Annotated in this window: 105 protein-coding genes and 1 tRNA gene (1 of these 106 running past the window's edge); 44 read left to right on the top strand and 62 right to left on the bottom strand. The window is 36.0% G+C overall.

The annotated features are described in order from the left end of the window. The coding region annotated (gene porV, locus ACEYOS_RS01355) for a type IX secretion system outer membrane channel protein PorV (RefSeq protein ID WP_373797477.1) crosses the window boundary (this coding region is incomplete at its 5' end): on the top strand, positions 1-590 show 590 of its 1,078 nt. 488 nt of the annotated region lie to the left of the window's left edge. 77 nt (positions 591-667) lie between these two features. After that, positions 668-2,929 (top strand): FUSC family membrane protein, encoded by a 2,262-nt coding sequence (locus tag ACEYOS_RS01350; protein ID WP_373707489.1) that lies wholly within the window; start codon positions 668-670, stop codon positions 2,927-2,929. On the opposite strand, the gene ACEYOS_RS01345 is transcribed toward ACEYOS_RS01350, so the two are convergent. After that, the gene (locus ACEYOS_RS01345) at positions 2,905-3,516 is read right to left on the bottom strand and encodes a 4'-phosphopantetheinyl transferase superfamily protein (protein WP_373707488.1); all 612 of its coding nucleotides are present in this window, start codon (positions 3,514-3,516) and stop codon (positions 2,905-2,907) included. The two genes, ACEYOS_RS01350 and ACEYOS_RS01345, sit on opposite strands and share 25 nt — an antisense overlap. A 179-nt stretch (positions 3,517-3,695) precedes the next feature. Here ACEYOS_RS01345 and ahcY point away from each other — a divergent pair, with 179 nt between their 5' ends. Then, positions 3,696-5,009: an adenosylhomocysteinase gene (gene ahcY / locus ACEYOS_RS01340; RefSeq protein WP_373707487.1), complete on the top strand. Its 1,314-nt coding sequence runs from the start codon at positions 3,696-3,698 to the stop codon at positions 5,007-5,009. Between the two features lie 56 nt (positions 5,010-5,065). On the opposite strand, the gene ACEYOS_RS01335 is transcribed toward ahcY, so the two are convergent. Next, the gene (locus ACEYOS_RS01335; protein WP_373739221.1) at positions 5,066-6,796 is read right to left on the bottom strand and encodes a tetratricopeptide repeat protein; all 1,731 of its coding nucleotides are present in this window, start codon (positions 6,794-6,796) and stop codon (positions 5,066-5,068) included. 927 nt (positions 6,797-7,723) lie between these two features. Between ACEYOS_RS01335 and ACEYOS_RS01330 the strand changes: the two genes are divergently transcribed. Both ACEYOS_RS01330 and ACEYOS_RS01325 read left to right on the top strand, forming a co-directional pair. Then, on the top strand, positions 7,724-8,380 hold the full coding sequence (locus ACEYOS_RS01330; protein ID WP_373707485.1) for a GDSL-type esterase/lipase family protein: 657 nt from the start codon (positions 7,724-7,726) through the stop codon (positions 8,378-8,380). A 48-nt stretch (positions 8,381-8,428) separates the two neighbouring features. Further along, positions 8,429-8,884 (top strand): hemerythrin domain-containing protein, encoded by a 456-nt coding sequence (locus tag ACEYOS_RS01325; protein WP_373707484.1) that lies wholly within the window; start codon positions 8,429-8,431, stop codon positions 8,882-8,884. A 169-nt stretch (positions 8,885-9,053) separates the two neighbouring features. Here the strand turns inward: ACEYOS_RS01325 and murA are convergent, their stop codons facing one another. The 4 genes from murA to ACEYOS_RS01305 all read right to left on the bottom strand — a co-directional run bounded on the left by murA (position 9,054) and on the right by ACEYOS_RS01305 (position 12,414). Then, positions 9,054-10,361 carry a UDP-N-acetylglucosamine 1-carboxyvinyltransferase gene (gene murA / locus ACEYOS_RS01320; RefSeq protein WP_373707483.1) on the bottom strand — a complete coding sequence of 436 codons (1,308 nt, stop codon included), beginning with the start codon at positions 10,359-10,361 and terminating at the stop codon, positions 9,054-9,056. 2 nt (positions 10,362-10,363) lie between these two features. Further along, positions 10,364-11,005 carry a DUF4290 domain-containing protein gene (locus ACEYOS_RS01315; RefSeq protein WP_373707482.1) on the bottom strand — a complete coding sequence of 214 codons (642 nt, stop codon included), beginning with the start codon at positions 11,003-11,005 and terminating at the stop codon, positions 10,364-10,366. A 501-nt stretch (positions 11,006-11,506) separates the two neighbouring features. Beyond that, entirely contained in the window at positions 11,507-11,917 is a 411-nt protein-coding gene (locus ACEYOS_RS01310; protein WP_373739220.1) for a thiol-disulfide oxidoreductase DCC family protein, read from the bottom strand. Continuing rightward, positions 11,917-12,414: a heme-binding domain-containing protein gene (locus ACEYOS_RS01305; protein WP_373710273.1), complete on the bottom strand. Its 498-nt coding sequence runs from the start codon at positions 12,412-12,414 to the stop codon at positions 11,917-11,919. Before ACEYOS_RS01305 ends, ACEYOS_RS01310 begins: the two co-directional genes overlap by 1 nt. Before the next feature lie 145 nt (positions 12,415-12,559). Between ACEYOS_RS01305 and ACEYOS_RS01300 the strand changes: the two genes are divergently transcribed. Genes ACEYOS_RS01300 through ACEYOS_RS01290 form a run of 3 tightly spaced genes read left to right on the top strand, consistent with a single transcriptional unit; the run spans position 12,560 to position 13,767 of the window. Then, complete coding sequence (locus tag ACEYOS_RS01300) at positions 12,560-13,198, top strand: peroxiredoxin (protein WP_373710274.1); 639 nt, start codon at positions 12,560-12,562, stop codon at positions 13,196-13,198. 12 nt (positions 13,199-13,210) lie between these two features. After that, positions 13,211-13,519: a thioredoxin family protein gene (locus tag ACEYOS_RS01295; RefSeq protein WP_373710275.1), complete on the top strand. Its 309-nt coding sequence runs from the start codon at positions 13,211-13,213 to the stop codon at positions 13,517-13,519. Next, complete coding sequence (locus ACEYOS_RS01290) at positions 13,519-13,767, top strand: hypothetical protein (protein ID WP_373710276.1); 249 nt, start codon at positions 13,519-13,521, stop codon at positions 13,765-13,767. Before ACEYOS_RS01295 ends, ACEYOS_RS01290 begins: the two co-directional genes overlap by 1 nt. Before the next feature lie 55 nt (positions 13,768-13,822). Here ACEYOS_RS01290 and ACEYOS_RS01285 read toward each other — a convergent pair whose 3' ends face one another. From ACEYOS_RS01285 to uvrA, 5 genes are all read right to left on the bottom strand, one after another. Further along, positions 13,823-14,341: a hypothetical protein gene (locus ACEYOS_RS01285; protein WP_373710277.1), complete on the bottom strand. Its 519-nt coding sequence runs from the start codon at positions 14,339-14,341 to the stop codon at positions 13,823-13,825. 73 nt (positions 14,342-14,414) lie between these two features. Then, positions 14,415-15,989 carry an FAD-dependent protein gene (locus ACEYOS_RS01280; protein WP_373710278.1) on the bottom strand — a complete coding sequence of 525 codons (1,575 nt, stop codon included), beginning with the start codon at positions 15,987-15,989 and terminating at the stop codon, positions 14,415-14,417. A gap of 102 nt (positions 15,990-16,091) precedes the next feature. Continuing rightward, positions 16,092-16,589 (bottom strand): N-acetyltransferase family protein, encoded by a 498-nt coding sequence (locus tag ACEYOS_RS01275; protein ID WP_373710279.1) that lies wholly within the window; start codon positions 16,587-16,589, stop codon positions 16,092-16,094. Positions 16,590-16,819: 230 nt separating this feature from the next. Then, on the bottom strand, positions 16,820-17,338 hold the full coding sequence (locus tag ACEYOS_RS01270; protein ID WP_373710280.1) for a DUF421 domain-containing protein: 519 nt from the start codon (positions 17,336-17,338) through the stop codon (positions 16,820-16,822). Between the two features lie 83 nt (positions 17,339-17,421). Further along, the gene (gene uvrA / locus ACEYOS_RS01265) at positions 17,422-20,253 is read right to left on the bottom strand and encodes an excinuclease ABC subunit UvrA (protein ID WP_373710281.1); all 2,832 of its coding nucleotides are present in this window, start codon (positions 20,251-20,253) and stop codon (positions 17,422-17,424) included. A 526-nt stretch (positions 20,254-20,779) separates the two neighbouring features. On the opposite strand from uvrA, the gene ACEYOS_RS01260 reads away from it, so the two are divergent. From ACEYOS_RS01260 to ACEYOS_RS01235, 6 genes are all read left to right on the top strand, one after another. Beyond that, entirely contained in the window at positions 20,780-21,526 is a 747-nt protein-coding gene (locus ACEYOS_RS01260) for an SDR family NAD(P)-dependent oxidoreductase (RefSeq protein ID WP_373710282.1), read from the top strand. Between the two features lie 76 nt (positions 21,527-21,602). Further along, positions 21,603-22,907, top strand: a complete 1,305-nt coding sequence (locus ACEYOS_RS01255) for an NAD(P)/FAD-dependent oxidoreductase (protein ID WP_373710283.1) — start codon at positions 21,603-21,605, stop codon at positions 22,905-22,907. A 155-nt stretch (positions 22,908-23,062) separates the two neighbouring features. Further along, positions 23,063-24,739 carry a formate--tetrahydrofolate ligase gene (locus ACEYOS_RS01250; RefSeq protein WP_373710284.1) on the top strand — a complete coding sequence of 559 codons (1,677 nt, stop codon included), beginning with the start codon at positions 23,063-23,065 and terminating at the stop codon, positions 24,737-24,739. Between the two features lie 267 nt (positions 24,740-25,006). Then, on the top strand, positions 25,007-26,395 hold the full coding sequence (locus tag ACEYOS_RS01245; protein ID WP_373710285.1) for a Gfo/Idh/MocA family protein: 1,389 nt from the start codon (positions 25,007-25,009) through the stop codon (positions 26,393-26,395). Further along, the gene (locus ACEYOS_RS01240; RefSeq protein WP_373710286.1) at positions 26,382-27,302 is read left to right on the top strand and encodes an NDP-sugar synthase; all 921 of its coding nucleotides are present in this window, start codon (positions 26,382-26,384) and stop codon (positions 27,300-27,302) included. Before ACEYOS_RS01245 ends, ACEYOS_RS01240 begins: the two co-directional genes overlap by 14 nt. After that, positions 27,287-28,303, top strand: a complete 1,017-nt coding sequence (locus ACEYOS_RS01235; protein ID WP_373710287.1) for a phosphotransferase enzyme family protein — start codon at positions 27,287-27,289, stop codon at positions 28,301-28,303. The genes ACEYOS_RS01240 and ACEYOS_RS01235 overlap by 16 nt, the downstream gene beginning before the upstream one ends. A 204-nt stretch (positions 28,304-28,507) precedes the next feature. On the opposite strand, the gene ACEYOS_RS01230 is transcribed toward ACEYOS_RS01235, so the two are convergent. From ACEYOS_RS01230 to ACEYOS_RS01190, 9 genes are all read right to left on the bottom strand, one after another. Continuing rightward, positions 28,508-30,097, bottom strand: coding sequence for a T9SS type A sorting domain-containing protein (locus tag ACEYOS_RS01230; RefSeq protein WP_373710288.1), 1,590 nt, complete (start codon positions 30,095-30,097; stop codon positions 28,508-28,510). 355 nt (positions 30,098-30,452) lie between these two features. Then, entirely contained in the window at positions 30,453-31,277 is an 825-nt protein-coding gene (locus ACEYOS_RS01225) for a helix-turn-helix domain-containing protein (protein ID WP_373710289.1), read from the bottom strand. A 451-nt stretch (positions 31,278-31,728) separates the two neighbouring features. Next, a tRNA-Ala gene (locus tag ACEYOS_RS01220) sits at positions 31,729-31,802 on the bottom strand. Between the two features lie 82 nt (positions 31,803-31,884). Further along, on the bottom strand, positions 31,885-32,676 hold the full coding sequence (locus ACEYOS_RS01215; protein ID WP_373710290.1) for a class I SAM-dependent methyltransferase: 792 nt from the start codon (positions 32,674-32,676) through the stop codon (positions 31,885-31,887). Beyond that, complete coding sequence (locus tag ACEYOS_RS01210; protein WP_373710291.1) at positions 32,676-33,092, bottom strand: EamA family transporter; 417 nt, start codon at positions 33,090-33,092, stop codon at positions 32,676-32,678. Before ACEYOS_RS01210 ends, ACEYOS_RS01215 begins: the two co-directional genes overlap by 1 nt. Positions 33,093-33,164: 72 nt before the next feature. Next, positions 33,165-34,514, bottom strand: a complete 1,350-nt coding sequence (hisS, locus tag ACEYOS_RS01205; protein WP_373710315.1) for a histidine--tRNA ligase — start codon at positions 34,512-34,514, stop codon at positions 33,165-33,167. A gap of 190 nt (positions 34,515-34,704) precedes the next feature. Beyond that, positions 34,705-35,187, bottom strand: a complete 483-nt coding sequence (locus ACEYOS_RS01200) for a GNAT family N-acetyltransferase (protein ID WP_373710292.1) — start codon at positions 35,185-35,187, stop codon at positions 34,705-34,707. Between the two features lie 124 nt (positions 35,188-35,311). Then, complete coding sequence (locus tag ACEYOS_RS01195) at positions 35,312-35,758, bottom strand: HRDC domain-containing protein (RefSeq protein ID WP_373710293.1); 447 nt, start codon at positions 35,756-35,758, stop codon at positions 35,312-35,314. Positions 35,759-35,841: 83 nt separating this feature from the next. Next, complete coding sequence (locus tag ACEYOS_RS01190; protein WP_373710294.1) at positions 35,842-36,171, bottom strand: single-stranded DNA-binding protein; 330 nt, start codon at positions 36,169-36,171, stop codon at positions 35,842-35,844. 391 nt (positions 36,172-36,562) lie between these two features. Here ACEYOS_RS01190 and ACEYOS_RS01185 point away from each other — a divergent pair, with 391 nt between their 5' ends. The 9 genes from ACEYOS_RS01185 (at position 36,563) to ACEYOS_RS01145 (ending at position 42,656) form a co-directional block, all read left to right on the top strand. Further along, positions 36,563-37,021 carry a hypothetical protein gene (locus ACEYOS_RS01185; RefSeq protein ID WP_373710295.1) on the top strand — a complete coding sequence of 153 codons (459 nt, stop codon included), beginning with the start codon at positions 36,563-36,565 and terminating at the stop codon, positions 37,019-37,021. Between the two features lie 95 nt (positions 37,022-37,116). Beyond that, complete coding sequence (locus ACEYOS_RS01180; RefSeq protein WP_373710296.1) at positions 37,117-37,725, top strand: hypothetical protein; 609 nt, start codon at positions 37,117-37,119, stop codon at positions 37,723-37,725. Positions 37,726-37,812: 87 nt separating this feature from the next. Beyond that, positions 37,813-38,136 (top strand): hypothetical protein, encoded by a 324-nt coding sequence (locus tag ACEYOS_RS01175; RefSeq protein ID WP_373710297.1) that lies wholly within the window; start codon positions 37,813-37,815, stop codon positions 38,134-38,136. Beyond that, complete coding sequence (locus tag ACEYOS_RS01170) at positions 38,133-38,786, top strand: hypothetical protein (protein ID WP_373710298.1); 654 nt, start codon at positions 38,133-38,135, stop codon at positions 38,784-38,786. Before ACEYOS_RS01175 ends, ACEYOS_RS01170 begins: the two co-directional genes overlap by 4 nt. 9 nt (positions 38,787-38,795) lie before the next feature. Then, positions 38,796-39,491 (top strand): hypothetical protein, encoded by a 696-nt coding sequence (locus ACEYOS_RS01165; RefSeq protein WP_373710299.1) that lies wholly within the window; start codon positions 38,796-38,798, stop codon positions 39,489-39,491. 170 nt (positions 39,492-39,661) lie between these two features. Beyond that, entirely contained in the window at positions 39,662-40,255 is a 594-nt protein-coding gene (locus ACEYOS_RS01160) for a hypothetical protein (RefSeq protein WP_373710300.1), read from the top strand. Between the two features lie 275 nt (positions 40,256-40,530). Further along, positions 40,531-40,800, top strand: coding sequence for a hypothetical protein (locus tag ACEYOS_RS01155; RefSeq protein WP_373710301.1), 270 nt, complete (start codon positions 40,531-40,533; stop codon positions 40,798-40,800). An 85-nt stretch (positions 40,801-40,885) separates the two neighbouring features. After that, positions 40,886-41,845, top strand: coding sequence for an ADP-ribosylglycohydrolase family protein (locus tag ACEYOS_RS01150; protein ID WP_373710302.1), 960 nt, complete (start codon positions 40,886-40,888; stop codon positions 41,843-41,845). Between the two features lie 187 nt (positions 41,846-42,032). Then, positions 42,033-42,656 (top strand): hypothetical protein, encoded by a 624-nt coding sequence (locus ACEYOS_RS01145; RefSeq protein ID WP_373710303.1) that lies wholly within the window; start codon positions 42,033-42,035, stop codon positions 42,654-42,656. A 31-nt stretch (positions 42,657-42,687) separates the two neighbouring features. Here ACEYOS_RS01145 and ACEYOS_RS01140 read toward each other — a convergent pair whose 3' ends face one another. Further along, entirely contained in the window at positions 42,688-43,299 is a 612-nt protein-coding gene (locus ACEYOS_RS01140; RefSeq protein WP_373710304.1) for a pyruvate decarboxylase, read from the bottom strand. Positions 43,300-43,473: 174 nt separating this feature from the next. Between ACEYOS_RS01140 and rpsO the strand changes: the two genes are divergently transcribed. Then, positions 43,474-43,743, top strand: a complete 270-nt coding sequence (gene rpsO, locus ACEYOS_RS01135; RefSeq protein ID WP_373710305.1) for a 30S ribosomal protein S15 — start codon at positions 43,474-43,476, stop codon at positions 43,741-43,743. Positions 43,744-43,867: 124 nt separating this feature from the next. Here the strand turns inward: rpsO and ACEYOS_RS01130 are convergent, their stop codons facing one another. Then, positions 43,868-45,220 carry a DEAD/DEAH box helicase gene (locus ACEYOS_RS01130; RefSeq protein ID WP_373710306.1) on the bottom strand — a complete coding sequence of 451 codons (1,353 nt, stop codon included), beginning with the start codon at positions 45,218-45,220 and terminating at the stop codon, positions 43,868-43,870. Positions 45,221-45,272: 52 nt separating this feature from the next. Between ACEYOS_RS01130 and ACEYOS_RS01125 the strand changes: the two genes are divergently transcribed. Beyond that, positions 45,273-45,914: a hypothetical protein gene (locus ACEYOS_RS01125; RefSeq protein ID WP_373710307.1), complete on the top strand. Its 642-nt coding sequence runs from the start codon at positions 45,273-45,275 to the stop codon at positions 45,912-45,914. 41 nt (positions 45,915-45,955) lie between these two features. On the opposite strand, the gene ACEYOS_RS01120 is transcribed toward ACEYOS_RS01125, so the two are convergent. From ACEYOS_RS01120 to purM, 6 genes are all read right to left on the bottom strand, one after another. Beyond that, positions 45,956-47,602, bottom strand: coding sequence for an ABC1 kinase family protein (locus tag ACEYOS_RS01120; RefSeq protein WP_373710308.1), 1,647 nt, complete (start codon positions 47,600-47,602; stop codon positions 45,956-45,958). Positions 47,603-47,694: 92 nt separating this feature from the next. Then, positions 47,695-49,224 (bottom strand): glutamine-hydrolyzing GMP synthase, encoded by a 1,530-nt coding sequence (gene guaA / locus ACEYOS_RS01115; RefSeq protein ID WP_373710309.1) that lies wholly within the window; start codon positions 49,222-49,224, stop codon positions 47,695-47,697. A 307-nt stretch (positions 49,225-49,531) separates the two neighbouring features. Continuing rightward, positions 49,532-50,767 carry a phosphoribosylamine--glycine ligase gene (gene purD / locus ACEYOS_RS01110; RefSeq protein WP_373710310.1) on the bottom strand — a complete coding sequence of 412 codons (1,236 nt, stop codon included), beginning with the start codon at positions 50,765-50,767 and terminating at the stop codon, positions 49,532-49,534. 184 nt (positions 50,768-50,951) lie between these two features. Beyond that, entirely contained in the window at positions 50,952-52,469 is a 1,518-nt protein-coding gene (gene purH / locus ACEYOS_RS01105; RefSeq protein WP_373710311.1) for a bifunctional phosphoribosylaminoimidazolecarboxamide formyltransferase/IMP cyclohydrolase, read from the bottom strand. An 80-nt stretch (positions 52,470-52,549) separates the two neighbouring features. Continuing rightward, positions 52,550-53,110 carry a phosphoribosylglycinamide formyltransferase gene (gene purN, locus ACEYOS_RS01100; protein WP_373710312.1) on the bottom strand — a complete coding sequence of 187 codons (561 nt, stop codon included), beginning with the start codon at positions 53,108-53,110 and terminating at the stop codon, positions 52,550-52,552. Positions 53,111-53,192: 82 nt separating this feature from the next. Next, positions 53,193-54,182 (bottom strand): phosphoribosylformylglycinamidine cyclo-ligase, encoded by a 990-nt coding sequence (gene purM, locus ACEYOS_RS01095; RefSeq protein ID WP_373710313.1) that lies wholly within the window; start codon positions 54,180-54,182, stop codon positions 53,193-53,195. Between the two features lie 324 nt (positions 54,183-54,506). Here purM and ACEYOS_RS01090 point away from each other — a divergent pair, with 324 nt between their 5' ends. Beyond that, complete coding sequence (locus tag ACEYOS_RS01090; RefSeq protein WP_373710316.1) at positions 54,507-55,370, top strand: DUF808 domain-containing protein; 864 nt, start codon at positions 54,507-54,509, stop codon at positions 55,368-55,370. 225 nt (positions 55,371-55,595) lie between these two features. On the opposite strand, the gene ACEYOS_RS01085 is transcribed toward ACEYOS_RS01090, so the two are convergent. The 6 genes from ACEYOS_RS01085 to ACEYOS_RS01060 form a co-directional block, all read right to left on the bottom strand. Continuing rightward, a complete protein-coding gene (locus ACEYOS_RS01085; protein WP_373710314.1) occupies positions 55,596-58,526 on the bottom strand; it encodes a M16 family metallopeptidase in 2,931 nt (976 codons plus the stop codon). A gap of 288 nt (positions 58,527-58,814) precedes the next feature. Continuing rightward, positions 58,815-60,803, bottom strand: coding sequence for a protein-disulfide reductase DsbD family protein (locus ACEYOS_RS01080; protein ID WP_373707586.1), 1,989 nt, complete (start codon positions 60,801-60,803; stop codon positions 58,815-58,817). Between the two features lie 114 nt (positions 60,804-60,917). Then, positions 60,918-62,072 (bottom strand): redoxin domain-containing protein, encoded by a 1,155-nt coding sequence (locus tag ACEYOS_RS01075; protein WP_373707585.1) that lies wholly within the window; start codon positions 62,070-62,072, stop codon positions 60,918-60,920. A gap of 25 nt (positions 62,073-62,097) precedes the next feature. Next, a complete protein-coding gene (locus tag ACEYOS_RS01070) occupies positions 62,098-63,492 on the bottom strand; it encodes a RagB/SusD family nutrient uptake outer membrane protein (protein ID WP_373707584.1) in 1,395 nt (464 codons plus the stop codon). 17 nt (positions 63,493-63,509) lie between these two features. Then, the gene (locus ACEYOS_RS01065) at positions 63,510-67,064 is read right to left on the bottom strand and encodes a SusC/RagA family TonB-linked outer membrane protein (protein ID WP_373707583.1); all 3,555 of its coding nucleotides are present in this window, start codon (positions 67,062-67,064) and stop codon (positions 63,510-63,512) included. Positions 67,065-67,088: 24 nt separating this feature from the next. Continuing rightward, positions 67,089-68,183: a FecR family protein gene (locus ACEYOS_RS01060; protein ID WP_373707582.1), complete on the bottom strand. Its 1,095-nt coding sequence runs from the start codon at positions 68,181-68,183 to the stop codon at positions 67,089-67,091. 96 nt (positions 68,184-68,279) lie between these two features. On the opposite strand from ACEYOS_RS01060, the gene ACEYOS_RS01055 reads away from it, so the two are divergent. Continuing rightward, positions 68,280-68,696, top strand: a complete 417-nt coding sequence (locus ACEYOS_RS01055) for an RNA polymerase sigma factor (protein ID WP_373707581.1) — start codon at positions 68,280-68,282, stop codon at positions 68,694-68,696. Continuing rightward, positions 68,593-68,814, top strand: a complete 222-nt coding sequence (locus tag ACEYOS_RS01050) for a sigma-70 family RNA polymerase sigma factor (protein ID WP_373707580.1) — start codon at positions 68,593-68,595, stop codon at positions 68,812-68,814. The genes ACEYOS_RS01055 and ACEYOS_RS01050 overlap by 104 nt, the downstream gene beginning before the upstream one ends. Before the next feature lie 52 nt (positions 68,815-68,866). Here the strand turns inward: ACEYOS_RS01050 and ACEYOS_RS01045 are convergent, their stop codons facing one another. From ACEYOS_RS01045 to ACEYOS_RS01010, 8 genes are all read right to left on the bottom strand, one after another. Further along, the gene (locus ACEYOS_RS01045; RefSeq protein ID WP_373707579.1) at positions 68,867-70,279 is read right to left on the bottom strand and encodes an MFS transporter; all 1,413 of its coding nucleotides are present in this window, start codon (positions 70,277-70,279) and stop codon (positions 68,867-68,869) included. A 5-nt stretch (positions 70,280-70,284) separates the two neighbouring features. Further along, on the bottom strand, positions 70,285-70,803 hold the full coding sequence (locus ACEYOS_RS01040) for a nuclear transport factor 2 family protein (protein ID WP_373707578.1): 519 nt from the start codon (positions 70,801-70,803) through the stop codon (positions 70,285-70,287). Positions 70,804-70,872: 69 nt separating this feature from the next. After that, positions 70,873-72,783 carry a glycoside hydrolase family 13 protein gene (locus tag ACEYOS_RS01035; RefSeq protein WP_373707577.1) on the bottom strand — a complete coding sequence of 637 codons (1,911 nt, stop codon included), beginning with the start codon at positions 72,781-72,783 and terminating at the stop codon, positions 70,873-70,875. Positions 72,784-73,079: 296 nt separating this feature from the next. Continuing rightward, positions 73,080-75,236 (bottom strand): glycoside hydrolase family 97 protein, encoded by a 2,157-nt coding sequence (locus ACEYOS_RS01030; protein ID WP_373707576.1) that lies wholly within the window; start codon positions 75,234-75,236, stop codon positions 73,080-73,082. Positions 75,237-75,457: 221 nt separating this feature from the next. Then, the gene (locus ACEYOS_RS01025; protein ID WP_373707575.1) at positions 75,458-76,891 is read right to left on the bottom strand and encodes a SusE domain-containing protein; all 1,434 of its coding nucleotides are present in this window, start codon (positions 76,889-76,891) and stop codon (positions 75,458-75,460) included. A 23-nt stretch (positions 76,892-76,914) separates the two neighbouring features. Next, a complete protein-coding gene (locus ACEYOS_RS01020; protein ID WP_373707574.1) occupies positions 76,915-78,015 on the bottom strand; it encodes a SusE domain-containing protein in 1,101 nt (366 codons plus the stop codon). Positions 78,016-78,033: 18 nt separating this feature from the next. Beyond that, entirely contained in the window at positions 78,034-79,596 is a 1,563-nt protein-coding gene (locus tag ACEYOS_RS01015) for a RagB/SusD family nutrient uptake outer membrane protein (RefSeq protein ID WP_373707573.1), read from the bottom strand. A 12-nt stretch (positions 79,597-79,608) separates the two neighbouring features. Beyond that, positions 79,609-82,350, bottom strand: coding sequence for a SusC/RagA family TonB-linked outer membrane protein (locus ACEYOS_RS01010; RefSeq protein ID WP_373707572.1), 2,742 nt, complete (start codon positions 82,348-82,350; stop codon positions 79,609-79,611). A gap of 602 nt (positions 82,351-82,952) precedes the next feature. Here ACEYOS_RS01010 and metG point away from each other — a divergent pair. Together metG and ACEYOS_RS01000 are read left to right on the top strand one after the other, a co-directional pair. Beyond that, the gene (gene metG, locus ACEYOS_RS01005; RefSeq protein WP_373739241.1) at positions 82,953-84,986 is read left to right on the top strand and encodes a methionine--tRNA ligase; all 2,034 of its coding nucleotides are present in this window, start codon (positions 82,953-82,955) and stop codon (positions 84,984-84,986) included. 22 nt (positions 84,987-85,008) lie between these two features. Further along, positions 85,009-85,701 (top strand): hypothetical protein, encoded by a 693-nt coding sequence (locus ACEYOS_RS01000; RefSeq protein WP_373707397.1) that lies wholly within the window; start codon positions 85,009-85,011, stop codon positions 85,699-85,701. A 15-nt stretch (positions 85,702-85,716) separates the two neighbouring features. Here ACEYOS_RS01000 and ACEYOS_RS00995 read toward each other — a convergent pair whose 3' ends face one another. Continuing rightward, on the bottom strand, positions 85,717-86,421 hold the full coding sequence (locus tag ACEYOS_RS00995; protein ID WP_373707398.1) for a class I SAM-dependent methyltransferase: 705 nt from the start codon (positions 86,419-86,421) through the stop codon (positions 85,717-85,719). Between the two features lie 126 nt (positions 86,422-86,547). Between ACEYOS_RS00995 and ACEYOS_RS00990 the strand changes: the two genes are divergently transcribed. Both ACEYOS_RS00990 and ACEYOS_RS00985 read left to right on the top strand, forming a co-directional pair. Next, positions 86,548-87,021 carry a DUF962 domain-containing protein gene (locus ACEYOS_RS00990; RefSeq protein WP_373707399.1) on the top strand — a complete coding sequence of 158 codons (474 nt, stop codon included), beginning with the start codon at positions 86,548-86,550 and terminating at the stop codon, positions 87,019-87,021. A gap of 99 nt (positions 87,022-87,120) precedes the next feature. Further along, the gene (locus ACEYOS_RS00985) at positions 87,121-87,519 is read left to right on the top strand and encodes a hypothetical protein (RefSeq protein ID WP_373707400.1); all 399 of its coding nucleotides are present in this window, start codon (positions 87,121-87,123) and stop codon (positions 87,517-87,519) included. 72 nt (positions 87,520-87,591) lie between these two features. On the opposite strand, the gene ACEYOS_RS00980 is transcribed toward ACEYOS_RS00985, so the two are convergent. Continuing rightward, positions 87,592-87,969 (bottom strand): hypothetical protein, encoded by a 378-nt coding sequence (locus tag ACEYOS_RS00980; protein WP_373707401.1) that lies wholly within the window; start codon positions 87,967-87,969, stop codon positions 87,592-87,594. Between the two features lie 100 nt (positions 87,970-88,069). Between ACEYOS_RS00980 and ACEYOS_RS00975 the strand changes: the two genes are divergently transcribed. Continuing rightward, the gene (locus tag ACEYOS_RS00975; RefSeq protein ID WP_373707402.1) at positions 88,070-88,447 is read left to right on the top strand and encodes a GxxExxY protein; all 378 of its coding nucleotides are present in this window, start codon (positions 88,070-88,072) and stop codon (positions 88,445-88,447) included. Positions 88,448-88,583: 136 nt separating this feature from the next. Here ACEYOS_RS00975 and ACEYOS_RS00970 read toward each other — a convergent pair whose 3' ends face one another. From ACEYOS_RS00970 to dnaA, 3 genes are all read right to left on the bottom strand, one after another. After that, positions 88,584-89,282: an SAM-dependent methyltransferase gene (locus ACEYOS_RS00970; protein WP_373707403.1), complete on the bottom strand. Its 699-nt coding sequence runs from the start codon at positions 89,280-89,282 to the stop codon at positions 88,584-88,586. Between the two features lie 64 nt (positions 89,283-89,346). Next, the gene (locus ACEYOS_RS00965) at positions 89,347-89,808 is read right to left on the bottom strand and encodes a low molecular weight protein-tyrosine-phosphatase (protein WP_373707404.1); all 462 of its coding nucleotides are present in this window, start codon (positions 89,806-89,808) and stop codon (positions 89,347-89,349) included. A 90-nt stretch (positions 89,809-89,898) separates the two neighbouring features. After that, positions 89,899-91,353, bottom strand: a complete 1,455-nt coding sequence (gene dnaA, locus ACEYOS_RS00960) for a chromosomal replication initiator protein DnaA (protein ID WP_373707405.1) — start codon at positions 91,351-91,353, stop codon at positions 89,899-89,901. A gap of 134 nt (positions 91,354-91,487) precedes the next feature. Here dnaA and ACEYOS_RS00955 point away from each other — a divergent pair, with 134 nt between their 5' ends. Continuing rightward, the gene (locus ACEYOS_RS00955; RefSeq protein WP_373707406.1) at positions 91,488-91,898 is read left to right on the top strand and encodes an acyl-CoA thioesterase; all 411 of its coding nucleotides are present in this window, start codon (positions 91,488-91,490) and stop codon (positions 91,896-91,898) included. 1 nt (position 91,899) lies between these two features. Here the strand turns inward: ACEYOS_RS00955 and pepE are convergent, their stop codons facing one another. Beyond that, positions 91,900-92,592, bottom strand: a complete 693-nt coding sequence (pepE, locus tag ACEYOS_RS00950) for a dipeptidase PepE (RefSeq protein ID WP_373707407.1) — start codon at positions 92,590-92,592, stop codon at positions 91,900-91,902. Positions 92,593-92,789: 197 nt separating this feature from the next. Between pepE and ACEYOS_RS00945 the strand changes: the two genes are divergently transcribed. The 3 genes from ACEYOS_RS00945 to pheA all read left to right on the top strand — a co-directional run bounded on the left by ACEYOS_RS00945 (position 92,790) and on the right by pheA (position 96,000). After that, complete coding sequence (locus ACEYOS_RS00945; protein WP_373707408.1) at positions 92,790-93,212, top strand: hypothetical protein; 423 nt, start codon at positions 92,790-92,792, stop codon at positions 93,210-93,212. A gap of 129 nt (positions 93,213-93,341) precedes the next feature. Then, entirely contained in the window at positions 93,342-95,102 is a 1,761-nt protein-coding gene (locus tag ACEYOS_RS00940) for a discoidin domain-containing protein (RefSeq protein ID WP_373707409.1), read from the top strand. Positions 95,103-95,160: 58 nt separating this feature from the next. Next, a complete protein-coding gene (gene pheA / locus ACEYOS_RS00935; RefSeq protein ID WP_373739255.1) occupies positions 95,161-96,000 on the top strand; it encodes a prephenate dehydratase in 840 nt (279 codons plus the stop codon). On the opposite strand, the gene ACEYOS_RS00930 is transcribed toward pheA, so the two are convergent. Both ACEYOS_RS00930 and ACEYOS_RS00925 read right to left on the bottom strand, forming a co-directional pair. Next, entirely contained in the window at positions 95,997-97,928 is a 1,932-nt protein-coding gene (locus ACEYOS_RS00930; protein ID WP_373707411.1) for a M1 family aminopeptidase, read from the bottom strand. The two genes, pheA and ACEYOS_RS00930, sit on opposite strands and share 4 nt — an antisense overlap. 80 nt (positions 97,929-98,008) lie before the next feature. After that, the gene (locus tag ACEYOS_RS00925) at positions 98,009-99,286 is read right to left on the bottom strand and encodes a replication-associated recombination protein A (RefSeq protein WP_373707412.1); all 1,278 of its coding nucleotides are present in this window, start codon (positions 99,284-99,286) and stop codon (positions 98,009-98,011) included. Between the two features lie 136 nt (positions 99,287-99,422). Between ACEYOS_RS00925 and yidD the strand changes: the two genes are divergently transcribed. Together yidD and lgt are read left to right on the top strand one after the other, a co-directional pair. Further along, positions 99,423-99,662, top strand: a complete 240-nt coding sequence (gene yidD, locus ACEYOS_RS00920) for a membrane protein insertion efficiency factor YidD (RefSeq protein ID WP_373707413.1) — start codon at positions 99,423-99,425, stop codon at positions 99,660-99,662. 29 nt (positions 99,663-99,691) lie between these two features. Further along, a complete protein-coding gene (gene lgt, locus ACEYOS_RS00915) occupies positions 99,692-100,561 on the top strand; it encodes a prolipoprotein diacylglyceryl transferase (RefSeq protein ID WP_373707414.1) in 870 nt (289 codons plus the stop codon). Positions 100,562-100,585: 24 nt separating this feature from the next. Here the strand turns inward: lgt and ACEYOS_RS00910 are convergent, their stop codons facing one another. Then, a complete protein-coding gene (locus ACEYOS_RS00910) occupies positions 100,586-102,109 on the bottom strand; it encodes an NAD(P)H-hydrate dehydratase (protein ID WP_373707415.1) in 1,524 nt (507 codons plus the stop codon). A gap of 156 nt (positions 102,110-102,265) precedes the next feature. On the opposite strand from ACEYOS_RS00910, the gene mscL reads away from it, so the two are divergent. Further along, the gene (gene mscL, locus ACEYOS_RS00905) at positions 102,266-102,637 is read left to right on the top strand and encodes a large conductance mechanosensitive channel protein MscL (RefSeq protein WP_373707416.1); all 372 of its coding nucleotides are present in this window, start codon (positions 102,266-102,268) and stop codon (positions 102,635-102,637) included. A gap of 71 nt (positions 102,638-102,708) precedes the next feature. On the opposite strand, the gene ACEYOS_RS00900 is transcribed toward mscL, so the two are convergent. After that, positions 102,709-103,668, bottom strand: a complete 960-nt coding sequence (locus ACEYOS_RS00900; protein ID WP_373707417.1) for a D-2-hydroxyacid dehydrogenase — start codon at positions 103,666-103,668, stop codon at positions 102,709-102,711. An 8-nt stretch (positions 103,669-103,676) separates the two neighbouring features. Beyond that, entirely contained in the window at positions 103,677-104,078 is a 402-nt protein-coding gene (locus ACEYOS_RS00895; protein WP_373707418.1) for a phosphoheptose isomerase, read from the bottom strand. 246 nt (positions 104,079-104,324) lie between these two features. On the opposite strand from ACEYOS_RS00895, the gene idi reads away from it, so the two are divergent. The 3 genes from idi (at position 104,325) to ACEYOS_RS00880 (ending at position 106,726) form a co-directional block, all read left to right on the top strand. Further along, positions 104,325-104,837: an isopentenyl-diphosphate Delta-isomerase gene (idi, locus tag ACEYOS_RS00890; protein WP_373707419.1), complete on the top strand. Its 513-nt coding sequence runs from the start codon at positions 104,325-104,327 to the stop codon at positions 104,835-104,837. 256 nt (positions 104,838-105,093) lie between these two features. Further along, positions 105,094-106,173 (top strand): glycine cleavage system aminomethyltransferase GcvT, encoded by a 1,080-nt coding sequence (gene gcvT / locus ACEYOS_RS00885; protein WP_373707420.1) that lies wholly within the window; start codon positions 105,094-105,096, stop codon positions 106,171-106,173. A gap of 103 nt (positions 106,174-106,276) precedes the next feature. Then, positions 106,277-106,726 (top strand): hypothetical protein, encoded by a 450-nt coding sequence (locus ACEYOS_RS00880; RefSeq protein ID WP_373739098.1) that lies wholly within the window; start codon positions 106,277-106,279, stop codon positions 106,724-106,726. A 36-nt stretch (positions 106,727-106,762) separates the two neighbouring features. Here the strand turns inward: ACEYOS_RS00880 and ACEYOS_RS00875 are convergent, their stop codons facing one another. The 3 genes from ACEYOS_RS00875 to lysM all read right to left on the bottom strand — a co-directional run bounded on the left by ACEYOS_RS00875 (position 106,763) and on the right by lysM (position 107,983). Further along, positions 106,763-107,101, bottom strand: a complete 339-nt coding sequence (locus ACEYOS_RS00875) for a hypothetical protein (protein ID WP_373707422.1) — start codon at positions 107,099-107,101, stop codon at positions 106,763-106,765. Further along, positions 107,098-107,451 (bottom strand): arsenate reductase family protein, encoded by a 354-nt coding sequence (locus tag ACEYOS_RS00870; RefSeq protein ID WP_373707423.1) that lies wholly within the window; start codon positions 107,449-107,451, stop codon positions 107,098-107,100. Before ACEYOS_RS00870 ends, ACEYOS_RS00875 begins: the two co-directional genes overlap by 4 nt. Before the next feature lie 67 nt (positions 107,452-107,518). Further along, on the bottom strand, positions 107,519-107,983 hold the full coding sequence (lysM, locus tag ACEYOS_RS00865; protein ID WP_373707424.1) for a peptidoglycan-binding protein LysM: 465 nt from the start codon (positions 107,981-107,983) through the stop codon (positions 107,519-107,521). Between the two features lie 245 nt (positions 107,984-108,228). On the opposite strand from lysM, the gene ACEYOS_RS00860 reads away from it, so the two are divergent. After that, positions 108,229-108,693, top strand: coding sequence for an acyl-CoA thioesterase (locus ACEYOS_RS00860; protein WP_373707425.1), 465 nt, complete (start codon positions 108,229-108,231; stop codon positions 108,691-108,693). Positions 108,694-108,781: 88 nt separating this feature from the next. On the opposite strand, the gene ACEYOS_RS00855 is transcribed toward ACEYOS_RS00860, so the two are convergent. The 6 genes from ACEYOS_RS00855 to rny form a co-directional block, all read right to left on the bottom strand. Further along, positions 108,782-110,593 (bottom strand): OmpA family protein, encoded by a 1,812-nt coding sequence (locus ACEYOS_RS00855; protein WP_373707426.1) that lies wholly within the window; start codon positions 110,591-110,593, stop codon positions 108,782-108,784. Between the two features lie 191 nt (positions 110,594-110,784). Continuing rightward, positions 110,785-111,429 (bottom strand): response regulator, encoded by a 645-nt coding sequence (locus tag ACEYOS_RS00850; protein ID WP_373739099.1) that lies wholly within the window; start codon positions 111,427-111,429, stop codon positions 110,785-110,787. 11 nt (positions 111,430-111,440) lie between these two features. Continuing rightward, complete coding sequence (locus ACEYOS_RS00845) at positions 111,441-112,217, bottom strand: sensor histidine kinase (RefSeq protein ID WP_373707517.1); 777 nt, start codon at positions 112,215-112,217, stop codon at positions 111,441-111,443. After that, complete coding sequence (locus ACEYOS_RS00840; RefSeq protein WP_373707518.1) at positions 112,214-112,765, bottom strand: hypothetical protein; 552 nt, start codon at positions 112,763-112,765, stop codon at positions 112,214-112,216. Before ACEYOS_RS00840 ends, ACEYOS_RS00845 begins: the two co-directional genes overlap by 4 nt. A gap of 115 nt (positions 112,766-112,880) precedes the next feature. Beyond that, positions 112,881-113,426, bottom strand: a complete 546-nt coding sequence (locus ACEYOS_RS00835; protein ID WP_373707519.1) for a hypothetical protein — start codon at positions 113,424-113,426, stop codon at positions 112,881-112,883. A gap of 124 nt (positions 113,427-113,550) precedes the next feature. Beyond that, positions 113,551-115,125, bottom strand: a complete 1,575-nt coding sequence (rny, locus tag ACEYOS_RS00830; RefSeq protein WP_373707520.1) for a ribonuclease Y — start codon at positions 115,123-115,125, stop codon at positions 113,551-113,553. Between the last annotated feature and the right edge of the window lie 218 nt (positions 115,126-115,343).

Raw genomic sequence — 115,343 nt, 5'->3', positions numbered from 1 at the left:
AGCCAGCAAACTCTTTTGCTGTTGATGTTTCAGGTTATTTTCAGTCAGAAAAGCATACCAGTATTAATGATTTTGAAGGTCGTGTAAAAGGTGGTTTCGCCATCCAAAACTTAGGTCCTAGATTGGATTACACCGGCGATGAGGAATCCAGATCTTATCTTCCTACAATGGCGAGAGTTGGTGCAGGATATGACTTATTTTTAGATGATTTAAATAGAGTCGGTTTGAACTTTGAAGCTTCAAAACTTTTGGTTCCTGGTCCGGATGAAACTGGAAATGTTCCTAATGTTGGAGTTATTGACGGAATCGGAAAATCATTTAGCAATACCAAAAGCACGATGTTTAGTGGTGCGGTTGAATACGAATATGACAATGCATTCGCCGTAAGAGGTGGTTATTTCCACGAAAGTGTTGAACAGGGAGGAAGACAATATGCAACGGTTGGTGTTGGTTTAAAATACCAGTCTTTCGGTTTGGATATGTCTTATTTAATTAATACTTCTAAAATTAATTCAGCCTTAGATAACACGCTCCGTTTCGGATTAACCTGGAATATTGGTGAAGAATCTTCGAACGCGCAGGATTATTAATAAAACTTAATCAAGCATAATAAAGTCTCAAATTTTTTTGAGGCTTTTTTTTGACCTTAAATGTTTAAATTTGCAGTATGAACTACGCCACGGAACTAAAAAAATTTGCCAGCAGCCAAGCCATTTATTCGGCGGTTCGTATTTCGCTGGCAATTGTTTTACCCAGTGTTATTCTTGCCCATTTTGGACTGCTCAAAGAATTCTTCCTCTTTCCGCTAGCAACCAGTTTTATTGGTTTAACCGATCAGGCTGGCCCGTTCATCCGCCGTAGAAATGCCTTAATTTTTGCGATTGCTTCGTTTTTCTTTGTAGCCGTGGTCGCAAGTTTTTTAAAGGATTTTCCATTTCTGATCTATCCGGAGATTATTATTTTCTCCATTTTCTTCACCATGATTGGTGTTTACGGACAAAGATTGGCTGCAGTTGGAGCATTGTCTTTAGTCGTGCTGGCGATTTTTATTGATGGTCATTTAACCGGCGATGATATTGTTAAAAGTTCACTTATCTTTTTGGCAGGTTCCATTTTTTACCTTCTCATATTCTTAATCGTTTCCAAAATTCAGCCGTATAAATTAGCGGGCCAAATGATTGGTGAAAATTATTTGGAACTGGGGAATTATCTTTCCTTAAAATCGAAATTCTATTTTAAAAACCCTGATTTCGATGTCTTATACTCTCAGATCATATCACAGCAAATTTCCATTAAAAATCTACAGGAAGAAACTCGGGAAACCGTTTTTAAAACCAGAAAAATAGTTAATGAATCTACGACGACAAGTCGTTTATTAATGTTAATGTTTCTGAATTCTATCGATCTTCATGAGAAATTAATGACCTCTGAAAGTGATTATAGAAAAGTTCAGGAAAATTTTGGAAGCACTGCTTTTTTACATTCAATAGGTGAATATTTACAGCGATTGTCCGAGGAAATGAGCAATATCGGTATCGCTTTACAAAGCAATTCTAAAGCAAAACCGCTCCGAAACATCGATGAAATGCTAGAAAAAATATTCAATGAATATTTCGAGTTGCGTAACAGAAAAATGACGCCAGAAAACCTGGAAGATTTTATGACGCTTCGGTTTATATTAAACAGGATCACTTCTATTTCTGACGAGATCATCACAATTTATAAAGTTTTCAGTCAGGACGAAAAGCTGGCAAAAAGCCTGTCAACAGGTTTAGACTTTCAAAAATTTGTTACCGCAGAAGAAAAACTGAACAGCAAAGTTTTCCTGAGCAACTTCTCTTTAAAATCGGGCTTGTTCCGACATTCCATAAGAATTACGCTTGCGTTGGTTATTGGTTATTGGATTTCCAGTTTTGAGTTCCTGGGAATTGGCCATGCCTACTGGATTTTAATAACCATTGTTGCCATTTTGAAACCTGCGTATGCAACTACCAAACACCGAAATCTTCTGCGTTTATACGGAACGATTTCCGGAGCGATTGTCGCTTATGGAATTCTTCATTTCATTTCCAATACGACCGCCTTATTCGTTTTGTTTTTAAGTGCGATGATTTTATGTTTCAGTTTTTTAAAAACCAAATATTCCTGGGCAGTATTTTTCATGACCATTTACGTATTCCTGGCCTTTAATATTTTAAAACCCGGAAATGTAAACATGATCTTCAAAGACCGTGTTCTCGATACGGTGATCGCCGGAATTGTGGCTTTCGTGGTTTCTTATTTTGTACTGCCAGTTTGGGAACACACCAAAAATTTAGATTTCATGAAGAAGTCTGCAGATAGCAATTTCAAATATTTTTCTGCGGCAATGGCTTACTTTAAAGATGATAACATCGGCATTGAGAACTACAAACTCACCAGAAAAGCTGCTATTATCGACTTAGCGAATCTATCTGACAATTTTCAGAAAATGATCTCGGATCCTAAAAATCAGCAGAAGAAGCTGGAACATCTGCATCAGTTCGTCATTACTTCACATTTAATTACCGCATATATCGCCTCATTTTCGCAATATTCTGAGACCTCAAAACATTATCCTGAAATTGATTTTAATGGCTGGGATTTAAAAATTTCTGCAGAATTAGTACGAACGAAATTACTTCTGAATCAAAAAAATCCAGACGAAAACATCGTACAGGAAAGTAAAATTGAACCTTTGGATACGGTCGAGAATCTGCTTGAGAACCGTAAAAAAGAGCTGGCTGAAAATGAATTTTTTGACCGTCGCGATACCAACAGAATCAGTCATCTAACAGAATTGAAAAACTTAAAGGAAATTCTGGAATTAATTTATGACGTTTCTAAAGAACAAAGAAAAGTCGCTGAGAAATTAGGACCGGAAATTCAGTCAACAATGGTGAAACAATAGTTTTCGAAAAATTCGACGCGGGCTTTGTACAAATCAGAAACATTGTCATCGTGAACTCTGCATTGAATATTAAAAGGAAAATCTAAACTGAACGGTTTTACCTCGTAATGCTTTTTTAAAGACCAATAGTTGGAATGATGGATCTTGTACAAACTTTCTTTCAACGACCAGATCACGGTGAGATAAGCCACTTCTTTATCTTTTTCAATAAAGCCACTCTCCTCTTCCTGTAAAAATTTGTGTCGAATTCTTTCTATCTTTTTATTAAAAGGTTCGATATCAATTCCAACTTTATTTTTTGAAATGGCCAAAGCTGCGAAAGGGAAAGAATGCGTTACCGAAATTTCATAATCTTTCGGCGATAAATAAGGTTGTCTTCCATCGTAAAGAATTTTGTGATCCGGCAAAATCGATTTTAAAATTTTTCTGACCAAAAGAGTTTCTTTCAATTTTGTCGGATGATAATCTTTAACCTTTTCTAAATTCTCTTTCTCGATTAAAAGTTCTGGGTTCAAATCTTCGGCTTCATCATATTTCCAAAGGAGAATGGTTGCTTGATCATCGGAAAAATCTCGGTACAATGGCATTGAAAATTATTAGATGATAAAATTACACAATTCTTTAAATAAACAAATAATCAGCTTTACTTTAAATAAATAATGGAACTGTTGAAGAGGTAATAGATTAAAGAGATAACTCCTATTTCATAAATATTTTAAATTTAAAAAAGACATTTCGTATCTTCGCGTCAAATTTATTTAAATAGATGGAAACTACAACACAATACGTTCCTTATAAAGTTAAGGATATCTCATTAGCTGAATATGGGAGAAAAGAAATTAATTTAGCTGAAGCGGAAATGCCAGGATTAATGGCGATCCGTGAAGAGTACGGGCCTTCTCAACCTTTAAAAGGAGCAAGAATCGCTGGTTGTCTTCACATGACGATTCAAACTGCAGTTTTAATTGAAACTTTGGTTGCATTAGGTGCAGACGTTACTTGGTCCTCTTGTAATATCTTCTCTACTCAGGATCATGCTGCGGCTGCAATTGCTGCTGCTGGAATCCCCGTTTACGCCTGGAAAGGAATGAACGAAGAGGAATTCGAATGGTGTATTGAGCAAACCGTATTTTTTGGTGAAGACAGAAAACCATTAAACCTGATCTTAGATGATGGTGGAGATTTAACCAACCTTGTTTTTGATAAATATCCAGAATTAACGGCGGGAATTAAAGGTCTATCTGAAGAAACTACAACAGGAGTTCACAGATTATACGAAAGAATGCAGAACGGAACTTTGGTGATGCCTGCAATCAACGTAAATGATTCTGTTACCAAATCAAAATTCGATAACAAATATGGTTGTAGAGAATCTGCAGTTGATGCGGTGAGAAGAGCAACAGACTTAATGTTGGCTGGTAAAAGAGTCGTAGTTTGTGGTTACGGTGACGTTGGTAAAGGAACTGCAGCTTCTTTCAAAGGTGCTGGTTCTATTGTTACCGTTACAGAAATTGACCCGATCTGTGCCTTGCAAGCAGCAATGGATGGTTTCGAAGTTAAAAAATTAGATACGGTTGTTGCTAATGCAGATATCGTTATTACAACTACAGGAAACTTTAACATCGTTAAAGGAGAGCATTTCAAACAAATGAAAGATAAAACAGTAGTTTGTAATATCGGTCACTTCGATAATGAATTGGATATGGCTTGGTTGAACGAAAACTATGGTGACACTAAATATGAAGTTAAACCACAAGTTGACGTTTATACGATTGATGGAAAGGAAATCATCATTCTTGCAGAAGGTCGTTTGGTCAACCTTGGTTGCGCCACAGGTCACCCAAGTTTTGTAATGAGTAATTCATTCGCCAATCAGACTTTAGCACAAATCGAATTATGGACTAATTCTGAAGCGTACGGAAATGAGGTTTACATGTTACCAAAACATTTAGATGAAAAAGTTGCTTTCTTACACCTTAAAAAATTAGGCGTAGAATTAGAAACTTTAACAGACGAACAGGCTAAATATATTGGTGTGGAAGTGAAAGGACCTTTCAAACCAGAATATTACAGATATTAATTGAATTTATTTTCAATGATCATACAAAGAACGCTCTGAGATTTCAGAGCGTTCTTTTATTTATCGGAAACAATCATTTGAAACAGGAGATCATACTTTTCGCCTAATTTTCTCTTGAGTCTTTGTTTTGACTTTTTAACGGCATCGATTGTTATTCCCAAAAGGCCAGAAATTTCTGAGTTGGTGAAACCTAATTTCTGCAGTAAAATAATTCGCAGATTAGAGTCGGTAATTTCAGGGAAATTTTCGATCAAACTATCGTAAAATTCCAAATGCTCGCGCTGAAATTCATTCTTAAAATTTCGCCAGTTCTCTTCAGTCATTAAATGCGATTGAAGCAGATCATCTAATTTCACACGATCATTATCCTTGAAAGAAGATTTTGATTCTTTAATATTTTCGATTTCTCCGTACAGTTTTTGAATCTGAATATTTTTCTCCTTCAAAAAGTCGATTTGGGAATCAAGCGTTCTATTCGCATCTAAGAGTTTACGTTCAATATTTAATCTGGAGTTTTCATAGTCTACAATTTTCTCTTCCATCAACACTCGTTTCTTCTTTTCCTGATTTTTAGCTTTAAAAAAAACAAAAAGTATCCCTAATAATACCAAACTTGCAGTAGCGAAAATCACATTTTTCCAGAAAGACTCTGTTGCAAATTTTTGATTGGTGCTTGCAATATTCTGTTGATACTTTCTCTTTTGCATCAACCAGTTCGCTTGATTCAATGGAAGAACGCCATCGGTTTTATTTAGAGAATCTTCCAGTATTTCTATTCTTCGTCTGATGCCCAACTCTTCGTGCTCTCTGCTCTCATTTTGCAAAATGGTCAACCTCAATTTTAAAATATCGAGTTCATTAATTTTAAAATAGGATTTAGAGGTGGCAATTTCGCACGCTTTTTTTACCGTTACTTTCGCTTCATCAATTTGATTATTAGCAATATACAATCTTGTTAACAGCGTGTAGGCATACATCAGATTTTTTTCACTTTTGGTTTCTTTAGAGATCCGAACATCTTCCAAAACCAATTGTATAGCAGTTTTATGATCTTTATTTCGCTCATAGATTTGCGCTAAATTTCCCAGTGTTTTTGCATATCGAAGCTGATCACCAATTGACTTTGATAAAGTTGAAGATTGCCTAATATTTTTTTCAGCATTTTTTAATTCACCTTTTCTAAAATAACTCATTCCTAAGTTATCTAAAATAGCTGCGTATTCAGAGGTATTAGGTTTCGTGTATTCTTTGGCTTTTTTTAAATAGGCAATGGCTTCTGAGTCATCTCCTATCGTATCCATATAAAAACCAATTTTTGTAAAAGATTCCGCCGGTAATATTAATTGATTGATGTCTGTTTTTTCAATTTTATCAATGGCAGCTAAAAAGATAGGCAAAGCTTTGGTCATTTGCCGATAATTATAAAGATAACCGGCGTAACTTAATGTTGCCCAGATTTCCAAAGGTTTCAACTTAGCTTCAGCTGCGTGACGAATTGCTTTGGTGTAATAATAGCCACTTTTATCGTTGACTCTATCAACATTTTCCGCATATGCATTTGCTAGCAAAACATCATATAATATTTGGTCGCTTTCAGAATTGCGGTCGATCAATGGTTGTAGAAAATTTTTTACGGAGGCGATATCACTCTTTGAATCTTTTTTTTGATTGATGATCTGCTCCCAATCTGAAACTTTATCATCTGATGAACTCAAACGGATTTTTTGCGCTTGCAATAAAATGGCAGACAGTAGTAATAATAAACTGGTAAAATATTTTATTGCCATTTTTTTCGTGATCACTTTGTGAATGGAAATATACTATTTTTATAAGAAAAGAAAAAATTTCTATCTATTTAACAAATAAAATCTTTCTAATAAATGATATCTACATTCTACTACCCCGAAAAGCCTGAATAAGTAAAAATATATTTAAAAAATAAAGTCGTCTTAAACACACTTAATTAACTAAAAATCAACCTGTTAATAGTAATAATATTGAAACATATTTGTAAATTTCTCCTGTTTGAAAAATTGTCCCTCTTTTGTCCACCCTGATATTTGGCTTTATTTCCATCGAGATGATATATTTGTCCTAACACATAACCATGAAACTCAACTTATTTTAATGATTTGCAGTTTTCGAATTCTAAAAACACAGATGATGATGAAACTTTTTACTTTTTGTTTTAACAAAGCCGATTTTTAAAGAAGCCTTTTTAATCGGTAAAAGTTTCAGAAAATTAATGAAATTTAGTTATGGTAACCATTACTAAATTTCATTTTTTTTTTGCATTCTGTTTTAATCAGCTCACTGCAATGATTTCTATGTTTTTCTTATCATAAAAAATACAACTTTTCTATTTGTCCACTCTTTGTCCACCTCTATAATTCCTTATTTTTATTGTTATTCTATACATTTGTAGTAGAAAAAAAAGAAATAAGTATTCAACTTGAAAACTTAAAGACTTAAAAACACAAATGATTTTTTTTCCTCCTTTAACAATTAGTTAAAGGAGTTTTTTATTTAATAGCTAGCAGTTTTTTAAACAGGAATCCGCTTTCGATTGTATTAAAACAAATTTTTTAAAAAAGTCAGAAATTTCAGTTTTAAAATGGAATATGTTATTTGATTTTCCTATCTAAGTTACATTTCTAAGTTGGTCTCACGAGAATTACATTTTTTTTAATTAAATTGAGAACAAATTGTATCCAATGAAAAAAACCTTTGCATTGCTGTTTACCTTTTTAATGTTATTTATTTTTAAAGCTCAGGACAAACCCGCTTTTTGGAACGACATTGAACATTTTAAACAGATCAATAAAGAAAACCCTCCACCGAAAGATGCAATTCTTCTCCTCGGAAGTTCTTCCTTTACCATGTGGAAGGACGTTAGTGACTATTTCCCTGCAAAACAGATCGTCAATCGTGGATTTGGAGGCTCGAGTTTAAATGATCTTAATTTTTATTCTGATGAACTCTTAAAACCGTATTCTCCGAAGCAGATCATTATTTACTGTGGTGAAAATGATTTTGCCGGCAACGAAAAACTGACTGCGAGACAGGTATTCAATCGATACAAAAATTTCTACGCGGAAATTAGAAAGTATTATCCAACTATTCAGGTTGATTATATTTCAATCAAATTATCTCCAAGTCGTGAAAACCTTTGGCCAAAATTTATCGCTACGAATTCCTTGATTAAAAGATTTATGAATAAAAAGAAAACTGCCGACTATATCAATATTACAAAAGCAATGAATGATGAAAACGGAAGGATTAGAAAAGATTTATTTTTAGAAGATATGCTTCACATGAAACCAAACGGTTATGAAATCTGGGCTAAAGAAATGAAACCTTTCTTGAAATAAACGTATTCGAAATCACTAAAAAACAATTATAAAAAATCTACTTAAAATATGAAAAGACATGAAGCCTTAGTACAGTTGAGCCGCGACCACCATTTTGGTCTTTTGCTTTGTTGGAAATTAAAAGAAGGGTTGAAGAAAGAAGTTTCAGTGGAAAGAATGTCTAAATACATCGGGCTATTTTACCTGCAGAATTTAAAACCTCATTTCGCAGAAGAAGAGGAAACTATTTTTAAAGTTTTAGGAGAGGATCATCCATTAATTAAGGAAGCAATTTCACAACACCGAACGTTTGAAAAAATGATAGAAGACGGTTTTAAAACACCAGCACAAATTGAAGAGTTCCGCGCTTTACTCGAGCTTCATATCCGAACTGAAGAAAGACAAATTTTCCCGGAAATTGAAAAACAAGCAACTGAAGAGCAATTAGAAGATCTCTTAAAACTGGATCATCCTGAATTAAAAGAACCGGAATACGACGATATTTTTTGGAAGAAAGATTCGTAAAATCAAAGAATTTAAATCTAGCTGTTTAGTTAAAGATAAATGCAGCCATTTCAAGTTGAAATGGCTGCTTTTGTTTATTAAAGTGAGTTTAAAGCTCTCAATACAAGCAAGTAACTATCGTAAAATCGTGGCAATCATAATCATCGCCCAATTCAGAACTTTACTAGAATTAAATCCTTTCGATATCAGCACCAATTGCTTTCAATCGTCCATCGATGTTTTCATATCCACGGTCAATCTGTTCGATGTTATGAATAGTTGATGTTCCTTCCGCGGAAAGCGCTGCGATCAACAACGCATTTCCTGCTCTAATGTCTGGCGAAATCATTGTAGTCCCGCGTAGTGGATATTCATGATTCAAGCCAACAACAGTCGCTCTGTGCGGATCACACAAGATGATCTGCGCGCCCATATCAATTAATTTATCAACAAAGAACAAACGGGATTCAAACATTTTTTGATGAACCAACACCGTTCCTTTCGCTTGGGTTGCAACAACCAAAATGATCGAAAGTAGATCGGGTGTAAATCCTGGCCAGGGAGCGTCGGAAACCGTCAGAATCGATCCATCAATAAACTTCTGAATCGTATAATTTTCCTGAGCCGGAATAAAGATATCATCGCCTCTTTTCTCTAATTGAATTCCTAATTTTTTAAAGGTATTTGGAATCACTCCCAATTCATTCCAGTTGACATTTTTAATGGTAATTTCAGATTTCGTCATCGCTGCAAGACCAATCCAGGAACCGATTTCCACCATATCAGGAAGCATCGTATGTTCTGTTCCGCGCAAATGGGTAACACCTTCAATAGTCAATAAATTAGAACCAATACCTGAAATATTCGCTCCCATTCTATTGAGCATCTTACATAATTGCTGCAAATAAGGTTCGCAAGCCGCATTGTAAATTTTGGTTTTGCCTTTCGCCAACGCGGCAGCCATTACGATATTGGCCGTTCCAGTGACGGAAGCTTCCTCCAACAAAATAAACTTACCGTGAAGTTCTTTTGCTTTTAATGTATAAAAATATTCTTTTTCATCATAATGAAACTCTGCACCCAATTCTACCAATCCCTGGAAATGGGTATCCAATCGCCGTCTCCCGATTTTATCACCACCCGGAGTTGGCATGTAAGCTTCTCCAAATCTGGCAAGCATTGGACCTAATAACATTACTGAACCTCGAAGTTTCGCACCATCTTGTTTAAAATCGTCGGATTTTATATAATCAAAGTTGACTGCATCTGCCTGAAACGTATAATCACCATGTCCATTTTTGGTCACTTTTACACCGAAATCACCCAGAATTTCTATCAACCGATTAACGTCATGAATATCCGGAATGTTCTTTACGCGAACTTCTTCATCCGTCAACAAGACTGCACACAAAATTTGAAGCGCCTCGTTTTTAGCCCCTTGCGGTGTAATTTCACCATGCAGTTTTTTTCCTCCTCTAATTTGAAAACTTCCGCTCATTCTTATTTCCGGTTTTTATTGTTTTGAAAATTCTTTCTGTTATTTTGAGTTTTAGGTTGATGTCTTGGGTTTGATTTATTGCTTCGGTTGGTCGCATAATAAATTTTACTTTTCTCCAAAGAATCTAAAACAGTTAAATCCAGACGGTTTTCCGAAAGGTCTTTTAAATGACGGAAAATAACCTCATCCTGTACATGTTCTTTATTGTAAACATTATAAGATTTCTTCATATTGTTCGCGATCACCTGGATCAACGCGTCTTTTTCGTCACCAGCTTCCAGTTCAATCGCTTTATCGATCAACTGTAAAATGCTTTTTCCGTAAAATTTAAAATCACCCTGTAATTTCGGATATTCCATTCGTTTAGGTTTCACCTGCATTTCTTCAGGCGTCGGAATATGATAAGGCGAATCAACGTCTAAATCATACTTCGCCAAAATAAAAAGATGATCCCAAAGTTTATGTTTATAGTTCGATTCGTCTCGAAGCTGTGGATTTCTTTGTCCCATGAAATCTACAATCGCCACGGCCATTTCGTTACGCTCGTCTCTATTTTCGAGTTCCTGACAACGCTCAACAAGCTGCTGTATAATTCGGCCGTATTCCGGCATTTGGAGTTGCGTTTTGCTAGTATTATATTCCATAAGTGCAAATATAAGAATTTGTTAAGGTTAATAGTTTTAGTTGTCTGAATATTTTTTTGGGCGTGCCCCTTCGTTGCCATCACTTTCGCTGAAGCTACTTCGGGTCGGTCTTCGCTCACAAAACGAGGAACGAGCTTCGATGATTCAAATAAAAATATATAAAAAATTGAATCAATCTTTTTTTTGACAGAATTTATTTGAAAAGAAGAGTTCGAAAAAAAAGGATTTCCGCCTACGCCCTCACGCAAACCTGAACAACAATTCAAATCCATTTTAAAAATGAAATTAAGGAATATTAGAGTAAACATTTGACCTTGATCAAGTAAGTTTCGGCTAAAGCCAGTGGAAAATCCCCGATATTAAATCGGCTAAAGACCGCTCCTATTGATCGTAAAAAAAAATGATTATGAAAAACGAACTCATTACAATAAGGTCTATTATCTTTCATCTAACAGCGAAGCGGTCTATCATCTTTGATCTACCAGCACAGTGATCTATAATCTAAGATACAAATTTCTTCCGCTCTTCCGCCGTCGGGATTTCACACGCGCCTGCAGCCAGTTTCTTTCGGTTTGCCGCTACTCTATCGTAGAAAAAATCAGTGAGTGAAGTTGGGATATATCTGAAATACGACAGCAAGGTATATAGTCCACCGATCACTTCAGAAATTTTGAAAACCGCTTGGGACTTTTGCAAATAATATTTTTCTGGTTTCCAAAGATACAGCGTATCCAGATTCTTTAATTCTAAATTTCTTTCACTTAGAAACTGCTGTCCAAATTCAGATTGTAAGGAGGCAAATAGAAATTGATTTTTTACATCTTTTTTTAAGATCCAGTGCACCCAGAAATTACAAAAACCACATTCTCCATCGTAGAAAACATAGTATTTATTGGTATTGACGTTGGTCATTATTTAATTTTGAAATCAGATTTCTCAAGCCCAGTTGGGATATCATTTAAAATTCTGGTATCGTTTTCCATGAATTTGAAATACTCAATCATTACTTTTTTGTCAGCCGCACTTAGCTTTGCTTCTGGATGAGCAAGCACATAAGAATCCAGTGGCATTTCACCTTTCTCTATCATTTCAGCGGCTTCCTTCAATTTTTTGACTTGTCTCTTTTTTTCATAAGTCGCAAAAGTAGAGAAATTTAATTCTTTACGTCCTTCTTTAATATGATCTGCTAAAAACCATCCAAAAGGTTGCACGTTCGAATACCAAGGATATTTCGATTCATTGCTGTGACAGTCATAACAGGCATTTCGAATTAAAGTTGCCGTTTTTTCCGGAGTAGCTTTAATTTGTAAGAAATCCATTTTTGGCGTAGCAGCTGGATTATTTTTATCAATGGGAAAAAATTGAATCAGAACGAAGGCTACAATGATAATTATCAGTATTTTTTTCATGAAGAAAATTTTGTTTTGTGAATTTATAACTTTAATTTTAAATGAGAAAAACCTGTAGCTGTTATAGATTTTATAAATCGAAAAAGTTTTTATGATTGATAAAAACTTTATAGATTTGCACAAGTAAAATAAAAAAAACAATATTATGTCATTAGTAGGAAAAAAATTCCCAAACATCGCAATTGATGCAATGTCAGAAATGGGTGATGATTTAAAAATCAACATCTTTGAAGAAACAACTAAGAACCAACAAAAAGTTCTTTTATTCTGGTATCCAAAAGATTTTACTTTTGTTTGTCCAACAGAACTTCACGCATTCCAAGAGGCTTTAGGAGAATTTGAAAAAAGAAATACCAAAGTGATCGGTGCTTCTTGTGACACCAATGAAGTACACTTTGCGTGGTTAAACACTGCGAAAGACAACGGAGGAATCGAAGGCGTTACATACCCGATCTTAGCAGATACGCACAGACAATTAGCCAATATCTTAGGAATTGTTGATCAGGATTTTGACTATGATGAAGAAGGAAACGAATCTTTCACAGGATCAAACGTGACTTATCGAGCAACTTATTTAGTTGATGAAACAGGAAAAATCTTCCACGAAGCGGTAAATGATATGCCTTTAGGAAGAAATGTGAAAGAATTTTTAAGATTGATCGACGCTTATACGCACGTTCAGAAACACGGTGAAGTTTGTCCTGCAAACTGGGAAGAAGGAAAAGATGCGATGCAAGCCAACAGAACTTCGACTGCAGAATATTTAGCTTCTCACTCCAACTAAAAAAAAAGAATTATGTACACAGAATTAGCGGAAGATACGTTACAACAAATTGTAGCAGACAATGATAAAGTGGTTGTACAATACGGTGCAACATGGTGTGGAAACTGCCGGATCATGAAACCTAAATTCAAAAAATTGGCGGCGGAAAATGAAGATATTCCTTTTCTATATGTTGATGCAGAGAAATTACCTGAAAGTAGAAAATTAGCAACGGTAGATAATTTACCAACATTTGCAATTTTTAAAAATGGGGAATTGGTGAATCAGGTTCAATCGAATCAGGCAGAAAGTCTTATTAATCTTTTTAAAGAACTGAACTAATGAAATTACCTGTAATCAGACAGTTTTATCAAACCCAAACTGTTGAAAATTTAGAGAAAACATTAGAAGTTATTGAAGCATTTACAGAATTCAGAGGAACAACTGAAGAAGACTTGAATGTTGCCGGAGAATTGATTACCAATATCTGTGGCGCACTCGAAGTTCATGCAAATGTTGCGAACGGAATGGTAGAAAGAGATGCCCTTAATTCTTTTGCAAAAAAAGTTTTAGGCTCGATCGATAAGTAGTATTTAGTAAAAATGAAGAAGAAAGGCGGGAAAATTATTTCCCGCCTTTTTTATTTTAATCGTCATCACGATCTTTTCCTTTTTTATAGTATTTGCTATTGTTCTGCTTTTTATACTCTTTATATTGTCTTTTTCTTCGGTCATCGTTACGATCATCATTGTCATCATCATATTTCTTCCACTGATTGTTTCTTTTATTCTGTTGACCTTTCGCATAATCCTTGGCATTTCCACCATAAATCTTTTTGGCTTGTCCCGGCGGTAAATTTCTTCTATTTTGGTTCGGATAGTAAACCGTTTGATTTCCATTTCTACCTAAAATTCCAGGTTTTCCGTAAACATCACCCGTTCTTACTACTCTACCGTTTTGGTAAACATTCCCATTTCGATCCCGATACACGTCGCCTCTTCTGTAAACCTGTCCGTCATTGGCTCTGTAAACCGTTCCGTTATTGGTTCCGTTATTTGGATAATTGTTTCCGTTGTTATTTCCGTACTGATCCTGAACTGCACCGCAAGAAACCAGCGTAACCGCTAACCCTGCACCTAAAAGTATTTTCGATAAATTATTCATTGTATTAAATTTAAAAGTTATCAGCTACATTTCCATAACAGTGCCAAACTATTAAATTCATAAAAGAATGCTATTATAAGGATACAGTTGAGGATAAACTTTCAGCTACTTTCAAAGCGCATTTTTCTCCATCAATCGCCGCAGAGATAATTCCGCCTGCATAACCTGCACCTTCGCCACACGGATACAATCCTTTAATCTGAAGATGCTCCAATGAATAATGATCTCTTGGAATACGAACGGGTGAGGAAGTTCTACTTTCTGGCGCGTGTAAAATTGCTTCGTTCGTCAAATAACCTTTCATTGATTTTCCAAATTCTATAAAACCTTGACGCATAATTTGACTTAAAAAGCCTGGAAAAACTTCACCCATTTCCACAGCAGTCGTCCCGGGAACATAAGATGTTTTTGGAATATCTTGAGAAATTTTGTGCTGTGTAAAATCGACCATTCTTTGTGCGGGAGCTTTTTGAGTTTCGCCAGCTAAATGCCAGGCTTTTTGCTCGATCGCTTTCTGAAATTCCATTCCGGCTAAAGGCCCAAATTTTTGATACGGTTTAAAATCTTCTAATTTTAATTCAACTACAATTCCTGAATTGGCCGTTGACTGATCTCTTTTAGAAGGTGACCATCCATTAGTGACTACTTCTCCCGGACTCGTCGCACACGGCGCAATCACCCCGCCCGGACACATACAAAAGGAATACATTCCACGACTGTTCACTTGCTTTACTACAGAGTATGGTGCTGGTGGCAAAAACTCACCACGGTAATCGCATGAATACTGAATTTTATCAATTAATTCCTGTGGATGTTCTGCTCGAACTCCTAACGCAAAAGGTTTGGCTTCAATCAGAATATTCTTTTTATGAAGCAATTCAAAAATATCACGTGCCGAATGTCCGGTTGCTAAAATAACTTTATTGGCAGAAATGGTGTTTCCATTTTGAAGAACGACGCCTTGAACTTCGTTACTTTTAATCAGAAAATCAGTGACACGAGTTTCAAATAAAACTTCGCCACCACAAGCAATAATTTTTTCCCGAATGTCCTGAATAATTTGAGGTAATTTATTGGTACCGATATGTGGATGCGCATCTACCATAATATCAGGTGTCGCTCCAAAAGCAACAAAGAGCTCGAGAATCCGATCAATATCGCCACGCTTTTTTGATCGTGTATATAATTTTCCATCCGAATACGTTCCGGCTCCACCTTCGCCAAAACAGTAATTCGAATCTTCATTGACGATGCCATCTACATTGATCGCTTTCAGATCACGACGACGACCACGAACATCTTTTCCACGCTCTAAAACGATTGGTTTCAATCCGAGTTCGATGAGTTGTAATGCTGCAAATAATCCCGCCGGACCGGCACCGACCACGATTACTTCTTGTTTATTGGTAACATTCTGATAATCGGGCAATTCAATTTGACCAGGAGTATAATCTTCATCAATTAAAAAAGCATTTCCTTTTACATTAACTTTTACAGATTTTTGTCGGGCATCAAAAGAGCGTTTCAAAACGACTACTTTCTGAATATCCTTCGGACTGATTTTTAAATTTTTTGCAACTTGTTGTGTTAACAACTCTTCGTTGGCAGCAGCTTCAGGTGATACTTGAAATTGAAATTCTTTCGGCATTGAATAAAATTAAGGACAAAGTTTTAAAAGATTCTGATCAACTCAAATTCTTCAGTTTGCAAATTTCTGCTTTTTTAGGCAATAAAAATAGTGTGGTTAACATTAAATTCCCACCACTCGACTTCTTCGTTCTAATAAAACGATATCTCGCCATTGACCATTCATCTCTCCTATTTTCTCGCGGGTTCCGACCACTCTAAATCCATGCTTGTCGTGAATTTTTACGCTCACGAAATTCTCTGGAAAAATTCCCGCTTGTAAAGTCCAGAACTGGTTTTCCTCACTATCCAAAATTAATTTTTTCATCATCACCGTTCCCAAACCTTTTCCCTGAACGGAACCATCCAGATAAATACTTACTTCTGCCACGCCTTTAAAACAATCCCGATTACTGATTGGCTGCAAAGCACACCAACCAACGACTTCATTATTTTCATCCTCTAAAACAAAACGGCAAAGATTAAAATGCTTGGTATCCCAAGCTTCCCAAGTCGGCGCCACTTTATCGAAGGTCGCATTTCCACCGTTGATTCCCTGTTGAAAAATTTCTAAAACTTTCTCGCCATCTTCCGGACGCATTGGTCGTATTTCGTAATTCATTTTTATATTATTAAACATGTTATTTTTTTTAACCACAAAGTCACAAAAGAATACTTCACAAAAATTACAATAAAAGTTCACAAAAGAGAAAATCTATAGATTTTCAAAACTTCATGTTCTCTTTGCAGGGAATATTTTAAACTTTCATGAATAAACCTTTGTGACTTTGTGGCTTAGAACACTGATATTTAATTTATTTTCCTTCCGGTAAAGCACGAACATAATTGAGTTTAATATTTATGGCTTTTTCTAGGGAACTTCCGATGGCGTCGTGTAAATATAGTAGAACCATTTTCCTTATCCATTGAAATTACACTGATATTTCCATCGACTTCTAAAACCGCTAATTTCACCTCCGCTATTTTTTCAACGCCATGTTCGCGAACAGCTTCTTCCAGTTCATCAAAATCAATCTCCTGTTCCTTCATTTTAATATTATCTACAATTCCATCTTTAATTAAAATTATGGGATCAGATTCTACCAAACTTTTGATTCTTGGATTTTTAAAAATCACTTTCTTCACGATAAAATTTGCACCAAATAAAACAAATGCTGCAACCAATCCTCCTTCTAAACTAACATTAGAACCCACCATTGCATTTTGTACCGCATTCGAAATCAATAAAAGCAAAACAATATCACCCGCATTGAGCTGCGACAATTGGTTTTTCCCAAAAACGCGAATGGCAGCAAACATGAAAAGATAGACCGCAAGACTGCGTAAAGCAACATCTAGAAAAGGATTCATTATTTTCAGTTTTATACTACAAAGTAAAAGAAAATAAAAAAACCGAACATCACATTCGGTTTTTGATTTAAAAATATTTTTATCTAATTTAATTCTCTCTTCAAGAACTTAGCCGTCAAAGATTTTTTAGATCTGGCTACCTCTTCCGGAGTTCCTTTAGCGATAATTTCTCCACCTCGGTATCCACCCTCAGGTCCAATATCGATGATATGATCTGCCAGTTTAATCACATCTAAATTGTGCTCAATAATGATGAAAGAATTTCCTAAATCGATCAATTTATTAATAGCGTCCATCAAGACTTTTACATCTTCAAAATGTAATCCTGTCGTTGGTTCATCAAGAATGTATAAAGTATTTCCGGTCTGTCTCTTCGATAATTCTGTGGCCAATTTAATACGCTGAGCTTCTCCACCACTCAAGGTTGTAGATTGTTGACCCATCGTGATATATCCTAAACCAACATCCTGCATGGTTTTTACTCTCGAATAAATCTTGGGAATCGGCTGAAAGAATTCTGTAGCTTCATCAATCGTCATTTCCAACACATCAGAAATTGATTTTCCTTTATACCGAACTTCTAAAGTTTCACGGTTAAATCTTTTCCCATTACAAGTTTCACAATGAACATATACGTCGGGCAGGAAATTCATTTCAATGACTTTCAAACCACCACCCTGACAAGTTTCGCAGCGTCCGCCTTTTACATTAAACGAAAATCGTCCTGCTTTGTAACCCCGGATTTTAGACTCTGGAAGTTCCGCAAACAAATTCCGAATATCCGTAAACATTCCCGTATAAGTCGCTGGATTCGAACGTGGTGTTCTACCAATTGGTGTTTGATCAACATCTACAATTTTGTCGATATTATCAATTCCTTCCAATTTTTTGTAGGGCAAAGGATCTTTTACCGCTCTATAAAAATGCTGATTTAAAATCGGATACAAGGTTCCATTAATCAAAGAAGATTTTCCACTTCCCGAAATTCCCGTTACTACAACGAGCTTTCCAAGAGGAACTTCCAAATTCACATTTTTCAGATTATTACCAGTCGCACCTTTTAGAATTAATGATTTCCCATTTCCTTCTCTTCGAACTTCCGGAATTTCAATTTTCCGTTTTCCCGTCATATAATCGGCAGTAATGGTGTCGGCTTTCAATAAATCTTTTGGTTTTCCCTGCCAAAGTATTTCACCACCAAATTTCCCAGCTCTTGGACCAATATCTAAAACCTCATCGGCTTCCATAATCATGTCCTTATCATGTTCGACCACGATAACAGAATTGCCGATATCACGCAAATTTTTCAAAGAAGCAATCAACCTTTCGTTATCTCGCTGATGTAATCCAATTGACGGTTCATCTAAAATGTAAAGCACATTTACGAGTTGTGAGCCGATTTGGGTAGCCAAACGAATCCGTTGAGATTCACCACCAGAAAGCGTTCTTGAACTTCTGCTCAAACTCAAATAGTCTAGACCAACATCGAGCAAAAACTGAAGTCTGGTTTTGATTTCTTTCAGAATTTCGTGCGCAATGATTTTGTTATTCTTATTGAATTTATCTTCTACCTGGATCAACCATTCTTTTAAATCTAAAAGTGATAAAGCATTGATCTCTGCGATATTTTTTCCATCGATTTTAAAACTTAAACTCGATGCCTGTAATCGCGTTCCATTACAGTCCGGACAAGTTTCTTCGGTCGTGAAGTGGCGTTCCAACAAAGTAGCATCGTAGCTTTCTTTATCATCAATCAGCTCATTTATTACGGAAATCAGTCCATCAAAATTGACTTTAATTTTTTTATTGATTCCGGCCAGTTTTAAATCTTTATTGAATTCTTTGTGACAACCGTTATAGATAAAATCCAGGGCTTCTTTCGGAATATCTTTCATCGGCGTCGCTAATGAAAGCCCATAAATTTCTAAGATATTTTTAATTTGACCCAGAATCCATTTGTTCGATTTGATATCTTCCAGCGGACGTAAACCACCTTGATTGATCGAAAGCTTAGGGTTTTCAACAAAATAGTCAGTGTTTACTTTTTTTACCGTTCCTAAACCTTTGCAATACGGACAACTTCCTTTTGGAGAGTTGAACGAGAAGGTATTTGGTTCTGGTAATGCCAATGAATGTCCGGTGTCGGCGTCCATTAAATTTTTAGAAAAATATTCGATCGTTGAACTTGCGAGTTTTTGAATTCCAATCACGCCTTCACCCATGTGCAACGCAGTTTTCAATGATTGTTCCATGCGGGTTTCAGACGCACTTTCACCAATGATCCAGCGATCAATGACGATATCGATGTCGTGGGTTTTGTAGCGGTCGAGTTTTAAATCGTATTCAATGTCCAAAATCTCACCATCAATTCTGGCTTGTCCGTATCCTTTCTTAGCCATTTGCACAAAAAGCTCATGGTAATGTCCTTTACGGGAACGAACAACTGGCGCCAATAACATTACTTTCTCTCCTTTATAATTGAGTTTGATGGCTTCTAAAATCTGTTCTTCGGTATAACTTACCAACCGCTGCCCAGTTGTTAAAGAGTACGCATCTGAAACTCTAGCGAAAAGCAAACGTAAAAAGTCATACAATTCAGTCACCGTTCCTACTGTAGAACGTGGATTTTTATTGGTCGTTTTCTGTTCGATGGCGATTACTGGTGAAAGTCCGTCGATCTTGTCAACATCGGGTCTTTCTAAACCACCCAAAAACTGTCGGGCGTAGGCAGAGAAAGTTTCAATATACCTCCGCTGACCTTCCGCAAAGATCGTATCAAAAGCCAATGATGATTTCCCACTTCCTGAAAGTCCGGTGATTACTACCAGTTCATTGCGGGGAATTTTTACATCGATATTTTTTAAATTGTGTTCACGAGCGCCGTAAACTTCTATATATTCTTTAGGGTCTTCCATTTTAAATGTTCCAAAATTTCAATTTTTGGAATTCTGCAAAAATACGGATTTTTTAGAGGATAATAAAGTAAGAATTCTTATTTGTAATTAGCTAAAACTAAAAAATGATAACCTGAAATTGGCTTTTAACCTTTTGTATTTGAATTAAAAACATCAGATATTGAAATTATTTACTGATTTTAAAATCGCAGAATTCGCAGACTTTCCAATATCAAAAATATTGCCGAAAAATTTGATATCAATAAGGTTTAAAGTGGTGTAGATTTAGCTAAAGAAATAAGAACTTAACAAAAATGACTCTGATATATCTTGTGTCTTGAATCACCTGATTTGCAATTATCGTGATACTACATTCGTTAAATTCCTGCGAATCATCCATATCAACATGAAGTCCATACATTTAATCATGGCATAAAAGGTTAATTAACAGCACCTTTGTATAAATAATTTTTAAAAAATAGGATTTATTTCCACGGGGATGAATTATCAGAAACCATTCTTTATACTAAAATAAAAGTAAAACAATATGGAAAATTTAAAAGAGCAAGTGATCATCGTAACAGGAGGTGCATCTGGAATTGGTGGCGCAATTACAACCGTACTAACTCAACGTGGCGCCTCTGTCATTGCAGTTGATATCAATGAAGAAGCAGGACAGCAAAAAGTACTGGAAAACCCTACTCAGATTGTCTTTCTAAACGGAGATGTATCCAAAGAATCTGTAGCGATAGAAGCCGTAAAATTAGCTTTATCAACTTTCGGAAAACTGACAGGTTTAGTGAATAATGCGCACGCCTCGAGACAAAAACCACTGATCGAACTGACCGTAGAAGATTGGTCTTTATCTTTTGAAACTGGCTTTAATGCAACGCTGAATTTTATGAAAGCTGCCTATCCTGAATTAAAAAAATCAAAAGGATCTGTAGTCAATTTTGGATCCGGAGCGGCGCTGAACGGACAATCGGGACAGGCAAGTTACGCTGCAGCAAAGGAAGCCATTCGGGGTTTAAGTCGTGTCGCCGCAACCGAATGGGGGAGAGATAATATAAGAGTTAATGTCGTTTGCCCACTTGCTTTAACTGAAGGCGTTGAGAAATGGAAAAAAAGCAGTCCCGAGCAATATGATCAAATAGCGGCACATATCCCACTCAATCATTTCGGAGATCCAAAAAAAGATATTGCACCTATCGTGGCTTTTTTATTGAGTGACGACAGCCAGTACATGACTGGGCAGACGCTTATGGCAGATGGCGGCGATATTAAATTGAGATAAATGCTACTTTTGGGTACTTCAAATTTTTTTTAAAGAATTCGGGTATCTCGAAAAGCAGAATTATAAAAAACAGAATATGAAAGATAAAAAAATTGTAATTATTGGAGGTGGATTTGCCGGGATCAACCTGGCGCGAAAAATGGGTGGTAAGAAAGGAGTTCAGGTCACACTCGTTGACAGAAATAACTATAACTTTTTCCCACCCTTACTCTATCAGGTCGCCACCGGAATGCTTGATGTTTCCAGTATTTCAATTCCGTTTCGCACACTTTTAAAAGGAAATAAAAACCTGCATTTTCGCTTAGGCGAATTGGAGGGAATCATGCCTGATTTAAATAAAGTAAAACTTTCGACCGGTGAATTGTCCTACGATTTTTTAGTGATGGCAACAGGCACAGAAGCTAATTATTTCGGGATGGAGAATATTAAAAAGAATTCTCTTCCGATGAAAAACATCGACGATGCGGTTAAGATTCGAAACTTTTTGATCTCACAGGCTGAAAAATATACTTACTCCACCGACGAAGAAGAAAAAAGAAAGATCCGGAATATTGTTATTTCCGGTGCCGGACCTTCAGGCGTCGAAGTGGCCGGAATGATCGCTGAAATGCGCAGCCGTGTGCTTTCTGAAATTTATCCCGAAATTAAAAATGAACCTTTACATCTTTATTTGGTCGATGGTGCGCCAACGGTATTGCCACCGATGAGCGAGAAATCACAGAAATACACCAAGGAAAGTTTGGAAGAAATGGGCGTCACCGTGAAACTAAACAAATTGGTTTCAGATTTTAAAGATGATAAAGTTTATTTCAAAGATGGCGACGTTATTGAAACTAAAACTTTGATCTGGACTGCCGGTGTGACGGCAATAAAATTTAAAGGTCTCGATGATGAATGGTATGGTCGAGGAAGTAGACTTATCGTTGATCAATTTAATAAAGTTGAAAACACCGCTAATATTTTCGCGATTGGTGATGCGTGCATTCAAATGGCCGATCCGGACTTCCCAAAAGGACATCCTCAATTAGGCAGTGTTGCCGAACAACAGGGAATTAATTTGGCCAAGAATCTGGTAGCGATAGCCAATAACTCTTTAGAAGATCTCAAACCATTTATTTACAATGATAAAGGAACAATGGCAATTATTGGAAAAAGCAGAGCGACTGCCGATCTTACCTTTCCGAAAACGACCTTAACAGGTTGGCTTGCCTGGTTCGCTTGGCTATTTATTCACTTGTTCCTGCTCATCAACTATCGAAACAGACTACGAACCATGATCAACTGGACGGGTGCTTACTTTGGTTCTGGACAATCTCAAGGCCTGATGGTCGGAGAAACTCGGCAAAACAAAGCAGACGAGACTGAGACAGAAAAGATATAAAGTTTTTTTTAAAAAAAATATGAACTAAAGAATAGCTGATTGAAAGATTAGCTATTCTTCTTTATAAAAAAGGAACTCCTGACATAAAGCATCATCGAAAATTTTATTTAAAAATTGATTTCCACTAAATTTGAGTGAATCAAAAATACCAGAATATGAGTTTCCCAACCGACTTAGAAATTGCAGAATCCGCCGACATTCAATTGATCAAAAACATTGCTGATAAAGTAGGCATTGATCATGATGACCTGGAATACTACGGAAAATACAAAGCCAAAATTCCTTTAAAATACATCGATGAAGAAAAAATTAAAAAGGCAAAACTGATTTTAGTTACTGCCATTAATCCAACGCCAGCCGGTGAAGGAAAAACCACGGTTTCTGTCGGTTTGAATGATGGTTTATGTAAGATTGGAAAAAAATCAATAGCGGTTTTACGAGAACCGTCGCTGGGTCCGGTTTTTGGCGTTAAAGGTGGCGCTGCTGGTGGTGGTTATGCGCAACTCATTCCCATGGTAGATATTAATCTGCATTTCACCGGTGACTTTTCGGCGATTGAAAAAGCGAATAATTTATTGTCCGCTTTGATTGATAATAATTTACAGAACAAAAAATTCACTTTAAATATTGATCCAAGAACAATTACCTGGAAAAGAGTGATGGATATGAATGACCGTTCTCTTCGCCACATTATCGTTGGTTTAGGTGGTTCGAATAATGGAATTACGCGGGAAGAAGGTTTCAATATTACACCAGCGAGTGAAGTGATGGCGATCTTATGTTTAAGCAGTGACTTCGAAGATCTGAAAAACAGATTAGGAAATATTTTTGTTGGTTTTACTTTTGATAAAAAACCAATTTTTGCCAGAGATTTAAAGGCAGAAAATGCCATGGCAATTTTACTAAAAGATGCGATTAAACCAAATCTTGTTCAGACTTTAGAAGGCAATCCAGCGATTCTTCACGGCGGACCTTTTGCTAATATTGCGCAAGGAACCAATACGATTATCGCAACTAAAGCAGGACTTTCTCTAGCAGATTATGTGGTAACAGAAGCGGGATTCGGAGCAGATCTAGGTGCGGAAAAATTCCTGCATATTAAATGTCATTATGGTAAAATGAAACCTGATGCTTACGTGATTGTCGCAACCATTCGCGCTCTAAGGTATCATGGTGGTGCGAAAAAAGGAGAATACGAAAATCCGAATTTAGAATGTCTAAAAAATGGATTTGAAAATCTGGAGAAACATATTGAGAACGCGTTAAAATTCGGAATGCAGCCAATCGTTGCCGTTAATCATTTCGCGACCGATTCTCAGGAAGAGATTGAATTTCTAATAAGTGAGTGCGCAAAACTAAATGTGAAAGCAATTGTTGCAGATGAGTTTACAAAAGGAGGTGACGGAATGATCGAACTGGCCGAGGAAGTTGTTCGTTGTGCTGCTGACTGTGGGAACGATTTTAAACCATTATACAACGTAGAAGATTCTGTAGAACACAAAATTGAAACGATTGCTAAGGAAGTTTATGGTGCAGAATCAGTTGTTTATTCTCAAAAAGCGAAAAATCAACTGAAGACTATTTATGATTTAAATTTCGACAAACTGCCTATTTGTATGGCGAAAACACAAAAATCTCTAAGTGACGATGAAACCAAAATCGGACGACCAACCAACTTCAAAATTACCGTTCGGGAGTTTGAATTCGCTGCTGGTGCAGGGTTTATTATTCCGATTTTGGGCGATATGATGAGAATGCCAGGTTTACCTAACGTTCCGGCAGCGGAAGGAATGCACATCGACAAGAATGGAAAAATAACGGGCTTGAGTTAATTCAAAACTATTATTGAATTTTTAAACCACAAGAGGTATACGCATTTATAATTTCATCTTTTGTGATCTTTGTGGTTACATTTCATTATCATGTTATACTATTAATTCGCCAACTTCTTTAAGATATAATTAGAGATATTGGCGAATTCTTTATTTATAAGCAGTACTATTTCAATTTTTTAATTTCAACATGGATTTAAATCTTCTCTGATAATCACAAAAATTATTCAAAATTTATTTAAGTTTGTAAGAAGTAAAAATGAAATTATGGATAGTATCAGTCGAAAGAACTTTCTAAAAATGTCTGCCCTCGGATTTGGTGCACTCATCGTTCCCAATTCTTTATTCGCCTACGAAGGCAACAAACCATTCGCACAAAAAGTACGCGTTGGTTTGATTGGAGTTGGAATGCGTGGACAAAACCACATCGATGTTCTCGCAAAAAGGGACGATGTAGAAATTGTTGCTTTCGCTGATCCTCAAAAAATAATGCTGAAAGGAGCACAGGATCTTTTACTTAAAAACGGCAGACCTGCGGCACAAGAATTTTCCAATGGCGATTACGATTACAGAAATCTTTTGAAAATGAAAAATCTGGATGCAGTGATTATTTCCACGCCGTGGGAATGGCATAAAATTCAGGGAATTGAATCCATGAAAGCCAAGAAAATTGTGGGAATGGAAGTTGGTGGAGCGTTAAAGTTACAGGACTGCTGGGATTACGTTGAAGCCTATGAGGAAACTAAAGTTCCGATTTTTGCGATGGAAAATGTTTGTTACCGACGAGATGTAATGTCCATTTTAAATATGGTTCGAAAAGGAATGTTCGGTGAATTGATCCACGGACAAGGCGGATATCTGCACGATCTGCGCGGCGTTTTATTTAATGATGGCGTAACTCCTTATAATTCCGGAGTAGAATTTGGCGAAAAAGGATTTAGTGAAGCACAATGGAGAACGGAGCATAATGTTAAAAGAAATGGCGAATTATATCCGACCCACGGAATTGGTCCGGTTGGAATTATGTTCGATGTGAACCGCGGAAACCGCCTGACGAGATTATCTTCATTTTCGAGTAAAGCCAAAGGTTTGCATGATTATATCGTCAACCATCCAAAAGGTGGTGAAGATCACCCGAATGCAAAAGTAGAATTCAAAATGGGAGATGTGGTCACGACTCAAATTGCCTGTGCAAATGGAGAAACCATTTTATTGACCCACGATACGAGTTTACAACGACCTTATAATCTTGGTTTCAAAGTTCAGGGAACCAAAGGTATTTGGCAGGATTTCGGGTCGGGAGGATTTAGTCAGGGACATATTTATTTTGAAGGATTGATGAATCATTCTCACAAATGGGATAATAGTGAAAAATGGTTGAAAGAAAACGATCATCCACTGTGGACCAACTACGAATCGAAAACTGCAGGCGCTGGACATGGCGGTATGGATTTCTTCGTCATCAATACGTTCATCGAATGTATTAAGCGAAATGTAGAATTCCCGATGGATGTTTATGATTTGGCAACTTGGTATGCAATTACGCCTTTAAGCGAGGAATCTATCGAGAAAAATACGGTCGTGGAAATCCCGGATTTCACCAAAGGAAAATGGAAAACCAGAAAACCAGTATTCGGATTTGATGGAGAATTCTAAAAAATCAATCGTCATCTTAGCGGGAGGTTTTGGAAGTCGCTATCAGGGTTTAAAACAAATTGACGGCATTCTTCCGAACAATGCAACGTTGCTCGAATATTCTATTTTCGATGCGATAAAAGTGGGTTTTAAGAAAATAGTTTTCATTATTAATGAATCGATTCCTGAAAGTTATATTGAGCGAGTTTCAGGAATTCTTGTGTCTAAAAACATAGAATTCCACTGGATTATTCAGGATAAAAATGATTTTGTTTCTGACGAAAATTTATTAGAACAAAGAACCAAACCCTGGGGAACGGCTCATGCGGTTTTGTGTGCAGAAAAAGTGGTGAAAGAAAATTTCGTCGTTATTAATGCAGATGATTATTACGGAACTGAAGTTTATCAAATAGCGGCAAACCTCATCAATGAAGAAAAAATTGATGATGAAAATTACGCTGCCGTTTTGTATCCATTAAAAAACACGTTGAGTAAAAACGGAAGTGTTTCGCGCGGTAGATGTGAAGTTGATGAAAAGAATAAACTGGTTTCTATTAATGAATTGACCAACATTTCTGAAGAAGAAAATTCTATTTTTTACAGTGATAAAGAAAATAATAAATATGGATTAGAACCAAATCTTTTGATGTCGATGAATTTCTGGATTTTGAATCCTTCAATCTTTAAATTTTTAAAAATAGAATTTGATCAATTTATCGCGGACAAACCTGAAAATACAGACGAAATTTATTTACCAGCCGTAATCGATTCTTTAATTCAAAATAAAGAAATCGAAGTCTCAGTAGAGATTTCGCCGGAACAATGGAAAGGCGTAACCTACCCAGAAGATAAAGTAGAACTTCAGGAATTTTTAAAGCAGAAAATTGCTAATAACATTTACACCGAAGATCTATGGACCCAAAAATAATCGTTAACCAGTTTTTAGGTTCAGTAGAAATTCTATCAATTATGCCGATTGAGAATGGTTTGATCAATCATACTTTCTTGGTCGAAACGGAAAGTGGAAAATTTATTCTGCAACAGATCAATACGTTTATTTTCAAAAATCCGAATGCCATTCAAAACAATCATTTGAAGATTAATGAGATTTTAGATCGTTCTGGTTATTCTAAAAAGACGGTGAAAATAATTCCAACTTTATCGAATGATTTACTTTTTGAAAAAAATAATAAAACATGGAGAATGTTGGAATATCTGGAGAACTCGGTAACTTTTCTGAAACCTTCTTCGACAGAAATCGCTTTTGAGGCCACAAAATGTTTGAGCGAATTTTATAAGATCATCAATCAGGAACAGATCATTTTAGAAGAAACACTTCCTGATTTTATTAATTTTGAAAAGCGAGTTAATGATTTTAAAACGGCTTTAATCCAAGAAACAGAAAGAAAAAAAACAGCAGAAAAAGAAATTAATTTTATTCTGGAATATCTTTCACTTCCGGAAAAATGGATTGAGTTACAAAACCAAGAATCTTTGCCAAATCGAGTTATTCACGCTGATCCAAAAATCAGTAATATTCTTTTCGATAACGAAAATAAAGCGATTGCAGTTATCGATTTGGATACGATGATGAACGGAACGATTCTGTATGATTTCGGCGATATGATTCGTTCATACACTAATAATAGTGATGAAGATGAAGGTTCTGTGAGCGATAATTTTGACGCTGAAAATTATGTCGCTGTTAAAGATGGATTTCTGTTTTATTTGAAAGAAACTTTAACTCCAATCGAATTAGAAAATCTGGATTATGCAGCACAACTGATCACTTATATTCAGGCGGTTCGGTTTCTGACTGATTATCTTAATCACGATATTTATTATTCTGTAAAATATGATTTACAGAATTTAGATCGAACGAAGAACCAAATTAATTTGTTGAAAGGATTGCAACTCTTTCTTAATTAATCAATTTTTCGGATTTCATATCAATTTATTTTTTCAGAATCTGATTAAAAAAATGGAGACGAAAGTCCATCTACAGGCTTCGTCCCCGTTTTGTAATTAAATGGTTATTAGTTTTTACCTTTTTTACTATTTTTTAATCAATTTATGATTTTCTACCGCACCATTAATATTCACTTGCATGATGTAAATCCCTCGAATTAGATCTTACAGATTTATAACAGAACTTTTTGAATTAGGCTGGAAACTTCTGATCTTTTGACCTGCCATATCATAAATAATGATGTTGGTGATTTTTGATTTTGAATTTAAGGTCAACATCGATTCTACAGGATTAGGATAAAATGAGAGACGGGATTTAACGTTCTCGCTAACTCCTAAGGCGGACCGGCTCGTATCAAAAAATACGCCGGTTGGTAGTTCACCACTGCAATAGATTGCGATCGTATTATTATTGCCATCACCTGCGACTGCTGAGCCATTCGGGAAAGACAATGCAGATTGATCAGAAATCACATCTGAATACACCCAATTTCCGTTATTATAATCAATGGTATAAAGGTCTCTGGCATTTTGGATAACGAATGATGTTTTGATGGTCGTACTTCCATCTACTTTTGGCGCCCAGGAATGCCAACTCACTATACTGTTATTATCGGGTGCTGTCGCAAGTGCTCTACTTGACGTTCCGTTATAACTTACGATATCAGCTCGTCCGATTAGAGGACCATTTCCGACAGGTGCTCTTCGTGACGCAATGGATACCACTCGATAACTGCCATAAGGTTTTCTTTCCGCCCGCAACGTAATATAATGTGATTCATTGACGGTACCTTCCTGCAAAGTTTGGAAAGGTTGCCAACCTGTAGGATTATTGTATCCCGAATTAGGTGCAAAATAATGGTTGCCCGTAAAAAATCCAACATAAGATACGAATGTACTTCCCTTGCCGTATGTAAATGCACATTCTTCGGCAGCAACACTAAAAGGATGTTCATCGCTCCAACCAAACCCTGTACTGTTTGCAACACTTCTGGCAGAATACAGTGCATTGTCTGATTTAATATAGACGGCATAAAGTTGAGCGGCAGCGGCAAAACCGTAATCAACATCAATATCGAAATCTTTTACACCGGTCGTAATCGTTTCAGCATTTAAGGGTCCCCCTGCCAAATTGAAACGTAATGTTTTCAGGGATCCGCCTTCAGAACTATAGGTCGTAAATAGATATTTAGTGGGGCCGCTATCCATAAGCGAAAGTTTCATTTTTAAGATTTTGTCGGGTACATTTGCCGTGCCCCACAAAAAGAAACTGGAGCCATTATTGGTAGACTTATAAATATAGATCTCGTCAAAGTTCTGACCAGATCCTATTTTTTTAATAAAAGAACCTACGTAGATATCTCCATTCAAAGCGGTATCCATATCCACTCCATCATTAGCGAAAAAATCATTGACCTGTACATCCGCACTGTTTTTTCCGACAGGATTGTTTTGAGATTCATCAAAAGACCGTGAGGATCCAGTAGCGGAACTGTTTCCTGACTGATCACTATTTATCGGTTTAAATTCAGCAGCTTTTTCGGGATCAATTTTTTGCCAGGCCGCGATTTGACCAAGTCTGTTTGTTCTTAAAGCATTGAGATCGCCTGACATTTTAAGATCCGATTCCTGCATTTCGAGTTTTTTTATTTCTGCGGTAGGCTCTACGTAAACTCGGCCGGGACCGTCAGTCGTTTGTGTTTTGTAGCACTGAATGGTGCAGGCACACAAAAAAAGAGTAATTAATGTTTTCATGGTCATGGTATTAGATGGTTAATGGTTGGCGTTTGGTAAGCTTCATTCTTTTAAGTACAAGAAGTTTATCTTAATTAAATTCAAATATAGGTTCCCGACCATGCTATAAAATAGTACAAATGCGACATCTTATCTGAAAACTCACTTCTTTAAAAAAGCAATCAAAGATGTTATCCAATTCATTTTTAAAATGTTATTTAATTTCTAAATATGTTCTGTCGATAAAATAGCTCGGACCGATAGTGAGAGAATGGGAAGTTCAATATTTCTTTTTTGATTTAAATTTTTTCACAAAAAAAAACCCACTTTCCTTATTAAAAAGCGGGAACACATTTCGTTTCAAAAAATTTCAAAGTTACAGGTCCAATGCATTGAAACGCACAGAATGTAAAAGTTCTTCTTCCCGAAGCATGCTCGGGTTAACACCGGCGAAATGGTGAAAATCGCGGATCAAATGCATTTGGTCATAGTAGCCAAATAAGTGGGCGATCTGCGTCCAGGAGATGTGTGGATTGCGCTCCTTGAATTTGTAGGCTTCTGAAAAGCGGATCATCCGCGCAAAATATTTGGGAGACAAACCAATGCGCTCCAAAGATTGACGTTCTAACTGCCGAACGCTTAAACAGGCTTTTTTTGCCAGCGAATCCATTGACAAATTTCCGCGTGACATGACCAACTGCGACATTGCCAAATCGATGGGAAGAGCCGCTTTTAATTTTAAAACTTTGGCAAGCAGATACTTTTGGATGACATCATTTTTGCTTTCGTTGGTTGGAGCATTCAGTAAATGTTCAGTCACTTCGCCGACCTCATTTCCGATCAGATGATTTGCATCGAAATCGCAATCGACTATTTCTTTTAAAGGAATACCAAGCAGTCGGTAAAGTCCGCCGGGTTTTAAAATAACAACGAGATTTAAGTGATTTTTACCGAGATCTAGAGTTACGGGTGTGAGTTGCGGACCAATAATAATTGAACGTGCCCGTTTTTCAAAAGCAGAATTTCCTTTTTTTACTTTGATCGGATCGCCCAAATAAAAGCAGAGAAATCTGGTGTGCGTTGGCATGTAGGTGTAAGTTGGCAACAGAAAATCGCCAGACTTAAATGTATGTCCCATGATGCAGATGGTTTCTACATATTCTGAGAGCGCGGGATGAGGTTTGAAATAAATCGAAAACATACCGTTTATTTTAAGTTCAATAGTCAATTTTAAGCGGCTGAACTTTTGATCAGTCAAAAAAAATCATTCCTGTTATTTCAACAAATCAAAAATCAGTTATTGTTTCTACTTTTTACCGGTTTGAAGAAATCTACAACTACCAAATTACATATGGTATTTCTTAAAATGTAAAATATTTTCTTCTAAAAGAATCAAGAAATCATCAAAAATAAACTCAGTTAAACATTTGTAAATCAAAGTTATAAAAATTATTAAATACTTTATAAAAAATAAATTATAAGGTAATCAATAATTGAAACTGAACAAAAAACCAAATTGCGCCCCGGATTGCAACGGAAATCCCGGAACAAGCGTTGGGAAAGAAAAGGCGTGAGGAATTGCAGTGGAAAGCCGGAAATGTGCGCCCAAAAACTAGGAATAAAAAAACCACTTATCGTAAAATAAGTGGTTGTGGAGGATATCGGGATCGAACCGACCACCTCTTGACTGCCAGTCAAACGCTCTAGCCAGATGAGCTAATCCCCCGTTTGGACTCTGATTTTTACAAAGTAAATTTCAGAATTGCAATGATACAAATTTTTGTGATTTAAAACCGAATTCTTTGCGATTATTTTTTTTCTACGACGAGCGAATAAACCAAAGGAATTTTGTTTCCAAACTGTTGAATTTGATATTTACCTTTTTCTATTTCTTCGATATGCCGGAAACATGGATAAGGCGACCAATTGTATTCCCGAAAGGATTTCAGTTGCAGATTCTCATCAAACAAACTTGTAAAAACTTCGGAGAGAGAATGATTCCAACTGACTTCTTCATTGGCCAAGTCGGCGCTACGATCTGCGTAAGTTCCTTCGTTGGTTTCTACAATCTGTTCATCATTAAAATAACTGTATTGCACAAAAGTGAAATCATTATCGTACATCCAAACAACAGGATGAAATTCTACGAAAATTAATTTGCCATCAGGTTTCAGAAAATGAGAAATCACTTCTGCCCATTTTTGCAAATCGGGAAGCCAACCAATGGTTCCGTACGTCGTATAAACGATGTCGAATTTGTGATGCAAAACATTCGGTAAATCGTAAACATCTGAAACAATGAATTCGGTGTCTGTTCCGCATTTTTCCGCTAAATCTCTTGCGGCTTCGATGGCTTTATCAGACAAATCGATTCCGGTAACTTTTGCGCCCAATCTTGAAAGTGAAATAGAATCCTGTCCGAAATGACATTGCAGATGCAGGATTTTTTTATCTTTTAGATCTCCTAAAAGTTCGAGTTCAATACTATTTAAAGAAGTTCGCCCTTTTAAAAATTCATCTACAAAATAGAAATCAGATTTTAAATGCGAATCGACTTTTGCATTCCAGAGTTTACGGTTGATGTCGAGATAGTTTTCCATTATTTCCAGATTAAAAATAAAGTTCCTGCGATAATTAAAGTGGCTCCGACCGCAGTTTTCCAGGTTAATGTTTCTCCTAAAAATATGACGGCGAAAATAATTGTCAACGCCAAACTCAGTTTATCGATTCCGGCTACTTTTGAAACTTCGCCCATTTGCAAAGCTTTAAAATAAAAGATCCAGGAAAATCCGGTTGCAAATCCAGAGATGGTGAGGAAGATCCAGTTTCTTTGGGACAATTCGCCGATCGCTTTGTATTCATTTCGGAAGAAAACGATCATCCAGATCATGACCAAAACGACAACTGTTCGGATTGCCGTAGCCAAATTCGAGTTGACATTCTCTACGCCGACTTTAGCAAAAATCGCGGTTAGTGCAGCAAAGAAAGCCGATAATAAAGCGTAAATCCACCACATCTTTTAATAATTTATTAATTAATTGTGAAGAAAACTTATCGAAGTTCTGAAGTTGAAAAGAGTAATTCTTGATTAGCCGAGAAACTCTTCAGTTGGCTGGCTGATCTGTTCACCCGTTTTCAAATTCTTAACGATAATTTTTCCTTCGGAAATTTCCTGCTCACCATAGAAAACCAGATTGGGAATACCTTTCTTTTCAGCGTAAGTAAATTGTTTTTTCAATTTTGCAGATTCTGGATACAATTCTGCTGAAATTCCTTTTGCTCTCAATTGTCCTATCACTTTCATTGCTGCTAAAGATTCATGTTCACCATAATTGGCAAAAAGATATTGTACTGTTTTTACAGAATCTTTTGGAAACAAATCGAGTTCTTCCATCACTAAATAAATTCGATCCAGACCAAAAGAAATCCCAATTCCTGGAATATCTTTAACGCCAAAAACTTCGGTTAAGTTGTCATATCGACCGCCACCACCAATAGAACCCATCGCAACATCTGTAGCTTTTACTTCGAAAATGGCGCCGGTATAATAATCAAGACCTCTGGCTAAAGTAATATCGAATTTTAAACTCTCTTCGGAAATTCCTAATTCAAAAGATTGAGTCAATACAAATTCTAACTCTTCTACTCCATTCGTTCCGATTTCGTTACCTTGGAATTTCTCTTTTAATTGTGCTAAATTCTCCAGGGCATTTTCACTTTGAGTAAAGAGAAAATCTAATTTATCAATGGAGTCTTGGTTGATGTTTTTTTCTAGAAGTTCTTTAACAACGCCCTCCTTACCAACTTTATCAAGTTTATCGAGCGCGACAGTAAAGTCAATCAACTGATCCGATATTCCGGCAAATTCTGCCAAGCCTGAAAGGATTTTTCTATTGTTTAAATGAAGAACAACTTTAACATTCAATTCAGCAAATGACTTTAAATACAATTGAACCAACTCTACTTCTTGCCACAAACTTACACTTCCAACAACATCAGCATCACACTGGTAAAACTCACGAAAACGACCTTTCTGTGGACGGTCTGCGCGCCAAACTGGTTGAATTTGATACCGCTTAAAAGGAAAAGTCATTTGTCCGTGATTCATGGCAACGTATCTTGCGAAAGGAACCGTTAAATCATAACGTAATGCTTTTTCCGAAATTTGGGAGATAAGTTTTTGCGAATTTTTAGAGGACCAGTCTTCATCTTTTGTTTTGGAAGCGTAATCACCAGAATTCAGAATCTTAAAAATTAAGCGATCTCCTTCTTCTCCATATTTTCCGGTTAAAGTAGAAAGATTTTCGAAACTTGGTGTTTCTAATGGTTGGAAACCAAACAGTTCAAAATTCTTCTGTAAAATATTAGTAATAAATTTTCTTCTGTAAACTTCTTCGGCAGAAAAATCGCGGGTTCCTTTTGCTAAACTGGGCTTCATTTCTTGATGAGTAATTGGTAATGAGTAATTGGTAATCTGCTTTAAGCATTTTACCATAATTTAATGCAAAAATAGGGAATTGAAAGTTATATTCGAGCAAGAAAAATTGAAGACATTTATTCAATATTTAAACTTCAGCAAAATGGTTTCAGGTAATTTTTAAAGTTTAGAAAAATTACTGTATCGATTTCTATAATGATTTCAACATCCAAAGGTTGCAACCGCTATGTCCCGAATTGCCCAATGGTTTTTCCAGGTAATTAAAACCCTGTTTTTCGTAGATGGAAACTGCTGTTGAAAATTCAGGTAAACTTTCAATATAAATGGATTCATAACCCGATATTTTTGCAAAATCGATACTTGCTTCCATTAATTTTTTGCCTAAACCTTTTCCTCGAAAATCTTTATCAATATAAAACTTAACGAGTTCTGCACAGTTTTCTGGTAAACCTTCGGTGGGGTAAATCCCGCAGCAGCCGCATAATTCACCATCTAATTCTGCTACGAACAATGCTGAGTTTTCTTCGCTAAACAATTCGTATAAATGATCTGTCGTTGGATCTTCATAAACAGTTCCTTGCGTCGGAACCTTAAAATCATGAAAGCAACTGCGAATTATTGTTGCTAATTTTTGATTATCTGATTTTTGAATTTTTCTAATAATAGTTTCCATTCCATAAAAGTAGAGAAATTGGTGTAATAAAAACACAAAAAAGAATTTCATTAATCAATTAACGAATCAAAAAGCCAAAGAAAAACTTCTTCGACTTTTATAAAAATATATAGAGTTTGTGTTTTTAAACTGTTTCTAAAATCTCAATGATTTCTTCACCATAATTTTCGATTTTATATTTCCCGAAACCTTTGATGTCTAACAACTCTTCTTTTTTTGCAGGTTTATATTTAGCAATTGAAAACAATTCTTTGTTGGTCGCGATCAGATAAACCGGAAGGCTCTTTTCTCTCGCTTTTTCGGAGCGCCATAATTTCAGTGAATCCATAATTTTCATTTCATCCTGACTAAGGTCTTCCTGTGTTGCACTGTATCGTTCTGGTTTTGGTTCATTGACCTGCACTTTCGATTCTTCAAAATAAAGAACGACCGACCAATAACTTTCTTCGTCTTTTACAAAGGCAGTTTCGTATTTAAGTACATTATTTTCCTGCAGAAAACGGTCGAGCACTTTTTGGTCAGCGTAAATATATTCGTCTGATAATCTTATTTTAAATATTTTGACTTTCATGATATTGTGTTTTTAACATTAATTTTTCAAAGAAGAGCAAGCCGAATTCCACGGGATAAAATCCGGCTCAACTTCTCCCTCTATTATTTACCTCCTAACAGTAGAATTTCCATTACTCGGATTTCGGTGATATAGCGTTTCGTGCCATCCTTATCGTCATAAGTTCTGTAAATTACTTTCCCTTCTACGGCGATTTCCTTACCTTTTTCCACATACTTTTCCATAATATCGGCAAGTTTCCCGTTGCAGACTAAGTTATGCCATTGTGTTTCCTCCACTTTTTCACCGATGGCGTTGGTGTAATGATCACTGGTTGCTAAACTTACTTTAGCCAATTTGCCGTTTTCGAATTGTACGATTTCGACTTCTTTTCCTGTTCTACCGATTAGGGTAACTTTGTTTCTTAGTGACATGGTATTAAATTTTATAATTAAACATTAGAATCGAGTCTCACTGATCTTCCTCGAATCTCTATTGCAAAGGTTCACCCCAGATCAAAAATTAGTCGGTAATGAACCGCTTAATATCGTTTGTATCCGTTTGTATCGTCTATAAGATTAATAATCAAATATTTAAAATTTTCATTTTTTAGTCTCGTCTTTAGGACGAAATTCGTTACGATCTTTTTTTAGCAAAAAAAATGGATTTCCACTTCGCTCGTGGTTAGAATAAAGCGCAGTTTTTTTATTCACAGCATTTTCGAATATGGTCTCAATAATTTAACCTCATTTAGCTTTACATCAAGAAAATTATAGAAGTCTAAAAACTCCTATATTTATAGAATCAACAATCAAACTTAAAGCGATGAATAAAATTTTGCTCCTATCCATTCTTTTACTCATCAGCTGCAGTGAAAAGAAACAAAGTAGAACTTCTCCAGAAGAAAATATTGAAAGCGAGCAAAAAGAGACTATCCAATCAATCGAAATAAACAGCGCCGGCGGACAGCTAGGATATGTGTCAACGTTTAGAATGACCAAAGATTCTATTATTTTTAATTCTGATATGACAGCTGCTCCAGACAAAAAAACTGCGTTTCGGAATCCATTAAAAAAAGGAGAAGCCGAAAAAATTTTCGAGGATCTTGACTTGAAGGATTTCAACCGTGCAGTCGAAGGTCAATCGAAACAACCATTTGACGGACTTGATGAGTTCATTACCATACAAACTGAAAAAAAAGATTACTACAAGCGCAACGCGTACGACAATAAAACGTGGATGAAAATACAAAGGTTGAAGTCAAAATATATTGATCAGCAGTAAAAAGTTGTTGTATATAATTCAACAAAATTAAGATTCCTACGTTTACTTCTAACAAAGAGCAAAAAATTCAATCACTCAATTTCAACCGTTTTCTTATGAATAAATTTACATTCCTTATTTTCTTCCTATTACAAATTTTTCCTACAGCAATTAATGCGCAAAAAGCACAGAACCAAAATAGTAATTTCGTTCAGATTCAGGAGGAAAATGGTGATTTTAACAATGATGGTCATGTGGATAAAACGATCATCAGTATCGATACCGTGCGTACAACCAGACCGATCCTACTGCAAATATTTCTTTCACAACCGAACGGGGAATTAAAATTAGCGGTCTCCTCTACCAAAATAATTGAGGAAATGTATCCCGCTCATAAAAACGGTAAGACACGGGAATTTCAAATCCCAATTTTCGTAAGTGAAGACGGACTTTTAAAAATGCTCTCGGAAATTAAAGGTGGAATGGCCAGTTATCAATTTAAATATCGAAAAGGAAATTTTGAGTTAATCCATGTTTCAAAAAGTACCTGGGACGGAAAAAACACGACAATAGAAAGTGAATATAATTTAAGCGATGGTACTAAGATCGAAATTGAAAAAAATCTGGGTTCAGAGAAAATAGTAAATAAAAAAATAAAGAAAATGCCTCTTAAACCTTTGATCAAAATTCAGGATTTATTATATTCAGACCTTACAGTTTATTAATTTTAAGTCAGGAAAAAGATCGATAACTTTAAAAAATAGTTTTTCGTACTTCATTTAAAAGCTTCTATAATTCACAATCAAAACTGCATGACCTTTCAAACAAAATTAAATATCATCGAAATAACCAAAATTATTTTATTGATTATTTACATTCCCGCTTTGCTTATTTATTTGGGTGTTTTTGTTCCAGAATATTTAGCGTGTGTCAACATCAATCAAGATGGTGCGATGGGAAAATCTATTTGGGGTAATGATGTACCGTGTTTTGGCGAGAGCAATGATCTAAGCAAAGGATTGTTTATATTTTTCTCGCTGCTCATTGGTGGACTTACGGTAGGTATTTCAATATTTTTTCTGTTGGTGTACCGATTTAAAAAAAATCAAAATTTAAAAAACTTTAAAAAAAAATGAATTTTAACTTTAAAAGCTTCGTGTCATTAACTTCTTTAATCTGGCTCAGCCTCCTATTTTCCTGCAATAAAAGTTCCGAGAAAAAAGTAATTGAGCCAAAACCTCTGCCGAAAGTTTCACTGGAGAATATCAAAATGCAAGATATTGCTCCAACAGATAATCCTGAAGATTCGAACGACAAAAAATACGTGATCTTAGAAAGTTTACCTGATTGGGTAAATAGTACCGAGGTCATTTCTGATTATAAAATTAAAGACAAATATTCATTGGATCCCAGATTAAATCCGTTTTATCTTGAAGAAGATTTTAATGGCGACGGCATTTTAGATATTGCACTTCCCATCAAAGAGATCAGTTCTAAAAAAGTTGGTTTTGCAATCATTCATGGTGGAAAAAACGAAGTCTTCATAGTCGGTGCTGGTAAAACAATAAAAAATGGGCTCGATGATGATCCGTCCTATATCGATGTGTGGAAATTAAACCGTGAAAAAGAAAATACAGGAACCGATACCGATGAACAGGGCGATCTTATAGAAACTGCGCCAGTATTCATCAATCAGCCTTCTATACATATTCTCAAAACAGAACTGGGTGGCGGTCTGATTTTTTGGAACGGAAAGGAATATGAATATCTTCATCAAACTTGTTAAATGCCTTTTATGAATAAGCGATTATTGATTTTTCTTGTCTCCATTATTTCCTGTCAAGAAAAGTCTACCATTACGCAGAACACGGCTGAAAATCTATCCTCAACGTCAACCACTTCTATTAAGCGCAGTGATTTGGATACGCAGAAAACAGTGCAATATCATCAATTCAAAGCTGATACTCTAACAAATCTTACCATTGCCGATTTTGAGGTTCTGGCTTCTTACCAATTGAAAAATGTTAAAGTCATTGAAGGAAATTACAGACCAATTGACGGAAAGATGGTTGCGCCAGATACCAAAAAAGATCAGGGCCGACGACTATTAATTTTGAATAATAAAAACAAAATCATTTCTAAATCAAAAGGAGTTGGTGAGGTTTATTTGAATGAGCCTTATTTTTACAAAAACGAAACCCACAACAATGTCTTAATTATATGTCAGTTAGGTTACGAATATTACTTTGGCGCGGAGGCTTATCTGCTCCGAGATGACCATTTAAAATATATTGGCAAGATAGATATCGAAAGTAAAAACATGGAAATTCCCTTAATTGATATTTTGCGCATAAAGGAGAACAAAGAGATCATTACGTTTTCATTTGATTCAGATTCTATTTTACTTAAACCTGGCAATCAGGATGAGTTGGTTAAGAACAATAATTTTCGGTATGAGTATGATTACAAAACTTTTAGGTTAAAAAGATAAACCCTAATATCGATTGTAATATAAGCTTTTGCACGGTCGAAATGTAATATCGATCGCTATCGAACAAAATATCAAAATTTACTTCAGCTATATCCGATAGATAAATTCAACATCTCAACTGATTTATTTTATAAAACTTTAAAGAATACAGATCAAAAAAAGAACTAATTATGAAGCCGGTCTTTTTCCTATTTCTATTGTTACCAGTGCAACTTCTCGCACAAAATAACAAAACTCAATTTTCTCACAAAATACTGGAAGTTTCGGGTGATTTAAATAAAGATCAACTTGCCGATAAAGTAGTGGTCACTCAGGATACTATTCAGGAAAGCGCACCTTTCCGGCTTCAAATATTTATTGCACAGCCAGACGGCACTGACCAACATTTTGTTACCACCACAAAGCTGATAGAACCCCAATATCCAAACGGCCGATCAGGCTTCACTTCAGGAAGCAGCCTGGCAGACATTTCTATTAAAAACAAAGTATTGATCGTTAGCTTCGATTTAATACGCGGAACTTTTACCTATAAATTCAGGCTTCAAAATGACAATTTCGAATTGATTGGTTACAACGAAGCGCAGGTAAATGGTGGACAAATCTATTATATCGATTTTAATTTATCGACCGGAATAAAAATTGAAAAAACTGGAAATATAGGATCAGATAAAATCATCAGTAATACCAAAAGAAAAGTTCTGATTCGGCCTTTACCTAAAATTCAAGACCTTATTCCTTTTGAAAATGATGACGCTATTCGATAAATAAGATTACCCCAAAAACCGCAAGACTTTAATTAAGGTAAAAGATTATTTTAGAGGAGCATTACGATCTGTGTTATCCCGAAGAATGGTCCCGCTCTCCGTTAAATGACCAATCTTAAATTATTACAAAAGATATTTTAATAATATACTTTTAAATAACGTTGTCGTTTGTCAGCTTTTCTTAAATCATTTAATAACCCCTAAATTTTAAAACGACTCTAGTGGAAAATTAGAGAGGGAAAAAACTTTAAAGCTAAAACCAATTTTTAATCAACATGAAGAAACAAAACAAAATATATTTCGGGGTTTTATTTTCACTGGTAGGTTTTGTATTATCAATTTTAGCGATCGATTTATTATCTAAACCAGATAATGTCGCCATTTCTTTCGACCCGATCGACAGTTTAAGCGGTTTCTTTTTCACCTTCGTATTTATGATGGGTACAATCGGATGGCTCATTGGAAGTTTAGTGCTTATCATTTATTTATCTGCATTTTACTTTTTGGGAACCTGGATTTATAACGTCATCTATAAACAGAAATAATTTCTACGCAAAAGACTTTAAAATCTCCAACTGAAATTTCTAATTAAGATTAAAGTTTTTTATATTTGAGTACAGTATCAATAATATGGAAAACTTAAACTATAATATCAAATCTGCTCTTTTCGGCGTAGCAATTGGTGACGCTCTTGGTGTCCCAGTAGAATTTAAAAGCAGAGAAACCATCCTTCAAAAACCAGTAACCGACATGATCGGTTATGGAACTTACAACTTGCCACCGGGAACTTTTTCAGATGACAGCTCGATGAGTTTTTGTTTGGCAGAAGCACTCACCCAGGATTTTGATTTAAACACGATCGGACAAAATTTTGTAAAATGGTATCACGATAATTTCTGGACCGCCCGCGGTGAAGTTTTTGATATCGGTATTGCAACCAGAGAAGCGATCAACCGAATTGCCAAAGGTGAACAACCGGAATTCGCAGGAAGCACCGACGCTTCATCCAATGGTAATGGTTCTTTGATGCGTATTTTACCACTTCTATTTTATATAAAAGACCTATCGATTTCAGAGCGGTATGAAATTACAAAAAAAGTTTCCTCAATAACGCACGGACATATTCGATCGGTGATTTCCTGTTTTTACTATCTTGAATTTTCGAGAGAGATCTTATTAGGGAAAGACAAATTTGAAATTTATCAAAAACTACAAACAGAAATCTCAGACTTTCTAAATTCACTGTCAATCAATCCACACGAAATCTCTTTATTTGCCCGACTTTTAAATAAAGACATTTCAGATTTAGCAGAACATGAAATTTTGAGCAGCGGTTATGTTCTTCATTCCTTAGAAGCGAGTATTTGGTGTTTATTAACGACCGATAATTACGAAGATGCGACTTTAAAAGCCGTGAACTTAGGAGAAGACACCGACACGACTGCAGCAATTACAGGCGGACTTGCAGGCTTACTTTACGGCTTTGATTCCTTTCCTAAAAGTTGGATTGAGCAATTAGCGCGCAAAGATGACATCGAAGATTTAGCGCAAAGAATGGTGACAAAAATGGAGCGAAACTCTTCAATTTAATTCCAGAAATCAATTCTAACAACCTTATTGGCTGGAGGAACCAAATTCAGAAGTCAATAATTTACGATTTAAAAAAATTGAATTATAGGATCGCGAAAAAAGTGCTGGATAGAAATTGGTCATAAAATATGGAGAATTACAGATCATACGATCCAGCATTTAAAAATAAAGTAATACTATTTTTAGCATGTTAAAAAAAATAATTTATTGGAACATTGCCGTTTTTATTTTAATATTTGTTGCGGCTATTGTTGCTTTTTATGGCTACAATTATCCAACTCGATTTCGATTCGCATATGATTTCAATGATTATGGGCTTGGATTCATTTTATTAATTCTAATTGGTATCGCAATTACTGCGGCATTGGTCGCATCGTTGGATATTAAGAATCTGGACTTTAAAAATAAATTCTTTAGAATCATTTTATTATTGAATTCGTTGGTAATGTGTTTTACTATTTATGAAGGTCTTGATGGATTTCTTCAGAATCGGAAAGTGTTGACAGATCTTGAAAATGAATATATTCAGCAAGCAAAAATTGATATTAAAAACGATCAAGTAACTTACCGATTTGCTGGCGGTTTAGAACTTCCGATGGATACTGAAAAAACCATTCAGAAGATTGATAGCATTCACCAGAAATATGGCGTGACGTATTTTAATACAGGTTGTACTATATTAGAAATAAACAGTAAAGCACAGGAGAAATATGAGATTACGGTAAAACCTTATCTGGAGAAAAGAAATGGAAAACACTGGGAAAGTAAAATGTATAACGAGATTGCAAAAATAAGAGGGAAATCTTTGTAAGACATAATTAATTTAAAGCAAATAACAAAAATTAATTAAAAGAAAACTGTTCCGACGGGAAAATTTCGAATTCAGTAGAAGCGTTCATGGTAGAACGGTTTTGTTTGCGAAGATTTTTACTTAAATTTTTCAAAGCTCCGTTGGTTCCAATTTTAATAGAATTTTCAGCAGAACCTAATAATCGTCCATTTTTTCTATAAGTATCGTAGGAAGATTCGGCCATCAATTCACCTGCTGCATTGTAAATCTTCATGCTTACCACCACTTGATTGGAAAAAACATATTTACCAAATCCAACTTTAAAATATTTTACTTTGGGAACAACGGCATACTGCGCATTATTATTCTTGCAAAATTCAATGATAGAAGCAACTTCTGGCTCATCAAAAGGAATATCGTAATCTACACGAAGTAACTTACTGTTTTTCGAAGTACTCAATTGATCAGATAAAGCAGAGAAAAACGCAGTGTAAGTCGGTTCTTTTATTTCGTCGATATTGGGGAAAACTTCAGGATTGAAATAAAGAATTTGATATGATTTTTCATCCTTATTTAAAAGTGCATTTTGCGCCGAAACAGCACAATACGTGGTTAGCAGTAATAAAACCGCAAATCGAGTTCCAAATAAATAAAGATTTTTCATGACATTGTGTTATGCAAAGATACTGCCATCCAATAAGATAAGCACTAAAATTTTAAGATTATTTAACAGTCGATACCATATTTTTGATTTATAAAAGCAATAGTGTTTTTAGGATCAGAAAAATAGTTGTACTTTTGCACCCGTTACATAATAATCATTTAAAATAATATTGGAATGTACTTAACAACTGACAAGAAGAAAGAAATCTTCGGAAAACATGGAAAGTCTGATGCAGACACAGGAAGCGCGGAAGGACAAGTAGCCCTTTTTACCTTCAGAATTAATCACCTATCGGGTCACCTTAAAAAGAATCACAAAGATTACGCAACTGAGCGTTCTTTGGTACTTTTAGTAGGTAAAAGAAAAGCCCTTTTGGATTATCTTAAGAAAAAAGATATTAATCGTTACAGAGCAATTATTGCTGAGTTAGGATTAAGAAAATAATCATTTTCCAGACAAAATTAAAGCAACTCAATTTGAGTTGCTTTTTTTATGCTTCGTTTTTAAATGAGAAAACATCAAGAACTCTTCAAACAAAAAATCCAGAAATATTTTCCGGATTTTCTTATTATTTCTTTCTCTTCGCTTTCGATTTTGCTTTTTCGTGTGCTCTATTCGATCCCACTTTTTTGGGAATCTTTCTGGCATGTGGACCACCCCAGTTTTCTTTCTTGTTTTTATCTTTTTTCTCGTGGAATGCTCCACCACCATCTTCCAATTTTACGGTGTGTGCATTTTTCATAACCACCTCGTCTTTTTCAGAAGCAATTTTTACAGGATTGATTTTAACCTCCGCTGGGAAATCTTTGATGATAACCGCTTTATCCATTAAAACTTCAATATCCAATAATTGGCTATCTTCATTTTTAGTAACGAAAGAAACGGCGATACCATTTTTATCGGCACGACCAGTACGACCAATTCTGTGGATATATTGCTCGGGAACTTCTGGGATCTCAAAATTGATAACGTGCGTGATATCCGAGATATCTAAACCACGAGCCATAATATCGGTGGTGATCAATCCGCGAACTTCTTGTTTTTCAAAACTACGCATCGCATTCAAACGGTAATTCTGTGATTTATTCGAGTGAATGACATCAAACTGATCTGGAAATAATTCCTCAATTTTAGTATATAATAAGTCGGCGTGTTTTTTATTATTGCAGAAAATAAGTACTTTCGAAAAGTCCTCATCTGTTTTTAATAAATGCTCAAGGAGATTTATTTTAGTGTTAAAGTTTTCCACTTTGTAACCGATCTGTTCAATTTTCTCCAGCGGCGTTCCTGATTTTGCCAGGGAAATTTCCATTGGACCAGAAAAATATTCATACAGTAAAGCATCGACAGCCTCAGTCATGGTTGCCGAAAAAAGAATGTTTTGTCTCTTTTCTTTCATCATCTGAAAGATATGAGTCAACTGAGCTTTGAAACCTAAGTTTAACATTTCATCAAACTCATCGATGATCAACTTCGAAACTTCTTTTAAAGAAATTGCATTGTCAATCGCCAAATCCATTACCCTACCCGGAGTTCCGACCAAAATGTCGCAACCGTCAGCAAAAAGTAATTTTTGAGTCTTTATATTTTTTCCACCATAAATACCGATTACTCTGGCGGTGATATCTCTGGTTAGGTTCTCGACAATTCCCGCTACTTGTACTACCAACTCGCGCGTTGGTACCAAAATAAGCACGGTTGGATTTCCCGTCTTATTGTATTTCCAAGTTTTAAGGACCGGAAGGAGATAGGCCAATGTTTTTCCGGTTCCGGTTTGTGCAATCCCCATCACATCACGCCCAGAAAGAATCGGGCTTAATGTCTTTAATTGAATCGGTGTCGGTTCAAATAAATTTTCATCTGCTAAAACATTAAGAATTTTTTCCGGAAGGTCGAAATTGGCAAAGGTCATTTTTTCCATTTTGCAAAGATAGTTTTTTTGACAGGATTATAATATGTTGTAATTTGGAAGAATGAAAGGTTTCCTATTTTTAACACTGCTTCTATTTTTCTCCTGTGAGAAAAAGGTAAAAACGAATGCGAACCAAAATGCAGAAACAGCAAAAGTCGAAAATAGCACCAAAGCTACAGCGAATGATTCAACCGAATTACGCCCGTGGTTTCAATATTATCAGAAAGAAAATGCTGATTTCAGGTCGGCTTCATTTAATTTAAAACAAACTTCACCTATATCCTACCAAAACTCGTCGATCATTATTTTGAATGAAAAAGGATTTAACGAAATCTATAAGCCTTTTCTCGTTTTTAATGAAAGTAAAAGTAAATATTTAGATTTCGACAGTTATCAATGGTTTTTGCAACCCGATGGCAGCGCCGGATTTGAAGCCGATCAGCAAGTGGTGTTGGTAGATTTTAAAAAGAAGGAAGCCAAGCAAATTGCTTTCTTTGGGCCATCTTACTGGATTGAAGATGCTTACTGGAAAGGAGATTCCGTCGCAGTTTTACTAGGAAACACTTATGAAAAAGTTCCCTTTATGATGAAATACAATTTTACCAAAAATGAAGTTCAACACTTTGAATATCCTGACACTTTAAAAATTGAAACGCCGTATTCGAAAATAAGATTGCGAAGCAAAGGCATTAAAGTGGAGTAAAATTAAGATCTTCAAAATTGTATTTAAAAAATACCTTCAAATTACCTTTTCATTAATCTTAAAAAGAGAGTCAATACGAGAAAAATTGAAAATAGGAAACTTGCGATAATCAACACAGGAATTCCACCAACATTATAAGTACTTTCTAGATTCCAGATAATCGCAGTTGATATAATATTCGCGCATAAAACCATCGATAAAATAAGATTGATAATACTCGACTTGATGAGTTGGTGCGTCTTTTCAATACTTTTGCTTTCAGTTGTGACCGTAAATTTATTTTCATCTAATTTTTGTAGAAGCGATCTCAATTCCTGTGGTATTTCTTCAATATTTTCACTGAGATTCATCAATTTTTGCGACCCAGATTTGATTAATTTTTTTGGAGCAATTTTATTAAAAATGATTTTTTTAGTGAAAGGCTGTAAACTTTTTACAATATCCAGTTCTGGATTAATGGTTCTTCCAACGCCTTCTATTAAAATGATTCCTTTTAAAAGCAGGTATAAATAATCCGGCATATTGATCCGGTTTTTCTTCAAGGTTTCGGTCATTTTATGAACAAGCTTCGCAACGTCGATATTTTTAAGGGAGGATTTATGAACGAAATCAAGCACCTCTTCGACATCATTTTGAAAAGCTTTATCATCTGGAATTTCATAGCGCACCGCCATTTTTTTCAGATACTTTACAATCTTGGGCGCGTTCTTCGACACGAAAGCGACGATCAGCTGTTCCAGAATTTCCTTTTCATTGGGCTGAATCTGACCAACTGCACCGAAATCGATAAATACGACCTTACCATCTTTTTTTATCAAAATATTGCCAGCATGAGGATCAGCATGGAAAAATCCGTAATCTAAAATTTGGGAAACAAAAACTCGTAAACCAACTTCTGAGATTTTCACCGGATCAATTCCGTTTTCTAAAAGCGCTTCTTTGTTGGTGATTTTGAGGCCATCAACAAATTCCATGCAGAGAATATTGTTGCTGCAAAACTCCTCGTACACTTTCGGAACATAAGTTTCTTTATTATTCTTAAAATTGAGAGCAAATTGCTGAATGTTATTCTTTTCATTGGTTAGCGAAATTTCTTCCAACAAAGATTTTTCAAAAGTAGAAATAGCACTTTTTAAATTGAGTCTGGAACCAAAGTCGGAGTAAGTCGTAATCACTTTTACCAAGTCGTGAAGCAACAACAAATCATCTTGAATATTTTCCTGGACATTGGGTTTTTTAACTTTAAAAATCACTTCCGATCCATCGTTTAAAACGGCTTTGTAAACTTGCGCAATCGACGCTGTAGCCATCGGTTTTTTCTGAATTTCTTTAAAATGATCGTAAGGTGAAATGTTGAATTCCTGTTCTAAAATTTCTTCCAAATTCAAATCAACTTCTTCTACTTTATCCTGAAGTTTCTGTAATTCAACAATTAATTCTGGAGGTAATAGATCTTCGCGGCTAGAAAAAGTTTGACCTAATTTCACAAAAGTCGGTCCCAATTCCTCCAAAGCCATTCTGATTCTTTCATAAACAGAATTGGTGAAGACCATCTCATTTTCATCAACGGAAGGTTCATTGTTTTTCGCAAGATTCATTCGTGCTAAAATATCTTTGAAGCCGTATTTGCTAAAAATAGAAATCAGTTTTGCGGAACGCTTCAGTTTTCTCTGTTGTTTATCGAACATAAAAAAGTTTTTCAATGAGTTTCAAAAAGTATTCCCCATTTAATTAAAAAAGGGGAATAGGTATCAATCATGATTTATTTAAAAGCGGAATATTATTCCCACTCAATCGTTGCTGGAGGTTTGCTGGAAATATCATAAGCCACGCGGTTAATTCCGCGAACTTCATTGATGATTCTATTTGAAATGGTATCCAAAAATTCATACGGAAGTCGGCTCCAAGTTGCGGTCATAAAATCGGTCGTATTGGCTGAACGAACGACTGCTGTATATTCATACGTTCTTTCATCGCCCATTACTCCGACAGATTTCACTGGAAGTAAAACCACAAACGCTTGAGAAACTTTATCGTATAAATCATTTTTGTATAATTCTTCGATGAAAATATCGTCGGCTTCCTGCAGGATTCTTACTTTCTCTTCATCGACCGCGCCAAGAATTCTGATGCCTAAACCTGGCCCAGGAAAAGGATGACGATGAACCAAATGATGTGGAATACCCAATTCCTCTCCTACTTTTCGAACCTCATCTTTAAACAATTCACGCAAAGGCTCAAGCAATTCGAAATCCATTTCTTCTGGAAGTCCGCCCACATTATGGTGAGATTTAATAACAGAGGAAGGTCCTTTTACCGATTGACTTTCAATCACATCTGGATAAATGGTTCCCTGTGCTAAAAATTTAGCTCCTTCAATTTTCTTAGATTCTTCATCAAACACTGCTACAAATTCGTTTCCAATCGCCTTACGTTTTGCTTCCGGATCTGAAACACCAGTTAGTTTTGATAAAAAACGTTCAGAGGCATCGATCATTTTAATTTTTAAATTGAAATGCTCACCGTAATTTTCCATTACTTTTTTGCCTTCATCTTTTCTTAAAAGTCCGGTATCAACAAAAATACATTGTAGTTGATCGCCAATCGCTTTGTGAATTAAAACTGCCGCAACTGATGAATCAACGCCACCTGAAAGTCCAAGGATTACTTTTTGATCGCCGACTCTTTCTTTGATTTCTGCAATAGTTTCGTCGATATAGTTGGTGAGTTTCCAGTTTTTGGGTGCTTTACAAACGTTGAAAACAAAGTTTTCCATCATTCGGGCACCTTCTTCAGTATGCGAAACTTCAGGATGAAACTGTACGCAATAGATTTTCTTGTTTTCATTTGAGATCGCAGAAATAACATCGGTCATTCCGTTGATGACGAAGCCTTCAGGCAAAGTTTCAACTTCATCAAAATGGCTCATCCAAACAGTAGAGAAACGACTTACGCCAGAGAGCAAAGTATTCGACTTCTGGATTTGAAGTTTGGCTTTTCCGTATTCGCCTTTAACGCCTTTCTTTACTGTTCCACCTAATAAATGAGTGGTTAATTGCATTCCGTAACAAATTCCCAAGACCGGAATATTTTGTTCGAATAATTCTTTGTCAACTAAGTTCGCATTTTCTGCATTCACCGAACTTGGTCCACCAGAAAGTATAATTCCAGATGGTTCGCGCTCCATGATCTCCGCTAAAGGAGTATTGAAAGGCAGTACTTCTGAGTAAACTCCCATTTCACGAATTCTTCGTCCGATGAGTTGATTGTATTGTGATCCAAAATCGAGGATGATAATTCCGTTTTGCATATATGTTGGATGTTTTTTAGATAATAGATGGATAGATAATAGACTTTGATTTTGTTATAAAATTATTGTCTGTTATTAATTTCTAAACTGCTTTAAATTGATTTCTTTACTGTTAACTTGGCTCTTTTTACGTGGCTCTTTTTCTTTCCTATTTATAAACGAATTTCCTATTAATCCCGAAACCCTAGCCCTGATCGCAGCGACATCCTTTTATGGAGCTTCAGCGGAATAAAAGATATAGCGTAGAGCAGGTTCCCGGCTTCTAAACAGAAAAGAAAAAAAGACGTGGAAAACCACGCCTTATGAGTTAAAACTTACCGATATCGTCTCTGTAATATTCGTAATCGTAGTGAATAAGATCTGCATCGTGATATACTTTTTTGCGTGCTTCATCAAAAGTATCGCCAGTCGCTACCAAGCTTAAAACCCGGCCGCCGTTGGTATAAATGCGATCACCTTTCATTTTGGCGCCAGCATAAAGAAGCTGACTTGTTACTTTTTCTGTATTTCTAATTTCAAAACCTGTTTCGATATGACGTGGATAACCACCAGAACACATCACCAGACAAACCGCTTTTTTATCACTGAATTTAAGGTCGATATCTTTTCCTTCTAAACAATCCATGATAACATCGTACAGATTATTCTCTAACAACGCCATAAGTACTTGAGTTTCTGGATCGCCCAATCTCATGTTATATTCCAGCAAATACGTTCCGTCTTTGGTGACCATTAAGCCGAAAAAGATAAAACCTTTGAAACGGATATTTTGAGAATGAAGACCTTGTAAAGTAGGGTTCAAGATATTTTCTTCGAAGTCTTTCTGATGCGCATCTGTAAATTCAGGGCTTGGCGCAACGCTTCCCATTCCGCCTGTGTTGGGCCCTGTATCGCCGCTACCGGCTTTTTTATAATCTTTAATCGGAATACATGGGAACAATTTATCACCGTTTGAAAAGGCGATGATTGACGCTTCAAATCCTCTCAAATATTCTTCGATCACCAACTGAATTCCGGCATCACCGAAAATTCTTTCGATCATAAACTGATGAATGGTGGTTTCCGCTTGTGCTAAATCGTCAGCGATCACTACTCCTTTTCCACCTGCAAGTCCGCTGGCTTTGATCACCAAAGGAAATTCCTGAGTTCTTACATAATCGATGGCATCCTGATAAGCCTCAAAAACAACTGCTTTCGCTGTTTTTATATTATGAGTCTGCATGAATTTTTTAGAGAAAGCTTTACTTCCTTCTAATTCTGCAGTTCTTTTTCTTGGTCCGAAAATTTTCAGATTATGACGTTTGAATTCATCTACAATCCCTGCAACTAATGGTGCTTCTGGACCTACGATGGTTAAATCGATTCGTTCTTTGATCACGAAATCGCGTAATCCTTCGATAGTGTCTTCATATACATTTTGGCCTAAAAGCTCTGTCGTTGCATTCCCTTTGGAAAAGTAAAGTTTTGAGATTCTTCGATCGCTATTTAACTTCATAGCAATTGCCGATTCTCTTGCGCCGTTTCCGACTATCAATATTTTCATTTGTAGTAATTTATTAATTTTTAATGGTAAAATGGAGTCGCTTAATTAAGGTCTGCAATGAGTATTCTTTTGCGAGAGCGATTTCCGATTTGTCTATTTCTTTGCTTTATACAAAAATACTCAATTGAGAATAAATTCCAAATAGAGTTGGAAAAAATTTCCGTTCTATATTACCATAGCAAAATCAATGCAAAAAGTGTCTCATTCCAGAAAACATCATTGGAATTCCGTGTTCGTTAGCAGCTTCAATGCTTTCTTCGTCGCGCATACTTCCGCCAGGCTGAATAAGTGCTTTAATGCCTTCTTTCGCACAAAAGTCAACAACATCCCGGAAAGGGAAAAATGCATCTGACGCTAAAACCAGATCTCCGTCGAATTTTGCTTTTGCTCTTTCGACCGCATGTTCAGTTGCCCAAATTCTGTTCACCTGCCCACCGCCAATTCCTAAGGCCTGATATCCATTGGAAACTACGATCGCATTTGATTTCACATATTTCACAACACGTTGAGCGAACAATAAAGCTTTTTCCTGCTCTGCAGTTGGTTTAAAAACGGTTACCGTTTTAATATCTTCCGAAAATTGATTATCATTATCCTGAACCAACATTCCGCCGTCGATCTTAACCCAGGTTTGCTGATCGGTCACTGCGTTTTTGATTTTAATGATCCGCAGATTTTTTTTCTTTTTCAAAAATTCGATCGCATCATCATCGAAATCTGGAGCCATTACAATTTCTAAAAATGTTTTGCTTAACTCTTCCGCCGTGGCTAAATCTACTTTAAAGTTCATTCCAATAATTCCACCGAAGATGGAAACAGGATCACATTCAAAAGTTTTCTTGTAAGTTTCTACCGCAGTTGTTCCGATAGCAACTCCACAAGGTGTTGAGTGTTTCACTGCGCAACAAGCCATCTCCTCTTTGAATTCGTTAACGACTTTCCAACAAAGATCCATATCGCGAAGATTATTGAAGGATAATTCTTTTCCACCCAAAATTTCGAAATCTTTCATCGCACCGTTTTCGGTTGTGGAAGTGTAATACGCCGCAGTTTGATGTGGATTTTCGCCATATCTTAAATCTGAAACTTTCTGATATGAAGCGTTTAAGTATTGTGGATAATCTTCATCCAAAAGCATTTGAGCGATCGCTGCGTCATATGCGGAAGTCAGATTAAATACTTTTCCAGCTAATTTTTTACGTGTTTCTAAAGTCGTTTCGCCAGATTCTTCCATTTCTTTTTGAACCAAAGCGTAATCTTCAACATTGGTAATTACGGCAACGGACTGAAAATTCTTGGCTCCAGAACGCAACATTGATGGTCCACCAATATCTATGAATTCAACTTTATCTTCTAAAGAAATATCGGTATTTGCATGTGCAAAAAACGGATACAGGTTTACGATCACCATATCAATCAAGCCGATCTCGTGTTCTTTAACGGTATTCATGTGTTCTTGATTGGTTCGAACTGCAAGCAATCCACCATGAACTTTCGGATGTAACGTTTTTACACGACCGTCCAACATTTCAGGAAAATCAGTCACTTCATCGATTTGAATAGGATTCAAACCGGCTTCTTTTAAATGTTTAAAAGTTCCACCAGTAGAAATCAATTCGTAATTGTTTGCTTCTAAAAACTTTGCAAAATCTATGAGTCCGGATTTATCGGAAACGGAGATGAGCGCTCTTTTTTTTGACATTTTCTTTCTTTTTTACTTTTTATTAGATCCATAGGGCTTCACCCTATGCTATTGATAGCGCCACTTCGTGGCTCGGTTGTTTAATTCAAAACTAAATTAATAGCTTTTGGGAAAATTTCAAATTCAACTTGATGAATTTTTTCGGCTAAACTTTCTACTGTTTCGTTCTCTGAAATTTCAAATGATTTTTGAAGAATGATTTCACCTTCATCAATTCCGGAGGTTACATAATGAACAGTTGCGCCACTTTCTTTTTCACCTGCTTTTAAAACTGCTTCGTGAACGTGATGTCCCCACATTCCTTTTCCACCAAATTTGGGTAGTAAAGCAGGATGAATATTGATGATCTTTCCAGGAAAAGACTCACAGAATTCTTTATTTAAAATGGATAGAAATCCGGCAAGCACTATTAAATCTATATTTTCAGGAAGAATTTGTTTTAGTTCTGACGAAAACGACTTTCCTCTTGGAATTAGTTCTAATGGAATATGATGATTTTTTGCGCGATCCAATCCAAAACAATCACGGTCGGCGACAACTAAAGAAATAGTCGTATTTGGAATTTCTCCATGGTCAATGCAGTCGATAATTCTTTGTAAGTTGGTTCCGCCACCAGAAACTAAAACAACAATATTCTTCATTAATTTCAATAATGAGTAATAAGTAATAAATAATGAGTACTAAGTTCTCCTTATCGTATCGCTTATCGGTTTTCTTAAAATATTAAATTAAATTTATTTTCTCCGGACCTTCAGTGATTTCGCCGATTTCATACGCATTATCAACGAGATTTAAAACTTTTCCGGCGTGCTCCGCATCCACTACGACAACCATTCCTACTCCCATATTGAACGTTCCGTACATTTCCAGACGATCAATATTTCCACGCTTTTCTAATTCAAGCATTATGGATGGAATTTTAATTTTTGATACGTTGATTGTGGCACATAAGTTTTCAGGAATAATTCTAGGAATATTTTCAATAATTCCGCCGCCTGTAATATGTGCGATTCCACACAAAGAAACTTCTTCTAAAATTTTATGGATCGGTTGATAATATAATTCTGTTGGAACAAGAAGTGTTTCGTACAAAGGCTTCCCTTCAAACTCTTCATTAAAATCAGTAAATATTTTTCTTACTAATGAAAAACCGTTCGAGTGAAATCCTGAACTTGGTAAAGCGATGATTTTACAGTCTGGTTTTATTTTAGATCCATCGATGATCTGATCTTTTTCTACAATTCCAACACAGAAACCTGCAACATCATAGTCTCCTGGTTTGTACATTCCAGGCATTTCTGCAGTTTCGCCACCAATTAATGCGCAGTTATTATCTTTACAAGCTTTCACCATTCCCATCACAATTTCGGCTGCGATATCAGCATCTAATTTCCCACAAGCTAAGTAATCCAGGAAAAATAAAGGTTTTGCACCATGACATAAAATATCATTGGCACACATGGCAAAACAATCAACACCGATCGAGTCGTATTTTTTAGAATCTAAAGCTACTTTCAACTTCGTTCCTACTCCATCAGTTCCACTTACTAAAACAGGGTTTTTATAACCAGCAATTTCGTAGAATGCTCCGAAACTTCCCAGGTTATTTAAAACGTTTTCATTGTGCGTTTCGGCAACTGCCTTTTTAATTTTATCGACGGTTTTGTAACCTTCTTCTTTATCGACACCAGCGGATTTATAGGTATTGCTCATTTTTGATTCTTTAATATTGGGATTCTAAAAAATTCTTTATTAAGTAAAATAAAAAAGCCGGCAGTCATTCTGACCGTCGGCTTTTTCTTTATTTTTCAGCGTCGATTACATTTCCAAAATCTTGGAATATTTCTTTTGGTGAATGTAATTGATGCAGTTTCACTTTTAAAAATTTAGTTCTGCGAAAATAAGATTTTTAAACCTGATTCTAAAATAATAACACATAATATTTCCACAATTTTTTCTAATTAAAATTGAGCGTTGTTTTAATTAATAATGAAAATATCATTTGGAATTTTCTATTTTTGCTCCAAACAATTAAATATGGCTTCAGGATTTTTTGCAATTTTAGATGATATTGCTGCTCTAATGGACGATGTGGCAGTGGCCTCAAAAATCGCAACCAAACAAACCGCTGGAATATTAGGAGATGATTTGGCCGTAAATGCGGAGAAAGCGACCGGCTTCTTGTCCTCGCGCGAAATCCCTGTCTTATGGTCGATTACCAAAGGGTCATTTGTTAACAAATTGATTATTATTCCCATAGCCTTTTTGCTGCAGTTTATTTATCCGCCAGCGATAAAATTCATCCTGATTTTGGGAGGACTTTATTTGGCTTATGAAGGTGTTGAGAAAATCATTGAATATTTATTTCATAGAAAAGATAAACATGAAGAGGTTATTGAGGAAATAAAAGACGATGCAGACGCCGAAAAAATTAAAGTAAAGTCCGCCATCACCACTGATTTTATATTGTCTTTGGAAATTGTAATAATTGCATTGGGATCTGTGTTAGAAAAAAGTTTAGCCATCCAAATATTGACGGTTTCTGTGGTAGCAATGTTGGCGACTGTCGGCGTGTATGGAATTGTAGCTGTAATCGTAAGAATGGATGATGCTGGATATAAGCTCATCAAAAAATCGGAAGGTAAAGGATTTTTCAATTTCCTGGGGAATTTCTTAGTGAAAGCTTTACCAATCATTATTAAAGCATTATCGGTTATTGGGACGATCGCTTTGTTATTGGTCTCAGGTGGGATTTTTGATCACAATATTGAATTGGTTCATCAGTTTTTACCGAAAGTTACTGAGATGGCAAAACATGCACTTTTCGGAATTGTCGCCGGTTTAGTAATGTTCGCAATTGTAACTGGAGGTAAAAAAGTTTACGCGTTGGTGAAAAAGTAAGACGTTCATTTAATTCTGATTAAATACTGTGTGCCCATTAAGAAACTAAAGGGAATCCAGAATCTGAAAGCAAATTTTTTTAAACACCTTTTAATTTAAGCCTTCCTTATTAATCTTAACAATTTAATGTTCTATTTATCAAGTGAAGCCTTCTACTTAATTTAAAATAAACAAAAGCGTCCCGTCAAATAATGACGGGACGCTTTTTTAAAAACGAACTAACTATTAATAACCAAATATTTCTTTCAGTGTTAATTTCTTGTAGTCTCCTAATTTTTTCAAATCTGCTTCGGTAAGATTTTTCTCTGAAGCTACTACTGAATACGTATAAGGTTTACCAGAAATATTCTTTTTGTAAAACTCATTCAATTTAGGAAAGTCAATCGTTCCCGCTTGTTTATAAATTTCACGACGAATGTCTGTATTTGATCCTAGATCACGTGCGGCTAAATAATCAAAAATAATATCATCCTGCATGATTCTTTCATTTTCGATGTCTTTCCTGGTCTGCGTTTTTGCTAAAGAAAGATTTTCGGTCAGTTCTGGCAAGTCGGTCAGCAACTCATTCATTGCTTTGGTCGCCTCCGGAAATTTATCCGATTGTGAACCTACGTAAGCGGTAACAAAATAATGATCATTCTTTTTTTGAGGCGTTACATAAAGCGAATACGTATTGTAAACCAAGGCTTTACTTTCTCTAATGGTTTGATTAACAATCGTTCCCATTCCACCTCCGAAATAATTATTGAAGACAGTGATCAGCGGTTGATTTTTCGCATCATAAACTCCGGAATTATGGATCCACTGCGTTTCTGCTTGAACCATATCGTAATCTGCAAATAAAACCTCTGTTTTTTCGGTCGGTTTCTGTACAAAAACTTTCGGTGTCGGCGGCGTTGCAAATTTCTTCGCAACAGGATGCATTTTCTTTAATTTTGAAGTTAACTGTTTTAGATCTTCAGGTCCGTAATAAAGAATCGACTGATCGTAACTGTTCAGTTTTTTGATGGATTGCAATAAATCTTTAGCAGTGACCGCATTCAATTGTTCATCTGTAAAAGTGTAGTTAAACTTGTTGTCTTTTCCGTACGTTGAATAACTGATCAATCCTTGAAGAATTGCACCTTTGTTATTTTTCATATCGGTTCTGGACTTGCTCATTCTTGATTTTAAAGATGTCAAAGCTTCCTCATTCGGAACAGCATTTAGAACAAGATCTTCATAAAGTTTCACTGCTTTGTCAAAGTTTTCCTGCAAACCTTCGATGGTCACCAAAGTGAAATCTTCGCCGGTATAAATACTGAAACTACTCGCGATGTCATAAAATTCTTTTGAAATATCTTCAGACGACTTTTTATCTGTTCCTAAAAACTGCAGATATTTCGCCGCCAGATCCTGTTTTAGATCGTTGTTTTTTCCAACTTTATAACGGTAACGAAGTCTGTATAATTGATTTTCTTTATTCTGAACATACAATACTTCTGCGCCATTAATTTTAGCACGCTGAATATCTTTATCATAATCTAAAAAGACCGGACTTACTTCTTTCGAAGGTAAATCATCAATCATTTTCACGAAAGCACTTTGCTTGTCAGCATTGGTTTCTACCGGCGTAATGATCGGTTTTTCAATCTTCACCATTGCCGGAGATTCGCCTTTTCTTTTAAAAACAGCTACATAATTATTTTGAAAATATTTATTGGCAAAATCTACCACCTGTTGTTTGGTGATTTTAGAAATATCCTGCGTTGCAGCAACCTGCTCTCTCCAGTCTAATTCTGAAACAAATGCCTCGTTCAAAATATCCGCACGATTTCCGTAACGTTCGCTATCCATGATCTCATTTTTCTTCATATTATTGACGATAGAAGTCAATAACTGCTGATCGAAATTTCCGGATTTGAAACGGTCGATTTCCTGGAACAACAAGGTTTTCACTTCTTCTAAAGTCTGCCCAGTTGTTGGTGCAGCCGAAATCGTGAATACGCCATAATCAATAAGTGGCATTACATTTACAGAAGTCCAAAGTAATTTTTGTTTTTTTACGAGATTCAAATCGAGTAAACCTGCTTTCCCGTTGCTCAGAATTTTCCCTACCAAACCAGCGATCAGAATATCTTTGCTTTTGTTGTTTGGCAATCGGTATCCGATCATCACTTTTTCAGGATTTGGTCCTGTTACCTCTTTAAAGATCGGCGAAGTGATCGGTGCTTCCTGTACGAACTGATAAGGCTTGATCTCTTTATTCTTCATGAATGAAAAATCCTGATCAATCTTTTTAATGACTTCATCCGGATTAAAATCTCCCGATAAAACAATACCCATATTGTTGGGAACGTAGTAGTTATTGTAATATTTACGGATCTCCACCAACGAAGGGTTTTTTAAATCTTCGATAGTTCCGATCGTAGTCTGTTTTCCGTAGTTATGATTCACGAAAAGATTTCCTAATAAGGTTTCCATCGCGCGGGAGCCGTCGTTATCTAAACTTCTGTTTTTCTCTTCATAAACCGCCTCCAGCTCGGTGTGAAAAATACGGAAAACCGGATTTCTAAAACGTTCCGCTTGCACGGTCAAATATTTATCTAAGGAATTCCCGGGAATATCATCGGTATAAACGGTCTCCTCATAACTGGTGTAGGCATTGGTTCCCTGTGCACCCATGGAACTCATCATTTTGTCATATTCATTGGCAATTGCATACTTGGAAGCAACACCCGAAATAGAATCGATCTGATGATAAATGGCTTTTCTTTTAACCTCATCTTTGGTTTTATTGTACACTTCGTAAAGGGCATCTATTTTATCCAGTTCGGGTTTTTCTTTCGCATAATCCAAAGATCCATATTTATCGGTTCCTTTGAAGATCATGTGTTCCAGATAATGCGCTAAACCTGTATTGGTAGAGGGATCTGTTTTGCTTCCGGCTTTTACAGCGACGAAAGCCTGCACTCTAGGTTCTTTTGGGGTTGGACTTAAAATGACGGTCAAGCCATTTTTCAACGTGTAAAAACGTGCCTGCATTGGATCATTGGTCACATATTTATAGGTGTAACCATTTGACGTTGCCGTTTTCCACACATACTCCTGTGCGTTACTGAGAACCGAAGTTCCCAGTGCACACAGTAGAATAAATAAACACTTAATTCTTTTCATTTAACTTTCTATTTATTTTTTATTTTTATTTTTATGTTATTCGACTAACGGACTTTTTTTAACGCTAAGACGCTAAGAATTAATCCTTCTTACTTTATAAATTACGGACGCAAAGGCGTTTCACTCAGCGAAGGACGCAAGACAATATTGTTTGTTTCAAAATGAATAATAAACTTTAATTCTTTGCTGAGTGAAACGCCTTTGCGAACTTAAAAACGTACGGAAAGCAGTATTTTTTTAAATAAAACTTTGCGTCTTTGCGTTTAAAATTGCATTATCCGTTTTACTCTATTTTTTATTTTTCTTAAAATAATCTAACCCACATTCCAGGAAGTTTTTGAAATCTTCTTTTGGCATATAACCGGAAACAGGATTGTTGATTATTTTCCCTTCCGGCGTAACCAAAACATAGTGTGGCTGTGAATTATTATTAAAGTTGACTTGCTGGAACATGCTCCATTTGTCACCGATGGTTTTGATTTTCTTCATTTTTCCGCCGCCCATATCAATAGTGGTCTGCTGATCTGCGGGCAATTCTTCTTTATCATCAACATACAAGGAAGCAAGAATGAATTCATTTTGAAGCGTTGGTAAAATATCGGGTTCGTTCCAGACAAACTCTTCCATTTTACGACAATTTTCACAACCATAACCGGTGAAGTCGATCAGGATCGGTTTGTTTTCTTTTTTAGCTAATTCTAAAGCGGTAAAGAAATCATGTTCTGGATGCATGCCGTAAATCCCGTCTGCTTCATTGTGGAAATAACTCACATTTACAGGAGGTAAAATTCCGGAAAGCAACTGTAATCTTGGTCTTCCAGATGGAATTAAACCTTGAATCAGATAAATTAAAAATGCGACTCCTAAAACTCCAAAACCTTTTCTGGTCCAGGAGATTTTGGCTTTTTTATCATCATGTGGAAATTTGATCAATCCGAATAAGTAAAGAACCAAACCAATGGTAATTAAGATCCACAGCGCGATGAACAATTCTCTTTTCAATAAGAATGTTTTGGTCACTAAATCGGCTTTTGATAAAAACTTTAAAGCCAAACCTAATTCGATAAACCCTAAAACTACTTTCACCGTATTCATCCAGCCACCGGATTTAGGTAAACTTTGGAGTGCCTGTGGAAACAAAGCCAGCAGTCCAAAAACGATTGCCCAACTGACGCCGAATCCTGCCAAAGCAAAAGTCAGCAACATAGGAACATTTGCCGAACCTGTAACGGCACTTCCCAATAAACTTCCTAAGATCGGACCGGTACATGAAAACGAAACAATCACCAACGTTAAAGCCATAAAGAAGATCCCGATCATTCCACCTGCATCTTCTGCTTTGGAGGATTTATTGGCGATCGCACTTGGCAAAGTGATGTCGTAATACCCGAAGAAACTTCCTGCAAAGAATAAAAAGATCACGAAGAAGGCGATATTTAGCCAAACTGAAGTCGAAATTTCATTGAATATATTTCCGGCAATTCCATCAATAATATGAAACGGAACGCTTAATAATACAAATATTAAAAGGATGAAAAATCCGTAGATAAACGCATCTCTTTTTCCTTTTGATTTGTCTTTAGAACCTTTGGTAAAGAAAGAAACCGTCAACGGGATCATTGGAAAAACACAAGGTGTTAAAAGGGCGATCAAACCACCAATAAAACCAAGCAGAAGATAAGACCAGTAATTTTCAGAAGGTGTCTCGGCAGCAATTCCACAGTCGGTTAAAGGATTCTGCAAATCCAGACTCGCTACTTTTAACTGATCACCTTGACTTGCTGAAGTACTACCTGAGTCGGGTTTTGCTTCTTCTAATACTTTTCCGTTTTCAATCGTTTTTTCGAACGCTAAAGTATTAGGAGCCAAACAAATTTTATCGTCGCAGGTTTGGTAATAAATCTCGGCGGAAACTTTCGCCAATTTCGAGGGATCTTTAATTTTAAATTTCTGAACAAAATCTGCAGTTTCAGAATAATAAATAATTCTTGCTTTAAAAGCTTTTGAATACTCATCGTGCTTTTCGCCTATTTCAACTACGTCACCGATTAATTCTACATCATCACCAGAGATGGTAATTTCTGTGGGAATACCAGAATTGGGCGGCAAATCTTTTGAGTAGATGTGCCAGTTCTGTTCAATCGTCGTATGAAAAACAGCCTCATAAGTATTGTCACCGATAGAATTGATTTTAAAATCAACTTTAACGGGATCTTTAACCTGGGCAGTCAACAAGAGACTGAACATTCCTAAAACTAAAAAGAGAAACTTTTTCATAGGGAAGAAAATTTTTGAACTTGAAAAAAAACTGCCGGGACTGAATCAATTAAAATGGTGAATGTGATATGAAATAAGATAATCCAGTTTTTCCGGCGGTTTTAATTTTAATTTTTACTTAAGATATTTTGATAACGTACGATCAAGATCGAACTCACGAAGCTCATAGTTAGACGCGACAATTTTTCCATTTTGATCGATCAGGTAACTGGCAGGAATTCCGGTGATCCCGTAATTCACCACTTGAGGATTTTGAAATTCACCATCGATCAAGACGTTTGGCCAAGTTGTTTTTTCGTCATCCATCGCTTTCAACCAGGCAGATTCTTTAGCATCCAAAGACACTGAAAGTATTTCTAAACCTTTACCATTGTATTTAGCATACGCTTTTTTAAGGTTCGGGATCTCACCACGACAAGGGCCACACCAACTTGCCCAAAATTCTAAAATGGTATATTTGTTTTTCGCAACGAGATCAGATAATTTGATTTCGTTGCCATTTCTGTCTTTTCCGACAACATCTTTAAAACTACTTCCAACCTCTACTGCTTTAGCGTTGTCTTCCATCACCTTCACTTCATTCATCATTTTTTCGTAATAGGTAATGTATTCGCTGGTCCCAACTTCTTTTTTATACTTTTCAAGATTCGCCATCACTTTATCTACGGTGTAGTCTTTTGCGCTGTACATCGTAGATGCGATCGCTTTTGCTATAGGTGGATTATCGGTATTCAAAATATTTTTGAACGCCTCATTTTTGATCTTATAAACTGGATTTGCAGCTGCATCTACTTTCTTACGTGCCGCTTCCACTTTTGGTTCATCGTTCATATCCAATCCTGTAAATTGTTCTTTGGACACTCTTTTACGTTCCATCTCCAATTTTTTGTATTCAGGATCTTTTTCATAGCTATAGACAATGTTGTGAATTTTTCCACCATTGATATCGACATTCCCATTGGTATCTAAAATGTTGATGGTGATATCGTCATTTTCCAAAATAAATGGCACATATAAATGCAGTTTGCTGTTCGAAATTCCCGCAGGTGCAATTTCTTTAGCTTTGCCCGTGAACACGAATTTCCCTTCTTTGTTTGGAGTAACGCCTATCACTTTGTCTCCTTTAAAATCGAGAAGATAGAGCGAATCTGCTTTGACATCTTTAGGAAAAGTAACTGTTACGCTATAATCTGTTTTCTCTTTCGAGCAGGAAATTGCTAAAATTGCAAAAGCGATCGTTAAAAGAAAAGTTGTTGTGAATTTTTTCATTCTATTATTTTTTTAATTAAAGATTTTAGTTTTGAGGCATTTCAGGATTAAACTTTAATACCTGCGCTGGAATTGGCAATACCAGTTTTCCTGAGTTTGGTGCTGCAGTGAAAGTAATATTGGTGGTTCCTAACACTTTATGAATGGTCTCTTTCGCAAAAGCCTGTTCCAGATTTTCACGTTTCAGATCGAACAAACGCGTGTTCGTGTAGATCATTTCGCGTCTGCGTTCTTCCAGACAAAATTTCACAAGGTCATTTTGCGTTGGGAAATCGGCTGCTGAAAGCTGAACATTATCTGCAATTCTTTTGTCACGTAAAGTATTCAGCAAATTAATTGCAACACCACTGTTTCCTAATCTCGCTTCGGCTTCGGCCTGTGTAATATACATTTCACCGATGGATACGGAGGTAGTTCCTTTGTAACTGTAATCATTGGTTCCCAAAATATACCGGTATCCAGTTACTTCTCCGTTTTCTAAAACTTCTCTAGCCATAAACTGTTCAGATAAGCGCTTGTCATCTACGCCATCCTGTGGAAATAGAGCTACCGCACTTTCACTTAAGAATCCGTTTCCAGGGAGCGAAAAAAAGTGTGTTGCATATTGTTCCGCATTTTTCACAGATAAATTTCCATTGCTAAAATCCGGTTGGGTATAATCGAATAAATTCGAGTTTTTATCTAAAGCTAAAAGTGAATATTTTTTCGCATTTTCATAATCGTTTTTGTAAAGACTGGTTCGGGCCATCAATGCATAACCAGCTCCCAAAGTGGGTAAGTTCATAATATTACTCGTTTCAGGCAGACCTTGAACAGCCTTATTCAAATCATCCAAAATTTGAGCATAAACTCCAGCAACCGTTCCACGCGTGGGTAAAGTTTGGGTAACATCCGCCTTTAAAACCAAAGGAACACCCAAATCACTTCCGGCAGAAGACTCTTTGTACTGCTTGGCGAAAATATTAACCAAAAATAAATATTCGTAAGCCCGCCCGTAATAAGCCTGAGCTTTCACTCTCTTTCTTAATTCTTCTGTATCCCCAGCGGCTAAAGTTGCACCGTCGATATCTTCAATAATTTTATTAAAAGTATAAATATTGCGATACGCATCATTCCAGGCAGAGCATGCTACTGTTGGATCTGCATATCGGTTATCATTCCAGGCGTAAAGCGCATAATTGGTATTCAGATTGTTAGAGCCGCTTCCAATTTCCTGAGAAGAGAAATAAAAATTATCATTCGTAAAATGCAAAACACTTGCGTTGTTTGTAAGGTTCGGTCCGTTGTCGCCACCGATCAATAAAAGTTCATATTCTGCAACCGAATTGGGAATGATATAACCTTTTGGAACTACATCCAGATAATCACGGCAGGAGAAAAGAAGCAGTGCACCTGCAAGAATTAAAATATATTTTTTCATTTTTAAATTTTATTTAATTAAAAACTTACGTTAAGTCCTAAACTGATTGTTTTCGGGGTTTTATAATATCTAAAGCCAATTCCGTGAGATTCCGGATCGATGCCTTCTTTATTTTTAGTCCAGAGGTAGAGATTATTGGCTCTTAGATTCAGCGTAAATTCACTGAAACCAAAACTTTTACTCATTGCCTGCGGAATGGTATAACTCAAGATCACATCACGAAGTCTGATAAAGTCTCCATCTATGATATTTTTAGTTGAGTATTTGGCGTAGGAATACGGATTCGTACTGTTAATTCGTGGAATATCGCTAGTCAGTTCATCACCCGGTTGAGTCCAGGCATAAGCAGCATCGCTGTTCACCAATGAAATTTCGTCACGCAAAGATTCACCATTATAACTGTCTTTCAGCAATACAAAACCTCCCTGATAAACGAACATGAACGACATACCAAATCCTTTGTAATAGAAATTATTATTCATAGATGCGGTATATTTCGGTAAAGTGGTTCCACCGGAAACCAGATCATTCTGAGAAAATTTCACGTTAAAGGAGTTGGTTGTAAGCTGTACCACGGTACCGTCACCCTTTCTGATCAATCCGTAACCCTCATTATCTACTCCTGCATAATCAAGTACTAAAAGAGAATTCGGTTCAAATCCTTCAAAATTCTGTACTTGTCCTAAAATCTGATTGATCGATGTTTGATTTGAAAACGCCTCAGTTACTTTCCCTTTGTTGTAGCGGAAATTCATCTGCGTATCCCAACGGAAATCCTCCTGCGCAATATTTCTTGAAGTGAAAGATGCTTCATAACCATTATTAATAATAGACGCGCTGTTTTTAATCAAAGTCGGCGCTCCTAAAGTCGGGTCGGCTGCGATCACAGAAAGTAAATCGTGGGAATTTTTTTTATAATAGTCTAAAGCCAGATTCACCCGTTTTTTGAAAAAAGAAAGATCTGCTCCTAAATTTAAAATGTTGGTACGTTCCCATCTCAGATCCGCCACTTTATAATTCTCAATGGAAAGTCCTGCGTTATAATCGGTGATGTAACCCTGTACAATTCGACCTACATCATAAGGTCCGTATTTGTTGGCAATATTTCCATTAACTCCATAAGAAGCACGAAGATCAAGAACGCGTTCATTGGCTCCTAAAAAATCTTCGGCACCGGCACGCCATTTTGCAGCTACAGACCAGAAAGGTTTGAATCGGTATTTCGGATCGGTTCCGAAAAAGTTCGATTGATCGATTCTGGCACTTCCTGTCAAAATATATTTATTTTTGAAGGAGTAATTCACGTTGGAATACATAGAAACGAAACGGTCATCGATATCTATCAGTTCATCGAAAAAGTTAACCCGTTCCAAAAATCCTCCCGGATTGTAAACATCAAACAAAAGAGAATTTGCAAAAAGTTTATCGGCCTGTACAAAAGTATTGCTGCTTCTGCTGTATCCGAAAAGATCGGTAACAGAGCCAATAGTTCGGTTTTGCTGAACTTCACCTCCTACAATAGCATTAATGTAATGGTCACCAAATCTCTTGTCATAATCTGCCTGAAGTCTCAAGAGATAATTGGTTTGATCGGTTTTATTTTCAATTTTACGTCCGCCTAATGGAAGTAAGTTCTTTTTGATGAAACCGGTATATTCCAGTAACGAAGTGGTATTGTTTAACAAAGAATACATTTCGTTGGAATCGCCATCTGCAATTTTTTGGTTGTTCAAGCTGCTTTTGCTGAACTGACCACCAAATTTCAAATTGATATCAGACGTTAATTTGTACGTAAACATTCCCTGAACTCTGGAGATCCAGCTGTCGGTTGTGTTGCTGTATTTATTAAAATCGTTGACCGGATAAAAAGTTTCGTCGTAAAGACCCAATTCTTTTAGCCTTTGAATTTCGTAAGGTTCTTTCCCACCGTAACTGTTGGTCGTATCGTAATTGATCGGTTTGTAAACCGGTAAAGCTTCACCGTTTGGTCCGTATAAATTTTGATAAGAACTTATTTTAAATGCATTGCTTAGATCATTCGGATTGTCGCTGTAGAAATCGACCGGCGTATTTTCATCTTTTCTTAAAGTGAAATTCGTCTGCAATTCCAAAGTCAATTTCGGGGAAAGTTTAGCTTCCATCATAAAATCGAAAAGACCTTTGTTATTTTCGGTTCCCTGAATATTTCCGTATTCTTTAGTATAATTTAAAGATGTTCGGTATTTAAAGGCATCACTTCCGCCTGCTGCAGAAATATTGTGTTGAGAGATCATCGGCGTCTGCAGATATAGACGACGCAGATCTTCGCTATTGTCTCTGCCACGAAGTAGATTTAATCTCGAGTCCAATTGGTCCTGTGTAATTCTGCCCTGCTGAAAATCAACATGTGCCAAATAGACTTCATTTTTAGCGTAGGCAAAAGTATTTCCGAAAAAATTATAAGGATCATTAAACTGAGTTTGATAATCATCTAACAGACCGCCGGAAGCAATTTCTGATTTTGCAAAAACGCTTTGAATATCCACCAACTGCGAAGAATTGACGCGATTCATGGCATAATTCAGATCAACTTTATCACTGATGGAATAATTGGTGGTATATCGGAAAACCGTTTCGCCTTTTTTCCCTTTCTTCGTCGTAATTACAATGACACCGTTGCTTGATTTCGCACCGTAGATAGAAGCAGAAGCCGCATCTTTTAATAAAGTAATGCTTTCCACTTCATAAGGATTGATGGAATTAATATCGCCATCATATTGAAAACCATCAACAACGATCAAAGGTTTCGTATTTCCAGAAAGCGTCGCAACACCACGAAGATTGAATAATTTAGAACCTGGATTCGACGGATCGGAATAGACCAAAAGCACCGGCGTTAAGCCTTCCAGAGAACTCACAATATCACTGCTTCCTCTTCTTTGGAAAGTACCCATATCGACCGCAGTATAAGAAGCTGCAGCTTTATTGGGGTCAATTCTTTGGTATCCTGTAATTAACACGCCTTCGATCGCGGCTTCATTCTCGGCTTCAGTAAGAACAGGTTGTAAACTAAAATTCAAAGTATTTCCCTCAACAGTAACTTTTTCAGATAAGGTACCATTAGAAATTTGAAGAATATCTCCTAATTTCGCAGCCAGTGTAAAATTTCCAAAGTCATCTGTCTGGGTAGATGTTCCGCTGTTAAGATTTTTAATCGTTGCATTTGCTGAAGCAAATTGCCCCGGTTCAGAAATTTTTCCAGAAACGGTAATGGGTGTGATCTCGCTTACAATGATCTGTTTTCCAACTATCGTAAATTTCAGACCCGTTTTCCTGGTCATTTCAGCAAGATAAGTCTGAATGTTATCATCCTGATTTTCAAGATTGATCTTCGTCTCAGAGTTGAGCAGCTCTTTCTTATAAAAGATACTGTAACCCGTTTTTAACTCGATGGTTTTAAACGCATTTTCGATGGTCATTGTTTTTTCCTGACCGGAAATCTGCGCCTGAGACAGACCGAATATTAAAAAACTGGCGGCAATACCCAAACGTACACTTGGAAATCCTTTCATACTAGGTTTAGTTTTCTTCATGATATATAATGGTGAATTTTAATTTTAATTTTTTGAGATAAGAATAAGCTTGCTACCGTCCTTTTGGATCTTACAGTTGAGCAAAATTTCTAGAGTATGCGTAATCTGATCAAGATTTTCGATTTTAAATGTTCCGGAAAAATGAAAATTTTCAACTTCCATACGGTTTCTTACGATCTGCAGGCCGTAAACCCTTTCAATTTTATTTAAAACTTCGTCCGTCGTATTATTTTCGAAAGCGATCTCTTTATTCAGCCAGTCCATATCCTGATCAGGTTTAGCAGCTTCTACAACTGGTTTTTGCTCAGGAGAATTAAATTTTATTTTTTGACCTGGTTTCAAAATTTCTTTTGCAGCGATTTCTTTCCCGCTCACTTCAATTTTTCCTTCCACAAGATTGACGAAAGTTTCTCTTTGATTTTTATAAGAGGAAATATTAAACTTTGTTCCTAAAACCTTCGTAGTAAAATGATCCGTGATTACGTAGAAAGGATGCGCTGAGTCTCTAGCCACTTCAAAAAATGCTTGACCAACTAAAGTTACTTTACGAGAATCGCTTTTAACAAAATCACTTTCTAAGGAAATCTGAGTTCCGGCGTTTAATAAAACTTCAGACCCATCTGATAAAATCACTTTAAGATTTTTACCATTCGGAACATTGATAATCAAGTTTGAATTTGATTGGTTATCCATCAAACGAAGCGTCCCGTTTTCTAAGCTTGCTATCTGCACTTTATTTTCATCGGTCAGAAAACTATTTTCTTTTAGATTTTCAAGAACTCGATATTCACCATTAATTGCAACGCTGATAAATTCAGAACTTGGGGTAGATACTTTATTGGTACTTAATTTCCAGTAAACTCCAACAGTTACGATTAACATAAGTAAAGCTGCATATCTCATCATCTTTCTGGCGAAGACATTTGTTCTGCTTGGTAACTTTATAATCGTGTGATTAGGCTCTGTGGAATATAAATAATTCGCTTTTGCAAAATCTTTAAAAACCTGCTTATTTTCAGGATTTTTCAACCATTCGTTCAATATTTCTTGCTCTTCTGGAGAGATTTCGTCGAAGAAATAATTGCTAATAATGGTAAAAATTTCAGAATTTTGATTCATAAGGATTACTTTTGCTTTATAGTATGATGCATAGTAATTAGCAATCCCCTACTCTTTTTCTAATTTTTTTAATTTTATTTTAAATTATTTTCGATTTTGTTTGGTATTGTAGATGATAAACGGCTATTTGACGCCATTAAAGATAATTCTCAAACTGTCTTTAAAGTAGTTTATGAGGAATATTTTGCCAAACTCACTCAATTTATTACCAGAATGTCTCGGGACGAAGATCTTGCTGAAGAAGTGGTGCAAAGAACTATGATCAAAGTTTGGGAACAGCGAGACAAAATCATTTTAACCACTTCTTTAAAGTCTTATTTATACAAAGTTTCCTACAATGAATACTTAATGTATCTGCGGAAAAAAAGTAAGTTTCCGAACATTGAAGATTCGGTTATCGAAGCGATTGATGAGTTGGAAGAAGAAAATGAAAATGATATTCTACTGGATAAAATCCGCAAGGAAATTGACAATCTGCCCCCCAAAATGTCGGGAAGTTTTTATCCTGAGTAAAGTCGATGGATTGAAATACAAAGAAATCGCCGAGCAGTTAAATATCTCAACAAAAACCATCGAGAATCACATGACCAAGGCGCTGCGAATTATCCGGGAAGCAATGCTTAAAAAATAAAAACCTCAAAAGTAGATTTGAGGTTTTGTTATGTAAATTTTAAATGATGTATTTAAAAATGAACCGTTTTAATTTCTTCGGCAATTTCTTTCGGAGTTTCATCCTCATCGTTTCTAATTAAAAACATGGTCACAGCCGCTGCAATCAACATACACACGCCACCAACCACAACATAATCAATGGCCATATTTCCAAAAATATTGGAAACAATCATCCCGCCGAAAAGCCCGTTAATAATTTGCGGCATCACAATAAAGAAATTGAAAATTCCCATGTAAATTCCCATTTTATGTTGCGGTATCGCATCAATCAACATGGCGTAAGGCATTGCTAAAATACTTGCCCAGGCAAATCCCAGCCCGATCATAGAAATCCAAAGCAGGCTGGTATCTTTAATAACAAACATAGAAATTAAACTTATTCCTCCACACAGAAGAGCCAAAGCATGCGTCTGCTTTTTGCCGATCCTGGTGGCAATTGGCGTCAATAAAAAAGCAAAAGGAATTGCCCAGAAATTGTACATTCCGAAAAGTCTTCCGGTTAAATCACCTGCATTACTGAATCCGACTGAATTGGTATCTTCCGGAGAAAGTCCAAAATGATGAGTTGCCAAAGCACTGGTGGTAAAAACCCACATGGTGAAAAGTGCAAACCAAGAGAAAAACTGCACCACGCCTAATTTTTTCATTTTGGAGGGAATCTTCGCAAAATCAGTAAAAATATCGCTGAGTTTTGAAGGCTCCACGACCTCATCATTTCCGGCAAAATCTGCGAAATCTTTTGGAGAATATTCTTTCGTCGTATAAATGGTATATAAAATTGATAGAATTAAAACTGCCGCACCGACATAAAATGAATAGATCACATTATTGGCAACAAAACCTTCTGGTGCTACGTTTGAAGTTCCGAAATAAGTAAGCATACTTGGTAAATAAGATCCGATCACCGCGCCAATTCCTATCAATATTGTTTGAATAGAAAAGCCTAAAGTTCCCTGATGTTTTGGCAACATATCACCGACCAAAGCTCGGAAAGGTTCCATAGCTACATTAATTGAACCGTCCATCATTGCCATAAAAATCACTGCTAAAATCAGCGCATTACCCGCTAATAGATGGGACATCGAGGGAGCATTGGGAAGCAACACCAATCCTACGGCACACAAAACGGCACCTACCAAAAAATAAGGTTTCCTTCTTCCCCACTTTTCAGACCAGGTATTATCACCGAAATGACCAATTAAGGGTTGAACGATCAAACCCATTATTGGTGCAACCAGCCAAAATAAAGAAAGGTCTTCCACATTGGCACCGAGGTTTGCAAATATTCTACTCGCATTTCCATTTTGTAAACCAAAAGACAATTGGATCCCCAGAAAACCCATACTCATATTGATAATCTGAGAAATGGAAAGGTTCGGTTTTACTTTTTTTGTAAAAACGGTATCGGTTTGTTTTGATATCATTTATATTATTTTAACTTTTGAATTAATGCTTCCTCGATTGGCGTTTTTATTTTGATGATCTCTTTATTGACGTCATTGGGAATTGTCATGGATAAAACATATTGTTTAATTTTCCATTGGTTTCCGATTTTTTCTAAAACGCCACTGCCGCGACAAAGTTTCATTTGGGTATCGAGTAATTCATCGAACCAAGCATATTTTCCATCAATACTAAAGGTGATATTTCTTTTTAGAGAAGTGAAACTCCAGGCTTTCCCTTTTTCGAAAGGAACTCTTGCATAGTGCATGAATTCTTTTTTAGTCCAGATTTCATTGGCATCAGTTCCTATGAAAGTCGATTCTTCAGCGTAAAGATTAAAATAATTTTTAAAGTCTGCTGTGGCAGCATACAAATTCAGATCATCTAAAACTTTGCTTACATTTTTTTTCTGTACGTTTTCGTAGAACCCTTTCTTCTGGGAGAAAAGTGAAGTAGAAAAAAGAAGTAGAAAAGTGATTAATGGAAAGGCTATACTTTTTTTCATTTTATTACATTATTAAAGATGCTTCGACAAGCTCAGCATGACACCGTTAGTTCAAACTTATTATTTTTATTATTGAAGTTCTAAAATTAATGAAGATTTTCCGGAAATTGTGATTTTATTTTGTGCAGAAATAGAAATTTCTTTTCCAGTAATAACATCTTTTCCTTTCGAGACGCCTACTAATAATTCAGCGAATCGACTCAGATCAAAAGTTTGGTCTTTTTCATTATTGTTTATGACGACCATTACTTTTTCGTTGGCCAAATTATTTTTTTGATTGGACAAGTCGCGACTTATCTCTACATTATTATTGTAACGGAAATAAACATAAACCTTTTCTTTCGGCATATAATGCTTGGTTTTTCCGGTATGAATCACTTCTTTACTTTTTCGCCAGGTTAGTAATTTCTGCGTAAAATCGTAAAATTCTTTCTGTTCTAAGGTTTGAGTTTTCGGATTGAAAGCATTTTGAGAATCACCTTTCCAACCGCCAGGAAAATCCTTACGAATATCTGCATCGCCCAGTTTGTCTTTATTACCCATCATTCCGATTTCGGAACCGTAATAAATTTGAGGAATTCCACGAGCGGTCGCAATTAAAGTCATTGCCATCTTATAATACCGAACATCGCCTTTGAAAATCTCATTGAATCTTTGCGTATCGTGGTTTTCAAAGAACACTAAAATATTATTGATGTTTGGATATAGAAAATCATTACCAAAAGAATTATAAATTTTGATCATTCCTGTATCCCAACCTTCTTCTTCTTTTAACGCATTTGGCAAGTCAGTGAAAAGAGTGAAATCCATGACCGACGGAAGGTTAGAATTGTAGTTATCAATTTCTCCAATTTTTGAATCTTTTTGCCAATAAGAAACATGAGCCGGATTGTACATCCACGCTTCACCGACAATATTGAACTTTGGATATTCATCTGTAATTGCTTTGGTCCATTTTGCCATCGACACTTTATCGTTGTACGGATAAGTATCAACTCTCAAACCGCCGAGTTCTGCATATTCGATCCACCAGATTGCATTTTGCGTCAGGTATTTTAAAACCAAAGGATTACTTTGATTGAGATCCGGCATAGTGGTATCGAACCAACCGTTTAAAGCTTCCTGTTTATCGATTTCTGCAACGTTGGTATCGAACTGAGAAGTTGTTCTGTAGTTCGATCTTTTGAAACCGTATTTTCCTTCGCCATCTTTGAATTGGTGGATCCAGTCTTTAGTCGGTAAATCCTGAATCAACCAATGAGAAATTCCCCAATGATTGGTGACGTAATCCTGAATCAGCATCATTCCACGTTGTTGCAATTTCTGAGAAAGTTCCAAATATTCTTGGGTGGATCCGTAACGACCGTCGATTTTATATAAATCGGTTTGGGCGTAACCGTGATAAGAAGTTTGTTTTTCGTTGTCTTCATTTGCGGGTGTTAACCAAAGTGCCGTTACTCCTAAATCCTGCAAATAATCTAAATTATTAATGATTCCGCGTAAATCGCCACCATGTCTTCCACTAGGTAAACTACGGTTTGCTTTTTCAATTAAATTGGGTTGAGAATCATTGGAAACATCGCCGTTTGCGAAGCGGTCAGGCATTATTAAATACATTACATCTTTTGAAGAAAATGAATTTCTTTCGGCAGAACCGGGATTTCTGGTTTTGAGTTCGTAGGTGTAAGAGTCAACCGTTTTTTTTCCGTTCTTAAAATTGATCTTAAAGGAAGATTTCTGAACCTCATCAGTATTTATAGTGATGAAAACGTAATTTGGATTTTCAGTTTTCGTCAGATCTTTTACTTTAATATTATCCGAAAGTTCGACCTGATATTTTGAAATATCTTTTCCGTAAACCAGGATTTGAAGTTCGGGATTTTTCATTTCGTGCCACCAGAAAGCGGGTTCTACTTTTTGGATCTGGGCGAAAGAAATTGCGATAAATAAAAGAAAGAGAAACGTAAAATGTTTTTTCATAGGTTACTTTTAAAAGTAACCTTGTCAAGGTTTTGAACCTTGACAAGGTTGCTGGGTAAAATCTGCGCCCCGACCTGAGTGGAGCTCTTTTTTGTGGAGCAAAGCGGAACAAAAAAAGCGGGAACGGAGGGCGGAAAAAGGCGCCCAAATAATAGCTTCCATATTCTCCGAATTGGACACGGTGTTATCGTTCCCTGCCCTCCAAATGAGGGCAATTTGCAAATCGTGGATTCCCATTATTTCCCCGAGTTTCACATGGGGTTATTGTTATTACACTCCTTCGGAGTTTCCTCAAACTATTTAACAGGTTCTACAGAAATTGCGTAACCACCACTTCTCACCAATTTCATCGGAAGTTTTGATTTACTCGTTACGGTTTTCTTGTAGATCTTGTAAGACTGCGGATTGTTGATGTAATCAGCATCGTCGCCGTCTGCATAAACGGTAGCTTCATATTTTTTACCTTTTGGCAGGAAAGAGAAATCAACGGTATAATTTCTGGCGTTTTCATCGGTGATTCCACCAACAAACCATTCGTGTTTTCCTTTGGTTTTTCTTGCGGTATGAATGTAATCACCGGGTTCTGCCGATAAAATTACAGTATCGTCCCAGTCTAAAGCAACATCTTTGATGAACTGAAAAGCATCCATATGTTTCGCGTAATTTTCAGGTAAATCGGCCGCCATTTGAAGCGGAGAATACATCACGACATAGAGCGCCAATTGTTTCGCCAAAGTTGTTTTCACGAATCGGGTATCGCCAGGAAAATAATAATCGAGTTTGGTCTGGAAAATTCCCGGCGTGTAATCCATTGGCCCACCCATGAAACGGGTAAATGGCAAAATGGTTTGGTGATCAGGATTATTTCCACCGAATGCTTCGAATTCTGTTCCACGGGCAGCTTCGGCAGCGATCCAGTTTGGATAGGTCCGGTTTAAACCTGTAGGACGAACGGATTCGTGAGAGTTGACCATGATCTTATAATCGTTGGCTTTTTCGGCAATTCTTAAATAATGGTTGATGGTCCATTGTGAATAATGGTGTTCGCCGCGAGGAATAATATTACCGACATAACCCGTTTTCACCGATGGGTAATCATATTTATTCATCAATTTAAATGCATCATCTGCCCATCGTTCGTAGTTGGTTGCAGATCCTGAAGTTTCGTGGTGCATCATCAATTTCATATTTTTTGAATGCGCGTAATCGTTCAACATTCTGATATCAAAATCGGGATAAGGCGTTATGAAATCAAAAACGAATTCTTTGCTGTGTCCGAACCAATCTTCCCAACCGGTGTTCCAACCTTCAATAAGTAAAGCATCAAAACCATTTGCTGAAGCGAAGTCGATATATTCTTTGACTTTGGTATTGTTAGCGGCATGTTTTCCATTCGGCGTTAACTTGGTAAAATCAGTTTTTCCGATGTGAACATTGTTTGCTGTAGAATACGCCCATTGTGATTTTCCGATAATCATTTCCCACCAAACGCCCATGTATTTTGTAGGCTTAATGTAGGAAGTATCTTTATATTGCGTTGGTTCATTCAAATTAAAGATCATTTTCGAAGCCATCACCTCTTCCGCTTTTGGAGAAACGATAATGGTTCGCCAAGGAGAAACGGCAGGCGTTTGAATATAACCTTTAGCACCTTGAGCATCTGGAGTTAAATGAGTTTTGAATTTAAAATTAATTGCATCGAGTTCAAGATTTGAAGCTGGATAGTTGATCACCGCTGCTTCGGCGATATTGACGTACAATTGATCCTTACCTTCTTTCTTTAACATTAATGGTGTCTGTACGCCATTTTTAATTAAAGACTGGGAAGCATTTCCATCATAAGAAGTTGGCCATTTTGCGGGAACTTCCGAGAGATTAGAAGTCTGGGTTTGATATTCCTGAGAATCGTAATCTCCGGCGAGCCACCAGGCTTTCATGTCGGTTGGCAAATCAATCTCCGTATCTTCTTCTTTAATAATGAAATAATTCAAATTTTTCTGCTCCGGGAATTCATATCTGAAACCTAACCCATCATCGAACAAACGGAATTTAACAATAATATGTCGATCATTTGCTTCTTGATTTAAAGTAACTGCGAGTTCATTATAATGATTGATATAGGATTTTTTCTCACCCATGATCGGATCCCAAGACTCGTTTTTGGTGTCAAATTTTTCTGCCGTTTTGGTGAAACCGTTATCTAAATCTTTTCCTTTCTGATCTTTATTTTCGATCTCTGACGCAAACTGAATATTTCCATCGCGCAGTAACCTTAGACCTAATTTAGAATCTTCTACGACTGTTTTGCCTTGGTATTTAAGATCGTAATAAGGAACTCCGGCTTTTAACTGGAAATTCATTTCGAATTTTCCGTTGGGAGATTTTAAAGATTGGGCGTTCAGGGCAAAAGTTCCCATCAACAAAAAAAGTACAGATATTTTAATATTTTTCATAGGTAGATATTTATTTTTTCAAGGTCATATGGAATCGACTATTTTTATTATTGCGGGTGTGCAAAGTTTTTATTAACGGCGATTTCAACATGATTTTTACCAATCAATAAATTTAGAGAAAATGTGAGTAACAACCAATTATTTAAGGCACCTTTATCTATAAAAAACAAAAAAAACTGTTGCTAAAAAGCAACAGTTTCAATATTTAAATTTGGAGTCTATTAAAGTGGAGTCACTTTATAAGTTCCCATTTTGACGTTGGCTGTAATTTTATACAGGCCACCAGTTCCAGGAAATTTGATATTATTGTTATCTCCATTTGGACCTAGGAAACCAGAATTTCCACCAGTGTGAATATTTCCCCATTCCATACCAGACCAAGCTTGTTGACCAAGAAACTTGAATTCACCATCAGCCGGGATAGCGATCGTATATTCAAATTCACCATCACCAATTTGATCCATTAAAATTGCAGCATCTGCATTCCAACCTTGAATTGAACCCACTAAGTAAACACTAGATGGTATTGTAGGAACTGAAGAAGCAGTTACTTCAATCGATTTTGCATTCTGATCAATTTTAACTTTGTACATTCCTGAATTCCCTGTGAACTTAATGTTTTCATCTCCTGAAGGTTCTAAGTTAGTTGACCAGGTGTTGAAATATTTATAGTCATCTTTAATCGTCGGATCATTTAAACTAAAGTTCGCACCATTCCAGTTTTGCTGACCTAAGAATCTAAAACTTTTACCATTTTCTAAGTAAGTATAGATCTCTGCAATTTCGTTTTGGTTAAACAATAATTGAGAACCACTATCACTCCAACCCACTGCTGTGGCATCTCCTACAATATAAAAGTTAACAAAAGCAGGTTTGTAAGGCGTCATTTTAAATGTTACCACATCGGAAACCTTGCTAATTGTTCCACCAGCTGATGTTGAAGTTGCAGTTACGCGTAAGTCAACATTAGAGGCAACATTAATTGGTAAAGAAAGTTTCGTAGCAATTTCATTTAAATCGAAATTATTAGCCGTTAATTCTTTAGCGTTGGTAGAGTTTCCAACTAATAACCATTCAGTTCCTCCCGCTGTTGCCATTTCTACTTTGTAAGAAACATTAACACCATAAGTGTAATCGCTCCACGCAAAAGTGATCGCATTGCCAGTTGGGCTTGCAGCATCTAAAACTAAACTTGAACCCGCCGTTGGATTCGTAATTACAGGCTTATTTACCGGGTAAACAGTTACCGGGAAAGAAATAAAGTTAGAAACCTCAGTTCCTCTTTCGATTCTGATGTACACATTCTGAGAGGAATATGGACTAAATCCAGCTTGTAGCAAAGCAGTATTTAAAGCCGCAATATTCGTATTCAAAGTAGTGGTTTCAGATTTCGCCAGTTCTACTTTATTTTTAAAGTCTTCGGTAGAAGAAACCACAACCGAATAACTTCCTGCCCCAGCGGTCGCATTATCCCATTTCAAGATAAATGGATTGCTGTCCATCGTAGGATATAAAACAGCAGCGCCTAAGGTCGTATCGTACAACTTGAAAGAAGCTTCTGGATTGGTCCAGTCCCGATCTGCATCGTCTCTACACGCGTTGATTAAAAGTAATGGTAAAATCATTACCATCATTATTTTAAATATATTTTTCATAAGATTTAATTAATAATTAAAGATTACTTAATCGGAATTAAAGTATAATTCCCAGTTGCATCATTAAAATAAACATCATAAGTCCATTCTGCAGCCAGTGGAATATTTGCACCTCCTTCAACCGCAGTTCCGAAGTATTGCGCATTTGTTCCCCAACTTGTATCCCAAGCATTGTTTGCTCTGAATTTAAATTCACCTTCACCTAAAGTAATTGCAGAAGCACTCCATAAATGAGGATCAAAAGTTGATTGCGTTAATTGCGTATCATTATTCCAGTCACCATTTACCGTTCCGATAATAGAAATATTGGTATATGTTTTCGTCGGTGCAGCCACAGGAACTAAAGTATATGTAAGTGCATCAATATCAATTGATAATTTGTAATAACCATCGGCAGGAACACTTAAGTTTCCAGAACCACCGTCAGTACTTAACGTACCAGCTGCAGCACCAGCTCCGAACTGTGCATCCCAAGAACCTCTTTGTTTAATAATTTTAAATCCTACATCTGCGCCGCTTTTAAATAAACCTGTAAAAGTATATTGTGAACCGTTTGATGTTTTTAAAAGTGGTGCTAAAGTTTTATTGGTCGCATTATTATCCCAGTTTCCTACGGCTCCATTTCCGATCAAGTACAGATCCTGGTAGTCATAAGTAGGGCTCGCCAAATAAGGAGTAATGTTTAAACTCGTGATTGGAGATTTTTGCGACATCCCGTCATTAGCCAAAAGGCTGGTCACTCTGAAATACATTTTTTGAGATTCAAAAGCAACTAAACCAATTTTCTTGGCAGCTTCATTCATTTCTTTATTGGTAAAAGAAGCAAATGTTTCTGATTTATCTTTAGTGATCAAAGTGATAGGCTCTGCAAACGCTTCCGTGCTGCTGATCTCTAATTTATATTTAAGCTCAACGGGCACTGTTAATTTCGCCGGGGTCCAAGTCACTGTAAGTGCAGGATTTGCCGGGAAATTTTTATCTAAAACCAAACTGTTTGTCGAAAGGTCCATCGTCATTGGCGCCGAAACAGTGTCTATGGTAACGATATCACGATCTTCGCATGATGTCAAACCTAAGACAAGAGTCATAGCCAAAAATAGATGTTTGAAAATATTATTTTTCATTGTTTTTTGTATTAATTATTAGTAACCAGGATTTTGTTTCAGATTCGGGTTAACTACCAAATCATTATTTGGAATCGGGAATAAATTACGGTACTCGCCAACGGCTACACCTTCTTTAACATTACCTTTCCAAGGCCATAAATAAGCTGAACTTGTAAATTTACCGAAACGGATCAGGTCTGTTCTTCTTGTATTTTCCCAAGACAATTCTCTTGCTCTTTCATCAAGAATAAAGTTAAGATCCAGCACAGAAATTGAAGAAGCATTCGCTCTGGCTCTTAATGCATTCACGTAAGAAACAGCTGTTGCCATGCTTCCGCCGCCTCCTCTAACTACTGCTTCTGCATACATTAAATACACATCTGCCAAACGGTAAACTGCTAAATCAGCTTCAACCCAGTTATCATCGACACCAGGAGCACCAGTACTTTTCACGTTTTTATATTTGATAAACGCATAACCGTCATTAAAGTTTCCTAGGTCATTGATTTCTAAAGTCTGACCATCTTTGTAAAAACGTCCTCTTAAATCACTGTTTTCAAATTTCTGTACGAAAGCTTTGGTAGTTCTGATACCACCCCAACCACCGTTCACTCCGAATTCTGCAGGTTTCATTGTTCCACCAATTGCAGCATGAACCATAAAGGTTGTACCACCATTGGTTTGTGTTCTGGCCCCATCGTAAACAATCGAGAAGATATTTTCTGGATTGTTCAAGTGATTATCAGCCAGGAATAAATTAGCATAGGACGAATTTAAAGTATAACCCGCACCAATTACTTTTTCTGTGTAAGTGATTACGTCTGCGTTTCTTTCAGCTCCAGTGTACACTTTTGCATTCAGATACAATTTCGCAAGTAAAGTCCAGGCTGCTCCTTTGTCTAAACGACCGTATTCATTAGATCTCGCTGGTTTTAAATCATTTGCAGAAGCAAGTAATTCACTTTCAACATATTTAAAAAGATCTGCTCTCATTATTTGTTTAGGAACGGTACCAAAAGTAGTTTCATCTACAAAAGGAACATTTCCATAAAGGTCTAATAAATGATAATAAGCTTGTGCTCTTAAGAACTTCGCTTCAGCTCTCATTGCTTTTGCTTCATCAATATTCGCTCCTGAAATACCGTTTAAATTCAACATTTCGTCAGTTGTATTTTTAATAAATTCGTTACAGAAAGCTACTTCCGTATATAATCTAAAATACATGGCGTTATTGAATTCGTTTGCCGGCGTCCAAGACATTTTGTGAAATTCAGGAAGTGTTCCGTCATTCCACCCAATTACTGCTTCATCAGTAGTAATTTCCTGCATGTAATACATCAATCTCATGTAGTTAGAGAAACCACCGTCGATATCAGCAATATCACCTTGACCGTCTCCTCCAGCCTGACCACCGACAGCAATACCACCGTAAAGTTTAGCAAGAAGGTTCTTATAATTTCCAAAATCTTTGTAAAGACTTGCAGCTGTAATTTCGGTGATCGGTTCCTGTTTTAAATCATCAATACAAGAATTGATCATAAACGAACCACCTAAAATGGCAATTGCAAGGGAAATATTTTTTATTCTAAAATTTTTCATTGTTCTTAATTATTAAAATTGAAAGTTTAATCCTAATGAATACACTTTTGGTCTTTGATAAAATCCGTTATCAATATTTCCAAAAATCTCTGGATCTACACCGGTGTAATCAGTAACGACAAATACATTCTGTGCCATACCGAATACTCTTAGATTTCCTCCTTTGCCGAAGATATCACCGAAGTCATATCCTAAAGTCAGGTTATCCATTCTCAAGAAGGAAGCATCTTCTACAAAAGCATCACTCCAATATTGTGGAGTTTTGAATCCGTAATTAGCTGTTGTGCTTGAGATATTCTGTAAATAATCATTGGTCGCAATACTCTGCGTATTCGATTGAGAATCGAAGTTATTATAGACATAATTTCCAATAACGGCTCTCAATGAAGTTGATAAATCCCAGTTTTTAAACTTGAATTTGGTTGAGAATCCGAACGTAGCGTCTGGTGTAGTCGACTGATAGAAATATTTATCTTCTTTATCAATTTTACCATTGCCATCTCTGTCAACATAAACTCCGTCCATTGGTTTACCAGCGCTGTCATAAACCTGTTGGTAAACTAAGAAACTGAATGGAGTGTAGCCAACACTGTGTCCTTGAATATTGTTACCAGTACCTCCAGAAATCCCTCCTTGTTCAATAATATAACCATCAGCTACATCATCAAATTGAGTTACTTTTGGATTGTAGTGAGCAACGTTGAAACTGAAGTCCCAAGTGAAGTTTTCTGTTTTTATTGGGTTCACATTAAGTAAGAATTCAAAACCGTCAGTTTCCATCTGGCCAATATTCTTAATGTTTTTGTTACTGAACTCCCCTGCTGGAACTCCAACCTGTGCCAATAGATCTCTCGTATTTTTCTTGAACCAGTCAATTGAACCCGAAACTCTGTTTCTCCAGAATCCGAAATCCAATCCTGCGTTAATTGTTTCAGTAGTTTCCCAGGTTAGATTCGGGTTGTACTGAGTTGGACGGTACATGAAGTAAAACTGATCTCCAAAACCGTATTGTGCAGTAGAAGTAGAAACTCCGTAAGAAGGGAATGAGTTATAATAACCACCTACTTCCTGTTGTCCTGTTTCTCCCCAACCTGCTCTTAGTTTTAAATCTGAAAATACACTGGAATCTTTTAAGAAACTTTCGTTTTTAATTTTCCAGGCTCCTGAAGCTGCATAAAAGGTTCCCCAGTTATTCTTTAGATCAACACCATTATAAAATCGAGAAGTAGCATCTCTTCTAACTGATCCCGTTAAGATATATTTATTAGCAATGGTGAAAATTCCTCTACCATAAAATCCTAATAAAGTCAATTTTCCTTCATAGTCATTGTCACCAGTAGGAAGTTTGTCTGCGCCATAATAAGTGAGAGCAGATGGAACTTTATTATGAAACTGCTGGTAAGAATAACCCGCTAACAAATCAACTTTCGTATCGATTGCAGAGATTGTTTTTACATAATTCAAATAAGTTTCTAATAACTGATTTGTTTTTTCCTGAGTGTAGTCTCTTCTCGTACTTAAGTTTCCAGAAGATAGAACGCCAGCATATCCTGGATATTCTGTAACTGCTCCTGTTCCTTTTTGATAATCATATCCACCCACTACATTAAAATGCAAGTCTGGTAAGAAATGGAATTTGTAATCTAAATGTATATTTCCAATACCACGGAAAACCGTAGATACATCTCTTCTACCATATAAAGAACCCAGTGGGTTTCTGGTAGCATTAACATTCAGGTTATCTTCATTCAACCACCATTCCCAATAGTTATTTACTCTATCTCCTTTTGGTGAATAATCATAAACCTGTTGTGTTGGATCAAAAAACTGTGCTGCACCGATAACTCCGGCCGGAAAACGGTTTTCTGTCATCGATCCTTTAATGTTAGCAACAACGCTCAGGTGTTTGTCGAAAAATTTCGGTGATAAATTTAAACCAACAGAAGTTCTTTTAAATTCATTGGTTTTTACAATACCGTTCTGTTCGGTGTATCCTAAAGATAAACGATACGGCAATTTTTTAATTCCACCAGAGATGGCAACGTTGTTGTCGGTTCCCCAAGCTTCCTGATAAATAAGGTCTTGCCAATTGGTATTAGCAGTTCCTAACATGTCTAGATATTTTTGTTGAGTGGCATTTTTAATTACAAACTCTCTGAATTCGTCAGCGGTCAAAACATCCTGAGTTCCCATTTTTGTAGAAACGGAGGCAGACGTTGAAAAGTTAACTTTCACTCTACCAGATGATCCTTTTTTCGTGGTAATTAAAATTACCCCATTGGAAGCTCTGTTACCATAAATAGCAGCAGCAGAAGCATCTTTCAAAACGTCGAAAGATTCGATATCATTTGGATTGATCAATGCTAAAGCATTTGATGCTCCAGAAATACCGTCAAAATCCATTGGAACTCCGTCGATTACAATTAATGGATCATTTTTCGCTGTCAACGAAGCTCCACCTCTAATACGAATGGTTGCTCCAGAACCTGGATTACCACCGTTTCCGGTTACTGTTACCCCAGGAGCTTTACCTTGGATCAATTGATCTGCAGACGTAGAACCTGGATTAAAATCTTTGGAAGTAATAGAAGCGATCGATCCGGTAAGATCTTCTTTCTTCTGCTTTCCATACCCAATTAAAACAACCTGTTCAATATCCGCCGTTTTTAGCGTGTCAGTTGTTTGTGCGTCCAACATCGCTCCAAGCAATAAGAAGGCTGGTGCGATTTTTAAAACTTTCGTATAGTTTCTCACAAAAATAAAATTTATGGATTAATATTTAATCTAATTACTCGGTTAAAAGTAGCGATGCAATTTAACATTTTTTTTACCTATCATAATATTTTTTGCGAAAATGTTAATTATTCGTGACAATTATCATCATTGGAGAAGTCGTTAAAAAATCAACTATTTGATTTTTAGCGCTTTACTTAAAATACGTTTTCTAAACTACTTCTGTTAAATTAACAATAATCCAAACGGCTGTTTAGCAAAAAATCAACGCTTGAAACAAAATTTTGACCTTCCTGAAAATTTCATAATGATTACATAAGAATTACTCTATCAATTTTCAAATCTATTAGAGAATACTAATTTTTATAGAAAATTAAGACAAGATATTGGGAACTAAGAATAAGTATAAGAAGACTTAGGCGGTCCTAAATTGCTTACTTATTATAAAGGAAATCAAAAATGTCTCGTTGAAAATTATTATTTTAAGTAGAAAAGTAAATACCCATAATCTACATCCTAAAAATAAAGAGTAAGAATAGGTGATAAAAAAAATTAAAATCCGAAAACAATGATTTTTAATTAACTCGCAGAACTCTTATCTTTGCAAAAATTAGAAAGAAAAAATGTCAGATAGAAAATTAATTACCGCAGCCTTGCCATACGCCAACGGACCGGTACATATTGGCCATTTAGCTGGAGTTTATATTCCCGCTGATGTTTATGCGAGATTTCAAAGAAGACTGGGAAAAGACGTTGCATTTATTTGCGGTTCTGATGAACATGGAATTCCTATTACGATTCGTGCAAAAAAGGAAGGCGTAACTCCACAAGATATCGTTGACAAATACCACGGAATAATTAAGAAATCTTTCGAAGATCTGGGAATTTCTTTTGATGAATATTCCCGAACCACTTCTGAAAGACATCATGATGTTAGTCAGGATTTTTTCAAAACACTCTATAATAAAGGAAAGTTTATCGAAGAAGTTTCCGAACAGTATTTCGATGAACAGGCCAATGAATTTTTAGCCGACCGATATATCGTCGGAACTTGCCCGAACTGTGGTAACGACAACGCATATGGCGATCAGTGCGAAAAATGTGGTTCTACCCTTTCACCTTCAGAATTGATCAACCCAAAATCAATGTTAAGCGGAAATGTTCCAATTTTAAAAGAAACCAAAAACTGGTATCTTCCTTTAAATGAATATGAAGATTTTTTGAACGAATGGATCATCGAAGGTCATAAAGACGACTGGAAACCGAATGTTTATGGTCAGGTTAAATCTTGGTTGACCGACGGTTTGAAACCGAGAGCAATGACCAGAGATTTGAATTGGGGCGTTCCCGTTCCACTACCTGGCGCTGATGGAAAAGTACTTTATGTTTGGTTTGATGCACCGATTGGTTATATTTCTTTCACTCAGGAATGGGCAGAAAAAAACGGGAAAGACTGGAAAGATTATTGGCAAAATGAAAATACAGATCTGGTTCATTTCATCGGAAAAGACAATATCGTTTTTCACTGTATTATTTTCCCGGCGATGATGAAAGCGCATGGCGATTATATTATGCCAACCAATGTTCCGGCTTTTGAATTTTTAAATTTAGAAAACGACAAGATCTCAACGTCCAGAAACTGGGCAGTTTGGGCTCACGAATATGTTCAGGAATTCCCGGGACAGCAAGATGTTTTGCGTTATTCTCTTCTTTCTTCAGCTCCGGAAACTAAGGATAATAACTTTACGTGGAAGGATTTTCAAACCAAAAACAATTCAGAATTAGTGGGAATTTTCGGAAACTTCATCAACCGGGTTGCCGTTCTTATTCATAAATATTACGATGGAATTGTTCCTGCCGGAAATGAAAATGCTGAAGAACTTAATGAAGTTACAAAAGCTGCAACTGAAGTTGAAAATTTCTTAGAACATTACGAATTCAGAAACGCATTAACAGCAATGATGAATCTGGCTCGATTTGGAAATCAATATCTTCAGGTTGAAGAGCCTTGGAAAACCATTAAAGACAATCCAGAAAAAGCAGCACAATCTCTTTTCGTTGCCGCCCAAATCGCAGTTGGATTAGCTCAAATATGCGAACCATTCTTACCATTCAGTGCAGAGAAATTACAGAAAATGTTTAATGTTTCTCAAATGACCTGGAAAGATATTAAAAACGAAAAAGTATTAATTAAAACCGGACATCAAATTAATCCGGCCGAATTATTATTCTCAAAAATTGAAGATGAAACGATTGAGTTCCAGATTCAGAAATTAGAGAACACCAAAGAATCAAACAAAAAAACAAATCCTAAAGCCAACCCGATGAAAGAAGAAATTCAATTCGACGATTTTACAAAAATAGATTTAAGAACTGCAACCATTTTGACCGCTGAAAAAGTGGAGAAAGCAGATAAACTTTTGAAATTCTCGGTTGATACGGGAGTTGATGTAAGAACCGTTGTTTCAGGTGTTGCCGAAAGTTTCACGCCGGAAGAATGTGTAGGAAAACAAGTCATGATTTTATTAAATCTTGCCCCAAGAAAAATTCGCGGAATCGAATCTCAGGGAATGTTGCTATTAACCAATAACGCAGAAGGAAAACTGGTTTTTGTAACACCAACTGAAACGGTAGAAAACGGTGTTGAGATCGGATAAAATCTAAATTAAAAACAAATGAATGGGCATAAGAATGCCCATTTTTTTTATGATGGTAAAGAAAAGTGTTTTAGCAAAACTCTCTGACCGGGAACTGGAAAAATATATGGAGCTCGACAACCGCTTTGTTCCTGAAGCTGTAAAAATGGCTTTTCAAATACTGGAAGAAAGAGGTAGAATTTTCTCGGCGGACGAAAAAGTGAATATTCAAAACATCATTCAAAACAAGATTGAGGCAGAACAAGTACAGAAACAAGAAGAACAGGAAGATCTAACCGATCACTTCACTACCGATTCATCTGCCATTCGTCTGTATTCAAGAACATTAATATTAACCTCCAGTTTATTTCTGGGAACTTTATATGGCGCGACGCTTTTGGCTCTAAATTTCATTAAGTTACAGAATTACACTCGCGCAATTTTCACTTTATCGTTCGGTTTTATTTACGTTCTCTTTCAATATTATGCTTATCAATTTCTAGTTGAAAATAATCTTATAACTTCTGGCAGATATAGTCCAGAAATTCTTCCAATCGTAATTGGACCAGTACTTTTGATTTTAATTTGGGTAAGTTCAGAATTAAAGAGATTGGCGTACCGATCAGAATCTTATTTAATACCGATCCTATTAGCAATTGTAATATTGATCATTATTGTCACCAACTACAACGGCTGGTTCTCCTCTTATTTTCTGATGCGAATCCTTGATCGATAAAATCAGTTGTTTCAATTATTTCTTAGTCAATCTCGCTAAAAAAGAATCTTCTTCCTGCAGCATTTTTTCGATCGTAAATCCATTATTTTCAACGGCTCTTTTCATGGTTTCAAAATCCAGATACAACCATTTGATCGGTTTTTCTGTATCTAATTTGTAATGAACAAAATAATCGACTTCGCCATAATAGTGATCAGCAGGAACCATAACCCCGCCATCATCAGCTTTATCATACATGTAAAGAATATCGGTACTGTCAATTAAAATTTGTCCGTCTTTATTTAAAAGGGAGTGCAATTTTTCGAGATATAAATCGATTTTATCCAGCGATTGAAAAATTCCAGTTCCGTTCATTAACAACAATATAGTATCGTAAGTTTCGCCTGAATATTCCAGAATATCTGAACACAAAGTATTTTTAACAGCACGCAGTTGACAAACTTCAATTGACTTCGGAGAAAAATCTAAGGCCAGCACATCTAATTTTTTTTCATTTTGAAGATACAAACTGTGCGAACCGGCTCCTGCTCCAATATCCAAAACTTTACCTTTAGATAATTCCAAAGCTTTTTGTTCGACCAAATTCATCTCCTCAAAATCCCGAAAGAGATAGTCAACCGGCAAATCATCCATTTCAGAAATAGAAGTTTCTGTCAATAAATTCTCCTGACTTTCATCGTGATAAAAATCCCAGATCGCCTGTCCCATTAAATCTTTCATTCCTATTAAATTTTGCCAAAAATAAGGAAATATTAAGCACCAATCAATCGATGAAACGCTTTAACAAAAAACCTCATTGATTTAATAACAGAATGACTAATTTAGTTCTACCATTAATCAAGAACGATGCGAAAAATTGATCAACTCTTTTCCGAATATGGCGAAAGCCATCAGAATCAGACCAACAAATTGATCCACTGGATCTGTGTTCCCTTCATTTTTTGGTCTATTCTAGGATTTATATCATTGATTCCGACGCCTCATTTTTGCTTTCAATATTTTGGATGTATCAGTATCGCAAGCCTTATAGCAATTGGTTTGGTGACGATATTTTATTTCAGCTTATCGTGGAGAATCGGTCTTATTATGATTTTCGTGATGTTATTAATGGAACATCTGGTTTATTTCATTAATATCGAATTTGCACAAAAATCATGGATGGTCTTCCTGGTGATTTTTATTCTTTCTTGGATCGGACAGTTTTATGGGCATAAAATAGAAGGCAAGAAACCAAGCTTTCTCAAAGATTTGCAGTTTTTATTAATCGGCCCGATTTGGTTAATTCATTTTATTTTAAAGAAACTGAATCTAAAGTACTAAAATGACTTCTCTCATATTATGAATTTTGACCGGTCTAAAAATAAGTAACCGCTGATCAAAGCCTTAAATTGCGGAATAATAATTTTAAAAGACAAAGCGATGATCAAAAAAATAATTCTTCTTACCACGTTTTTATTTCTTGTCTTCTCATGCGGAACCAGAGAAGACGAAACGGATAACGAACAATATATTGGCGTTTGGAATTGGGTTTCAACGGATAGAGGAATCGGTAATATTCATCAAACCCCAGCGAATACAGGAATCGCCAGAACATTAACGCTCACTGCAGAATCAAACTATACCATCAAAGAAAATACAGTCGTAATAAGCGAGGGAACTTATTATTTAGGAAGAGCAGTTACGAATACTGATCATCTAGAAAAGCTATTCCTTAATTTAAGTGAGGATCAAAACTTAATTATTGAGAGTTTTAATTCAAGTGACATGTATTTAAGCGAAGACCATAACGATGGCCTGAAATACCATTATTCAAAATAAACTGCACTATATTGCTCCAAATAAAAAAAGATCAGAAACATCTGACCTTTTTGCTATTAAAACTATTTGTTTCTATTCACCAAAGTGACTTTTTACTTTTTCTAAAAAGTGTTCGTCACTCATTTTTTGATCGGTGTCAAGGGTTACTTTTAAGTTTTTGAACTGCGCTGTTTCAGCTAAATGATTTTTAAACTGTTCTTGAATCGTTCCCGTACCGGTTAAGTAAAGTTCTTGGGTGTTGGTGATAAGATGCTCTAAATCTTTGAAGAACTTCGCCGTATTGGTTTGCTCTACATTGTTTGCATTTTTCTCACTTGAGTTACCGTGCTGAACATCTCTTTTTACCGGATCACAAACGAAAAATTTATAAGCACTTTCGATATCGTGATTTTTCACAACGGTTGCATTTTCTGAATCCATCCAGATTCCTGCTAATTTTTTATCTGACATAATTTAAAATTTTAATGTTAAGAATGATGTAAGACAAGAATGATGCAAAGCTGATGTTAATGGTTGTTAAAGTATTAAATTCGTTTCAAAATTAAAGATAATGGATGAAAACGAAATTTCTTATCTCATCAGAAAGTGCATTTTTAATGTATACAATAAATTAGGACCTGGCTTACTAGAGTCGGTTTATCACAGAATTTTGATCTACGAACTGGAAGAAAATGGACTTGAAGTAAAGTCTGAAGTAATCCTGCCAATAATATATGATGAAAAAGTTTTTGATATTAATTTCAGAATAGATATCCTTGTTGAAAACAAAGTTATCTTAGAATTAAAATCCGTGAAAGAATTAGAACCTGTCCACTATAAACAATTAAATACCTATCTGAAACTATCAGGCAAGAAATTAGGTTTGTTAGTCAATTTTAACACAACTAATATTTTGACTGGAATTAAAAGAGTGGCTAATAATTTGTGAAGTATTTTGTTCCCGCAGATTTAGCAGATGACGCAGATTGATCCAATTCTATTACGGTTCATATTACCTGCTTTACGTTAAAATTGCTTATGCACCAAAAAATCTGCTTAATCTGCAAAATCTGCGAGCGACCTATTTATTTTCCCAACACAAAAACAGCCGGTATTTTATGAAGTTCTGGCTTGTTTTTCAGCCAATCTTTAATGGTTAAAGTTTTTATAAACTCATCGCTCGGGTCGTTGATATTTGCCGCAATACATAGCTTAGTTGTAGGCGCTAAAAATTTACAAAGATCTTCGAAAAGCGGATTGTTACGGTAAGGCGTTTCCATAAAAATCTGAGAATAACCCGTCGTTTGAACTTGATTTTCGAGCCATCTTATTTTGGCTTTTTTATCTGATTTATCAATAGGCAAATAGCCGTGGAAGGTAAATTCCTGACCATTAAAACCACTTGAAGTCAACGCCATAATGATTGACGAAGGTCCATTAATAGGAATTACTTTTACCGCATTCTCATGACACCACGCCACCATCACATTTCCAGGATCGGCAATACAAGGCAAACCCGCTTCTGAAAGCAGACCGAAATCCTGACCTTTTTTCATCAGCATTTGCGCTTCCTGCAAATCTTTTCTCTGGGTGTTTTTATCTAAAATAAATAGTTTCAGATCCGCCTGTTTTTTTTCAGGCGCAAAAAATTTGATTACTTTTCTAGCGGTCTTATCATTTTCGACAAAGAAATAATCGGTCTTTAAAATATATTCTTTTACCGCGGGAGCAAAAAAATTGATCGGCGTATTTTCTGATAAGTAAGCTGGGATGAGAAATAGCATATTGAGTTATTTGGTATTTGAGTTATGATGGATCTGAGCACCACAAAAGTAAATAAAATAGTTTTTAAACGTTAGAATTTTTACTTTTACTTAACTCTTTCAGCTCACCGGCAATTCTTTCGCACGCTTCATCTAAAAGTTGATAAACCTCGTCAAACTCTTTCATCTCACTCCAATAAGGATCTGGAACTTCTTGATTGTTCTCTAAAATTAGGGAAACCTTTTTGCGTTCTTCTTCTGACGTTGCCAACTTCAAAACATCTTTCAAATTATTTTGGTCCATTACATATATACGGTCATATTCCTGAAAATCATTGGCCGAAAAATGTCTTGACTTTTGTTGAGAAATATCAACATTGTAATTTTGCGCAGTTTGAATGGACCGGTGATCCGGACTGTTCCCTTCATGCATATCGATCGTTCCTGCTGAATCCACAACAAAGCTAGCAGATAGCTTTGATTGTAAAATACCTTCTGCCAGAGGACTTCTACAAATATTCCCCAGACAAACCATTAAAATTTTCATAACCTTATTTATTTAAAAAACCCTTTCATCCTTTAAAAGGCTGAAAGGGTTCTGAATTTTATTTGAGCATCACCTTGAAGGTGGTGACTTTTACTGTTTGATCTTTTCTGTTAATTCCTTAACGTATTTCTTGATCTCTTTATCAATCTTCGAAACATCTTTTATGGTATCGCAAGCGTACATTACGGTAGAATGGTCTTTCCCACCCATTTCCTCGCCGATCTTATTGAATGTTGCATTGGTAAACTCCTTTGCAAAGTACATCGCCAATTGTCTTGGTAACGCAATTTCTCTTTTACGCGTTTTTGATAATAACTGCTCTCTTTCGATTCCGAAATACTCGCAAACGACTTCCTGAATGTAAGGAATATTGATCACCTTTTTCTGATTTGCGGCAATTTTGCTGATGGTTTCTTTCAGTAACTCCAATGATAGATCTGACTTGTAGATGGTCGAATACGCAATCACTGAATTAATCACTCCGATCAATTCTCGAACGTTGGTTTTTACTTCAGATGCCAGGTAATCCAGCATATCCTCTGTTAAAACAATTCCGTCACGACTTAATTTATCAACGATAATCTTTCGTCTTGTATCGAAATCCGGCGATTTAATTTCTGCCGAAAGTCCCCATTTGAATCTGGAAACGATACGATCCTGAATATCTAAAATATCAACCGGCGCTTTATCCGAAGTTAAGATGATCTGTTTTCCGTTTTGGTGCAGATAATCGAAAATGTGGAAGAAACTGTCTTGCGTTGATTTTTTTCCTGACAAAAACTGAATATCATCAATGATCAAAACATCAACCATTTGATAGAAATTCGCAAATTCTGTTTGCTTATGTGCTTTCGCTGCAGAAACGAATTGCTGAATAAATTTTTCCGACGATAAATAAAGAACCACTTTTTCTGGATAGGCGTTTTTAACTTCCAAACCAACAGCGTGTCCTAAGTGGGTTTTCCCAACACCGTAACCTCCGTATAAAAACAATGGATTAAAAGCAGTTGCACCTGGTCTTTTTGCGATAGATTTTGCAACCGTCGACGCAAACTTGTTGCTTTCTCCTTCTACATAATTGTCAAATGAAAAATCAGCCTTTAGATTAGAATCAATATTGATTTTCTTCATTCCCGGAACGACGAATGGATTGATCACGTTTGCTGAAAATGAAGGTGGCAAAGTTTCCTGCATTTTTGGAGTCGGAGTACTTTTACCTTTTACGTTCATCGTAATTGGTTTTTCCTGTCCGCTTGGTTTATTTTCCATCACGGAATACCACAATTTCACCCCTTTTCCAATGTTCTTTTTTAGGGCAGCAGAAAGCAATGATAAATAATTATCTTCTATATATTCTTTGTAAAAATCACTCGGAACAAGTAAGGTCAAATTATTGCTGATTAATGACACAGGTCGTACATTATCAAACAATAAATCAAAAGAATTTTCGAGTTTTTTTAGGTCAGTATTGTCCTCCGCTGCGTTGAGGTTATCCCTCATGAACGTAAGACATTTTTCCCAAATTATAGTTAAATTTTCATCCATTTTCGTGCTGCAATTTCTCCTTCGCTTGTTAATTTTGACGGGAAGACAAAGATGGAATTTTTAAACGTCAAAAAAAAATAATTGTGCTATTGATTAATTAAAAATATATTTGTATGACTAATTTAATACTTAAGATGATACACACAACTCACACAATTAGAGTACGTTACGCTGAAACCGACCCTATGAAATACGTCTATTATGGCAATTACGCTACCTATTTTGAAGTGGCGCGCGTAGAACTTTTTCGTACGCTTGGCATGCCATATGATGATATCGAAAAGCAAGGAATTTGGTTGCCGGTTTCAGAATTTTCTATTAAGTATTTAAAACCAGCACTCTATGATCAAAATCTCGAAATTCATACTTTTATTAAAAAAATTCCGGGCGTAAGAATTGAATTTGAATATGAAATTTATAATGATTCTAAAGAGAAAATAACGGAAGCAAAAACGACCTTATTTTTCTTGGATTCAAAATTAAATAAAGTAATAAAGTGTCCGGATTTTTTAATGAATCTCCTCTTAGAAAATTGGGCAGAATAATCTAAACTTCAGTTCCGGATTCAACTTCGTAGGGTTCTTTCTCTTTTTCAAAAATTCGGGTCATTTCATGTCCTTCTACGGTAATGCGATTTCCTCTTCTTCTGATCCAGTTTCCTTCTCGAAGACCAAACACTTTCGTATCGTTTTGAGTTAAAAATTCTGCAATTCTGGTTTCACGCGTTTCACCATTATGTTTCAAATCCGGATTCGGATCCAAATAATGTGGATTAATATTAAAAGGAACAACACCCATACAATCAAAACTCGGTGGATACACAATCGGCATATCATTGGTCGTCTGCATATTCATACCACCAATATTCGAGCCCGCACTCGTTCCCAAATAAGGTTTGCCGTTTTCTACATTTTCTTTTAAACCCGCCATTAAGTTGAGTTCATGTAAAGTTTTTACTAATAAAAAAGTATTTCCTCCGCCTGTAAAAAATGCTTTTGCATCATAAAGCGCTAGACGTTGAAATTCGAATTCATGCAATCCTTTTACGTTAATATTGAGTTGCGCAAAAAATTCTTTCGCTTTATGGGTGTAATCATCATGCGAAATTCCACCAGGTCTTGCAAAGGGTACAAATACTATTTCATCAATTCCTTCATAAAGTTCAGCGATTTCAGCTTTAATATATTCTAAATAATTTCCGCCAAACAAAGTAGAAGTTGAGGCGAGAAGAACGTTCATTTCCATATCAATTTTTATTTTTAAGAAGGTAAAGATAATGAAATCAAAAATTTAAAAATCGACCTCATCTATAATTATCATATTAATAAAATAATTACTGATTTTTATCAACTTTCTGTTAATATATTTTAAATATTCATTTATCAAATAATTCAGAAGTATATTTGCATAGAATTTAACAACTAAAACACTTTATTATGAATTACACGATTGTTGGTCTTTTTCCAAGCCAGGAAAACATCAAGGAAGTTACGGCAGGAATAGAAAAATCAGGAATCAAGGACCAGGATTTTATCATTTACAGAACCGACCAGGAAAATGCGCCGGAAGTGAAGAAAAATTTTTGGGATCGACTTTTCAAAACTTCAAAAGCAGCAGTGAAAATCGCGCCCGATCATTTGATCACCAGCGTATCTGTTAAAAATGCTGAAGAATTTAAAAATGTAACAAAATCATTCGAAGATAATAAAGTAGTAAAAATCTATGAATTCAAAGATATGACCATCGACGAAGCCAAAGATTTGAATTACATTAAGAAAATCGTAGAAATGCGTGCAAAATCACATATTTACGGAATGCCAGAGTTTTCAGTTTCAGGAACACTGATGAATGAATTGTAAACAGAACTAAAAACTTTTTAAAATTTAAATATCATCCGTCCCATTCTTAATGAGACGGATTTTTTGTGGAGTAAACCTGTCTTTTAGATTTAAGTTATTATCTTTACTTTCATTCCAAAAAATCATTTAATGAAGGTTCATTTTTATTTGTCTTTTATTTCCTTATTGCTCTTTCAACTCGCTTTCTCCCAGCAAAAAACGTATTGTAATCCGATTAACATCGATTACGGTTATACGCCTTTTGATGTGTTTTCAAAACAGGGAAAACATCGGGCAACCGCAGATCCGGTGATTGTTAATTTTAAAGATGATCTTTATCTTTTTTCGACCAATCAAGAAGGATACTGGCACAGCGATGATATGCTTCACTGGAAATTTATCTCGCAGAAATTTTTAAGAGACGATAAATACATTCACGATCTCAACGCTCCTGCAGCTTGGGTGATGAAAGACACTTTATATGTTTATGGCTCCACTTGGGAATCTGATTTCCCCATTTGGAAATCGACCACTCCGAAAAAAGGCGACTGGAAGATTGCCGTCGATACTTTGAAGGTTGGCGCTTGGGATCCGGCATTTCATTATGATGAAGACAAAGACAAGCTCTATTTATATTGGGGTTCCAGCAACGAATGGCCACTTCTGGGAACAGAGATCAACACCAAAACCATGCAGTCAGAAGGTTATGTAAAACCTATAATCAAATTAAAGCCCGAAGATCACGGTTGGGAAAGATTTGGCGAATATAACGACAATGTATTTCTACAACCTTTTATTGAAGGTGCTTGGGTCACCAAACACAACGGGAAATATTATATGCAGTATGGTGCTCCTGCCACCGAATTCAGCGGATATGCAGATGGTGTTTACGTCAGTAAAAATCCACTTGAGGGTTATGAATATCAAAAGCATAATCCTTTTTCCTATAAGCCAGGTGGATTTGCACGAGGCGCGGGACACGGTTCTACGTTCCAAGATAAGCATGGAAATTATTGGCATGTTTCAACTATTTTTATTTCGGTTAAAAATAATTTTGAACGAAGATTAGGAATCTGGCCCGCAGGTTTTGATAAGGATGACGTAATGTACAGCAATACCGCGTACGGCGATTACCCTACTTTACTGCCCGAATTTGCGCAGGGGAAAGATTTTACCAAAGGATTGTTTCCGGGTTGGATGCTATTAAATTATCAAAAACCAGTACAGGTTTCTTCAAATTTGGGCGGCTATCAACCGAATCTCGCAGTTGATGAAGATATTAAAACCTATTGGTCTGCAAAAACTGGAAATGCCGGCGAATATTTCCAAACTGATCTGGGTGAAGTTTCTACGATTAATGCGATTCAAATCAATTACGCTGACCAGGATGTAGAATTTAAAGGTAAAACTTTAGGTAAAATGCATCAATATAAAATCTACAGTTCGAATGATGGTAAAAACTGGAAAACGTTAATTGATAAAAGTAAAAACACAACTGATGTTCCCCATGATTATATCGAATTGGAAAAGCCGGCAAAAGCAAGATATTTAAAAATGGAAAATCTAAAAATGCCAACTGGGAAATTCGCCTTGAGTGGATTTAGAATTTTTGGGAAAGGAACCGGAGAAAAACCTGGCAAAGTTGAAGATTTTGTTCCCTTACGTGCAGATCCGAAAAAGTATGGCGAAAGACGAAGCATTTGGATGAAGTGGAAACAAAATCAAGATGCTGACGGTTATGTTATTTATTTCGGAAAATCACCAGACAAATTATACGGAAGCATCATGGTTTACGGAAAAAACGAATATTTCTTTACTGGTGCAGATCGCGTTGATGGATATTATTTTCAAATTGAAGCTTTTAATAATAACGGAATTTCTGAAAGGTCAGAAATTTACAAATCAGAATAAATTTTAAAAATAACTTTAATAAGTCGTTTAATTCAAATGGCTTTTTTACTTTTGTTCCATGAAAATCGCATTCCTCGGCCCACAGGCAAGTTTTACCCAATTAGCATGTTCCCAAATTTTTCCCGATCATGAGATCATTCCGCAGTCCAGTATTCTGGATTGCTTCAATGCCGTCTTCGATGGTGAGGTTGAGAAAGCGGTCGTTCCGTTAGAAAATTCTATTGAGGGAACCGTTTCGATGACCTTAGATTATCTGTACGATTTTGACGGAATTCATATTGAAACTGAAGTCGTGATGCCGATCGCGCATCATTTAATGATTCATCCTGACGCAGAAAATTTTGACACTATTATTTCTCACCCACAAGCGCTTGCTCAAACTTTTCACTTTCGACAGGATTATTTTAAAAATGCAGAAACTCGTGATTTCAGTTCTACCGCAGCGGCGGCGAAATTAGTTTCAGAAAATCCTCAGGAGAAATGGGCTGCCATTGCCAACTCGTATGCTGCAAAATTGTACAGTTTAAAAATTATCCATCCAGACATTCAGGATTTCGAACAGAACCACACCAAGTTTATTGTCATTTCAAAAAAGAGCAATCTGTTACAACTAGAATTTCAAAAAACTTCAGAGAAGACTTCTTTACTCATAACGCTTCCCGAAGATCATGCTGGAGGACTACACCAAGTACTTTCTGTTTTTGCCTGGCGAAAAATGAACCTTTCAAAAATCGAAAGCCGTACTCTGAAAACAGGATTGGGAAATTATTTTTTCTTCATCAACATAGCAAATGAATGGCATCCGATCTTATCAGAAAATGCGCTGGAAGAATTATTAGCGATTGGTGCGTCCGTGAAATTCCTTGGACATTATAACGAATATTTGCTCGAAAGCTAATATTTTTGAAACTTGAAAACCGCTTCATTAATTTTAATTAAATAAATACCAGTCGGCAAAGTAGAAACTTTGATTGATGAAGATGGATGGTAATTTCCTTTTTCAATTAAAACTCCTTCCATATTATATATTTCGTAGGCAGTTTGGCGCGAAATCCCTTTAAAATTAATTTCATTCTCGACGGGATTTGGGTACAATATCACTGTTTGTTTCTGAGTCGATTCAGCTTTAAGTAAAGATGGATCATAAATCACTGTAGAATTTTTTTCTATAATTTGAAGATCATCATTAAAGGAAATATTTGCTACTTTAAAATTAATCAGTTCGGAGAAATTCTGATTATTCTGCGTATTATTTAAAACCAAATTGGCCACTTCACCATTCGTTCCGGTCACTTTTACCGGCAAAGGCATTTCAAAAAAACCGACCGATGGATGACTTTGAGTTTGGGATATTAAAAAATGGAGATTCTGATTCGCAACAGGTTGATTCCATTTAATGGTGTAAGTTGGATAACCTTCGCCATAAATCCAGTCGTTAAAAAATTCAGTAAAATTTTTTCCAGTACTGATGAAGAGTTGATTTTTAAAATTCTCGGTCGTCGCATATTGATAAGCAAAATTGGGGTTCGCAACATATTCCCGCAGCATTTGATAAAAGTCGTCGTCACCTAAGATCCATTTCAACATTCTTAAAACGAAAGCCCCTTTTTGATAAGTTAATCTTCCACTGAAAACGGCTGGTATCTTTCCCAAATCTGAATCGTTGACGTAAACGCTTCCACCTGGCAAACTGGTAATTGAATTGAGATGAAACTGCAAATGATTTAAAAACTCTGCCGGCGTCATGCCATTTTTCTCGTAAATCAAATATTCGCCGAAAGTAGCGAAACCTTCATTCAACCACGCTTCGTTCCAGCTTCCACACGTAATTTTATCACCAAACCACTGATGCGCCAACTCATGTGCAATGGTAAATTTTCCAAAAGAATTCATGGATGACATTGTTTGATGTTCCATCGCGGCGCCATTAACTGCAAATTCCATGTGCCCGTATTTTTCATCAGCAAAAGGATAAGGTCCAAAATAGGTTTCAAAAATTCCCATCGCTTGTTTGGTCCATTCTAAATTTTCAAGAACTCCTGCATTATTACTTGTGTCGGGATATAAATAATTAACAAATGGAAAAGAAGAAGCTCCAATAGTATCATTAAACTTAACAAAATCCCCAATCGAAAGTGCAGCTAAATAAGCAGCCATCGGATATTCAGTTCGCCAAAAGGTTAGTTTTTTATTTCCAGTCAAAAGAGTTTCTGATTTTAACGATCCGTTTGCAGCAACGCTGTATTGATCTGGTGTCGTAATTTTAAAATCGAAACGCTCAATTTTATCATTCATACTTTGTTTGGTAGGAAACCAATTTTGAGCGCCATACGGTTCAGAAAGCGTTGACAAAACCGGAGAACCAGCATGCGTTCCGACATAAAAATAAGTGCGACCACTATTATCGGGAACGCCGGAATAATTGATGGTGAGAGAATCTAAAGTATTCGAAGAAATTGAATTGGAAAAAGTTATTTTCAATTCTTTCGTGGGTAATTGTTCAAAAACCAAAGCTGTTCCGTGATAAGTAACTGCTGACACAGGAATCTGATCTGTAAAGTCAAAGTAAATAGCGGACATCGATTCTTTCGATAAAAAATGAGCGGTAACCGACCCTGAAATATAGTTGATTGCCGGATCAAGATTCACATCCATTCTTTGGTATTGCAGATCGTAATTTAAAGTATTGGGATTAACATTGAAATCGGATCTATTCTGATAAGACCTCAATTCACTTTCAATCAAAGACTGATGTTCTAGTGTTTCCTGTGCTGTAAACTTCGTAAAAAAAATTGCAAGAATTAGGAAAGAATAAAAGTTTCTCATGCGGCTCAATTTAATTTAAAGATAATTAAAAAGCCTGACAGTCAGCAAATTATTTAATGCAATTTTTATGTAGCCTTGTTTTAATACTTATCTTTCCACTTCTTTTTGAGTTGCTCCGAGATTTTATTTTCGGTCGCATTACTTCCGGGTTTATAAAACGATGTTCCTTTTATTTCTTCCGGTAAAAACTCCAGATCGACGAAGTTCCCTTCGTGAGAATGAGCGTAATCATAGTCTTTTCCATAATTCAAATCCTTCATTAATTTAGTTGGAGCATTTCGAAGATGTAAAGGAACAGGCAAATTACCCGTTTTTTTAACATTAGAAATTGCTTCATTAATTGCGAGATAAGTAGAATTGCTTTTCGGTGAAACCGCCAAATAAACTGCAGTCTGACTTAGAATAATTCTGGCTTCCGGATTTCCGATCACATTGATCGCCTGAAAACAAGTGTTCGCCATCACCAACGCGTTTGGATTTGCCAAACCAATATCTTCTGAAGCTAAAATCAACATTCGTCGTGCGATAAATTTAATATCCTCGCCGCCAACCAACATTCGGGCTAACCAATACACTGCACCATTCGGATCAGAACCACGCATTGATTTAATGAAAGCAGAAATGATATCATAATGTTGCTCACCATTCTTGTCATAAAGAGCCATTGTCTCTTGTAAAACCGAAAGCACATCTTCATTATTAATTTCCTTTTTCTCCGAATTTTTAAATTGATTCAATACATTTTCTACTGCATTGATCAACTTTCTGGCATCACCTCCGGAATATTGAATCAACGCTTCGTTATCTTTAATAACAAAACCCGTATTGTAATCCTGATTGTATTTATGTAAAGAAATAGTGATCAACTCTTCAAGCTTCTCGTATTCTAAAGCTTTTAGAATATAAACCTGAGACCGCGAAAGTAACGCGGAAACCACTTCAAAACTTGGATTTTCAGTCGTCGCACCCATTAATACGACCCAACCTTTTTCTACCGCGTGAAGCAAAGAATCCTGTTGAGACTTATTAAACCGGTGAATTTCATCAATAAATAAAATCGGAGATTTCCCAGAAAATAAGTTCTGCTTTTTGGCCTCTTCGATGATCTCTCTAATATCTTTCACCCCACTTGAAACGGCTGAAAGTTTATAAAATTTACGCCCTGAGGTTTCAGATATGATTTCTGCCAGCGTCGTTTTTCCGGTTCCGGGCGGTCCCCAAAAAATCAGTGAATTCAAAGTATCATTCTCTAACATCTTCCGAATCGGTCCGTTTTTACCGGTTAAATGTTCCTGCCCTAAAACCTGATCTAAAGTTTTTGGTCGTAATTTTTCAGCAAGAGGGGAATTAGAATTCAAGGTATTTAAAGATTGATGGGTTCGTGATTAAACTGAAAGACTCATATGGATCGAACAAAGATAAGCAGTTTGTTGAAAACAACTTTTAATCCAAACATAAAGTAAATTTAAACTAATTGGTTATTTTTGCATCGCAATGTTCAACAAAATCATCACTTTTCCTTTGATTATCCTGATAAAATTTTATCAGTGGTTCATCTCGCCGCTGTTGCCAAAAAGTTGCCGTTACGAACCCACTTGTTCCAGCTATATGGTAGAAGCACTGAAAGTTCATGGCCCAATAAAAGGTTTATGGTTAGGCTCGAAAAGGATTGCCAGATGTAATCCGTGGGGCGGCGAAGGTTATGATCCGGTTCCACCGAAATGTAAACATTAATTAAAATTTTAAATTTTTGAATAAATAATATGCTGACTTTTTTATACTCTACCTGGGATCCGTCCACGGGAATTCCTTTAGGACCAATTACCTTACATTATTACAGTTTAATGTTTATTCTCGCCTTTGGTTTGGGCTATGTTTTAATGACCAAGATGTTTAAAATTGATCATGTTGATGTAAAATATGTAGAACCATTATTTACTTGGACTTTAATCGGGACGATCTTTGGAGCCCGGATTGGACATGTTGTTTTTTATGAACCTGAACTTTTCCGCACCGATTTCTGGTCTGTATTTTTACCTATTCGCACCAATCCTACTTTAGAGTTCACCGGATTTTCCGGTTTAGCAAGTCATGGAGCAGCAATTGTTTTGGTAACTTCTACCATTATTTTCGCCCTAAAAGTGGTGAAGAAAAATCCCTTTTGGATGTTAGATCGCGTTGCAATAACCGTTGCCCTGGCAGGGTTTTTTATCAGATTTGGAAACTTTTTCAATTCAGAAATTATTGGAAAACCAGCTCCAGAAAATTCAATTTTTGCGATTAAATTTCCACAGCAGAGCTTAAGTTACGGCGACATTGTCCCAAGATATCCTACCCAGCTTTTTGAAGGATTTTCGTATTTAGCTTTGTTTTTTATCATGTGGATGATCTACCTAAAAACCAATAAAAAATACAGACAAGGTTGGCTTTTCGGTTTTTTCTTTGCCGTACTTTGGTCCATCCGCTTTCTAGTTGAATTCCTGAAAGAACCACAAGGCGTAGAAAAAATAACATTAGGAATTTTAAATACCGGTCAAGTTTTGTCTATCCCATTAATTCTGGCTGGACTTTTCATTATGTGGTATTCTAAAAATAATGTGATCACCGAAAAAGAAAATGAACAATCTGCATAAGGTCATAAAATCTTCTTGTAAAACTCAATCCTTCCAATTTTTTGGAAGGATTTTTTTATTGAGATATTTGAAAACTGTTCCAATTTCTTCAATTAAATCTGAGGGCAACATTGCTTCTTTTGAAAACTTTTCTGCAGCGAAATCTCCGGCCTTACCGTGAAGCCAAACTCCGAAAATCGACGCATATTTAGGTGAATAATTTTGAGCTAAAAGTGACGTAATAATTCCTAATAATGCATCACCACTTCCGCCTTTTGCCATGCCTGAATTTCCTGTAATATTATAAAAAACCTGATTTTCAGGAGTTATGACTTGAGTGTGATGATCTTTTAAAACGATATAAATCTGTAATTCCTTTGCTTTTTTGATCGCAAGATGTAAGCGCTCAAATGAGTTTTCGGTTTTTCCAAAAAGCCGCTCAAATTCTTTAGGATGCGGCGTGATGATTGAATGTTTTGGAATTTGGTTTAATGCAGTCGGATTTTTAGAAATAATATTTAAAGCATCAGCGTCGACAACGAAAGGTTTTTTATAAGTTTTTAAAAATTGCAGAAAGGAAGATTCAGTTTCGGGATCGGTTCCTAATCCAGGACCGATTCCAATAACAGCGCTTTCCTCAAAGTCGAAATTGGTCACCTCATTTTCACCGCCAGATACAAACATTGCCTCGGGACAATTTGTTTGTAGAATTTCATAACCGCATTTTGGAGCGAGAATAAATGTTATCCCACTGCCTGATTTCAGGGTTGCTTTTGTTGCTAGAACTGCAGCTCCTATTTTGCCGAAACTTCCAGCAACAATGTTTGTTTTTCCGTAAGTTCCTTTGTGAGAAAATTCTTTTCTAGGTTTGTAAATCTCGCTAATCAATATATCGTCGATTACGTTATTATTTGTTATTTCATTAACATAGAATTCCTCACTTAGAGCAATATCAAGAACATGAATTGCTCCGCAAAAAATTCCAGCTTCGGGATGCAGCATTGATTTCTTCCAAGTCTGGAAAGTTAAAGTGTGATCAGCTTTGAAAATCACTGCATTTTCAGCTATTATTTCATCTGCCATTAATCCTGAAGGAATATCGATCGAAACTTTAGGAAGTTTCGATTCATTTAGAAAAGAAATTACATCAGCTGTTTCTCCTTCAATAATCCGATTCAATCCGATGCCGAAAAGTGCGTCGATGATAATTGAATTTTCTTTGAAAACGTACTGATCTAAAGTACCGAACCCTAAAATATCAATTCCTGTAATATCCTTACATCGTTGAAAATTAATCAGAGCATTTTCAGAATAATTGGAATTTGGATTAGCAAATATATTTATATCAAACCCTTTATGATACAATAATCTTGCGATCGCAAAACCATCACCGCCGTTGTTTCCTGTTCCACAAAAAATGATTATAGGGTGGTGAACATTATAATTTTCTTCCAACCAATTCGCACAACTATTCGCCGCATTTTCCATTAGTTGTACCGAAGAAATAGGTTGATTTAAAATGGTGAAAGCATCCCACTTTTTTATTTGTAGTGCAGAAAAAATTTTCATTTGATTCAATTATTACGCTAAATAAAGTTACTAAAAATACACTTGGGATTATAATTTTGAAAAATTTATCGAAAAAAGCACAATTTTGTGCGACTTATCTGTGTTTTAAAAAAGAAATTAACTATTTTTAACTTTTAAAAAATAAAACATGAAATTATGGGATTAGTACAAGAATTTAAAGATTTTGCATTCAAAGGGAATGTAGTAGATTTGGCTGTAGCGGTTATCATTGGTGCTGCGTTTGGTAAGATTATATCGTCTTTTGTTGATGATGTAATTACTCCTTTATTGTTGAATCCTGCATTGAAAGCGGCAGGTGCAGAAAACATTGCGCAATTGACATGGAACGGCGTCCAATACGGAAATTTCCTTTCTGCAGTCCTCAGCTTCTTAGTGATTGCATTGGTATTGTTTATGGTGATCAAAGCGGTAAACAAAGTGAACAAACCTGCAGTAGTTGCTCCAGCTGGACCAACAGACGATCAAATATTATTAACAGAGATCAGAGACTTGTTGAAAAACAAATAATAGTTTTCCATACGAATTAACAAAGACGCACCGGCTGGTGCGTCTTTTTATTTTTAAATAAAGTAGTCTCTTTAATAAGTTTGTAAAATACTACAAATTTGTTCGGCTAGGGAAAGTCCAATTCGGTCTTGTGCTTCTACCGTTGATGCTCCAGTGTGTGGAGTTAATGAAATCTTTGGATGGTTTAAAATTGCTTTCGAAGGTTTTGGCTCATTATTGAAAACATCTAAAGCTGCGAAAGAAAGTTTACCTGAATCTAAAGCAGTAATTAAATCCTGTTCATCGATAACGCCTCCTCTGCTACAGTTCACGATCACCGCTCCATCTTTCATCTTAGCAAACTCTTTTTTGCCAATCATACTGCCATCTATTTGTGCAGGAACGTGCAGGGTAATAAAATCTGCATGTCTCAAAACATCTTCCAACGGTTCAGTTTCAATATCAACATTGATGAATTGATTGTTGTAAAACTTCACTTTAATGCTGGCTCTTCCAATATTATTATCTGCTGCAATGACGCGCATTCCTAATCCTAAAGCAATTCTGGCAACTTCTTGTCCGATTCTTCCCATACCGACAATACCGATGGTTTTGCCACGAAGTTCGATGCCTTTTTCGTACGATTTTTTGAGTTGATTAAATTGCGTATCACCGATCAAAGGCATTTTTCTATTCGAATCCTGTAAAAATCTGGCTCCGCTAAACAAATGTGCAAAAACCAATTCTGCTACAGAAGCCGAAGAAGCTGCAGGAGTATTGATGACGTGAATATTTTTCGAGCGGGCGTAATCAACATCAATATTATCCATTCCTACTCCACCGCGTCCAATGATATCTAAACTCGGGCAAGCATCAATCAATTCTTTTCTAACCAATGTTGCGCTCCTTACTAAAAGCGTTCTTATCTGATGTCCATTTATAAAATCTGCTAAGAATTCTTGTGGAACTTTAGTCGTTATTACTTCAAAACCTTTTTCTGTTAAAGCATCAATTCCTGATTGATCTAAACCGTCATTTGCTAATATCTTCATCCTTTATGTTAATCGTTAAAAACTTCAATCGTCACTTGCTTTTCTACCATATCGGTAAATTTACCTCGGTATTGAGTCGCTTTCACGATATGATTGTCGATCCAGTGATAGTTTCCGCCGCGGGGTTTTCCGCACAAAACGCTGTGGTATTTGAAGCCGTGTTTATCGAGCCAGTCGATGGTAATCTGTTTTAAATTTTCGGTTCTGGAAGTGAAGAAACAGATGATATGTCCTTGATCGTACCATCTGTTAATCGTTTCTAACGCATCTAAATACGGTTCACAAGTCACCATTCTTTCAGGCTCCTCGTTGGGTACATCATCAGTAATTGTCCCGTCGATATCAATCAAATAATTCTTCATTTCTCCTTTCAGCATTGGGCTTAAATGATCTTTATAATCTAATTCCATTATCAAAAATTTAAGGTGCAAAATTACAAAATTTCATTGATTTACAGACTATTAAATCATTTCAATCATTATGCATTGCGGTTTTTTCCTTTGCTGGAGGTTTCTAGCTCATATTAAAATCACTTGTTAAGAAGACCTATTTCCGTCAGAAGTGGAAAAATAGAGTTCCTTCTCTTCCCCATTTTTGAAGGTTAAATTGAAGTTAAAAATTTCCCCAATAGATTTATTAATGTTAATTTTGTGAGGATGGAAGAACAAGTAGTTTTAATCTCAGAAAATGATGAAGTTCTGGGCTTAATGGATAAAATGCAGGCCCACGAAAATGGCCTTTTACACCGCGCTTTCTCGGTTTTCTTATTTAATGAAAAAGGAGAAGTTCTTTTACAAAAAAGAGCAGCCGAAAAATACCATTCCCCCAACCAATGGACAAACGCAGTTTGCTCTCATCCAAGAGAAGGTGAAACGTATCTGGAAGGCGCACAACGCAGATTAAAAGAAGAATTGGGAATCGAAGCCATGGAATTATCTCCAAAGTTTCATTTCATTTATAAAGCAGATGTTGGTGGAAATCTTTGGGAACATGAACTCGACCACGTTTTTACAGGAAATTACGACGGTAACTTTTCTTTGAATGAAGAAGAAGTTTCTGAAATCAGATATATTACCATGGAAGCCTTAGACCAAGAAATGGAATCGAATCCTGAGAATTTTACGGAATGGTTTAAGATTATTCTGGGGGAATATAAGGATAGGCTTTGAAAGATGAGTAATGGGTAATTAGCAATGAGTAATGTGAATGGTGAATGGCGAATTATAAAACTCAAACGTTTAATTATGTGAGAACTCTTCTACCAAAATCCTTCGAAATAGAAACGGAAAGTTCTTATAGCCCCGATCTCAACGGTATCCTTTTTTGAGGAGGAACGACGAAGAAAAGATATAGTGGAGAGCGGGACCGGATCATCAAAGAAGCAAAATGGTCGTGCTTCTAAAAAAAGAAATTAATAAAAAAAATATGAAAAGAACTCCTTTATTTGATAAACATGTGTCGCTAGGTGCGAAAATGGTGCCTTTTGCAGGTTTTGAAATGCCTGTGCAATATGCTGGCGTAACGCAGGAACATTTTACGGTTCGTGAAAAAGTAGGCGTTTTTGATGTTTCACACATGGGTCAGTTTTTCGTAGAAGGTCCTAAAGCAAAGGATCTGTTGCAATATGTTGGTACGAACAATGTGGACACTTTGGAAAATGGAAAAGCTCAATACACGTGTTTACCTAACGGAAACGGCGGAATTGTAGATGATCTGATCGTTTATAAAATGTCTGATGAAAAATATTTTGTGGTGGTAAACGCTTCCAATATTGAAAAAGACTGGGCACATATTTCTAAACATAATGAACAATTCGGAGCAAAATTAACCAATGCTTCTGATGAAATGTCGTTGCTGGCAATTCAAGGTCCGAGAGCGACTGAAACTTTGCAAAAAATAACCGATGTGAATCTTTCTGAAATGCCGTATTATCACTTTTCAGTAGGAACGGTTGCAGGAGTTGCAGACGTGATTATCTCAAATACTGGTTATACCGGAAGTGGTGGTTTTGAAATTTATTTTAATAATGAAGATGCCGTAAAACTTTGGGACGCAATTATTGAAGCAGGTGAAGAATTTGGCATCGAACCTTGTGGACTGGCTTCAAGAGACACTTTGCGTTTGGAAAAAGGGTTCTGTTTATACGGAAATGATATTGATGATACCACTTCTCCGTTGGAAGCAGGATTAGGTTGGATCACGAAATTCGATAAGGATTTTGTGGACAAAGAACGTTTTGCAAAACAAAAAGAAGAAGGTATTACGAAGAAATTAGTTGGTTTTGAAATGCAGGAAAGAGCCATCCCAAGACATGATTATTTGGTGGTTGATGCTGAAGGAATTGAAATCGGAAAAGTGACTTCGGGAACGATGAGTCCAATGAAAGGAATTGGAATTGGATTGGCTTATGTGGCGACTGGTCACAACAAATTAGATTCTGATATCTTCATTCAGATCAGAAATAAAAATGTTCCGGCGAAAGTAGTGAAAACTCCTTTTGTATAATTAAAGGATATTTTCGAAAATACAAAAGCAGGTGAAGATTCACTTGCTTTTTTTGTTGGCACTGTTTTCGCACTGCTTTTCACACACTAAAAACTTAAATATTATGTCATTAATTAATAGAAGCATCGCAGGATTAGCAGGTTCTTTGGCACTTACCGGAGTTCATCAATTATTCAAAAAATATTGTTCAGGTTCACCGAATCTAGACCAAGTTGGAGAAGAAGCCATCAAGTTATCTTTAGAAAAAGTAGACGCTCCCACGACTGATGAAGAACAGGTTTACGCTGCGGCGATGGGCGGTAATATTCTATCAAATGCCTTATTGTTTTCAACATTGGCAACTTCTACGAATACGTCGCAAATTATCTCAAAAACGTTAGGTACTGGTCTTTTAGGAGCAGCCGGAACGATTGGTTTAGCCGATCAGCTTTTAGGAAATAACAAAGCAACAAACACCGACCAAAAAAAGTGGATGACGACAGGGTACTACCTTTTAGGCGCGGTCGTAAGTATTGGAGTATATAATTTACTGGAGCGAAAAAGCAAGAAATAAGAAAAGTAAAATCGTCTCGTTATTACGGGGCGATTTTTATTTTGGTAAATGCTGGAAACAGAAGTCGTTTCCAATTCTTGTATTTCTTTTACAACGTATTCCTTTTTGAGTTTTTGCGTAACATTGATTTTTAGAATTAATTCCTGCTATTTGCTTTGGTTTCGATGATATACCTAAAACTGCCTTAAACGGTGGTCGGCAAAACTTGCAAGGCATCAATCCCTGGTTTAATGCATTATCGACAGACAGTGAAGTCGAAACATTTTTCACCATTCTGCAACCCGATAAATGATATTTGGAGCCGGACGGAGTTTTATAAACCGTTTGTGCAGAAAAGTTGACGGATAAAAATAAGAAGAAGAATAATCTTATCATTTCACGCTAAAAAACTTTTCTAAATTTTCAATAGTCTTCTTCTCGTTTCCAACAAATATTTCTTTCTCCGTAAGAAAAATCGGTCGTTTCAAAAACGAGTAATGATCCAAAATTAATTTCTTAAAATCTTTTTCTTCTAAAGATTTCACATCAATATCCCTGGCTTTGATCTGAGTTGATCTTCTGCTAAAAAGGGCTTCGTGCGATTTTGTGAATTGATACATTTGGGCCAATTCTTCTTCAGTAATTGGATGAATTTTTAATTCCCGAAGTTCCCAGTCGGAAAGATCAAACATCTTTAAAATCTTAGTACAGGTTCCGCACGTTTTTAGATAAAATACTTTTTTCATAAGTACAAAAATAAAGAATCCGATTCTAAAAGAACCGGATTTACTTTGAAAGAATATTTTCCTCTGATTATTGAGGAATAACCAGAACCTGACCTGGATAAATTTTATCTGGATCTGATAGCATTGGTTTATTCGCTTCAAAAATTTTGTTGTATGCATTGGCGTCTCCATAAACTTCTTTGGAAATTTTAGAAAGCGATTCGCCACTTTGCACGGTATGATATTTCGGCTGAACAGTTGTTTGCACTGGTGTAGCCGTTTGCACTGGCGCAGCTTTTACGGTCATGTTATCGGTAACTTCATCGATTCCCTCTACGTTACCAGCAGCGACATAAATTTTTCCTTTTTGCTCCCAATCTTTGGCTTCACCACTAATTGTTACTTTGTCGTCTTTCACAGTAAACTTGATGTTTGAAGTGTCGAAACCATATTTGGTTACATGATTTTGAACTTTCTGTGCTTGTTCTTCTGGGGTCTCTCCGCCACCAAATATTTTCTCACCTACGTTTTTTAAAAATGATCCTAATCCCATTGTTTTATTTTTTAATGTTAGTTTACTTGCTTTAGATTTTCTTAAGCATCTCTTCATATCCAAAATCTATGCAGTATTACTGTTAAGGATTGTTAAATTTAGATTTTTGATGGTAATTTCATCTTTTAAATAACATTTTTAGAGAAGTAATCCTAAGCCGTCATTCCAACATCTAATTTTTATAAATTTAAATTAAAAGCACACTTCAATTAAAAATCATTAAATTTCAATTCTAAATTATAACAATGAGCAATACAACAACTTTCCAATTTATATCTGAACCCAGTGATGTGAATTATGGCGGCAATGTACATGGTGGAAGTGTAATGAAATGGATCGATCAGGCTGGATATGCCTGCGCCAGTTCATGGTCATCCAGTTATTGTGTTACGGTTTATGTGGGTGGAATTCGGTTTTACTCGCCGATCAAAATTGGACATATTGTAAAAGTAGAAGCCGAAGTTATTTACACTGGTAAAACAAGTATGCATATTGCCATCAATGTTTTTTCTCGCAACATCAAAAGGAAGGACTTTGAGAAGAAAACCCACTGTATCATTGTTTTCGTAGCGGTTGACGACGAAGGAAATTCGGTTGAAGTTCCGAATTTCACTCCAACTACTGAGCAAGATATGCAAATGGAAAAGTACGCCATTAAATTGATGGATCTTCGAAAGAAAATTGAGGATGAAATGAAGCCGTTTATGTGAGAAACTCAATTTTGAAGAGTTCGATAATACTAAATAAAAAAACTGCCTCGCATTACACGAGGCAGTTTCCTATTAAATAAAACATCAACTATTTAGGACAAATAACTTTAAACTCTGTTCTTCTGTTTACCTGCTGCTCTTGGTCTGAACATGGTACGCCGTCGGCACATTTATTTAATAATACAGATTCACCATAACCTTTCGCGCTAATTCTGCCACTGCTAATTCCTCTTGAAGTAATATAATCTACCGCAGATTGTGCTCTGTTTTGAGAAAGTTTTTGATTGTAACTATCGCTACCTCTGGAATCTGTATGAGACCCCAACTCTACTTTTACGCCTGGATTATCTTCCATAAATCTCACTACTTTATTTAATTCTGGTTTTGCATCTTCTCTGATGTTGAATTTATCCAGATTGTATAAAATATTTTCCAGCGCGATTCCTTCTCCACATTTGGTTTCCTGGGCGCAAATTTCAATATTGACAAATAGGTTTCTGTCTCTGTCGTAATTTTGCGTATTTACCATTTCTATTTGAGAAAAGTAGTTTTCTTTTTTCGCATACAATTCGAAGGTGGCATTCGGTGGTAATTGTAAAACAAAATCTCCATTTGAATCAGACATGGTTGATTTTTTAAAGGCATCGAATTTATTTTCTAAATAAACTGCGGCTCCTGAAAGTGGCACAGACGAGTTACACTGAAATGTTTTACCTCTAAGAATAAAATTACGATCAGAGTAAATGAGATCTTTGTTTAAATCTCCGTTGGCAATAAATTCAGCAGTTTTGGTTGAATTTGAATCTAATGGAATCTCATTAAACGAACCCGTAATTGCATAATTATTTGGGTTAATTTCGTCGATATACACCTTACCTGAAGCATCTGTCATTGCTGTTTTTATAACATTCCCACTCGCATCTTTTATCGAAACTTTAGTATTCGGAATTACCTGACCTGAATATTTATCTTTGGCAGTAACAACGAGACGATAAGATTTTGCTTCTGGTGCTTTGGCTTCAACCACTTTAACAGGATTCTTCGGTCCAAAACGATAAGATAATCCAGCGAACACGCCAACTGATTGTAAAGTCATTTTTTGCATTTGGTCTGTTTCGTTAGGACCAGAAAAATTAGATCTTATTATGGCTTCCTCATTATATACGTTGTCAATTTTTCCGCGCTCTACATAGTAATAGGTTGATGGTTTTGTACCATAAGTATTGTCTAAAATCTCATTTTTAGCAGATTCATCTACATTATAATGGCTCATATAATACGCTCCAGCATTCAATCCCCAGTTATCATTAAAGAAATAATTAAATCTTAACTGCGCTTTGGTAGAAAAAACCACTGCTTTATCAAATCCAGAATGATAAGTGATGACATCTTTAATCGAATCCTGTCTTACGCCATCTACCAAAATTTCACCACCATCTATAAATCCAACTCCGGCCATTAGGCCCAATTCTGAGGTAAACTTATTGTTATCACTTTGCCATTTAAAGGCTGGTCCAGCTCCAACAAATGTTCTGGAAATATCTTTCTTTTGAACGTTGAAAGAAGCGTAGTCTAAAATGGTATTTTGCAATTTATAATCTACATATTGTCCTGGTAAATTAACTGCTTCCGGAGTGTTTTTAATAAAATCTGCGTCAGCTTCTACCCCAAACCAATTCCAGTATTTGTTTATAGAAAGCCCGCCCATAAATCCACCTTTGTAATCGATGAATCGGAAAGATTCTTTGTACATTGGAAAATCGTAACCAGCACGGGCAGAAATTTGCCAGTAAGAACGCAGGTCTTCTGCTTTTTGAACTGGTGTTTCCTGTGCTTTTAGTGTTCCTAAAAAATTAGCTGCTAAAAAGGCACTTGCTAAAATAACTTTTAAATTTTTCATCTTGATAATTTTTAATTAATAGTATTTGTTAATTTGTATGACAAAGTTGCTACTATTGAAAGCTATTTAATAGAGGTAAAGCCCTAAGTTTGGAACAGGAAAATGCCCCTTTTATGTAGGGGCAAAAAAACCGCTTCAAGAGTGAAACGGTTATTGGACTTTTATTAATGGAGATTTTTAAGTCATTAATTTTAATTAAGTTGATGTTTAATCGCGAAAAGAACCAAGCCAACTCTGCTTTTCACATCAAGTTTTATAAAGACAGAATCGCGATAACCATCAATAGTTTTCGGACTTAGAAACATGACGTCGGCAATTTCCTTATAGGTCATTTCGCTGCACGCCAATTTGATAAATTCTTTTTCTCGGTCTTTCAATTCTTCGACGCAGTCTTTCACCACTTTTTCTTCTGTCCGAATATTGAGCAAACATTGCGTAACCGTATCTGTATAGAAAACGCCTTTATCATGAACGGTATCGATGGCTTCAAATAAAATCTTCGGCGACATCTCTTTTAATAAATAACCTCTGGCGCCAGCCTTTAACATGGCAATAATGGTTTTCTCATCATCTTCCATGGTTAAGGCAATTACCTTTATCGCAGGAAAATGATCTTTTAAATGTTGAGTTGTTTCAACACCATTTTTTACGGGCATATTGACATCCATTAAGACAACATCGGGATTTACACTTTCATCTTCAAGTGCTTCGATAAACTCCTCGCCGTTAGAAGAAGTGTTGATTACTTTATATTTTTTATTGATAGAAAGCATTTTTTCAATTGCTCCCGAAAGCATTTTATGATCATCTACAATGGCAATTTTTATGGTTTCCATAAAACTCTTCTTTAATTTTTATTGTATTTAATAGTGATTGTAGTGCCTTTACCTACGATCGTATCGACCTCCAAATCTGTTTGGATCAAGTTAGCCCTTTTTTTCATGCTAATTAAGCCACTTCCAGTTTTATGTTTATTTTTTTCAAACCCAATTCCATCATCACGCAATATGATTTCTACAAACTTTGCTTCATCCTGCAACGAAATGGTCATATTTTTTGCCCTCGAATGTTTGAGTACATTGTTAATGGATTCCTGAATAATACGGAAGAGAATTAAACTGTCTTTTGAGCCAATGTCAATCTTATCAGTATTATGATTAAAGGATATTTTCATCAGATTCAACCGATCGATTCTGGAAACTTCTTTCTGAATAGACTGTACCAACCCTAAATTTTCTATCTGCTCTGTAATAAAACTTTTACTTAAACTTCGGATATCTCGAATACTTTCGCCAATGACTTCGTTAATTTCCAGTAAAATTTCTTTCTGTGGACCTTCAGCATTTTCTAAACCTAAGTTCACCATTAATTTTGCAATGGACATTTTTTGACCTAAATCATCGTGTAATTCCTGCCCGATATAACTGAGTGTTGTTTCTTTCATCTCGATAATCGCCAACGTCAGTTCTTGCTCGAATTGCGCTTCCTTCAATTTCCGGTCAAATAATAATTCAGATTTCTTTCTATAGAAAAAAATGTAAACCACGACCATAATCAGTAAGATGGCAAAAACCAATACGGTAGTGAAAAGATAAATGATATCAACTTCTGAGAAATTTGTCATCGCACAATCTTTTTAGCTTTTAATAAACCTATTAACAGAATGCCGTAACCGACAAAGTTGATGATAAAAGTAATGAAAACCCATAATCCACTGGTCATGGTGGATGATGATATTTTACTAATAATAATGCTCGGAACCATACCCAGGTAAACGACAATTAATCCCAATGAAAACCAAAACGGGTAATAATGATTAATTTCTAAAATGAGATCTGTTTTAAAAGTATCTAACAAAAATAGAGCAATTACAAAAAGCAACAGAAACACATTGAAGAAGAGGATAATTTGTGGGAAACCATCTGCAAGGTCGATCGTCATTACTTGATAACCATAAAAAAGCAGAAATAATCCGGTGATCGCATAAGCGATTTTCTTCAACATTTTATTTTTAATTAATTTTTGGTACATCAGAAATAATAGAAGAAAGAATAATCCTAAACCAAAATAAATATAGATGTACAGCGTATAAATCGCGGGAACACTTTTCGTAACCCGAATAAAATAAGTGAGCGCATCTATTACATAATTAACGGCGATTGTGGCGATCATTAAGTATTTATAATCTCCTAATATATTCCTTCGTTTAATCAATAATACTAAAATACTTAGTATTAAAAGATTAATTAAGAAAAGCCCTATGTCTCGATTCCAATCCATTATTATATCATTCAGGCGGAGTTAAATTTCCAAAATCAAAGGCACTGATCTCTGAAATTCCAGCATTATCTTCAACTTTATTATATCCGCCCATACCAACTTTCCCGGTTCCAGGCAAAGGTTTTACACTTGCTTTAAGATAAACTGTTTGCTTTCCTTGGTATATCTTTTTCAACCGGTTATCAAAATTCCCGTTATTGGGATATTGTCCGAAAGCGATGGTGATACCGACGTTTTTGATTTTTTGCTTTTTCGCTTCTGCTTTTACATAATTAATATAATCCTGGAGCACTTCTATATCGTAATAGACTTCTTTTGTTTCAGGATCAATTTTACCTGCGTTCAAAACTTTATAATTGTTGTTGCTGTATTCATCACTAAGTACTTTTGCCTGTGCTGCTGAAATTAGATGCTGTGAGAGTGCAGTAACCGTGGTAGTTGTTGTGGCGGTAACGCCGCCTAACCCAGTGCCGATACTGATCATGCAGGAATAGACCATCAGCAATAATGAAATTGCAATAGATGCAGTAAAAAGAGTTTTTTTTGTTTTCATGTTTAATATTTTAACAAAAATACCTTTATTATCAATACTAAAAACAGGAAATTAACCCTTTTTTGAATAAAAGAAATGCCAACGAAACTAATCGTTGGCATTCACATTTATTATTTGCTCAATTTTATCTCGCAATATTCACAGATCTTGTTTCGCGAATTACAGTAACCCGAACCTGTCCTGGATACGTTAATTCAGTTTGAATCTTCTCAGAGATATCGTAAGAAAGTTGCGCTGACTGATCGTCGCTCACTTTTCCACTTTCTACCATAACTCTAAGTTCTCTACCAGCCTGAATTGCATAAGCGCTCGACACTCCGTCGAAACTTAAAGCTGCTGCTTCTAAATCTTTCAATCGTTGGATATAAGACTCCAGCACCTGTCTTCTTGCTCCTGGTCTTGCTCCAGAGATCGCATCGGCAACCTGAATGATCGGCGATAACAACGTGGTCATTTCTACTTCATCATGGTGAGCTCCAATTGCGTTAACAACCTCTGGATTTTCTCCATATTTCTCAGCCCACTGCATTCCTAGTAGCGCGTGTGGCAGTTCAGATTCCTGCTCTGGAACTTTACCAATATCATGAAGCAAACCTGCTCTTTTCGCTAACTTAACGTTCAATCCTAATTCTGCAGCCATTGTTCCGGCGATGTTCGCAACTTCTCTAGAGTGTTGCAATAAGTTCTGTCCATATGAAGAACGGAATTTCATTCTACCAACGATCTTCACCAATTCTGGATGCAGTCCGTGAACTCCTAAATCAATCACAGTTCTTTTACCAACTTCGATGATTTCTTCTTCAATCATTTTTTTGGTTTTATCAACTACTTCTTCAATTCTTGCAGGGTGAATTCGACCATCAGTTACCAAACGGTGAAGGGACAATCTTGCGATCTCTCTTCTTACCGGATCGAAACACGACAGCAAAATTGCTTCCGGTGTATCATCAACAATAATTTCAACACCTGTAGCTGCTTCTAAAGCACGGATATTTCTACCTTCTCTACCAATAATTCTTCCTTTAACTTCATCAGATTCAATATTGAACACCGAAACCGAATTTTCGATAGCCTGTTCTGTTCCTATTCTCTGAATGGTTTGGATTACGATTTTCTTAGCCTCTTGCTTAGCGTTTAACTGAGCTTCAGCCATAATGTTCTGAACATGCGCCTGAGCTCTGGTTTTAGCTTCAGCTTTCAAAGCTTCTACCAATTCATTTTTCGCATCTTCTGCAGAATAACCTGAGATTCTTTCTAAAATTTCTACTTTCTGCGCAGTTACTGCATCTAATTCCTGTTGTTTCCTTTCAAGAACTTCATGCTTTTTGCTGTAATCAGCGATTTGACGGTCAAGGTCTTTTTCTAATTTTCCTGTTTTGCTTAATTCATCATTAAGCTTGTTTTCTTTGTCTTTGATTCTCTTCTCAGAATCCTGCATTTTCTTTTCTCTGGATTGAATGTCGGCATCATGTTGCGATTTCAATTCCATGAATTTTTCCTTAGCCTGAAAGTGCTTTTCTTTCTTAATTGATTCTGCCTGTACAGTGGCTTTTTCTATAAGATTCTCGGCGTTTTTCTTTGCATCTTCTACGATGAATTTTGCTTTTGCGTTAAGGCCGCTTTTGGAAAAAACCATTCCAATCACAGCTCCTATACCCAAGCAAACAATACCGATAATTATAGCGATAGTTGTTGTCATATATGTTTATTTTTAATGTTATTCTATTGTAAATCAAGCTTTTAATTATAAAAACACTTTGTTTTAAAATCTTCAAACATTGATTATTTGTCAAAAAAAAGCCTACAATAATCCACGGATTTAGAGTAAACTCCTAATCAACACGATTTGAACTGTTTTCTATTTTCTGTAATCCGAGCAAGTCGGCACGCCATTAAATAAACTTTCGTTCGGTAATA

This window comes from Kaistella sp., from assembly GCF_041824135.1.
Lineage (GTDB): Bacteria > Bacteroidota > Bacteroidia > Flavobacteriales > Weeksellaceae > Kaistella.
This window is presented reverse-complemented; position numbering and strand designations above follow the sequence as displayed.

What these genes read in the sequence shown, in the direction of transcription:
- ACEYOS_RS01350 (WP_373707489.1), top strand. Translation starts at nt 668, where the DNA reads ATGAACTACGCCACGGAACTAAAAAAATTTGCCAGCAGCCAAGCCATT.
- ACEYOS_RS01345 (WP_373707488.1), bottom strand. Translation starts at nt 3,516, where the DNA reads ATGCCATTGTACCGAGATTTTTCCGATGATCAAGCAACCATTCTCCTT.
- ahcY (WP_373707487.1), top strand. Translation starts at nt 3,696, where the DNA reads ATGGAAACTACAACACAATACGTTCCTTATAAAGTTAAGGATATCTCA.
- ACEYOS_RS01335 (WP_373739221.1), bottom strand. Translation starts at nt 6,796, where the DNA reads ATGGCAATAAAATATTTTACCAGTTTATTATTACTACTGTCTGCCATT.
- ACEYOS_RS01330 (WP_373707485.1), top strand. Translation starts at nt 7,724, where the DNA reads ATGAAAAAAACCTTTGCATTGCTGTTTACCTTTTTAATGTTATTTATT.
- ACEYOS_RS01325 (WP_373707484.1), top strand. Translation starts at nt 8,429, where the DNA reads ATGAAAAGACATGAAGCCTTAGTACAGTTGAGCCGCGACCACCATTTT.
- murA (WP_373707483.1), bottom strand. Translation starts at nt 10,361, where the DNA reads ATGAGCGGAAGTTTTCAAATTAGAGGAGGAAAAAAACTGCATGGTGAA.
- ACEYOS_RS01315 (WP_373707482.1), bottom strand. Translation starts at nt 11,005, where the DNA reads ATGGAATATAATACTAGCAAAACGCAACTCCAAATGCCGGAATACGGC.
- ACEYOS_RS01310 (WP_373739220.1), bottom strand. Translation starts at nt 11,917, where the DNA reads ATGACCAACGTCAATACCAATAAATACTATGTTTTCTACGATGGAGAA.
- ACEYOS_RS01305 (WP_373710273.1), bottom strand. Translation starts at nt 12,414, where the DNA reads ATGAAAAAAATACTGATAATTATCATTGTAGCCTTCGTTCTGATTCAA.
- ACEYOS_RS01300 (WP_373710274.1), top strand. Translation starts at nt 12,560, where the DNA reads ATGTCATTAGTAGGAAAAAAATTCCCAAACATCGCAATTGATGCAATG.
- ACEYOS_RS01295 (WP_373710275.1), top strand. Translation starts at nt 13,211, where the DNA reads ATGTACACAGAATTAGCGGAAGATACGTTACAACAAATTGTAGCAGAC.
- ACEYOS_RS01290 (WP_373710276.1), top strand. Translation starts at nt 13,519, where the DNA reads ATGAAATTACCTGTAATCAGACAGTTTTATCAAACCCAAACTGTTGAA.
- ACEYOS_RS01285 (WP_373710277.1), bottom strand. Translation starts at nt 14,341, where the DNA reads ATGAATAATTTATCGAAAATACTTTTAGGTGCAGGGTTAGCGGTTACG.
- ACEYOS_RS01280 (WP_373710278.1), bottom strand. Translation starts at nt 15,989, where the DNA reads ATGCCGAAAGAATTTCAATTTCAAGTATCACCTGAAGCTGCTGCCAAC.
- ACEYOS_RS01275 (WP_373710279.1), bottom strand. Translation starts at nt 16,589, where the DNA reads ATGAATTACGAAATACGACCAATGCGTCCGGAAGATGGCGAGAAAGTT.
- ACEYOS_RS01270 (WP_373710280.1), bottom strand. Translation starts at nt 17,338, where the DNA reads ATGAATCCTTTTCTAGATGTTGCTTTACGCAGTCTTGCGGTCTATCTT.
- uvrA (WP_373710281.1), bottom strand. Translation starts at nt 20,253, where the DNA reads ATGGAAGACCCTAAAGAATATATAGAAGTTTACGGCGCTCGTGAACAC.
- ACEYOS_RS01260 (WP_373710282.1), top strand. Translation starts at nt 20,780, where the DNA reads ATGGAAAATTTAAAAGAGCAAGTGATCATCGTAACAGGAGGTGCATCT.
- ACEYOS_RS01255 (WP_373710283.1), top strand. Translation starts at nt 21,603, where the DNA reads ATGAAAGATAAAAAAATTGTAATTATTGGAGGTGGATTTGCCGGGATC.
- ACEYOS_RS01250 (WP_373710284.1), top strand. Translation starts at nt 23,063, where the DNA reads ATGAGTTTCCCAACCGACTTAGAAATTGCAGAATCCGCCGACATTCAA.
- ACEYOS_RS01245 (WP_373710285.1), top strand. Translation starts at nt 25,007, where the DNA reads ATGGATAGTATCAGTCGAAAGAACTTTCTAAAAATGTCTGCCCTCGGA.
- ACEYOS_RS01240 (WP_373710286.1), top strand. Translation starts at nt 26,382, where the DNA reads ATGGAGAATTCTAAAAAATCAATCGTCATCTTAGCGGGAGGTTTTGGA.
- ACEYOS_RS01235 (WP_373710287.1), top strand. Translation starts at nt 27,287, where the DNA reads ATGGACCCAAAAATAATCGTTAACCAGTTTTTAGGTTCAGTAGAAATT.
- ACEYOS_RS01230 (WP_373710288.1), bottom strand. Translation starts at nt 30,097, where the DNA reads ATGAAAACATTAATTACTCTTTTTTTGTGTGCCTGCACCATTCAGTGC.
- ACEYOS_RS01225 (WP_373710289.1), bottom strand. Translation starts at nt 31,277, where the DNA reads ATGTTTTCGATTTATTTCAAACCTCATCCCGCGCTCTCAGAATATGTA.
- ACEYOS_RS01215 (WP_373710290.1), bottom strand. Translation starts at nt 32,676, where the DNA reads ATGGAAAACTATCTCGACATCAACCGTAAACTCTGGAATGCAAAAGTC.
- ACEYOS_RS01210 (WP_373710291.1), bottom strand. Translation starts at nt 33,092, where the DNA reads ATGTGGTGGATTTACGCTTTATTATCGGCTTTCTTTGCTGCACTAACC.
- hisS (WP_373710315.1), bottom strand. Translation starts at nt 34,514, where the DNA reads ATGAAGCCCAGTTTAGCAAAAGGAACCCGCGATTTTTCTGCCGAAGAA.
- ACEYOS_RS01200 (WP_373710292.1), bottom strand. Translation starts at nt 35,187, where the DNA reads ATGGAAACTATTATTAGAAAAATTCAAAAATCAGATAATCAAAAATTA.
- ACEYOS_RS01195 (WP_373710293.1), bottom strand. Translation starts at nt 35,758, where the DNA reads ATGAAAGTCAAAATATTTAAAATAAGATTATCAGACGAATATATTTAC.
- ACEYOS_RS01190 (WP_373710294.1), bottom strand. Translation starts at nt 36,171, where the DNA reads ATGTCACTAAGAAACAAAGTTACCCTAATCGGTAGAACAGGAAAAGAA.
- ACEYOS_RS01185 (WP_373710295.1), top strand. Translation starts at nt 36,563, where the DNA reads ATGAATAAAATTTTGCTCCTATCCATTCTTTTACTCATCAGCTGCAGT.
- ACEYOS_RS01180 (WP_373710296.1), top strand. Translation starts at nt 37,117, where the DNA reads ATGAATAAATTTACATTCCTTATTTTCTTCCTATTACAAATTTTTCCT.
- ACEYOS_RS01175 (WP_373710297.1), top strand. Translation starts at nt 37,813, where the DNA reads ATGACCTTTCAAACAAAATTAAATATCATCGAAATAACCAAAATTATT.
- ACEYOS_RS01170 (WP_373710298.1), top strand. Translation starts at nt 38,133, where the DNA reads ATGAATTTTAACTTTAAAAGCTTCGTGTCATTAACTTCTTTAATCTGG.
- ACEYOS_RS01165 (WP_373710299.1), top strand. Translation starts at nt 38,796, where the DNA reads ATGAATAAGCGATTATTGATTTTTCTTGTCTCCATTATTTCCTGTCAA.
- ACEYOS_RS01160 (WP_373710300.1), top strand. Translation starts at nt 39,662, where the DNA reads ATGAAGCCGGTCTTTTTCCTATTTCTATTGTTACCAGTGCAACTTCTC.
- ACEYOS_RS01155 (WP_373710301.1), top strand. Translation starts at nt 40,531, where the DNA reads ATGAAGAAACAAAACAAAATATATTTCGGGGTTTTATTTTCACTGGTA.
- ACEYOS_RS01150 (WP_373710302.1), top strand. Translation starts at nt 40,886, where the DNA reads ATGGAAAACTTAAACTATAATATCAAATCTGCTCTTTTCGGCGTAGCA.
- ACEYOS_RS01145 (WP_373710303.1), top strand. Translation starts at nt 42,033, where the DNA reads ATGTTAAAAAAAATAATTTATTGGAACATTGCCGTTTTTATTTTAATA.
- ACEYOS_RS01140 (WP_373710304.1), bottom strand. Translation starts at nt 43,299, where the DNA reads ATGAAAAATCTTTATTTATTTGGAACTCGATTTGCGGTTTTATTACTG.
- rpsO (WP_373710305.1), top strand. Translation starts at nt 43,474, where the DNA reads ATGTACTTAACAACTGACAAGAAGAAAGAAATCTTCGGAAAACATGGA.
- ACEYOS_RS01130 (WP_373710306.1), bottom strand. Translation starts at nt 45,220, where the DNA reads ATGGAAAAAATGACCTTTGCCAATTTCGACCTTCCGGAAAAAATTCTT.
- ACEYOS_RS01125 (WP_373710307.1), top strand. Translation starts at nt 45,273, where the DNA reads ATGAAAGGTTTCCTATTTTTAACACTGCTTCTATTTTTCTCCTGTGAG.
- ACEYOS_RS01120 (WP_373710308.1), bottom strand. Translation starts at nt 47,602, where the DNA reads ATGTTCGATAAACAACAGAGAAAACTGAAGCGTTCCGCAAAACTGATT.
- guaA (WP_373710309.1), bottom strand. Translation starts at nt 49,224, where the DNA reads ATGCAAAACGGAATTATCATCCTCGATTTTGGATCACAATACAATCAA.
- purD (WP_373710310.1), bottom strand. Translation starts at nt 50,767, where the DNA reads ATGAAAATATTGATAGTCGGAAACGGCGCAAGAGAATCGGCAATTGCT.
- purH (WP_373710311.1), bottom strand. Translation starts at nt 52,469, where the DNA reads ATGTCAAAAAAAAGAGCGCTCATCTCCGTTTCCGATAAATCCGGACTC.
- purN (WP_373710312.1), bottom strand. Translation starts at nt 53,110, where the DNA reads ATGAAGAATATTGTTGTTTTAGTTTCTGGTGGCGGAACCAACTTACAA.
- purM (WP_373710313.1), bottom strand. Translation starts at nt 54,182, where the DNA reads ATGAGCAATACCTATAAATCCGCTGGTGTCGATAAAGAAGAAGGTTAC.
- ACEYOS_RS01090 (WP_373710316.1), top strand. Translation starts at nt 54,507, where the DNA reads ATGGCTTCAGGATTTTTTGCAATTTTAGATGATATTGCTGCTCTAATG.
- ACEYOS_RS01085 (WP_373710314.1), bottom strand. Translation starts at nt 58,526, where the DNA reads ATGAAAAGAATTAAGTGTTTATTTATTCTACTGTGTGCACTGGGAACT.
- ACEYOS_RS01080 (WP_373707586.1), bottom strand. Translation starts at nt 60,803, where the DNA reads ATGAAAAAGTTTCTCTTTTTAGTTTTAGGAATGTTCAGTCTCTTGTTG.
- ACEYOS_RS01075 (WP_373707585.1), bottom strand. Translation starts at nt 62,072, where the DNA reads ATGAAAAAATTCACAACAACTTTTCTTTTAACGATCGCTTTTGCAATT.
- ACEYOS_RS01070 (WP_373707584.1), bottom strand. Translation starts at nt 63,492, where the DNA reads ATGAAAAAATATATTTTAATTCTTGCAGGTGCACTGCTTCTTTTCTCC.
- ACEYOS_RS01065 (WP_373707583.1), bottom strand. Translation starts at nt 67,064, where the DNA reads ATGAAGAAAACTAAACCTAGTATGAAAGGATTTCCAAGTGTACGTTTG.
- ACEYOS_RS01060 (WP_373707582.1), bottom strand. Translation starts at nt 68,183, where the DNA reads ATGAATCAAAATTCTGAAATTTTTACCATTATTAGCAATTATTTCTTC.
- ACEYOS_RS01050 (WP_373707580.1), top strand. Translation starts at nt 68,593, where the DNA reads ATGAGTTGGAAGAAGAAAATGAAAATGATATTCTACTGGATAAAATCC.
- ACEYOS_RS01045 (WP_373707579.1), bottom strand. Translation starts at nt 70,279, where the DNA reads ATGATATCAAAACAAACCGATACCGTTTTTACAAAAAAAGTAAAACCG.
- ACEYOS_RS01040 (WP_373707578.1), bottom strand. Translation starts at nt 70,803, where the DNA reads ATGAAAAAAAGTATAGCCTTTCCATTAATCACTTTTCTACTTCTTTTT.
- ACEYOS_RS01035 (WP_373707577.1), bottom strand. Translation starts at nt 72,783, where the DNA reads ATGAAAAAACATTTTACGTTTCTCTTTCTTTTATTTATCGCAATTTCT.
- ACEYOS_RS01030 (WP_373707576.1), bottom strand. Translation starts at nt 75,236, where the DNA reads ATGAAAAATATTAAAATATCTGTACTTTTTTTGTTGATGGGAACTTTT.
- ACEYOS_RS01025 (WP_373707575.1), bottom strand. Translation starts at nt 76,891, where the DNA reads ATGAAAAATATATTTAAAATAATGATGGTAATGATTTTACCATTACTT.
- ACEYOS_RS01020 (WP_373707574.1), bottom strand. Translation starts at nt 78,015, where the DNA reads ATGAAAAATAATATTTTCAAACATCTATTTTTGGCTATGACTCTTGTC.
- ACEYOS_RS01015 (WP_373707573.1), bottom strand. Translation starts at nt 79,596, where the DNA reads ATGAAAAATTTTAGAATAAAAAATATTTCCCTTGCAATTGCCATTTTA.
- metG (WP_373739241.1), top strand. Translation starts at nt 82,953, where the DNA reads ATGTCAGATAGAAAATTAATTACCGCAGCCTTGCCATACGCCAACGGA.
- ACEYOS_RS01000 (WP_373707397.1), top strand. Translation starts at nt 85,009, where the DNA reads ATGGGCATAAGAATGCCCATTTTTTTTATGATGGTAAAGAAAAGTGTT.
- ACEYOS_RS00995 (WP_373707398.1), bottom strand. Translation starts at nt 86,421, where the DNA reads ATGAAAGATTTAATGGGACAGGCGATCTGGGATTTTTATCACGATGAA.
- ACEYOS_RS00990 (WP_373707399.1), top strand. Translation starts at nt 86,548, where the DNA reads ATGCGAAAAATTGATCAACTCTTTTCCGAATATGGCGAAAGCCATCAG.
- ACEYOS_RS00985 (WP_373707400.1), top strand. Translation starts at nt 87,121, where the DNA reads ATGATCAAAAAAATAATTCTTCTTACCACGTTTTTATTTCTTGTCTTC.
- ACEYOS_RS00980 (WP_373707401.1), bottom strand. Translation starts at nt 87,969, where the DNA reads ATGTCAGATAAAAAATTAGCAGGAATCTGGATGGATTCAGAAAATGCA.
- ACEYOS_RS00975 (WP_373707402.1), top strand. Translation starts at nt 88,070, where the DNA reads ATGGATGAAAACGAAATTTCTTATCTCATCAGAAAGTGCATTTTTAAT.
- ACEYOS_RS00970 (WP_373707403.1), bottom strand. Translation starts at nt 89,282, where the DNA reads ATGCTATTTCTCATCCCAGCTTACTTATCAGAAAATACGCCGATCAAT.
- ACEYOS_RS00965 (WP_373707404.1), bottom strand. Translation starts at nt 89,808, where the DNA reads ATGAAAATTTTAATGGTTTGTCTGGGGAATATTTGTAGAAGTCCTCTG.
- dnaA (WP_373707405.1), bottom strand. Translation starts at nt 91,353, where the DNA reads ATGGATGAAAATTTAACTATAATTTGGGAAAAATGTCTTACGTTCATG.
- ACEYOS_RS00955 (WP_373707406.1), top strand. Translation starts at nt 91,488, where the DNA reads ATGATACACACAACTCACACAATTAGAGTACGTTACGCTGAAACCGAC.
- pepE (WP_373707407.1), bottom strand. Translation starts at nt 92,592, where the DNA reads ATGAACGTTCTTCTCGCCTCAACTTCTACTTTGTTTGGCGGAAATTAT.
- ACEYOS_RS00945 (WP_373707408.1), top strand. Translation starts at nt 92,790, where the DNA reads ATGAATTACACGATTGTTGGTCTTTTTCCAAGCCAGGAAAACATCAAG.
- ACEYOS_RS00940 (WP_373707409.1), top strand. Translation starts at nt 93,342, where the DNA reads ATGAAGGTTCATTTTTATTTGTCTTTTATTTCCTTATTGCTCTTTCAA.
- pheA (WP_373739255.1), top strand. Translation starts at nt 95,161, where the DNA reads ATGAAAATCGCATTCCTCGGCCCACAGGCAAGTTTTACCCAATTAGCA.
- ACEYOS_RS00930 (WP_373707411.1), bottom strand. Translation starts at nt 97,928, where the DNA reads ATGAGAAACTTTTATTCTTTCCTAATTCTTGCAATTTTTTTTACGAAG.
- yidD (WP_373707413.1), top strand. Translation starts at nt 99,423, where the DNA reads ATGTTCAACAAAATCATCACTTTTCCTTTGATTATCCTGATAAAATTT.
- lgt (WP_373707414.1), top strand. Translation starts at nt 99,692, where the DNA reads ATGCTGACTTTTTTATACTCTACCTGGGATCCGTCCACGGGAATTCCT.
- ACEYOS_RS00910 (WP_373707415.1), bottom strand. Translation starts at nt 102,109, where the DNA reads ATGAAAATTTTTTCTGCACTACAAATAAAAAAGTGGGATGCTTTCACC.
- mscL (WP_373707416.1), top strand. Translation starts at nt 102,266, where the DNA reads ATGGGATTAGTACAAGAATTTAAAGATTTTGCATTCAAAGGGAATGTA.
- ACEYOS_RS00900 (WP_373707417.1), bottom strand. Translation starts at nt 103,668, where the DNA reads ATGAAGATATTAGCAAATGACGGTTTAGATCAATCAGGAATTGATGCT.
- ACEYOS_RS00895 (WP_373707418.1), bottom strand. Translation starts at nt 104,078, where the DNA reads ATGGAATTAGATTATAAAGATCATTTAAGCCCAATGCTGAAAGGAGAA.
- idi (WP_373707419.1), top strand. Translation starts at nt 104,325, where the DNA reads ATGGAAGAACAAGTAGTTTTAATCTCAGAAAATGATGAAGTTCTGGGC.
- gcvT (WP_373707420.1), top strand. Translation starts at nt 105,094, where the DNA reads ATGAAAAGAACTCCTTTATTTGATAAACATGTGTCGCTAGGTGCGAAA.
- ACEYOS_RS00880 (WP_373739098.1), top strand. Translation starts at nt 106,277, where the DNA reads ATGTCATTAATTAATAGAAGCATCGCAGGATTAGCAGGTTCTTTGGCA.
- ACEYOS_RS00875 (WP_373707422.1), bottom strand. Translation starts at nt 107,101, where the DNA reads ATGATAAGATTATTCTTCTTCTTATTTTTATCCGTCAACTTTTCTGCA.
- ACEYOS_RS00870 (WP_373707423.1), bottom strand. Translation starts at nt 107,451, where the DNA reads ATGAAAAAAGTATTTTATCTAAAAACGTGCGGAACCTGTACTAAGATT.
- lysM (WP_373707424.1), bottom strand. Translation starts at nt 107,983, where the DNA reads ATGGGATTAGGATCATTTTTAAAAAACGTAGGTGAGAAAATATTTGGT.
- ACEYOS_RS00860 (WP_373707425.1), top strand. Translation starts at nt 108,229, where the DNA reads ATGAGCAATACAACAACTTTCCAATTTATATCTGAACCCAGTGATGTG.
- ACEYOS_RS00855 (WP_373707426.1), bottom strand. Translation starts at nt 110,593, where the DNA reads ATGAAAAATTTAAAAGTTATTTTAGCAAGTGCCTTTTTAGCAGCTAAT.
- ACEYOS_RS00850 (WP_373739099.1), bottom strand. Translation starts at nt 111,429, where the DNA reads ATGGAAACCATAAAAATTGCCATTGTAGATGATCATAAAATGCTTTCG.
- ACEYOS_RS00845 (WP_373707517.1), bottom strand. Translation starts at nt 112,217, where the DNA reads ATGACAAATTTCTCAGAAGTTGATATCATTTATCTTTTCACTACCGTA.
- ACEYOS_RS00840 (WP_373707518.1), bottom strand. Translation starts at nt 112,765, where the DNA reads ATGATCGCCACAATCGCCGTTAATTATGTAATAGATGCGCTCACTTAT.
- ACEYOS_RS00835 (WP_373707519.1), bottom strand. Translation starts at nt 113,426, where the DNA reads ATGAAAACAAAAAAAACTCTTTTTACTGCATCTATTGCAATTTCATTA.
- rny (WP_373707520.1), bottom strand. Translation starts at nt 115,125, where the DNA reads ATGACAACAACTATCGCTATAATTATCGGTATTGTTTGCTTGGGTATA.